The organism is Achromobacter sp. RW408 (assembly GCF_003184165.1).
Taxonomy (GTDB): domain Bacteria; phylum Pseudomonadota; class Gammaproteobacteria; order Burkholderiales; family Burkholderiaceae_B; genus Achromobacter; species Achromobacter xylosoxidans.
Map to the genome: position 1 here is coordinate 880,938 of NZ_QHHO01000049.1, position 92,301 is coordinate 973,238.

Genomic DNA, 92,301 nt, shown 5'->3' on the forward strand with positions numbered 1-92,301 from the left:
GCTGCTGGCGGCCCTGCCGCTGACGGCCCTGGCCCAGGGCACGGCGGCGACGGGCTTTCCCGCCAAGCCGATCACCTTCATCGTGCCGTTCGCGGCCGGCAGCGCCACCGACCAGATCGGCCGCGCCATCGGCCAGGGCGTCACCGAGCAGACCGGCCAGGCCGTGGTGATCGAGAACAAGCCCGGCGCCAGCGCCATGATCGGCGCCGCCACCGCGGCCCGCGCCGCGCCCGACGGCTACACGGTGCTGATCACCACCAACACCACCCACGCCGCCAACGAGCATCTGTACAAGACGCTGACCTACCACCCGGTCAAGGACTACGCGCCGATCTCGCTGCTCGGCAAGGGCGGCCAGATCATGGTGGTCAACCCCAACTCGGCCGCCAAGTCGGTGGGCGACTTCCTGGCGCAGGCGCGCCAGTCGCCCGGCAAGCTGAGCTTCGGCAGCGGCAGCTCCAGCAGCCGCATCGCCGGCGAACTGCTGCAGCAAATGGCCGGCGTGCAGTTGCTGCACGTGCCCTACAAGAGCAACCCGCTGGCCGTCACCGACCTGCTGGGCGGGCAGATCGACATGATGATCACCGACACCGCCACGGGCCTGCCACAGGTCAAGTCCGGCAAGCTGCGGGCCCTGGGCGTGACCGGCCAGGCGCGCTCGCCGCTGGCGCCGGACGTGCCCACCATCGCCGAGTCCGGCGTGCCGGGCTACGAGATGGGCTATTGGTTCGCGGCCTACGCGCCGGCCGGCACCCCGCCGGACGTGGTCAAGCGCCTGAACGAGCTGCTGGTCAAGGCCACGCAGAGCGCTCCGGCCAAGCAGTTCTATGCCCAGACCGGCACCGACCCGGCCAGTTCCACGCCCGAGGAACTGGCGCGGTTCCAGCAGGCCGAGTCGAAGAAGTGGGGCGACATCATCAAGAAGGCCGGCATCCAGCCCGAATGACGTCCCCGGGGCGGCGCGCCCGCGCTGCCGCCTTTATCGCAACGCCGGAAACAAAAAGCCCCGTCGCATGTGCAACGGGGCTTTTTTGCCACGAAGGAAGGACCGCGCCTTATTTGTCCACGAAGGCGCGCTCGACCACGTAGTCGCCCGGCTGGCCGACGCCCGGGGACACCACGAAACCGCGCTTGTCCAGCATGGCGCTGATGTCGGCCAGCATATGCGGGCTGCCGCAGATCATGGCGCGATCGGTTTCGGGGTTGATCTGGGGAATGCCGATGTCTTCACACAGCTTGCCGTTTTCCATCAGCTCGGTGATGCGGCCCTGGTTGCGGAACGGCTCGCGCGTGACGGTCGGGTAATAGACCAGCTTTTCGCGCACCACGTCGCCGAAGAACTCGTTGTTGGGCAGTTCGTTCTCGATGAAGTCGGCGTAGGCCAGCTCGCTGACCCAGCGCACGCCATGCACCAGAATGACCTTGTCGAAGCGTTCGTAGACGTCCGGATCCTTGATGATGCTCATGAAGGGCGCCAGGCCCGTGCCCGTGCCGAACAGGAACAGGTGCTTGCCGGGCTTGAGGTCGTCGACCACCAGCGTGCCGACCGGCTTGCGGCTGACCAGGATGGTGTCGCCTTCCTTCAGATGCTGCAGGCGCGAGGTCAGCGGACCGTTCTGCACCTTGATGCTGAGGAATTCGAGGTTCTCTTCGTAATTGGCGCTGGCGATGCTGTACGCCCGCAGCAGCGGCTTGCCTTCGACTTCCAGGCCGATCATGACGAAGTGGCCGTTGTGGAACCGCAGGGCCGCGTCACGCGTGGTGGTGAAGGAGAACAGGGTGTCGTTCCAGTGGTGCACGCTCAGCACGCGCTCGGTATTGAAAGCAGCCATGTCGTATCTAGTAAGGGCGGAACCAGGGGTCGGCGGGAAACCGCAACGGCCTCGGCTCGTTCCGCGAGGGGTTCGCCATGGCGCACAAAAGACGCGCCCGGCATTAGGGTTGTCCCTATTCTACAGGGACTTGATGATAATTGCTCTCATTATTCCGTAATACCCTTATGCCGTATTGATGGGGATCAAGGGTCTTATGCACAGTCTTACATTGAGTTGAATACGATAAAACTTCCTGTTATCGTCCCGCTCTGACTTGATAATCATTTTCGTTAGCAGACCGCTTTGCCGGAGTCCCTATGTCCAAGCGTCCCCAAATGACCACCCTGCTGCGCGCCCTGGCCCTGGCCGGCGCCGCCGCCTTCGCCGTCCCGGCCCACGCGGCCGAGGAAGTCAGCCTCTACACCACCCGGGAACCGAAGCTGATCCAGCCGCTGCTGGACGCCTTCACCAAGGAAAGCGGCATCAAGGTCAACACCGTCTTCGTCAAGGACGGCCTGCTCGAACGCGTCAAGGCCGAGGGCGCCAAGTCGCCCGCCGACGTCCTCATGACCGTCGACATCGGCAACCTGCTCGACCTGGTGGACGGCGGCGTGACGCAGTCGATCAAGTCGCAGACGCTGGAATCGGTCATCCCCGCCAACCTGCGCGGCGCCGATGGCAAATGGTACGCCCTGTCGCTGCGCGACCGCGTGCTGTACGTCGAAAAGGACCTGAAGCTGGAATCCTTCCGCTACGAGGACCTGGCCGACCCGAAATGGAAGGGCAAGGTCTGCATCCGCTCGGGCCAGCATCCCTACAACACCGCCATGGTCGCCTCCATGATCGCCCATGACGGCGCCGAGGCCACCGAGAAGTGGCTGCGCGGCGTCAAGGCCAACCTGGCCCGCAAGGCCGCCGGCGGCGACCGCGACGTGGCCCGCGACATCCTGGGCGGCATCTGCGACATCGGCCTGGCCAACGCCTATTATGTCGGCCACATGAAGAACGCCGAACCCGGCACCGACGCGCGCAAGTGGGGCGACGCCATCAAGGTGGTCCGCCCGACCTTCGCCAACGAGAAGAGCGGCGGCACCCACGTGAACGTCAGCGGCGCCGCCGTGGCGGCCCATGCGCCCAACAAGGCCAACGCCATCAAGCTGCTCGACTTCCTGGTGTCCGAGCCGGCGCAGGCGCTGTACGCGCAGGCCAACTACGAGTACCCGGTGCGCAAGGGCGTCAAGCTCGACCCGGTCATCGCCAGCTTCGGCGAACTGAAGGTCGATCCCCTGCCCCTGACCGAGATCGCCAAGTACCGCAAGCAAGCCAGCGAGCTGGTGGACAAGGTCGGTTTCGACAACTAAACCGCAGCCAGGCGGCGCCCACGGGCGCCGTCTCGCGGCACTCAGGCCTGCCCTCGCTCGCCCGGAAAACACCCGGACGGGCGACGGCAGGCCTTGACGCTACTATAGGCGCCGCCCGCGCGGCGTCTTCCCCGCAGTAAACCTTCTGAAGCATGCATACAGATTCTCTGCCCCGGCCACTGCGTTTGCGCTGGGCTGAACGCGGCACCGGCTGGCTGGCCGGCGCCGCCCTGATCGGCCTGGCGGTGCTGGCGCCGGTGCTCACCCTGGTCTGGTGGGCGCTGGGCGGCGATCTGTCGCACTGGCGACACCTGGCCACCTATGTGCTACCGCAGGCGCTGGCCAACACCGCCGTGCTGCTGGCCGGCGTCGGCGTGCTGGTGACATTGCTGGGCACCGGCTCGGCCTGGCTGGTGACGGCCTACGAATTCCCCTCGCGGCGCGCCTTGACCTGGGCGCTGCTGTTGCCGCTGGCGGTGCCGACCTACATCATCGCCTTCGCCTATCTCGACCTGCTGCATCCGATCGGCCCGATCCAGAGCGGCATCCGCGCGCTGCTGGGCTACGACAGCCCGCGCCAGTTCCGGCTGCCGGACCTGCGCTCGATCTACGGCGCCATCTTCGTGCTGGGCTTCGTGCTGTATCCCTATGTCTACCTGAGCACCCGCGTCATGTTCATGACGCAGGCGGCCAGCCTGCTGGAAGCGGCCCGCACGCTGGGCGCCGGCCGCTACGCCGTGTTCTTCCGGGTGGCGCTGCCGCTGGCCCGGCCGGCCATCGTGGTGGGCGTCAGCCTGGCGCTGCTGGAAACCCTGAACGACATCGGCGCCTCGGAATTCCTGGGCGTGCAGACGCTGACCGTATCGGTCTATACCACCTGGGTCACGCGTTCCGATCTGGCCGGCGCGGCGCAGATCGCGCTGACCATGCTGGCCATCGTCATCGGCCTGATCCTGCTTGAGCGCCATGGCCGCAAGCGCCAGCGCTACGCCAACACGCAACGCATGCGGCCGATGCAGCCGCGGCGGCTGCGCGGCGCGGCCGCCGTGCTGGCGGCGGTGCTGGGCTGGATTCCCGTGGTGGTCGGCTTCGTCGCGCCGGCGCTGTATCTGGTCGTCGAGACCTACAAGCGGCTGCACCTGGTGGGCGGCGTTTCCAGCCAGTTGCTCAACGGACTGGGCAACACGCTGATCGTGGCGTTCAGCGCCACCCTCGTCACGCTGGTCTGCGGTCTGGTCGTGGCCTGGGCCGGCCGCACGCTGCGCGAAAGCGCCGGCTTCAATCCGGGCCGCGCCTGCGCCCGCGTCGCCAGCCTGGGCTACGCCGTGCCGGGCACCGTGCTGGCCATCGGCCTGCTCACGCCCTTCGTCTGGATCGACACCGCGGTGGCCAAGGTCTTCGGCGGCAGCGGCCTGTTCCTGATGGGTTCGATGGCGGCGCTGGTGTGCGCCTATGCCATCCGCTTCCTGGCCATCTCCACCGGCGCGCTCGAAGCCGGCCTGGCGCGCATTCCGCCGTCGCTGGAACAGGCCTCGCGGCTGCTGGGCGAAAGCTCGGCGGGCACCTTGCGCCGCGTCCACCTGCCGCTGCTGCGCCCGGCGCTGGCGGCCAGCGCGCTGCTGGTGTTCGTGGACGCCATGAAGGAATTGCCGGCCACGCTGCTGCTGCGGCCCATGAATTTCGACACGCTCGCCACCTGGCTCTATGCCGAAGCGGCCCGCGGCACCTACGAGGAAGGCGCGGTCGCCGCGCTGGCGATCGTGCTGGCCGGCCTGCTGCCCGTCATCCTGCTGGCCCGCACCAATCTGAAAATGGGACATTGAACATCGTGCCCGAACTGCTTGAACTCGATCACATCTCGCTGGCCTACGACACCCCCAAGGGCCTGCGGCCCGTGGTGCAGGACCTGACGCTGGGCCTGCCCGCCGGCCACATCGGCTGCCTGCTGGGCGAATCCGGCTGCGGCAAGACCACCGTGCTGCGCGCCATCGCCGGCTTCGAACCGGTGCGCGCCGGCCGCATCCTGCTCGATGGCGCGGTCATTTCCTCGCCTGCCGAACAGGTCGCCCCCGAAAAACGTCGCGTCGGCATGATGTTCCAGGACTACGCGCTGTTCCCGCACTTGTCGGTGGCGCAAAACGTTGCCTTCGGCCTGCGCCGCCTGGAACGCGCCGAGCGAGCTCGCCGCGTCGAAGAGATGCTGGCCCTGGTGGGCCTGGCGCACGCCGCCAACAGTTATCCGCACGAGATCTCCGGCGGCCAGCAGCAGCGCGTGGCGCTGGCGCGGGCCCTGGCGCCCTCGCCCGACCTGCTGCTGCTGGACGAGCCGTTCTCGAATCTGGACGTCGACACCCGCGAACGCCTCGCCTTCGAGGTGCGGGAGATCCTGAAGACCACGGGCCACACCGCCATCCTGGTGACGCACAACCAGGCCGAGGCCTTCGCCATCGCCGACCGCATCGGCGTCATGGCGGCCGGGCGCATCGCGCAATGGGACACGCCCTACAACCTGCACCACCACCCGGCCGACGACTTCGTGCGCGACTTCATCCGCCGTGAAGCGCTGGTGGAACAGCGCGAGCAGGTGTTCGCCCGCGGCCGCTGATCTTCCAGCCGGTTCGCCGCGCCCGCGGCAAGGGCGCGACACGCGGTGATCGCGCCCGCAGTCAGCGCTTGCGACCGGTTCGGCCAACCGCGCGGCACGCGCCGACGACGTGCCGATCAGTCAGCCGACAGTTTCACCTTCTGCGACAGCGCCTTGAACGACTCGTATTGGCTGCGCGTCAGGCGCTCCACTTCCGCCGGCGTCGAGCCATAGGGCATGAAGCCGGCTTGCTCAAGCTTGTCCTTGACGTCCGGCATCGCCAGCGCGGCCTGGAAGGCTTCGCTCAACGCGTTGGTGATTTCCGCCGGCATCCTGGCCGGGCCATAGACCGCGAACCACGGGTCCACCACCGCCCCGCCGTAGCCCAGTTCGGCCAGCGTCGGCACGTCCGGCAGCGCCGGCGCGCGCTTGCTGCCGGTGACGGCCAGCGCGCGGACCTTGCCCGACTTGATGTGCGGCAGCGAAGCCGGCAGATTGTCGAACATGATCGGCAGATGGCCGCCCAGCAGGTCGTTCAGCGCCTGCGCGCTGCCCTTGTAGGGTATGTGCTGCATGCCGGCGCCGGTGAGCTGGTCGAACATGACGCCGGCCAGGTGCATCGAGGTGCCGGTGCCAGGCGTGCCGAAGGCGGTGCCAGGATGCTGCCTGGCGTAGGCCACCAGGTCCTTGACGCTGTCGGCCTTGAGCGACGGGCCGGTTTCCAGCACCACCGAGGACGCGCCCAGCATGCTGATGCCGGTGAAGTCCTTGGTCGGGTCGAACGGCATCGACGGATAGACGAAAGGATTGAGCGCATTGGTGGAGATGGCGCCGAAGCCGATGGTGTAGCCGTCCGGCGCGGCCTTGGCCACGGCGTCCATGCCGATGTTGCCGCCCGCGCCGGGACGGTTCTCGACGATGACGGGCTGGCCCAGTTTCTCGGCCACCTTGGCGCCGGCGGTGCGCGCCACCAGGTCGGTGGTGCCGCCGGCGGTGTACGGCACGATGAACACGATGGGCTTGGCCGGATAGCCGGCGGCCTGCGCCACGGCGGCGCCGTGGACCAGCGCCAGCGCGGCCAGGCCGCGCAGCGCGTTCAGGGTAAAACGTTGCATGATGTCTCCATCCCGATTGTTATCACGTTAGGGATGCGCATCATACTGTGTGGCGCAATTCAGACGCCATGAAGAACGAAATCACGGTTCTTCGCGCGCGCCCCGATCCATCCGCCGCGATCGGTGATACAGTGCCGACTTCCCGGCAAGCGGCGCCTTGATTGCGTCCCGGCTTCGCCAGCCCCGAGGCGCCGCGCCCGATGCGCGGCCCCGCCCATACCCACCGACTGCACAGGAGGAAAGCACCATGCAACAACAGACTTCCGCCGTTGCAGGCCGCGTCTAGCACGTTCGAATTTCCTTGCCGCTCATAGCGGCAGACCGTTCGCATTGCCCTGGCCCGGACCTGCCTGACAGGGTCTCTCATTCGTATCGCAATGAGAGCAGCCCTTCTCATGACCTAATCTGGAATTTCCATGGGCAATTGCATTCAAGCATTGTCCGAGCGCGTCACATTGATCGCCTCGGACGACACCTGGATCGAAGGCAACGCGATCCAACAACTACACACCACCGCCAGGCTCGCCGGCATGCGCCGCGTCGCGGGCATGCCGGACCTGCATCCCGGACGCGGCTATCCAGTGGGCGCCGCGTTCTTCTCGCTCGGCCGCCTGTATCCGGCCTTGATCGGCGGCGACATCGGCTGCGGCATGGCGCTCTGGTCGACCAACCTGGAAAGCCGCAAAGTCGCGCCGGACAAGCTCGACAAGCGGCTGCGCAACATCGACGAACCGCTGGACGACACGTGGCAGGCACTGGTGTCGGAACTGGCGCCCGCCGGCGTGGGCCATCGGCAGGCGCTGGGCACCATCGGCGGCGGCAACCACTTCGCCGAGTTGCAGTGCATCGATGAAATCCACGATGCGCAGGCATTGGCGGCCTTGCGCATCGACGAGAAAAAGCTGCTGCTGCTGGTGCACAGCGGTTCGCGCGGCCTGGGCCGCTCGATCCTGGAGGAACATGTCCGTCGCCATGGCCATGACGGCCTCGAGCAGGACAGCGCCGCATGCCGGGATTACCTGGCGCAACACGACGACGCGTTGCGGTTCGCGCAAGCCAATCGCCACCTGATTGCGCGCCGCATGCTGGCGCGCTGGGGCGTGGACGGCGAACAGGTACTGGATGTCGACCACAACCTGGTGACCCCGGCCACCATCGCCGGAGAAGCGGGCTGGCTGCACCGCAAGGGCGCGACCCCGTCCGACGGCGGACCGGTCATCATCCCCGGTTCGCGCGGCGATTTCAGCTATCTGGTGGCGCCGATCGCCAGCGAGGCCAGCCTGTTCTCGCTGGCGCACGGCGCGGGCCGAAAATGGATGCGCAGCGAGTGCAAGGACCGGCTGTTCAAACGCTACAGCCCCGCGCAACTGAGCAAGACCCGGCTGGGCAGCCACGTGATATGCCAGGACAGGCAGCTGATCTACGAGGAAGCGCCGGAAGCCTACAAGCCCGTGGACAGCATCATCGCCAGCCTGCAGCAAGCGGGCCTGCTGACGGTGCTGGCCAGGCTGCGCCCGGTGTTGACCTACAAGACCCGGGGGGAGTGCTGCTGATGATGCTGCTACAGTTATCCGCGGCCCAGGGGCCCGACGAATGCTGCCTGGCGGTCGCCAAGGCCCTCGCCTACCTGTTGCGCGAGGCCGAGGCCCGTGGCGTTGGCGTCGATATCCTCGAACGGGAGAGCGGCGCCAAGGCCGGCACGTACCGCTCGGTGCTGCTGGCCCTGGACGGCCCCGGCGCGGCCGGCCTGGCCGCGTGCTGGGAGGGATCGATCCAGTGGATCTGCCCCAGCCCCTATCGCCCTGGCCATCAACGCAAGAACTGGTTCATCGGCGCCTTGCGCTGCGACCCGCCCGCCAGCCGCCTCGACGCGGAAATACGCTTCGAAACGACGCGTTCATCCGGGCCGGGCGGCCAGCACGTCAACAAGACGGAATCCGCGGTGCGCGCGACGCACGTGGCAACGGGCATCAGCGTGAAGGTGCAGTCCGAACGCAGCCAGCATGCCAACAAGCGCATCGCCGCGCTGCTGATCGCGCATCGGCTGGCCCAACACGAGCAGGCCGCGCACGCCACGGAACGCGCCCGGCGGCGGCAATTCCACCACGAGGTGGCACGGGGCGGCCCCGCGCGCGTGTTCAAGGGAGAGGCGTTCGAGTTGCTGAAAGCCCGATAGGCGACGAATCGGCCGGAGCCGCCGGGCGCATGCCGCCCCGACGCTCCGGCCGCCGACGTCAGGCCCGCGGCGGCGGCAGCGGGATGAACTCGGTCTCGTCGCCCGGCACGGTCTGGCCGAAGCGGTTGCGCTGCCAGTCTTGCTTGGCCTGCTCGATGCGGTCCTTGCTGCTGGAGACGAAGTTCCACCAGATGAAGCGCGGGCCTTCCAGCGGCTCGCCGCCGAGCACCGCGAAGCGCGCGTCGGTACAGGCGCGGATCTGCACCGGGCGGCCTGGCGCGAACACGATCAGGCGGCCGCTTTCGAACACCTGCCCATCCACCTCGACCGAACCGACCGCCAGGTAGGCGGCGCGTTCTTCATGTTCGGCGGGCAGCACCGTGACGGCGCCGGCCCGCAACTGCATGTCGCCATAGAACAGCGGCGAATGGGTCTTGACGGCCGAGGTCTTGCCGAACAGCGAGCCGGCCACGACCTGGGCGCGCACGCCCTCGCCTTCGACCACGGGCTGGGCGTCCAGGCCGTAGTGGGTGAAGCCGGGATCGGTTTCCTCGTGCGCCTTGGGCAGGCCGACCCAGATCTGCAATCCGGTCAGGCGCTGCGCGGCCTGGCGGCTTTCGGGCGAGGAACGTTCGGAATGGACGATGCCGCGGCCGGCCGTCATCCAGTTCACTTCGCCCGGCAGGATGGTCTGCGTGTTGCCGGCGCCATCGCGGTGCACCATCGAGCCTTCGTACAGGTAGGTCACGGTGGACAGGCCGATGTGCGGATGCGGGCGCACGTCAATGCCCGAGCCCGCGGCGAATTCGACCGGGCCCATGTGGTCCAGGAACACGAACGGGCCGACGGTGCGGCGCTGCGCCGAGGGCAGCGCGCGGCGGACTTCGAAGCCGCCGAGATCGCTGCTGCGCGGCACCACCACGGTTTCGATCTGGCTATCGCCGGGTTGGGACAAGGTGGACATGGAAATGCTCCTGTAGGTTGGCCGTCTTGGGACCATGTTAAGGCCCCGGGGGCCTTTGCTGAACCGCCTGCCGCGCCATCGCCCGACGGCGGACCGGCCACGCATCGAAAACAGGCCGGGCGGACCATTGGTCCGCCCGGCCGCCGGCCGTCAGGCCAGGTCGAACACCAGCACCTCGGCGTTGTCGCCGCCGGACAGCGCCACCCGCGTTTCATCGCTGATGGCGACCGCGTCGCCGGCCGCCAGGGCGACGCCATTGACCGTCAGGCCGCCGCGCGCCACGTGCACCCAGGCACGGCGGCCGGGGGCCAGTTCCAGCGTGGCCGACTCGTCGCCGTTGAACAGGCCGGCGTAGAGCCGCGCGTCCTGGTGGATGATCATCGAACCATCGACGCCGTCGCCCGACACCAGGGCTTGCAGGCGGCCGCGCTTTTGCGCGTCGCTGAACGCCTTTTCCTCGTACTCCGGCGCGATGCCGGTGACGTTCGGCTCGATCCAGATCTGCAGCATGTGCGTTTCCTTGTCGGCGCGCGGGTTGAACTCGGAATGCATCACGCCGCGGCCAGCGCTCATCCGCTGCACGTTGCCGGGCTGGATGGTGGAACCGCTGCCCATGCTGTCCTTGTGCGCGATGGCGCCGTCCAGCACGTAGGTGATGATCTCCATGTCGCGGTGCCCGTGGGTGCCGAAGCCGCGGCCGGCGGCGATGCGGTCATCGTTGATCACACGCAGCGCGCCGAAACCCATATGGGCCGGATCGTAGTAGTTGGCGAACGAGAAGGTGTGGAACGAATCGAGCCACCCGTGGTTGGCGTGACCGCGTTCGGCGCTACGGCGAATGGTAAGCATAGTGGACTCCCTGTTTCAAATAAGTGAATGGTTTCGCGGTGGCTGGCTTCCCTGCTTTCTGGTCGGGAAGACAACGCTGCGCAACCGGCATGAATGACATTGTGCGCGTACTTGGCAGCCGGTTTGACGCTATGATTTGAAGAAACCATTCAAATTATTTGAATGATATTTTCCGGAGCCCGTCCCCATGCAACAGCCGATCACCCCCGAATTGCTGGTCCTGGTGGACGCGATCGCGCGCCACGGCAGCTTCGCCAAGGCGGCGCGCGAGCTGGACAAGGTGCCCTCCGCCGTGACCTACGCGATCCGCAAGCTGGAGGATGGGCTGGACGTGCTGCTGTTCGACCGATCCGGCCACCGCGCCGTGCTGACGCCAGCCGGCGAGACCCTGCTCAAGGATGGCCGCCACGTATTGCAGTCGCTGGACGATCTGGCCTGCCGGGTCAAGCGCATCGCGACCGGCTGGGAGGTGGAACTGCGCATCGCGGTCAGCGCGGTGCTGCCGTGGCGGCCGCTGTACGACCTGGTTGAAGAGTTCCAGGCGCTGGGCAGCGCGACCACGCTGCGCTTTTCGACCGAAGTGCTGAGCGGCAACTGGGACGCGCTGACCTCGAACCGCGCCGACCTCGTGATCGGCGCGGGCGCGGCGGGCGAGCCCACCGGCCCCTACCGCTCACAGACCATGGGCCAGGCCCAGTTCGGCTTCTGCGTGGCCGCGCATCACCCGCTGGCGTCGGCTCCGCAGCCCTTGAGCCGCGCCGACATCACGCGCTATTGCGCGGTGGTGGTGGCCGACACCTCGCGCAACCTGCCGCCTCAATCCCGCGGCATCCTGGCCGAGCAACCGACGCTGGTGATGCCGACGATGCAGGCCAAGATCGAGGCGCAGATCCGCGGCCTGGGCTGCGGCTACCTGCCGCTGACGCTGGCGGCGCCCTATCTGGCGCAGGGCGTGCTGGTGGTCTGCGATACCGACGAGGGCATGTCGCTGACCGAGCACGTGGCGTATGCGTGGCGGGCGGAGGCGCCGGGCGAGGCGTTGAAGTGGTGGCTGCAGAAGCTGAAGTCGCCACGCCTGTGCGAAGGGCTGCTCGGCATGGCGTGAGCGCGTCGTTTCCGCGAGAGGAGGCCACGCGGGCGACGCAGCGCCGCCCGCGTGTTCCAGGCAAACGCGCCCTACTCGTCTTCGATGCCGAGTTCGCGCAGCTTGCGGGTGATGGTGTTGCGGCCGATGCCCAGCCGCGAGGCGGCTTCGACGCGGCGGCCGCGGCTGGCGTCCAGGGCGCTTTGCAGCAGGATTTTCTCGAACTGGCGCGTCAGGGTCGCCATGACGGCGGGTTCGCCGCGTTCCAGGCGGTACTGGGCGTCGCGCAGCAGCGAGTCCTGCCAGTTGCGTGGCGCGTCGTCGTCGATGGCGGCGGCCGGCGCGTGCTGGACCACGGTGCCGATGGCGGCGACGCTGGCGCCGGCCGGCGGGCGCGGCGAGACCGTGCCGGCGGCCGGCGCGTGTTCCATGGCGCGGATCTCGGGCGGCAGGTCGGCGCGCTCGACCGTCTGGCCCGGGGCCATGACGGTGAGCCAGTGGCAGAAGTTCTCCAGCTGGCGCACGTTGCCGGGAAAATCGAACTTGGTCAGCACCGCCAGCGCCTCGGGCGTCAGCCGCTTGACCGGCACGCCCAGCGAGCGCGCGCTGGCCGTCAGGAAATGCTGGGCGAGCGCGGGAATGTCCTCGACCCGCTCGCGCAGCGGCGGCAGGCGCAGGCGGATCACGTTCAGGCGGTGGAACAGGTCTTCGCGGAACAGGCCCTGCTCGACCCGTTGTTCCAGCGGCTGGTGGGTGGCGGCGACGATGCGCACGTCGACCCGCACCGGCTGGGCGCCGCCGACGCGATAGAAGCTGCCCTCGGCCAGCACGCGCAGCAGGCGGGTCTGCAGCTCGATCGGCATGTCGCCGATTTCATCCAGGAACAGCGTGCCGCCGTGGGCTTCTTCGAAGCGGCCGCGGCGCAGCGTGTTGGCGCCGGTGAAGGCGCCACGCTCATGGCCGAACAGTTCGGCTTCCAGCAGGTCGCGCGGAATGGCGGCGGCGTTCAGCGCCACGAACGGGCCGCTGGCGCGCACGCCGTGGCCGTGCAGCGCGCGCGCCACCAGCTCCTTGCCGGTGCCGGACTCGCCGGTGATCAGCACGGTGACCTTGGACTGCGCCAGCCGGCCGATGGCGCGGAACACTTCCTGCATGGCGGTGGACGAGGACTGCGTCATCATCCAGCGCTCGTTGTTCTGGGCTTCGCCCTGCCCTTCGGGACTCTCGGGCTGGGCCGATTCCTGCATGGCGCGCTGGATCAGCGCGACCGCCTCGTTCACGTCGAAGGGCTTGGCCAGGTAGTCGAAGGCCCCGCCCTGGAAGGCCGACACGGTGCTGTCCAGGTCGGCGAAGGCGGTCATGACGATGACCGGCAGGCCCGGATGGCGTTCCTTGAGCTGGCGCAGCAGTTCGAGGCCGTTGCCGCCGGGCATGCGGATATCGGAAACCAGGGCGACGGGCGTCTCGTGCGACAGCGCTTCGAGCACGTCGGCGGCCTGGGAAAAACTACGGGTGGGGACACCGGCGCGGGCCAGGGCCTTTTCGAGGACCCAGCGGATGGCCTGGTCGTCGTCGACGATCCATACGGGTTTCATCAGAGTGCGGGCTCCATCGGTAGGACCAGGCGAAACTCGGTGCGCCCGGGTCGGGATTCAAATTCGATGATGCCTCCGTGCTGCTGCACGAAATCCTGGGCCAGGCTCAGGCCCAGCCCGGTCCCGCCGGCGCGAGCGGTGACCAGGGGGTGGAAGATGCGGTCGCGGATGTGGTCCGGCACGCCGGGGCCGTTGTCGATGATGGACAGTTCCAGCGCCAGGCGGTGCTGGCGGTGCGCCAGCATGACCTGCCGCGCGACGCGCGTGCGCAGCGTGACCACGCCCGGCTCCAGCCCGGGCGCCTGCGGCCGCGCCACCAGTTCCTGCGCGGCGTTGCGGGCCACGTTCAGCACCGCCTGCATCAGGCGGGCGGCGTCGCCCTTCAGGTCGGGCATGGAGGCGTCGTAGTCGCGCACCAGCGTGACGTCGTTGCGGAATTCGGCCTGGATCAGCGCGCAGACGCGCTCGCAGATCTCGTGGATGTTCACCGGCCGCGCGTTCAGCGGCACGCGCTGCGGCCCGCTCAGGCGGTCCACCAGCGCCTGCAGGCGGTCGGCTTCGGAAATGATGACCTGGGTGTATTCGGCCAGCGCCGCGCTCGGCAGCTCGGCTTCCAGCAGTTGCGCGGCGCCGCGCAAGCCGCCCAGGGGATTCTTGACTTCATGCGCGAGGTTGCGCAGCAGCTCGCGGTGCGCCTCGATCTCGTCGACCAGGCGGTGATTGCGGTCGGCCAGCACGCGCTGCTCGATCTCGCGGGTCTCGATCAATGCGGGCCAGGGCTGGCCGCTCAGTCCCACCGTGGTCACCGCCACTTCCACCGATTCAGCGGCGCGGCGCAGCGATGCCAGTTGCCGGACGTCGGCATACCTGCCAGCGGCGGCGCGGTCGATGGACGACTGAATGTTCTCAGGATTGTCGAACAGCGTGGCGGCGGAATGGCCGCGCAGCTGCTTGCGGGAACGGCCGAAAAGATCCTCGGCGGCCGCATTGGCGTATTCGATATGACCGCGTTCGTTGACCAGGAAAACGGACGTGGCAAGCAGATCGAGAGCTTCTACATTCATTTTTCAACGTACCCGAATGACTACATGGGGGAAATCGGCACGCCGGTCCGGCGGCGCCCGCGAGCGCGGCGCCCTGCCCGCCGGCGCGGGGCCGGACGGGCAAGCCTTTGGTCGGCGACCTGGCGGTGCGCGTGGTGTCGGCCCTGGTTTCTGCCTACATCATCGCGCTCCCCCAGCCACGGCCCCTGGGATCAGAGGCTGTAGTACATGTCGAATTCGACCGGATGCGTGGTCATGCGCAGACGGTTCACATCGGCCATCTTCAGGTCGATGTAGGCGTTGAGCATGTCGTTGCTGAACACGCCGCCGCGGGTCAGGAACTCGCGGTCGTTGTCCAGCGCTTCCAGGGCCTGTTCCAGCGAGGAGCAGACGGTCGGGATCTTCGCGTCTTCTTCCGGCGGCAGGTCGTACAGGTTCTTGTCGGCCGGATCGCCCGGGTGGATCTTGTTCTGCACGCCGTCCAGGCCGGCCATCATCAGGGCCGAGAAGGCCAGGTACGGGTTGGCCAGGGGGTCCGGGAAGCGCGCTTCGACGCGACGGCCCTTCGGGTTGCCCACGTACGGGATGCGGATCGAGGCCGAACGGTTGCGGGCCGAGTAGGCCAGCTTGACCGGGGCTTCGTAGTGCGGAACCAGGCGCTTGTACGAGTTGGTGCCGGGGTTGGTGATGGCGTTCAGCGCGCGGGCGTGCTTGATGATGCCGCCGATGTAGTACAGCGCGAATTCCGACAGGCCGGCGTAGCCGTTGCCCGCGAACAGGTTCTGGCCGTCCTTCCAGATCGACTGGTGCACGTGCATGCCGGAACCGTTGTCGCCGACGACGGGCTTGGGCATGAAGGTGGCGGTCTTGCCGTAGGCGTGGGCCACGTTGTGCACGATGTACTTGACGATCTGGGTCCAGTCGGCGCGTTGCACCAGGGTGCTGAACTTGGTGCCGATTTCCAGCTGGCCGGCGCCGGCCACTTCATGGTGGTGCACTTCGACCGGCACGCCCATCTGTTCCATCAGCAGGCACATTTCCGAACGCATGTCCTGGAACGAGTCAACCGGGGGAACCGGGAAGTAGCCGCCCTTGACCGCGGGACGATGGCCGGTGTTGCCGCCTTCGAATTCCAGGCCGGTGGACCAGGAGGCCTCTTCCGACTTGATCTTGACGAAGGTGCCCGACATGTCGGTGTTCCAGGTCACGCCGTCGAACACGAAGAATTCGGGTTCCGGACCGAAGTAGGCGGTGTCGCCCAGGCCCGAGGCCTTCAGGTAGGCTTCGGCGCGCTTGGCCAGCGAACGCGGGTCGCGGTCGTAGCCCTTCAGGTCGGACGGCTCGACCACGTCGCACGACAGGATCAGGGTCGGCTCTTCGCGGAACGGATCCAGGTTGGCGGTGGCCAGGTCGGGGATGAGCAGCATGTCGGAGGCTTCGATGCCCTTCCAGCCCGGGATCGACGAACCGTCGAAGGCCTGCCCGCTTTCCAGCTTGTCTTCATCGATCGCGGTCGTGGGCACCGACACGTGGTGCTCGCGGCCGACCGTATCGGTAAAGCGGAAATCCACGAATTTGACTTCGTTGTCGGCGATCTGTTTCAGGACGTCTTTCGGGCTTGCCATGTCATCTCCATTAGATAAAAGGGTCGAGGGCTGTGCCGCTCGACTGGCATAAAAGAGGGAAGCAATAAGCGTGCCAGGTTTCACCCCCGGGATTGCCCGGGGAAGGCGGCAAGGCGATGGGAAAATGTAGCACCAATTTGGTGCAAAAGATGGGGCATGATTGCCCCATCCTGGTGCCTGATTGCTACAGGAACATTTCCTGCAGGTCGTTCAGGAAGCGCCAGCCCAGGGGCGTGGCCCGCAGCCGGGTGGGATCGGCGTCCAGCAGGCCCTTGGCGGACGCTGCCTCCAATTGGTGCGCAATGGCGGCCAGCGACAGGCCGGTGCGCTCGTTGAACAGGGTGGCGGCCACCCCGTCCTTGAGCCGCAAGGCATTGAGCATGAACTCGAACGGCAGTTCGTCCGGGCCGACCTGGCGGCTCTCGGCCAGGTGGCTGCCGTCGCGCGCGGCGGCGGCCCGCAACCAGGACTCCGGACTGCGCAGGCGCGCCTCGCGCACGATGCGGTCGTGGAACGACAACTTGCCGTGCGCGCCTGGCCCCAGGCCGAGGTAGTCGCCGAATTCCCAGTAGTTCAGGTTGTGGCGGCAGCGCGCGCCGGGCCGCGCGTACGCCGAGACCTCGTAGCGCGCCAGGCCGGCCGCGGCAAGTTCGGCCTCGACCGCGTCCTGCATCGCGGCGCTGGTGTCGTCGTCCGGCAGGTCTTCGGGGGGAAACTTGGCGAATACCGTGTTCGGCTCCATCGTCAGGTGATAGAGCGACAGGTGCTCGGTGCCGAAGCCGATGGCCTGGCGCAGATCGTCCACGCAGGCCGCCAGGGTCTGCCCGGGCAGCGCGAACATCATGTCCAGATTGACGCGCGGCGCGGCGCGCTGAGCCATCTCGATGGCGGCGCGGGCCTGGGCCGAATCGTGGATGCGGCCCAGCTTCTTCAATTGGGCGTCGTCGAAGCTCTGGATGCCCAGCGAAAAGCGCGTCACGCCGCTGGCGGCGTAGTCGCGGAACCGGCCGGCCTCGGCGGTGCCGGGATTGGCCTCCATGGTGATTTCAGCGTCGGGCCATACGTTCAGACAGGCGCGCAGCATTGCCAGCAGCTCGTCCAGGCCGGCGGCCGAGAGCAGGCTGGGCGTGCCGCCGCCGATGAATACCGAAACCACCTGGCGGCCCCAGATCGACGGCAGCGCCTGCTCCAGGTCGCTGCGCAATGCGTCCAGGTAGGCGCGTTCGGGAATCTCGCCGCCGGGCGCCGCATGCGAGTTGAAATCACAGTACGGACACTTGCGCACGCACCATGGCACGTGCACATAGACCGACAGCGGCGGCAGGCTGGTCAGCGTGGCGCCGGCCGGGGTGACCAGGCGCGTACGGGCCGCGCCCGATTCGGCGCGGATGGGGATGGTGATGGACATTCGGTGTTCCTGGGCGCCACGACGCCCGTGTCAAGCCTGGTTCAGCTTGCTCAGCAATTCGCGCAGGGCCCGGGCGCGATGGCTGATGGCATTCTTTTCCTCGGGTTCGAGCGCGGCGGCCGTCAGGCCCTGATCGGGCAGATAGAAATGCGGATCGTAGCCGAAACCGTTCACCCCTTCGGGCTGGTCGATGATCTCGCCCTGCCACAGGCCTTCGCCGATCAGGGGACGCGGATCGTTCTCGCCGCGCACCAGGGCCAGCACCGCCACGTAACAGGCGCTGCGGTCGCTGACCGCCGCCAGCTTCTCGACCAGCAGCGCGTTGTTGGCCTGGTCGGATTTCTCGCCGCCATGCATCTTGGCGTAGCGGGCCGAGTACACGCCCGGCGCGCCGCCCAGCGCGGCCACGCAAAGGCCCGAATCGTCGGCCAGCGCCGGCAGGCCGGTCAGGCGGCTGGCGTGGCGCGCCTTGGCCAGCGCGTTTTCGACGAAGGTGACGTGCGGCTCCTCGGCTTCGGGCACGCCGAGTTCGCCCTGCGGCACCAGCTCGATGCCGAGCGGCGCGAACAAGGCGGAGAACTCGCGCAGCTTGCCGGGGTTGTTGGACGCCAGCACGACGCGGCGCAGGGAATCGGGAATCTTGGGGGATGTCATGGGCCAAATTGTATAGGGCGCGGGGCCGATGCCCAGGCGTAACCGCCGCGATGGCGAAACAACACCGACATATTTCGTTGTCAATATGATCAATCTTGTCACTGATCGTATCTGAACGCCCCGGCGATGAACCCACTTCACGCTTTGCCCCGGCCGGCCGCGGCCAGCGCGCCTCCCCTTTCCACCGGCGCCGCGACGCCCGCGCCGGTCAGCCTGGCGGGCATCCTGCGCGAACGGCTGTTGCGACCCCGTTTTCAACCGGTGATCGACCTGTCCCACAGCCGCATCTATGGCCACGAAAGCCTGATCCGCGGCCCGGTCGACACCACCCTGCACTTTCCCGACGCCCTGTTCGCCGAGGCCCGCCGCCAGGGCCTGCATCCACAACTGGAGCTGGCGAGCTTTCGCGCCGGCGCCCAGGGTTTCAACCAGAACCCGGCTGCCGGCAAGCTGTTCCTGAACCTGTCGGGTTCGGCGCTGATCCACTACTGGTCGCTGTGGGGCGACGAAATGCCCTTGCGCCTGCTCAAGGACTGCACCCTGGCGCCGTCCGACATCATTGTCGAACTGACCGAGCAGGACCCGCTGTCCGAGCACATGTCGACGCTGGGCAGCGCCTTCGCCTGCCTGCGCGAATATGGCATGCGCATCGCGCTGGACGACTATGGCGTGGGCAATTCGAACCTGCAGCTATGGGCCGAAATGCAGCCCGACCTGGTCAAGATCGACCGCTACTTCTTCAATGGCATCGGCCACGACGACCGCAAGCAGAACATGGTGCGCGCCATCCTCAAGGTGGCGCAGTACCTGGGCACGGCCATCGTCGCCGAGGGCATCGAGACCGCCGAGGACCTGGCGGTGGTGCGCGACCTGGAGATCCGCTACGCCCAGGGCTGGCTGCTGGGCCGTCCCGACGAAACCCTGCTGACCGAACTGACCCCGCCGCTGCGCGACTCGCTGCGGGTGCGCGCGCCGGCTCCGCTGTCGCAACGATCGGCCGGCGGCACCGCCGCCAGCCTGCGGGTCGAGGCCCCGGCCGCCTTGCTGAACAAGCACACCAACGACGACGTGCATCGTCTCTTCATCGAGCACAAGAGCCTGCACGCGGTGGCCGTGGTCGACGCCGACAACCGGCCGGTGGGCATCATCAACCGCCGCGATTTTTCCGAGCACTATGCGCAGCGCTACACCCGCGAGCTGTTCGGCCGCGACGCCTGCTCGACCTTCATGAACGCCGAGCCGGTGCTGGTCGACCTGGACGTGTCCATCGACCAGTTGAGCCACGTGCTGATCTCCGAAGACCAGCGCTACCTGATGGACGGGCTGATCATCACCCGCGACGGCCGCTACGACGGCCTGGCCACCGGCGAGACGCTGGTGCGGTCCGTGACCGAGATGCGCATCGAGGCCGCGCGCTATGCCAATCCGCTGACCTCGCTGCCGGGCAACATCCCCATCAGCCGGCACATCGCCACGCTGCTGGACGACGCCGCGGACTTCACCATCTGCTATGGCGACCTGAACAACTTCAAGCCGTTCAACGACGTCTACGGCTACTGGCGCGGCGACGACATGATCATGCTGACCGCCGACGTCATCAAGCGCCACTGCGACCCGCTGCGCGATTTCGTCGGCCACGTTGGCGGCGACGACTTCGTGGTGCTGCTGCGCAGCCCCGACTGGAGCGAACGCATCCAGCGCATCATCGCCGAATTCAATGAACGCGCCATCGACCTGTACGACGACGAAGGCCGCCGCAACGGCGGCATCGAGGCCGAGGACCGCTACGGCGTGCCGCGCTTCTTCCCGTTCGTGACACTGGGTGTCGGCGCCCTCACCGTCACCCCGTCCCTATGCGAGCGCATCCGCCCGGAGGACATCGCGTCGGCCGCCGCCCATGTCAAGCACAAGGTCAAGCATGGGAACCTGTCGCTGGTGGCCGAGCGCTACAGCGGCGCCAGCCTGCCGCAGGTCGCCGCCTGAAGCGTGGCCGGCTGCCTGCGCCTGGGCGATCTGGAATACCGACACCGCCCGGCGCAGATGCTGCGCCTGCAGCTCCAGCGCGGCCGCGGCGGCGGCCGTCTGTTCGACCATGGCGGCGTTCTCCTGGGTCGAACGCTCGATGTCCGCCACGGCGTCATTGACCGAAGCGATACCCGCGGCCTGCTCGGCCGTGGCGCTGGAGATCTCGGCCACGATCTGCGTCACGCGGTCGACCGACACCAGCATGTCGCGCATGGTGTCGCCGGCCAGATTGACCTGGCGCACGCCGGCCTCGACGCGCGAATTCGAATCCTCGATCAAGCCCTTGATTTCCTTGGCCGCCTGCGCGCTGCGCTGCGCCAGCGAGCGCACTTCACCCGCCACCACCGCGAAGCCCTTGCCCTGCTCGCCGGCGCGGGCCGCTTCCACCGCCGCGTTCAATGCCAGGATGTTGGTCTGAAAGGCGATACTGTCGACCACGCCGACGATCTCGCCGATGCGCCGCGCGCTGTCGGCGATGCCTTGCATGCTGGTCACGACTTCCTCCACCGCCTGCCCGCCGCGCTGCGCAAGCTGCGTGGCGCCGAGCGCCTGGCGGCTCGCCAGATCGGCGTTGCCCGCGGTCATCTGCACCGTGTGCGCCAGCTGCGTCATGTTGGCCGCCGCTTCCTGCAACGACCCGGCCTGGCGCGCGGTGCGGTCCGACATGTCGGCGCCGCCGGCGGCGATCTCGCCCGAGCCCGTATGGATTTCCTCGACGCCATGGCGCACCGACGCCACCGCCGCCGACAGGCCGGTCTGCATGCGGCGCATGGCCGAATACAGCACGCCGATCTCGTTGTCGCCATGGACGGCGATATTGCCGGTCAGGTCGCCGTCGGCGATGCGGTCGAAGTGCGCGCCGGCCTCGTTCAACGGGCGCAGGATGCGCCGGCGCACGGCCAGCCGGATCAGCACCGCCAGCACCAGCACGAAGCCGAGCACGGCCGCGGCCACCAGCGTCACCCGCTGCATGGTCTGGCTGGCGCCGGCCACCGCCGCCTGGCCCTGCTGGCGCGCGTAGGCCTGGTAGGCCTCGGCCTGCTTGACGTAGGCCGAGCCGGACACCGGCAGCACCTTGTCGACCAGCCGGTTGACCTCGATGCCATTCCAGCCCTTGATCGCCTTGAACATCGGCGCCAGGGTCTGGTCGGCAAAGGCGGCATACGCCGCCAGCGTCTGGTCGAACAGCGGCGCCCCCTGCGCGCTGGTGTCGGCATTGGCGCGCAGCCGCGCCTGGCTGGCCGCCGCCTGCTTGAGCAGCGCGTCGGCCTGGTTCAGCGACTGGTCGCGCGCCTCCTCCAGTCCGCCTTCCATGGCGGTTTTGGCGTCGGTCAGCGCGGCGCGCGCCTGGAACAGCCGGCTGGTCATGTCCGACAGGTCGCTGGCGCGCTCGATGCTGCCGCGGCCCAGCGCCTCGATGTCGGCGCGGTTTTCGCGCAGCACGAAGATGCCGGCCGCCGCGGCCAGCGCGAACAGCGCCACAAACACCGCCAGAATGGCGGAAACCGCCGTCGTCACCCTGAGATTTTTCCGCATATCCATCCGTCTGTTGCATCGCCACCTAGGCGTATCGGGGCGATTATGGGGATGCAGTTTGGCAATTTCTTGACACAACCCCGCTCCCCGCATGACGAACGGCGGTCACATAAATGCGCTTTTGCGAACAGGAACCCCGTATTAATGAATTGTGAATTGGCAGGCGCGGCGCCTTGCGGCACATTCGATCCTGTCCCGAATTCCCTTTCATTGTCGACATCGCAACCCACCCCATGCCTCAAGCCTCCCACGCCTACCAGGACATCCGCGAAGCCGTCCGCGACCTGTGCGCCCAGTTCCCCGCCGAATATTTCCGCAAGATCGATGAAGAACGCGGTTATCCCGACGCCTTCGTGCGCGCCCTGACCGAGGCCGGCTGGCTGGCCGCGCTGATCCCGCAGGAATACGGCGGCTCGGGCCTGGGCCTGACCGAAGCCTCGGTCATCATGGAGGAAATCAACCGCAGCGGCGGCAATTCCGGCGCCTGCCATGGCCAGATGTACAACATGGGCACCCTGCTGCGGCATGGTTCCGAGGCGCAGAAGCGCGAATACCTGCCGCGCATCGCCGCCGGCGAGCTGCGCCTGCAGTCCATGGGCGTGACCGAACCCACCACCGGCACCGACACCACCAAGATCAAGACCACCGCCGTGCGCCGCGGCGACCGCTACGTCATCAACGGCCAGAAGGTCTGGATCTCGCGGGTGCAGCATTCCGACCTGATGATCCTGCTGGCCCGGACCACGCCGCTGGACCAGGTCACGCGCAAGTCCGAGGGCATGTCGATCTTCCTGGTGGACCTGCACGAGGCGGTCAAGCACGGCATGTCGATCCGCCCGATCCCCAACATGGTCAACCACGAGACCAACGAGCTGTTCTTCGACAACCTCGAGATCCCGGCCGACAATCTGATCGGCGAGGAAGGCAAGGGTTTCAAGTACATCCTGGACGGGCTGAACGCCGAGCGCACCCTGATCGCCGCCGAGTGCATCGGCGACGGCTACTGGTTCGTCGACAAGGTCACCGCCTACGCCAAGGAACGCATGGTGTTCGGCCGCCCCATCGGCCAGAACCAGGGCGTGCAGTTCCCCATCGCCCGCGCCCACATCAACGTCGAGGCGGCCAGCCTGATGCGCTACGAGGCCTGCCGCCTGTTCGACGCCCACGAACCCTGCGGCGCGCAGGCCAACATGGCCAAGCTGCTGGCCGCCGACGCCTCCTGGGAAGCTGCCAACGCCTGCCTGCAGTTCCACGGCGGCTTCGGCTTCGCCACCGAATACGACGTCGAGCGCAAGTTCCGCGAAACCCGCCTGTACCAGGTCGCGCCGATCTCGACCAACCTGATCCTGTCCTACGTCGCCGAACACATCCTGGGCCTGCCGCGCTCCTTCTGACCATGACCACCGACACCTCCTCCCCCAGCGCCACCCTCGCCGCCTTCGCCGCCAACCTGCGTTTCGAGGACATCCCCGCCCCGGTGCTGCGGCGCGCCGAAGACCTGCTGCTGGATTGCCTGGCGTCGATCCTGGCGGGCGCCTCGGCGCGCCCGGTGCTGGCCATCGACCGCTACGCCGCCGCCATGGGGCCTGCGGACGGTCCCAGCGAGATCCTGATCAACCGGCGCCGCACCTCGCCGGTGTTCGCCGCCATGGTCAACGCCGCCGCCGCCCACGTGGTCGAGCAGGACGACGTACATAATGGTTCGGTGTTCCACCCCGCCGCCGTGGTGTTCCCGCCGGCGCTGGCGGTGGCCCAGGCGCTGGGCCGCAGCGGCCGCGACCTGCTGGTGGCGGCCGTGGCCGGCTACGAGGTCGGCATCCGCGTCGGCGAATTCCTCGGCCGCTCGCATTACAAGATCTTCCACACCACCGGCACCGCCGGCACGCTGGCCGCCGCCGCGGCCACCGGCCGCCTGCTGGGCCTGTCGCCCGCGGCCATGCTGGACGCCTTCGGCTCGGCCGGCACCCAGGCCGCCGGCCTGTGGGAATTCCTGCGCGATGCCGCCGATTCCAAGCAGCTGCACACCGCCCGCGCCGCCGCCAACGGCATCGCTGCGGCCTACCTGGCGCAGGAAGGCTTCACCGGCGCGCGCCACATCCTGGAAGGCCCGCAGGGCATGGCCGCCGGCATGTCGAGCGACGCCGACCCGGCCCGCCTGACCGACCGCCTTGGCACGCGCTGGGCGCTGGCCGAGACCTCGTTCAAGTTCCATGCATCGTGCCGCCACACCCATCCGGCGGCGGACGCCCTGCAACAGGTGCTGCGCGAACACAAGCTGGCCGAAAGCGACATCGCGCGCGTGGTGGCGCACGTGCACCAGGGCGCCATCGACGTGCTGGGGCCGGTGGTCGATCCGCGCACGGTGCACCAGTCCAAGTTCTCGATGGGCACGGTGCTGGGCCTGATCGCGCGCCAGGGGCGCGCCGGCCTGCCGGAATTCGATGCCGCGCTGGACGATCCGGCAGTGGCCGACTTCCGTGGCCGGGTCACGATGGAACTGGATCCGGAGGTCGACGGCGCCTATCCACAACGCTGGATCGGCAAGGTCACGGTGCATACCCGCGACGGCCGCGTGCTGCACGGCCGCGTCGACGAACCCAAGGGCGATCCCGGCAACACCCTGTCGCGCGACGAGATCGAGGCCAAGACGCTGAGCCTGGGCCGCTATGCCGACGCCGCCACCGAAACCGAGCTGCGCGGCCTGATCGACGCGATCTGGAGCCTGGAGCGGGCCGGCAAGGTGGGCGCCCTGCTGCCCTGAGGCCCGCGCCGGCCGCTTAGGCCAGCGCCGCCCGCTGCGCCCGCACCAGGCCGGCGATGCCGTTCTCGGCCAGGCCCAGCATCGCGTCCAGTTCGGCGCGCGTGAAGGTGGCGCCCTCGCCCGTGCCCTGCACTTCCACGAAGGCGCCGCCGCCCGTCATGATGACGTTGACGTCGGCGTCGCAGGCCGAGTCTTCCTCGTAGTCCAGGTCCAGCACCGGACGGCCCTGCACCAGCCCGACCGACACCGCCGCCACCGCGTCGCGGATTGGATTCACGGCCAGGTCGCCGCGCTGCATCAGCAGCGCCACCGCGTCGGACGCCGCCACCCAGGCGCCGGTGATGCTGGCGCAGCGCGTGCCGCCGTCGGCCTGCAGCACGTCGCAATCCAGGTGCAGCGTGCGCTCGCCCAGCGCCCGCATGTCGAACACGGCGCGCAGGCTGCGGCCGATCAGGCGCTGGATTTCCTGGGTGCGGCCGCTCTGCTTGCCGCGCGCGGCCTCGCGGTCGCCGCGGGTGTGGGTGGCGCGCGGCAGCATGCCGTATTCGGCCGTGACCCAGCCCTCGCCCTTGCCCTTGAGGAACGGCGGCACCTTTTCCAGCACGCTGGCGGTGCACAGCACGTGCGTATTGCCGGCCTTCACCAGCACCGACCCTTCGGCGTAGCGCGTGAAACCGCGCTCCAGGCTGAACGGGCGCAGTTCGTCGACGGCGCGGCCCGACGGGCGGGCAATGGCGTTGGCAGTGGTCATGGCAAGGCTCCAATCAGATTCGGTTGGCGGCATTGTACGGGTTGCCGGTCGCTGCCCCGCCCGGGTTTGGAGTATCCTGCCGCGATACACGGGTTGCATATACCCGCCCGCGTCCGCGCACGACGGACAGGCGGAACCGGCGCGGCCCGATCCAAAACAAGCAACAGGATATCGACACCATGATTCGCAGCATGACCGCCTTCGGCAACGCCCGGGCAGACCTGGAACAAGGCACGCTGGCGCTGGAACTGCGCAGCGTCAACAGCCGCTTCCTAGACCTCTATTTCCGCCTGCCCGACGAGCTGCGCCACGTCGAGACGCCGCTGCGCGAACTGCTGACGGCGCAACTGGCGCGCGGCAAGGTCGAGATCCGCGTGTCGTACACGCGCAATGCCAGCACCGACCTGTCCAAGCTGGAACCGGCCTGGCTCGAAAGCCTGGCCGAACAACTGCAGGCCGCGCGCCGCATCCTGCCCGACATCGCCGCGCCGCGCCTGGTGGAACTGTTCAACTGGCCCGGCCAGCGCGCCAATGACGCGCTCGACCCGCAAGTGTGGGGCGCGGCCTGCATGCAGGCCGCCCAGGAAGCGCTCAAGCAGCTGCAGGAAGGCCGCGCGCGCGAAGGCGAACGCCTGGCCGGCATGATGCGCGATTGCGCCGACGGCGTGGCCGGCATCGTCGAACTGGTGCAGAACCACCTGCCCCAGCTGCTGGCCGACCACCGCGACAAACTCGCCGCCAAGCTGCGCGAAAGCGTGGAATCGGCCTTCCCCGGCGGCTTCACCCATATCTCGGGCGCCGAACTGTCCGAGCGCCTGTCGCAGGAAGCCAACCTGTTCGCGCTGCGCATCGACGTTGCCGAGGAACTGTCGCGCCTGCGTTCGCACGTGGAGGAACTGCGCCACCTGCTGACCGACGGCGGCGGCAAGGCCGCGGGCAAGAAGAACGCCGGCAGCGCCGGCAAGCGCCTGGACTTCCTGTTCCAGGAAATGAACCGCGAAGCCAATACGCTGGGTTCCAAGGCAGGCAGCATGGAAGTCACGCGCGCCGCCATGGACCTGAAGCTGCTGATCGAGCAGATGCGCGAACAGGCGCAGAACATCGAGTGAGGTGCAAACGCCGAGGCCGCCGCATTACCTAGCGGCCTTGGCCGGATGCAATAGGGCCGCGGAGTTCCGCGGCCTTTCTTCATCGCCCGCCAGTGCCCGGCGCAGGCGCCGTCTCCGGCCCGACCGTGGCCGGCTCGCCGCGCAGCGCCGAGTCCAGGTAGGCGCTGCGCGCCCGGGCGTCCGGGAAGGTCATGTCCTTGTAGCTGACGAAGCGCGAACCCTTGACCAGGCGGTAGCCCAGCCAGATCAGCAGGAACAGCGGGATGCCGATATAGGTGGCCGCCACCCCGCCCCAGTCGATCCGGTGCTCCAGGAAGGCCTGGTAGTTCTGGCCCAGCGTGATGATCAGGCACAGCACGAAGGCGAAGATCGGGCCGAACGGGAAGAACGGCGAGACGTAAGGCAGGTCGGCCAGGTTGCGGCCCTGCTTGACGTAGCCGCGGCGGAAGCGGTAGTGGCTGATCGCAATGCCCAGCCAGGCGATGAAACCGGTCATGCCCGACGTGTTCAGCAGCCAGATGTAGACCGCCTTGGGGCTGAAGATGAACGAGAAGAAACAGAGCGCCGCCACCACCGTGGTGGCCAGCAGCGCCCACAGCGGCACGCCGTTGCGCGCCACGCGGCCGAAGATGCGCGGCGCCTTGCCATCGCGCGCCAGGCTGTAGAGCATGCGGGTGGCGGCGTACATGCCGGAGTTGCCGGCCGACAGCACCGAGGTCAGCACCACCGCGTTCATGATCGAGGCCGCCGCCAGCAGGCCGGCGCGCTCGAAGATCAGCGCGAACGGACTGACGCTGACGTCGGTGACGTCGTTACGCAGCAGGTGCGGATCGGTATAGGGAATCAACAGGCCGATCACCAGGATCGCCATCACGTAGAACAGCAGGATGCGCCAGAACACCTGGCGCACGGCACGCGGCAGGTTGCGCGCCGGATCCTTGGATTCGCCGGCGGCGATGCCGATGAGTTCGGTACCCTGGAACGAAAAGCCCACCACCATGGCCACGCCGATCAGCGCCGCGAAACCGCCGGCAAACGGCGCGTCGCCCACGGTCCAGTTGGCCACGCCGCCGTCCTCGCCGCCGCGGATGATGCCCAGCAGCATCATCACGCCCATGGCGACGAAAGCCAGCACCGCGATCACCTTGATCAGCGCGAACCAGAATTCGGCTTCGCCGAAGCCGCGCGCCGACAACGCGTTCAGGCCGAACGTGATGGCCAGGAACAAGGCGCTCCAGTACACGCCCGGCACGTCGGGAAACCAGTAGGCCATCACCAGCTGCGCGGCCACCAGGTCCACCGCCACCGTGACGGCCCAGTTGTACCAGTAGTTCCAGCCCAGCGCGAAGCCGAAGCCGTCCTCGACGTAACGGGCGCCGTAGGTCGAGAACGACCCGGACACCGGCATGGCGGCGGCCAGCTCGCCCAGGCTGGTCATCAGGAAATAGACCATCACGCCGATCAGCACATAGCCCAGCAGCGCCCCGCCCGGTCCGGCCTGGGCGATGGTGGCGCCGGAGGCCACGAACAGCCCCGTCCCGATGGAGCCGCCCACCGCGATCATCGTCAGGTGGCGCGCCGACAGGGCGCGGCGCAATTCGGACGGTTCTGCCGCCCCCTTCTTGCCGCCGGCGCGGTGCTGGTCGTGTTCCGTCAATGCCAAAGTCGTGTTCCTTCAGAGCAAAAAAGCCCCCGCGGATTGTGCCCCCGGGCGCCGTGGGATTTCCACGCAACGCGCGAGCATAGCGCAACTGCCCCCGGCCGTCGAAACCGCGGGGGAGCCGGCGGGGATCCGTCCCCACCCGCGAAGACCTCGCTACAGGTCTATTGAAACGCCGTTTCCATGAAGGTGCGCAACTTGCGCGAGTGCAGCCGCTCCGGCGGCATGCCGCGCAGGCGCTCGAGCGCCCGGATGCCGATTTCCAGGTGCTGATTGACCTGGCGACGGTAGAACGCGCTGGCCATGCCCGGCAATTTCAGCTCGCCATGCAGGGGCTTGTCGGACACGCACAACAGCGTGCCGTACGGCACGCGGAAACGAAAACCGTTGGCCGCGATGGTGGCCGACTCCATGTCCAGCGCGATGGCGCGCGACTGCGCGAAGCGCTCGACCAGCTCGACATGGTCGCGCAATTCCCAGTTGCGGTTGTCGATGGTGGCCACCGTGCCCGTGCGCATGATGCGCTTGAGGTCCCAGCCGGACAGGCCGGCCACCTCTTCCACCGCCTGCTCCAGGGCCACCTGCACTTCGGCCAGCGCCGGCACCGGCACCCAGGTGGGCAGGTCGTCGTCCAGGACGTGGTCCTCGCGCACGTAGCCGTGGGCCAGCACGTAATCACCCAGGCGCTGCGAATCGCGCAGGCCGGCGCAGTGGCCCAGCATCAGCCAGGCGTGCGGGCGCAGCACCGCGATGTGGTCGGTGATGGTCTTGGCGTTGGACGGCCCCACGCCGATGTTGACCAGCGTGATGCCGGAGTGATCGCCGCGCACCAGGTGATAGGCCGGCATCTGCGGCAGGCGCTGGCCCTGGCCTTCGTCGGCCGGGCCGGATTCGCCGCGCCGCGTGATGCGGTTGCCCGGTTCCACCAGCATCTCGTAGTCCTCGTTGCCGCTGGCCATCAGCGCGCGGGCGCGGGCGCAGAACTCGTCAACGTAGAACTGGTAATTGGTGAACAGCACGAAATTCTGAAAATGCGCCGGCGCCGTCGCGGTGTAGTGCTGCAGGCGATGCAACGAATAGTCCACCCGCTGCGCCGTGAACGGGGCCAGCGGCTTGGGTTCGCCCTCCTTGCCGCGCCAGGAGCCGTTGACGATGGCATCGTCCGTCACCGCCAGATCCGGCACGTCGAACAGGTCGCGCAGCGGGCGCTTGAGGGCCTCGAGGTGCTCGCCTTCGACGTAGGCGCCTTCCGGGAAGGCGAAATGCAGCGGGATCGGCGAATCGGATTCGCCCACTTCCACCGCCACGCGGTGGTTCTGCAGCAACTGGCCGACCTGCTCGATCAGGTAGTCGCGGAACAGGGTCGGCTGGGTGATGGTGGTCTGGTAGATGCCGGGCTCGGCCACGTGGCCATATGACAGGCGGGTATCGATCGGGTCGTAGGTCTCGACCAGGATGCGGATGGCAGGGTAATAGGCGCGGGCCCGCTCGCGGCCGCTGGTGGAGCCCTTCAGGACATCGCGAAACGCCGCGCGCAGGAAGGCCGTGTTGCGCGCATAGATTTCGGCCAGCCGGTCCACCGCCGCCACGGCGTCATGGTAGGGCTCGAAAGGAATCGCCTCGGGCCGGTTCATCGAGGACAAAGGGTGTACTGCGTTCATCATTGAGCTTGGCTCCGCTTTCTTATGGTCTTCTTTCAGCGGCCGCTCGCGGCGATCAAGCCGGGAGGGCCGATGCCAACGATTATGCCCGAGCCTAGGACTACATGAAGCGTCATATTCGGCCGCGTTGCGCGGCCGGATGCGCGGGCGCGCATCGCCACAATCAAAGAAACAATATATCATTCCGATTTTTCGCCTTTCCGCCCCGCCCATGCCGCCGGCTTCCCGCCTCCATCCCGCTGCGCGCCCTGCCCGATGGGCAGTGCTGGGTTGGCTGTGCGCCTGCCTGTTGCTGTCACCGCTGGGCGGCGTGCGGCACGCGCTGTCGCACCTGTCGGGGAGTCCCGCTTCCAGCCAGGACGACGCGCACACGCCCGACAAGCTGGGCCATTGCGACCTCTGTCATATCTGGGATCTGCTGGACGCCACGCTGCCGGCTTCCTTTCCCGCATTCGCCTGCGGCGCGCCGCGCATCGCGGCGTCCGCGCCGGTGCCAAGCGGCACCACCCTCATCGCCACGCCCTGGTTCCAATCGCGCGCCCCGCCCGCCGCGGCCTGACACCCGCCCGCCCGATTTCAACCGCCGCCGCCCGCCGGCCGGCAACCAGGATTGCCACCATGCTTTTTGCTGCTTCCCATGCGGGGACGCGTTCGTCCCTGCGCGCCTTTTCCCTGAGCCCGCTCGCCCTCGCCTGCCTGCTCGCCTTACCGCCGGCCGCCCGCGCCCAGGCCGACGCGCCTGACGCGGCCACGCTGTCGCCCGTCATCATCACCGCCAACCCTCTGGGCAGCGAAGCGCTGGCCTCGCCGTCGACCGTGCTGCAAGGCGCCGGCCTGGACCTGCGACGCGCCTCGAACCTGGGCGAGACGCTCAACGGCCTGCCGGGCGTATCGACCACCACGTATGGCCCGATGGTGGGCCGCCCCATCATCCGCGGCATGGACGGCGACCGCATCCGCCTGCTGAACAACGGCGTCGGTTCGCTCGACGCCTCGTCGCTGTCGTTCGACCACGCCGTGCCGCTGGATCCGCTGTCCACCAACCGCGTCGAGATCCTGCGCGGGCCGGCCGCCCTGCTGTATGGCGGCAGCGCCATCGGCGGCGTGGTCAACACCATCGACAACCGCATCCCCACCGAGCCCATCGACGGCATCCACGGCGACGTCGCCGGCAGCTACGGCGGCGCCAACAACGACCGCAACGGCGCGATCCAGCTCGAAGGCGGCGACGGCACCTTCGCCATCCACGCCGACGCCTTCAGCCGCAAGACCGGCGACCTGCGCATTCCCGGCTACGCCCGCACCTCGCGGCAACGCGCGATCGACGGCCCCGACCGGGACCAGCCGCGCGGCACCCTGCCCAACAGCGACGGCCAGGCCAGCGGCGGCGCGCTCGGCATGTCCTGGACCGGCGACCGCGGCTATGCCGGCCTGTCCTACAGCGGCTACGACTCCGACTACGGTTCGGTGGCCGAGCCGGACGTGCGCATCAGGATGCGCCAGGAACGCTTCGGCTTCGCCAGCGAGCTGCGCGACCTGGAAGGCCTGTTCACGAGCGTCAAACTGAATTTCGCCTACACCGATTACCAGCACAAGGAGATCGAGGACGGCGAAACCGGCACCCTCTTCAAGAACCGCGGCTACGAGGCCCGCATCGAGGCGCGCCACGCCGACATCGGCCCGCTGCACGGCGTGGTCGGCCTGCAACTGGGCCAGACGCGCTTCTCGGCCCTGGGCGAGGAAGCGCTGGTGCCCACCACCGACACCGACGCCATCGCGCTGTTCGCGCTGGAGGAATGGAAGATCAATGATCGCCTGACGCTGAGCGCCGGCGCGCGCGCCGACCATACCCGCCTGACCCCGGGCGGCGGCGGCAACGAACGCTTCGACGGCTCCAACCGCCGCACCTTCACCGCCGGCAGCTTCTCGCTGGGCGGCATCTACAAGCTGGACAGCGCCTGGTCGGTGGCCGCCAACACCGCCTACACCGAGCGCGCGCCCACCTTCTATGAGCTGTACGCCAACGGCCCGCACGCCGCCACCGGCCAATACCTGGTGGGCGACCAGAACCTGGCCAAGGAACGCGCCTGGTCCGGCGACCTGTCGCTGCGCTACAAGAAGGACGCCGACAGCGCCAGCGTGGGCGTGTTCTACAGCCGCTTCTCCAACTACCTTGCCGAGATGAACACCGGCCGCTTCCGCGACGATGACGGCGATCTGGTGGCCGCCGGGGACGACGAGGCCCTGCCCGAGGCCCGCTACCAGGGCGTGTCCGCGCGCCTGTACGGCGTGGAGGCGGAAAGCAGCACGCGCGTGCTGCAGCTGGGCGGCCACAAGCTGGACCTGGGCCTGTCGGGCGACTACACGGTGGCGCGCAACAGCGATACCGGCCGCTCGCTGCCGCGCATTCCGCCGCTGCGCCTGCGCGTGGCGCTGGACTACGGCTACGGCCCGTACAGCGCCGGCTTGAGCGTGTCCAAGGCCTTCGCCCAGCACAGCCGTCCGGACAACGACACCGCCACCGCCGGCTACTACAGCCTGGACGCCAACGCCGGCTACCGCTTCAAGGTCGCGGCGGTGCAGTGGCAGGCCTACGTGCGCGGCATCAACCTGACCAACCAGGACATCCGCTACGCCACCTCGGTGCTGCGCGACGTCGCGCCCGAGGGCGGCCGCGCCGTGATGGTCGGCCTGCGCGGCAGCTTCTGACCCTGGCGCCCGGCGCCCGTTACCTTTTCCCGACCGGATCAGGTAACGGGCGGCCCGCCAGGATGCTGCATTGCACTACAAATGTAATGAAACTTTATTCCATTACAATGCGATGGCAGTTCGTGAAGCTCAAGCCTCCCCTGCCCCCTTTCCGCCGGCTTGTCCCCCGTGGACAAAGCCATGCCGCCCACTCCGATTTTTGAAGTGACGTAATGACGCCGCCCACGCGAAAAGCCCGCCTTGCCTTTTTCCGCCTCCCCGCTTTGCTGTCAGCGCCCCTGCTGGCCCTGACGTTCTCCTGGTTACCCGGCGCCGCCCAGGCGTCGATCCCCTCCGAGCAGGCCCGCGCCTCCCTGTCAGGCCTGCGCCTGGCGCAGGACCCCACCGTGCCGACCCTGCGCGAACGCGTGGTGCAGGCCGGCCTGGCCGCCATCGGCACGCCCTACAGCTGGGGCGGCGACGATGCCGCCGAAGGTTTCGACTGCAGCGGCCTGGTGCTGTACGTCTACCGTGAGATCGCCGGCCTGGAACTGCCGCGCACCGCGCGCCAGCAACGCACCCAGGGCGACACGGTGAACAACAAGAAGCAGCTCAAGCCCGGCGACCTGGTGTTCTTCGCCACCCGCGGCCGCGGCATCACGTCGCACGTGGGCATCTACATCGGCCAGGACAAGTTCGTGCACGCCCCGCGCCGCGGCGCCAAGGTGCGCGTGGACGAAATGAAGAATCCGTACTGGTCCAAGCGCTACCTCGGCGCCCGCAGCTACATCGATACGGCCAAGGGCCAGATGCTGGCGCAGAAGTAAAATCCTGAATAAGGGCCGCCGCGCGGCGCGCGCTTGCAGCCTCCCCTCCGAGGGCGCTGCCTTGTCGCGAGGCCGCCGGCGCCATCGCTCGGCAGCACGCTTCGATTCAGCACGGCCGGCACCTGATAGGCGGTCTTTGCCGGCACGCGCCATTACTCCACGCGTTCCTTGCCGCGACGCGTAAAATGCCGCGGCGGCGGGCGATCCCCCAGCGATTGCGGCGGCCACACGTCCGACGCCCAAGTTGGCCACGATACGCCGTTTGGCGCTGGCGGCAGTGGACCGCACTTCTCTAATTGGTAGCACGGGGGAACGAACTGATAGCCCTTCTTCTGCATGCAGCGTTTAAGCTCATCGAACAATGCCTCTGACTCCTTCCGATACTGTTCGTCAGTAAGCTCGTTCTGGTTCTTAAGATAGAACCTTCCGTCTTCAGCTCCGCCGCATGCTTTCCAATCCATCCAACGGCCTTCCTCTGTTTGGCCATTTAGCGGCCAATACCACTCCATCGGTAGGACCACGTACCCAATCCAAGCTTTTGTCCGGGGCGACCTGCACATATACCGCGGAAGCGTGAGGCAGCAGCCCGCCGCTAATAGCAATAAAGCTGATGAGAAAAATAGCCTTATCGTTGTTTTCATCGTTTCATCCTCAACAAAATGTCCAGTGCTTTCCATGCTTGGGGCGGCAGCGCTTCTGATAACGCAAAAGGAGTGGCGGGCACGAGCGCAATGGCGGTCCAGGTTTCATATATGAAATCCTGCACGGGCGTCAGGCCGCGCCGTGCATTGCCCTGCTCGTCGTAATATCCGCTCAGGGTGCCGCCAATGAAGTCATGCGAGCCGCCATAAGCCTCATGCGCCAGATCCAGAATTCCCCCAGGCGAATACGCAAAACCGAGAAGCGTTCCAGGTCCGCCCTGGTTTCCGCCAGTGGGTCCGGACATTTCCTTGCCTAGATCGGATTCGAGAAATTCGGCCATCGTCATCCCGACCTGGGATGGATCAAACCGGACGCGCCCATTTCCATCCAACTCAAGTTTCGGAATGCCGTTTGCATCGAGTACGGATTTGCCGTTCGCGTCGAGCTGAGTCCTGCACCTTTCATTCACCTCGCCGCACAGTTTGTCCAACACCACCCGCGTCCCCGCCGTCTTAAATCCATCGCCCCGAATACCCGCGCTTTCCCCGCTCTTGTTATCCAGCGTCGTCTCGCCGTCGGTAATACCGGCGAACTTCTCCGAGTCCCCAATCGTGTACCGCCGCATGCGGTCGGCCGCCTCCGACAAGCCCGCCTGCAGCGCCGCCACGCCGCCCGAACCGCCCAGCGCGCCCACCGCCACGTTCAGCAGCCGCTCCTGGGTATTGATCTCGTTGATCTGTGCCTGCAGCGCCTCGATCTTTTCCGGGTCTTGCGTGGCCTTGATCTGCTGGCGCAATTCCGCGCGCTTCTGTTCCGCGTGGCGCTCGATGGCCGCGCCGGCTTGCTGGCCGAACGCCGCGATGATTTCCGCCTCGGCCTGGACTTGCCGGCGCAGCTTGTCGCCATCCCATTTTTTCGTCAGGCCGCCGGCGCCATCGCCCGCCAGCACGCTTCGATCCAGCATGGCCAGCACCTGGTCGGCGGTCTTGCCGGTGCGCTCCCATTGGACGTTTGGGTCGGTGATGGTCACGGCCGCGCCGCTGATACCGGTGCGCGTCATGCTGTTTTCGCTGCCCTTGCGCACGCTCATGCCCGGCGCGCCGGCGCTGGCGCTGTTGCCGAAGTTCCGTACCGACCAGGCATCACCTTTGCCCGCGACATTGCTGGCCGCGGCCTCATCAGCCTTCCTGGCGCTGCCGCCGCCTTCTTTCTGGCCGTCTGACTGCTTGCCATCGCCGGCAACGCTGAAGCCTCCCGACAGACTCACCCCCGTCGCCTTGTAGCGGCTGTGGTTCTCGATGTCACTGACGGTCAGGCTGCCTGTCATCACGGTATTCAACCCCCGCTTCACCGCATCTTCGGACGAGGCGATGGCCGCGCCCCTGAGGTCGATGTTGTCCCGGGCTCTGATCTGGAAGCCGTCATCGCCTGCTTCAAGGCGCGATCGCTCGACGACACTGGCGAAATCGCCATCCACCTGGCTGCTGGCGTAGCTGCCGCTGGCCGAGAAGCCCGCGCCCACGGTGACGCTGCCGCCGATCTGGGAGTCCCTGCTCTTGAAGGTACTGGTGTCTTGCAGGCTCTCGATGTTGAGGCTGCCGCCCGCGTCGGCCATCACCTGTCTGCCGCGGGCCACCGCCCCGCGCAGGCGAATGGCGCCGCCGGACTCCAGTGTCAGGCGTTCGCCGGCAGTGACGTGGTTGTTGGTCCAGGTCACGTCCTTGCTTTCGCCCGTGCCGCTGGCCCCGCTCGCATTGGCGGTCGCGCCGAACGCCGGACCACCTTGGCCCATGGATATCGCCGCGCCCACACCCGCGCTGGAATTGCTGGTCTTGCGGTCGGTTTCAACGGTGTTTCTTGCCGCCAGCAGGTTGATGTCGCCGTCGGCCTTCAGCACGGCATCTCCGGCCGCGCTGATCTCGCTGCCGCTCATGGTCAGGTCGGAGTTCCGGCCGCCGCCGGTGGCGCTGATGCGCACATCGCCGCCCGCCGCCACGATGGACCCGGCCGCTGTGTCATGGGTGGCGGTGGATTTGCTGTCGCTTTTGCTGGCGCCAACGGTGATGGAAATATTGACGCCGCCCGCGACTTTCGGATCCGCGCTAACGGCATCGTAGGCACTCTTGGCCGCCAGCCCCGTGGCCGCGCCTGCCAGCGCCTGCACGCGTCCATCGCTCGTCTGGCTGGCGGCGCGCGTCATCTGTCCGGCGGTTTCAATGGCAGACAGGACCGGCGCGGAGATCGCCACGGTCAGGCCGGATTGGCGGAATTTGTTTTCCTGGACGCTGCGGCGGGTTTCCCGCGCCTCGACGATGTCCACTTTCTTGGCGTCGATATCGATATCGCCCCGCAGCGCCAGAACATGGCTGCCAATCTGCTGGTAGTGGTTACCCGCCACCAGCATGACGTCACCTCCCGTGGAGCCCACGGTCGAGGCGGCGGCACGGGTATTGATGTCCTTGCGGTCACCGCTTTGCATCTGGTCGCCGATGGTGAAGGCAAGTCCCCCGTTGTAGAGGAAGCCACTTTTCCGGGTTTCGCTGAAATGGCTTTCCTTGCTGGTTTCGGTGGCGGCCCGGAGGATAAGGTCGTTGTGAGCCATGATGACGGTGCCAGCATCGGAAACGACATTGCTACCGGTGACGGTGACGTTCTGACCGCGAACCGCGACGGTGTCGCCGCTGAAGGTGCTGGCAACCGCCCGGGCTTCTTCCAGGCTGTCGCGGGTAGTCTTTTTGCTGGAGCCCAGCAGGCTCCTGGACTTGTGCTGGCGGCCTTCGGCCCAGTTACTGCTCGCTTCGCCAGCCAGGATGTTCACGTCGCCCTGCGCCACGGCAGCCAGGACGCCCTGCTCGCTGGTGACGCTGGCGGCGGTGGCGTTCAGGTCGCGCCCGGCTTGCAGGCGCAGGTCGCCTGCGGTGCTGATCTGGCTGCCCACATCTTCCACGTAGCCTTGTTTGAGATAGTTGTGAGCGTTGCCGACGTTGTTTTCCTGTTCGGCGATCCTGACCGTGCCCAGCGCCAGGTCGCGGCCGGCGACGACAGTCGTCTGACCCTCTTTGCCGCTGTTGACGACCCGGCCAGCAATCAGACCGACGTCGCGACCCGCCGAAGCGAGCAGGATGCCGCCGGGGTTGGTGACGTAGAGGCCCGCCACGCGGTCCAGGCTGGCTCGGCTGAAATCGCTGCGCCCGGCCTGCCTGGCGCCGCTGTGGGTGGTGCTGACGACATTGAGGTCGCGTCCGGCCATGAGCTCCAGGGCGCTACCCGCGTCCAGTGTTCCACCGATGTTGTCGATGTCGGTCCGGGCGTCAAGCGCCACGGCATCGCCGGTGATGTGCCCGCCAATATTGCGCAGATTCTCGCCAGTGAACCTGACCACAGCGCGTCCGGCGACGGTCCCGGTATTGACGAGATCGCCTTTCAGGTTGAGATCGACGGTACTGGCGGCCAGCAGCGTACCGTTGCCGTCAATGTCGCCGGGTTTCACGCGGACGTAGACCTGCGGCACCAGGGCGCGCGTGGCGCTGCCGTCGGCCAGCGTCACGTCGCGTTCCACCAGCCAGACGATATCGCTGGTGAGCCGGGCCATCTGCGCCGCGCTCAGGGCCACGCCAGGACGCAGGCTCCACGCCTTCGCGTAGGTGGCGCCGGCTTCAAGCAGGGCGCGATACTGCGCTTCGTCGTCGGCATGACCGTCGAGGAAACGGCGGCCAGTCAACTGGCCTACCTGGTCGCGAACCAGTTGCTGCTCGTAGAAACCATCGCCCAGGCGCTTGTGCACGGTGGCCGGATCATAGCCAAGCTGGGACAGCATGTAGTCGGAGCTGAGCCAGTTGCGATAGTCGGCAAAACGCGGGTCGGTCTCGACCAGATAGCCACTGGCATCAGGGACGATGCGGAACAGACTGCTGGCGGGCACGTCGGTGTCCACCCGAACGGTACGAACGATCTCCGGCGCACCGCCATTGGAGCCCGCCACCTCCTGCCCCGGGATCTGGACGGGACCATTGCCGTCAGTGGCATGTGTCTCGGTGACAGCCCCCGGACCGTGGACGCGGCCGACATCCACCCGGACTTCCGTTATCTGCCCCGGGCCGATGCCGCCGGTGGCGCGGACACCGCCGCCCACCCTGGCATCGACCGGAGGGTTCTGGCGGTCAGTCACCGCGAAGCCGCTGCCCTTGCCAGCGGCGTTCTGCACGATGCTGGAAACATCGAGGTCGAACGTTTTCACCATGTCGGCTGGGGCGTAGGCTATCTTTCGGTCCCATTTGCGCTGGTGGTACTGTCTCCTGCCGCCGCGCCACCTTGAGCGGGTGTACTGGCTGGTGCCAGCCTGATGGATCACGTGCTCGCCGATGGCTGCCAGATTGTCGAGGTGGTCCAGATCGCCCCGCAGGACGCCGCCGGCGATGATCCGGCTCTTGTCGTTGACCAGTTCTTCCCCTCGCAGGATCACGTCGCCGCCGGCGCGAATGAGCGCGGGCGCGCTTTCAGTCACCCGCGTCTCGTACTCGCTTTGATTGACGTCGTACTGGGTCCAGTCCTGGATCTTTGCGCCGGTTTTCCCGTGCCGATAACGTCCGGCCCTGCTCCAACGTTCCCAGCGGTACTCGCTGGCATCGTGTTTTTCGGGATCGCCCCCAGGCTGTATGTACAGGCGCCTGGTCGGGCCGCTGATCTGTGCCAGTTCGGTACGGAAATGCAGATTGCGATTGAGCAGGCGGGCGCCGTCCAGGGTCAGTCCGCCCAGCGACTCGATAGTGGCGCTGTCGTTGAGGATGAGGTCGGCGCTTGCGGTCGCTTGGTCGTTGGCGTCCAGCATGCCGCCAATGTTCAGCGCATCGCTGCTTCCGCCCGCGCTGAAAATCAGCGCCTTCTCACGGTTGTTGATGATGCCGGCACCGATATCCAGCCGCTGGCGCGCCGCCAGGACCGCGCCGTGGCCGTCTTCCTCGCGGTTGTTGGCGGTACCCGCCCCGATGGCAAGATGGTCACCATAAAGTCGCCCGCTGCCCACGTTGTCCAGGGTACCGGCGTCGATACGGGTCTGGCTGCCGTCGATGAGCCCGCGGTTGGTCAGGGTGTTGTGCGCGGCAACGGTGGTGCGCATGCCGTTCATCTCGCCACTGGCATTGTTGTTGACGTCGGCTCCGTGTACCTCGAGGTCGTCAGCCCGCATTACGCCATCGTTGGTCAACATACCCGCAGTGCGGATGACGGCGTAGCCGTTGGCCGTGATTTCCCTGAGGTTGGCGAAGTCCTGCTGAAGACTTAGGCTCAGGTCGCCTCCGGACAACAGGCGGCCATCGCCACCCAGGCTGTCGGCGGCCAGGTCGAGCGTTCGGCCGGCAATCAGTGTGCCTTGCGGATTCTGGACGCGGCTGACGGTCACGTCGATGCCGCCGCCCGAAGAAATGTTGCCGTGCGTGTTGTCGAGCAGGCCTGCCGCATCCGGACCGCGGATATCAATGAGGCTGTCGGCTGCGATGGCGCCGGCAGTATTGTCGGTGCGACTGGCAGTCAGTACCACGCTGTCGCCCTGTAAACCGAGCGGCTGGCCGGCATCCGCGCTCTGCGTGTCGCGGTTGAGGATTTGCGCGGCGTTGAGCGCCAGGCGATTCCCGGCAACCATCAGGCCGCCATTATTGTTTGCCACGCCAGAGAGGGCGGCCTTCAGGTCATTGCCCGCCTGGACCCTGCCACCGGCGTTGTCGAGCGCCGTTGCTCCGATATCGGCATCAGCGCCGGCCCCCAGTTGTCCGGCGGTATTGTCGATGTCGCCAGCGCGGGCGACGAGCTCCCCCTGGCTGTACACGACACCGTCGCGATTATTCAGGTTGCCGCTGCTCAGTGCCAGCGTGTCGCCGCTGAGAATACCGCCGGTGCTGCCGGCATAGGTATTGGTCAGCGTCTGAGCGTGCGTGTCCACGTGCATTCCCTGCCGGGACTGCAGGAGACCGCGGGCATTGTTCAACGCACCGCTGTCGATACTGAGTGTCCCGTCGATACTGGCGATGGTGCCGCCGGTATTGTCGAGCGCAGCCAGATGCGTATCGACGGCGACGCTGGCGCCGAGCACCGTGCCGCCGGCATTGTCGAGTCCGCCACTGGCCAGACTGACGTCACCCGCGCCCTGCGGCGTGCCACCCGCGTTCCCGGTGTGGCCGGGGGTGGCCACGCCCAGCCGGCCTTCGGTGGAGACGATCTGTCCATCACGGTTGTCCAACGTACCGCGAACCCTGACATCCAGCCGTCCGCTGCTGCGGAGCGTGCCTCTGGCTGTAGTCAGTGCGCCGGTGTCTATCCTGACGGTCCTGGCCTGGGTGGTGGCGCTGGTCAGATCGGTGGTGTCGCCTTTGAGGTCCAGCATGCCATTGCTGGCGATGTTGCCGTTCCCACCGTGCAGGGCGGCAGCGTTGATAGCGAGACGGCCGTCGCCGGCGTGCAGAATGTTGCCATTGGCATTGTCCAGGGTGGCAGCGTTGATACGAAGATCGCCATTGCCGGCAATGGCGCCACTGTCGCTGTTGTCAAGCAGCCCCGTGATCCGGATATGAGTATCGGACCTGTCGCTGTGCCGGAAGGCGCCGGCGCGGTTGGAGAAGTCCCGCGCGTTCAGGACCACGGGACCGTCCAGTTGCATCAGGCCGGCATCGTTATTGAGCAGACCCGTCGTGATGCGCGCGCCGGCGGCAACCCTGATTTCACCCCTGCGATTGCTTAGGCCGCCGCCGCTCACCGCAAACTGGCGTACGCCAAGATGTCCGGTGTCGTTGTCCAGACCGTCCCTGGCGATAAGGTCGATAGGCCCGCCGGCCATGATGTGGCCACCCTCATTGTCGAGCGTGCCGGCGATGTTGAGTACGCCACCGGGCAATGATGCAATGCCGAAGGCCGGCTGAGTACCGTCGCCGCCAGCGTTCGCGCCATGCGGCGAGTCACCTGAAGTGCTGCTGTTTCCGCCGCCAGTTCCGCCACCCATACCCACTTTCGGCGCTTCCCCCTCGCCCGAAGGCGTATCGGTCTGCGGCGCAGCGATGCCGATATGCCCGCCATCGCGGTTGCTGATCTGACCAGCCTGAAGCGCCAGGTCCTGCAATCCGGTCTGCCCGATAACCCCGCCGCGGTTGGTCAGGGACTGCGCAGTCACATCGACGCGCCGCGCATTGAGCGTCCCCCCGCTGTTGTCGATATCTTCAGGGGTGTAGACCGTCAGTTCGCGGCCGGCGCTGAGCATACCGGCATTGGCAAGCCCCGCGACCGCGTTGATGCGGGCGTCGGCCCCGGCCTGCATTGTGCCCAGATTATCCAGGCGACCGTCGGTGGTGACCACCAGTTGCCCGGTCTGAGCGCCCACCATGCCAGCGTTGCGAACGCCGACTCCATGTTCGGTTCCCACCAGCACGATCTTCTGGCCGTACATGCCCCCGAGCGCGCCCACATCCAGCGCGAAGACGGGCGCATCACCGCTGGCGGCAATCGTTTGTACCCGGGCGTGGTCGGCACTGACCTCATTGGTGCCTGTAGTGACTTGAAGCTGCCGCGCCCAGATCCCGGCATTAGCCTCCACCGAGCGGGCTATCAGATCCGTGTAGTTCGTGGCACTGGCGTCCATGCCCTTGCCGTTAACCTGGATTGCACCGCGCTGAACGCGATAACTCTCCAGCGAACCGCCATTGATGACCGGCCCGCCTGTGGTGACGGTGGCCCGGTCAGCGTTGATGAAGCCGCAACCGTCGCAGGAAATACCCGCCGGGTTGGCGATGACGAGCTGCGCCCGGTCGCCAGCGACTTCAACATACCCGTTGAGCCGGCTCGGGTCGCTGGAGTTGACTTCATTGAGGATGACCCGGGCGGTACCTCGCGCCAGCCACGGATTACCCTGTACCCAGCCGCCAAGCTGCGTTTGCGTGTTCGTGCGGGCGTTGTTGAGAATGGCGCCCTGCTGCCCGACATCGAACTGCCTGTAGGTATTGCGCGAAACGCCGGCCCCGCTGGGGGTCTGGATATTGACCAGCGGAACACCATTGGGCGCTTCCAGCACCGTCGGTCGCTGATTGCCGGGCGCGCCGGGGTCGGCCACAATCTGCGCGTTCGCCAGAGGAACGATGACCGCCTGACCGAGAACGAACGCTACGGCAAAGCGCAGCGGACCGAGTGTTGCAAGGAAGCGGCTACGGGCGGCACTCACCCTTGGACCTGTCCGCCGTCCGTCACGCCGGGCTATTTCCGCCACAACCTGAAACAGCCCCAGCGTCCGGTTGAAAACGATGCGATAGATATTCCTGTTCATGCCATCACTTCCCTTGCTTACGCGCAATCGATACGGATTCAGCAGGACCAGTTGAGGGTGAAACCGGCTGTCAGCGACCCACTCCGGAAACCCCTGGGTCTGGAAAGTGGCGTACCGGCAAACAGATCCCACCCGAAGCCAGCCATGCCACCGCGCAGGCCCATGACCGAGCCGGCCAGGTTGCGCCCCTGGAGCCAGCCAGTGGAAGGACCGGACACGTGGCCATAGTCGGCTCCGAAATAAAGTTCCTGGCCGGTACCGAGCAACAGACCGATTTCGTTGCGCCAGACCCAGCCTCGCTCGCCCATGAGCGTCAGTTCGCCGTCAAAGCCACGCACGGTGTAACGACCGCCGATCGAGAAACGGTCTTGCGGTACCAGCGGCGTGCGCTCCCATTGCGCGCGCCAGCTACCGATGTAACGGGCGCGCTGCGAACCCATCAGGAACGGGATCATCAGTCGGACATCGGCGGTGATGACCTTCATCCTTGAGGTCCCTTCGCCGAAGTCTTCCTCGGGCGCGGCCATCGCCTTGAAAGCACCGGTGCCGTGCCGCCAGGCGAGACCGGCGTCAAGCGCGCTTTCGTTCAGGTATTCACGGTGAGTCAGGCCCAGTTCCCAGCCGCCGGTGCGGCGGCGCTGGACCTCGATTTCCGTGTCATCAATGAAATTGCTGGACCTGCGCATCCAGCTGCGTCCGTAGAGCGAGGTCTTGCGGCTGGCATCCCGATAAACCAGACGCGACAGGCGCATTTCGGCGTTGTTGCTGGTACCGCCGTAGACATAGTCTTGACTGTATCCGGCAACGGTCTGGTGATACCTGTAGCCGCTGACGGTGGTACTGAGGATCCAGTAGCCCCAAGGCACGCTGTAATGCGTGGTGTAGCCCCGGGTGCCCTTGCCACTGGCGTTGAAGATGTCGTGACCGAGGTTGATGTAAAACAGGTCGTTCCACGACAGTGGCGAGTCGAGCGAAAGTGTGGCTGCGCCCTGAAGCCTGCCGGTCGCCCGGCCGCCAGCGTCGTCCAATGACACGCTGAATCGGACGGGAGGGGAACGCTGCCGCCAGAGGATCACCAAATCGCTGTCGCCGGGGCCAGCATCGTCTCCTTCAGCGGGCGTGATTCGAATGTCGGCCTCTACGGTGGGCACGCGCCTGAAATTTTCCAGCGCCTGTTCGATATCACGCAGATTGAGCAGGTCGCCGCGACTGGCCGGCACGGCATTCCTGGCGGTGGCCTTGAGCGACGTACCGGGCGCGAAACGGATGGCGCGGATGCGGCCAGGCACAACGGTCAAGGTCAGAATGCCGCCTTTCAGGTCTTGGGGCGAGGCGAGAATGCGGGTGGTGACGAAACCCCGCGCAACGACGGCGTTTTGCACACGCGCCATGACCACGCTGATGCCCTCGGCGCCAAGGCAGCGCCCCGTGGCGGTGTCGTTCTCGGGATCGGCGGCGCTCAGGGACCAGAGAAAGCGCTGCGCGCCCTCGCCATCAAGACGGATGCGTTCGATCGGGAAGCATGGCGTCTCGTTCCGTGGCAGCAGTTCCGAAGACGGTGCGTGCGCGGGCCGTAGCCACACCCGCGGAGCGGGTTCCTGTTGCTCGCGCAGTAGCTTTTCGCGTTCCTGATGGCGCAGCAATTCCTGCGCGGCGCTGCCCTGCGTCTGTGCGGACGCCGATACCGTGAACACCAGCAAGCTGAACGAGATCCATGCCCCCCGCCGCAACCACCCGACCATCCTCTTCCCCTATGTACCCGTGTGCAATCATGCTTCGGCATTGGATGGCGACAAGGCGGACATTGGGATGCCGCGAGCTGATTTGTCCGACCAGGCGCTGGTCGGAAGTCACGTTCTCGGATCAGATAACCTATTGACGGTGAACGGCGGCAGTGCCTCGAGCTTCATGCCCTGCGAGAGCGAACCGGAAACCAGCGAGAAAAGCGCCCAAGGGCCAATGCCAGTCAGTTGAGCGAACGAAGGGCTGCGAATCACGCAAAAAGGAGCGCAAAACGCGCTCCTTTTTGTTCAATGTGGAATGAAAAAACGCCCTTCAAGGCTTAACGACTGGTATTGGCCCGCGGCGTTTTTTTGTTGCCGGCGAAAATCCCTTCAGCCGCGCCCGACGAACGGCATGTTGGTCGCCATGATCGTCATGAACTGGACATTGGCGTCCAGCGGCAGGCGGGCCATGGCCGCGACGGCCTGCGCGACGTGGGCCACGTCCATGCGCGGCTCGACCTTGGTGCTGCCATCGGCCTGCAGGATGCCGGCGGCCATGCGTTCGGTCATGTCGGTGGCGGCATTGCCGATATCGATCTGGCCGCAGGCAATGTGGTACGGACGGCAATCCAGCGAGATCGACTTGGTCAGGCCCGTCACCGCGTGCTTGGTGGCGGTGTAGGCGATCGAGAACGGCCGCGGCGCGTGCGCCGAGATCGAGCCATTGTTGATGATGCGGCCGCCCTGCGGGGTCTGCGCCTTCATCACGCGGATCGCGGCCTGCGCGCACAGGAACATGCCGGTCAGGTTGGTATCGACCACCTCGCGCCAGAGCGCCACCGGCAGTTCCTCGATCGGCATTGCCGGCGCGCCGCGGCCCGCGTTATTGAACAGCACGTCCAGGCGCCCGTATTCGCGCTGGGTGGTGTCGAACAGCTCGCGCACCGCCTGCTCGTCGGACACGTCCGTGGGAACCACCAGGGCCCGCACACCATCCTCCCCCGCCGCCGTGCGCGTGGCCTCGAGCGGCTCGCGCCGACGACCGGCCAGCACCACGCGATAGCCTTGCGCCAGGAATTCCAGCGCCACCGCGCGGCCAATGCCGGTGCCGGCGCCGGTGACCAGCGCAACGCGGGGAGGGTCGATCTCGTTCGTGTGCATTGGATGCTCCTTGTTATCTGTCGGCGAAATGCTACCCGAATCATTCTGGCGATGGTGCAAGCGAACGTTCCATTCGCTACGCGCCGAGTGCGGCTGGGCAAGCACGGATCAGGAAACGAGCCGGCGAACGGATGCAGCGCCGTCGCGATTGCCGCCATCGCTGTTGCAAATTGAACGCGCGCAAAACCCCTGGCGGGCTTTGATCTGTCACAAATTTCCATATAATTTCTGGAAATTAACTTATTACCAAAATTCCAATAAATTTCGGAGTTTGATCATGGCATTACTGCCCTTTTCCACCGTCCGTTGGGCGGGCGCGCTGGCGCTGGGCGCCGGCGTGCTCGGTGCGCTGCCCGGTCCCGCGCAGGCCGCTCCCGATGGGCGCCAGATCAGCACACAGGGCGCCAACGGCGCGCCGGCCTGTATGACCTGTCACGGCGCCAACGGCGAAGGCAACCCCGCCGCCGGCTTTCCCCATCTGGCGGGCATGGGCGCCGCCTATCTTGCCGAACAGCTCGAAGCCATGGCCAACGGCTCGCGCGTGAGCCCGGTGATGGCCGCCACCGCCAAGGCGCTGGACCCCGCGCAGCGGCAAGCGGTGGCCGCCTATTACGCCGGCCTGCCGTCGCCGCTGAACATCGACCGATTGGCCGCCACGGCCCGGCATCCGGTCAAGCCCGACGATACCGGCGCCTGGCTGGCCACGCGCGGCGCCTGGGACAAGAACGTGCCAGCCTGCAATCAATGCCACGGCCCGGGCGGCATCGGCGTGGGCGCCAACTTTCCCAGCCTGGCCGGCCAGCCCGCCGCCTACATCGCGGGCCAGCTGCGCGCCTGGCGCCAGGGCCAGCGTCCGCCCGGCCCGCTCGGCCTGATGCCGGCCGTGGCCACCCGCCTGACCGACGCCGAGATCGACGCCGTGTCCGCCTACTACGCCGGCCTGCCCAAGGCCGCCGACCTGCTTGCCGCGCAAGCCAACACCGCCGCGGGAGCCAAGCAATGACCCCGATCCGTCACCGACTCGCTCATCTTCTGTTCGCCGCCGCGGCAACCAGCGCGTTGCTGTCGACCGGAGCGGCCGTGGCCGCCGATGCGCGCCCCGACTTCACGCCGCCCAGCGCCGCGTCGCTACCCGACAGCGAATTCGGCAAGATCGTGCGCCAGGGCGAGCAGATCTTCCTGCACACGCCGCAGAACGCCAGCAAATTCGTCGGCAACGACCTGAACTGCGCCAGTTGCCACCTGGACGCGGGCCGCCGCCCCGATTCCGCGCCGATGTGGGCAGCCTACGTGCTGTATCCGGCGTACCGCGCCAAGAACGGCCACGTCAACACGCTGGCCGAGCGCCTGCAAGGCTGTTTCCGCTTCAGCATGAACGGCAAGCCGCCCGCGGCCGACGACCCGGTGCTGACCGCCTTGCAGACCTATATGTTCTGGCTGGCGAGCAAGGCGCCCACCGGCGTCGCGCTCAAGGGCCAGGGCTACCTCAAGCTGCCCAAGCCGACCCAGAAGGCCGACTACGTGCGCGGCAGCGAGGTCTACGCCCAGTACTGTGCCGTCTGCCACGGCGCCGAGGGCAAGGGACAGAAGAACGGCGAGCACTGGGTATTCCCCGCGCTGTGGGGCCCGGATTCCTTCAACTGGGGCGCGGGCATGCACCAGATCGGCAACGCCGCCGGCTTCATCAAGGCCAACATGCCGCTGGGCCAGGCAGGCATGCTGAGCGACCAGGAAGCGTGGGACGTGGCCTACTTCATGAACGCCCACGAACGCCCCCAGGATCCGCGCTACACCGAATCGGTGGCCAAGACCCGCGCCAAGTACCACGACTCCGACGACTCGCTCTACGGCATCGAGGTGAACGGCCACCTGCTCGGCAGCGACGCGCCCGCGCCGGGCGGCAAGCTGACGCAGGCGGCGGCGCGCTGATCCGCTCTCGCGCGGCGGTCCCGCCACGGGCCGCCGTTCGGGGCCGCTTTCTTGCGGGGCCGCATCGCGCGCCCCCAACCCGCAGGTGGTTGGCATTGACGACGCGCGCAGGGTTTTCCCCCTGCCGCGCTGCGCGATTTGCTATTCTTCGGGTCTCGGCATCACACGCTCGTCACATTCATGCACGCCACTTCCGGCAATGTCTTCATGGTCGTCGCCCCCAGCGGGGCCGGCAAGTCCAGCCTGGTCAAGGCCTTGCTGCAGCAAGACCCGTCCATCCTCCTGTCCGTCTCCTGCACCACCCGCGCGCCGCGTCCCGGCGAGGAAGACGGCCGCGAATACCGCTTCATCGGCATCGACGAATTCAAGCAATTGCGCGACGAGCAGCGCCTGCTGGAGTGGGCCGAGGTCCATGGCAATTTCTACGGGACGCCGCGCGATCGCATCGACGAAGCCACCCGCGAGGGCCGCGACGTGCTGCTGGAAATCGATTGGCAAGGCGCGCGCCAGGTGCGCCAGCGCTTTCCCGGCGCGATCGGCATCTTCGTGCTGCCGCCTTCGATCGAGGAACTCGAAAGCCGGCTCAAGGCGCGCGGCCAGGATGCGCCGCAAGTGATCGCGCGCCGGCTGATGGCCGCGGGCGGCGAAATCGCGCACGCGCCTGAATGCGAATATGTTATTATTAATCAAGAATTTAGCGTGGCCTTGTCGGAACTGACTCAAATCGTCAGCGCCGCACGGCTGCGTTTTTCGTCTCAGGCCGTGCGCCACGCCGAATTGTTTGCGCAGCTCGGCATCCCGGCGGCGCACTGAAACGAAACCGCATTCTCCCTATCCACCATCAGCACCAGGTGTCCTAATGGCTCGCATTACCGTCGAAGACTGTCTGAACCAGATCCCCAACCGTTTCAAGCTCACGCTGGCCGCCACCTACCGCGCCCGCGAGCTGGCGCAAGGCCATGCCCCGCGCCTGGACAGCAAAGACAAGCCCACGGTCACTGCCCTGCGCGAAATCGCGGGCGGCCTCACCGGCGTGGAAATGCTGCGCAAAGTTCCCACCTGATCTTTTCCGGGGGGCGGCAAGCATGGCTTTTCCCGGGCTGAAGTACGCTTCATCAGGTCTGCTTGCCGCGCTACGTGCCGGCTCCCGTCTCGGGCGCCGCACGGGCAAGAAAGACAAGAATTCCCCCACGCCACCCTCCGTCGCCGCGCAAGAAGCGGCGGATGCGACCGCCTCGCCGGTCGCCTCGCTGGCGCCGCTGACCGAAATCATCGGCAGCTATCTCGACAAGAAAGATGTAGAACGCGTGCGCGAAGCCTATCGCTTCGCCGACCAGGCGCACCTGGGCCAGTTCCGCGCCAGCGGTTCGCCCTACATCTCGCACCCCATCGCCGTCACGGAAATCTGCGCGGGCTGGAAGCTCGACGCGAATGCGTTGTCCGCCGCCCTGCTGCACGACGTGATGGAAGACCAGGGCATCGCCAAGCACGAGCTGGCCGAGAAGTTCGGTCCTGAAGTCGCCGAGCTGGTCGATGGCCTGTCCAAGCTGGACCGCCTGGACTTCGCCACCAAGGCCGAGCAGCAGGCTGAAAGTTTCCGCAAGATGCTGCTGGCGATGGCGCGCGACGTGCGCGTCATCCTCATCAAGCTGGCCGACCGCCTGCACAACATGCGCACGCTGGACGCGGTCAACCCCGAGAAGCGCCGCCGCATCGCCCGCGAAACGCTGGACATCTACGCGCCCATCGCCCACCGGCTGGGCCTGAACCTGCTGTTCCGCGAACTGCAGGACCTGTGCTTCGCGGCCATGTACCCGAACCGCTACCAGGTGTTGTACAAGGCCGTGCTGGCCGCGCGCGGCAACCGCCGCGAGGTGATCGGCAAGATCGCCGACTCGGTCCGTGCCGCGCTGCCCGCCGCCGGCATCGAGGCCGAAGTCACCGGCCGCGAGAAGACGCTGTTCGGCATCTACCGCAAGATGGTCGACCAGAAGAAGTCGTTCTCGGACGTGCTCGACATCTATGGTTTCCGCGTCATCGTCCACACGCTGCCCGAGTGCTACCTGGCGCTGGGCACGCTGCACCAGCTGTACCGGCCGGTGCCCGGCAAGTTCAAGGACTACATCGCGATCCCCAAGGTCAACGGCTACCAGTCGCTGCACACGACGCTGGTGGGCCCCTACGGCACCCCGGTGGAATTCCAGTTCCGCACCCGCGACATGCATCACGTGGCCGAAGAAGGCGTGGCCTCGCACTGGCTGTACAAGGGCGCCGACCTGACGCTCAACGACCTGCAGAAGCGTACCCACCAGTGGCTGCAATCGCTGCTGGACATCCAGAGCCAGACCGGCGATTCGGGCGAATTCCTCGAACACGTCAAGGTCGACCTGTTCCCGGACGCCGTCTACGTCTTCACCCCGCGCGGCAAGATCATCTCGCTGCCGCGCGGCGCGACGCCGGTGGATTTCGCCTACGCCATCCATACCGACATCGGCAACCAGGCGGTGGCGGCCAAGGTCAACGGCGAGTTCGTGCCGCTGCGCACGGAACTGAACAGCGGCGACACGGTGGAGATCGTCACCTCCCCCGCTTCGCGCCCGAACGCGCAATGGCTCAACTACGTGCGCACCGGCCGCGCCCGTTCGGAAATCCGCCACTACCTGCGCACCGTCAAGTACGAGGAATCGGTGGCCTTCGGCGAGCGCCTGCTGGGCCAGGCCCTGCAGGAATTGCACATGCCGCTGCCGGCCACCGACGACCCGGCCTGGCAGAAGCTGGCGCGCAGCACCGGCGCCAGCTCACGCGAGGAAATCCTGGCCGACATCGGCCTGGGCAAGCGCCTGGCCGCCGTCGTGGCGCGCCGCTTCGCGCCCGAACACCAGCTGGTGGCCACCACCGCCGCGGCGGTGGACGAGCTGACCTCGGCGCGCAGCGCCCCGATCCTGATCCAGGGCAACGAAGGCCAGGCGGTGCAGTTGGCGCCGTGCTGCGGCCCGCTGCCCGGCGACCCGATCATCGCCGGCATGCGCATGGGCCATGGCCTGGTGGTGCACACCGCCGACTGCCCGGTGGCCATGCGCCAGCGCCTGCGCGAACCGGAACGCTGGATCAACGTCGCCTGGGACGCCCACACCGCCAAGCACCTGGCCACGCGCCTGGACATCGTCACGCGCAACGAGCGCGGCGTGCTGGGCCGGCTGGCCGCCGAAGTCACGGCGGCCGACGCCAACATCATGCATGTGACCATGCACGATGACGCGGTCTCGACGGTGTCGCTGCACCTGACCATCCAGGTGGACAGCCGCAAGCACCTGGCGCAGGTGATCCGCGCCATCCGCCACGTGCCGCAAGTGCAGAAGATCGTGCGCGTGAAGGGCTGAGGGGAAGGCCCCACCCCCGAAGCGCTGCGCGCTTCCCCCTCAAGGGGGCATGTCTACGGACCGGCGGAGCCGGATCCGTGACATCCCGCTTGGGGCGCTCTCATTCCGGCCTTTGAAGCGTGGGGCGATCCGCGCTCAGGCCACGTGCTGCAGGAAGTCCTTCAGGCGCTGGCTGGGCGGATTGTCCAGCAGTTCGGCTGGCGGACCGTCATGCGCGATCTTGCCGGCGTCGATGAAGATCAGGCGGCTGCCGACCTTGCGCGCGAATTCCATTTCGTGCGTGACCACCACCATGGTCATGCCCTCCTCGGCCAGGTCGCGCATCACCTTCAGCACCTCGTGGCGCAGTTCCGGATCGAGCGCCGAAGTCGGCTCGTCGAACAGCATCAGCTTGGGCTTGATCGCCAACGCGCGGGCGATCGCCACGCGCTGCTGCTGGCCGCCGGACAGTTCGGATGGGTAGTGGTTCATGCGCTCGGCCAGCCCGACCTTGCCCAGCAGTTGCTCGGCCAGTTCGCGCGCCTCGTCGCGGCTCTGTCCGCGCGTGTGCACCGGCCCGAACATGACGTTCTGCAGCGCGGTCATCTGCGGGAACAGATTGAACTGCTGGAACACCATGCCGGCCTCGCGCCGGATCTCGCGCACCTGGGCGGCGCCGCCGTGCACGCTCAGGCCGTCGACCAGCAGATCGCCGCCGTTGATCGTTTCGAGCACATTGATGCACCGCAGGAAGGTGGACTTGCCGGAGCCGGACGGCCCCACCACCACGACCACCTCGCCCGCGTCGATGTTGAGCGAGATGCCGTCCAGCACCGTGGACGCGCCGAACGTCTTGGTGACGTCATGAAATTCAACCATGCTCATAGTATGCGCATCCTTTTTTCCACCAGGTGCAGGATCAGCGCCATCGTGCCCGTCAGGATCAGGTAGACGATGGCGATCGCCGACCAGATCTCGACCGCGCGGAAGTTGCTGGCCATGATCTCCTGGCCCTGGCGGGTCAGTTCCGCGACGCCGATCACGATGAATAGCGACGAATCCTTCAGGCTGATGATGCACTGGTTGCCCAGCGGCGGAATCATGCGGCGGAACGCCACCGGCCCGATGATGTGGAACAGGATCTTGTGAAACGGCAGGCCCATCGCCTGCCCGGCTTCCTTCAGGCCCTTGTGGACCGACAGCAGCGAGCCGCGCACGATCTCGGAAATATAGGCGCCTGAATTGATGATGAGCGTGACGATGGCCGCCCACTCGGCGTCCACCCGGATGTTCGCCAAGAGCGGCAAGGCGAAATAAATGAACATCACCTGCACCACGATCGGCGTGCCGCGGATCACCGCGACATACACCTGGGCGATGCCCGACAGTATCGGATGCCCGTAGGCCCGGGTCACGCCGGAGAGCGCGCCCAGCAGGAACCCGCCGAACAGGCCCCAGAAAGTGATCTTGATGGTCATCTGCGTGCCCACCCACAGGTTGGGCAGCGCATCCATCACTACATTCCAGTCAAAATCCACGATTACCCCTCAATGGCGCGCCCGCGCGCCGCATCATGGCGGAAACGCCCGGCGACGCAAGCGACTCGGGGCCGCCCCGTCCCGGGCCCGGCGTCGCCGGAGCGAAGCGCCGGGGCCCCAGACTGCCGGGCGGCCCCGAAATGCAACATCAATCCGGCGGAAAAGCTCAGGGCTTCTTGCCGAACCACTTCTCGTAGATGGCGTCGTACTGGCCGTTGGACTTGAGCGTGGCCAGGGCCTTGTTGACCTGCGGCACCAGTTCGCTGCCCTTGGGGAAGGCGATGCCGTAGAAGTCGCCGCTCTTGACCGAGCCGACCACCTTGACGCGGCCCTTGCCGGCCGTGTTGGCGTAGTACTGGACGTTGGGCGTGTCGTGCACGGCGGCGTCGACCCGGCCGGTGGCCAGTTCCAGGTAGGCGTTGTCGATGTTGGGGAACAGCTTGAGCTTGGCGTCCGGCACCTGGGCCTTCAGGAAGTCCACGGTGGCCGTGCCCGTCTTGACCGCGACGGTCTTGCCGGCCAGCGACTTGGCGTCCTTGATGTCGGTGTTCTTTTCGCCGACCAGGATGGCCAGGCCGCTTTCGTAGTAGGGATCGGAGAAGTCGATCACCTTCTTGCGGTCATCGCGGATGGTGATGCCGGCCAGCGCCACGTCGATGTTCTTGGTCTGCAGGCCGGGGATGATGCCGTTGAAGTCCATCGGCTGCAGCTTGTACTTGACGTTCAGTTCCTTGGCGATGGCCGCCCACAGGTCCACGTCGAAGCCGGTATAGGTGTTGCCCTGCTTGAACTCGAACGGCACGAACGCCGTGTCGGTGGCCACCACCAATTCCTTGCCTTGGGCGTAGGCGCCGGAGGCGGCGCCGAACATGGCCACGGACAGGCCGACCAAGGCGGCGGCGACTTTACGTTTAATCATGAAACTCTCCTCTTGGGGCCGATAGCACCCGGGGTTGTAGTTAGGACATGATGCGCGGGCCACACCGGGATCGCCGGAGCAACTTACGGGGAATCTTAACGCATCCGTCCCCACCGGACAGAGCTTAGAAAAATTACAATCCGCATGACACCCCGGAGAATCCCCATGCCCTACAAGTATGTACGCATCGCCGGCAACCGGCGCCAGGTCGGCGTGGCGCTAGGCAAGCTGGCCCGCCCGCTGATGGCGACCTACCTGGACCAGAGCGCCACCTGGAAGGCGCTGCGCCCCTGGCGCGGCCACCCCTACGTGGCGGAACTGGGCGAGCAGGCGCGCGCCGCGCTGCCGGCGGTCTGGGAGGAACTGGAGGGGCTGGCCGAAGGACTGGGCCTGCCGCTGGCCGACGTGCTGCTGTGGAATTGCCGCGGCGACCTGCTGCACAGCAGCGGCAGCGGCGACGGCTGCACGTCGGTGGCGCTGAAGGCGGCCGACGGCACCCGCTGGATCGGCCACAACGAGGACGGCGATCCGTTCCTGTACGGCCGCTGCCATCTGGTCGACGTGGCGCTGGACGACGCGCCCGGCTACCTGAGCTTCTATTACCCGGGTTCCCTGCCCGGCCACACCTTCGGGGCCAATCGCGCCGGCCTGGTGCAGACCATCAACAACCTGCGCACGCGCCTGCGCCAGCCCGGCGTGCCGCGCATGCTGCTAGCGCGCGCGGTGCTCGACTGCGCCACCCTGGACGAGGCCGTGGCGTTGCTGCGCGACGCGCCGCGCGCCGGCGGCTTCCACCATACGCTGGGCTCGGCCGCCGATGCCCGCGTCTTCAGCGTCGAGGCGTCGCCCGGCGCCGCGTCGGTCCTGGAGATCGGCACCCGCTACGGCCATGCCAACCACATGGTGCACCAGGCCAGCCGCGGCCAGACGCAGATCATCACCGACTCGTCGCGCGAGCGCCAGCGCCGCATCGAGGGCATCGTCGACACCTGGTCGCCCGCCACCGTCGGCGCCGACCTGCTGACGGCGTTGCATGACACCGAGGGCGAACTGCCGATCCTGCGCACCGATCCCAAGGACCCGGACGGCGAAAACACGCTCGCCACCGCGATCTTCGAGATCGGCGATGGCGAGGTGACGCTGCGGGTCTACGACCGCAAGCCGAAGGCGGACATCGTGCTGGATGTGATGAACGATCCGGAGTAGGAATACTTGCGCGCAGAACCGCGCGCAAGTATTAGCAATGCACTGAGATGCTAGCCAACGAATGTCAGGGGGCCCTCTCCCTCACGACGGTTCTTGGTATACACGGCATGCAGGTGACCTCGCGCAATTCCGGCAAATCCCGGACCAAGCCCAATCGAAAAATACCGCGACCAAAAATAGAATGAGACTCAATATTATTTGAGAGTCTCATGCGTATTTCGCGCCTTTGTGCCAGCCTAATTTTAGCTATCCCCCTCCCAGCGTGGGCTGAGTTGCCTCTTACGGTGGAGAACCTGATCACCGACGCGGGAAAGCTCAGGATGGAATTATCGTTGGCCTACGCCAACACAGACCGCGCTGGCATATCAATCGGCGAACCGATTATTGTCCAGACGGGGCCGACGTCATTCATCACCGTGCCCACCTCGCTCGGAGAGAGTCTCGGTAATAGCGACACCGTGGTAGGCACACTCGGCCTGCGATACGGCCTGACAACAGACACCGAGCTATACGCCCGAATAAGCGGCCTCTCATCAAACCAACGCAATAGCGGTGTCGACGGCACAACCACCAGCAGCGAGTCGAGATTCGTCGATGCTTGGGTAGGCATCAACTATCAATTCAAGCAAGACGACGACGGTCCTGCCGTACTCGGATTTGCGGAAATCGCTTTACGGGAAAAGCACAGGCAAGGCAGCGCCAGCCTCAAGTCGGCCATGCTAGGCGTCACCGCCTACCACGCGATCGACCCAATCTTATTCTCATTGACGGCCGCCTATCAGTTCAACCGAGCCCGTGCAGATGGTTCTTACCGATACCAGCCTGGCAACTTGCTATTGCTCAACCCGTCGGTAGGCTTTGCCGTCAACGACCGCGTGACACTGACCACCGGCGCGCAATGGACATATCGGCAGGCCGATCGGCTGGACGGTCATAGCCAAGGTATCAATCGCACCTCGACTGATCTATTACTTGGCGCCGGTTACGGCCTCACAAGCGATAGCACACTGACCACCACCCTAAAAGCCAATGTATCGGGCCGCAGCGGTTCGGAGCTGCGAGCCAACTGGCTGTATACATTTTGATTTTGGGTGTGATCGTAAGAAAAAGGGCGGCAAGCCGCCCAAAAAATTGCCGGTGACGCAAACACCGTCAATAGGTGCCTTGAGAGTCTATTTCAAGGCTGGTTGTAGTTCCTAGAGAGTCTATATGAAACAGTTAACACGCTTAGCGCTAATACTACTAACCGCCGGCCTTCTGTCATCGCAGGTATATGCCAGCTCACCGCAGACACGCGGACCGATTGCAGTTTTCAATCAGACCGATATAAATTTGATGTTCGAACCTTCGAATAGCCCAATGCAACTGGCGACGTTGTCACAGCAGGAAATGAAAGAGACAGAGGGTGCATGGTGGCGGTACTACATGTATTTTTATGCCCCTCGTCTTTCTGCTGCCGGATGGTCGGTCTATCAAGCCGCGCCATATATGCGGTTCTACCATTTCCGCAACCTTGTTGAGTATTACTGGCACAGACGATAACAACCGGAGCACCATCTTACAGTCGCCAAGGTAGCCATAGTCGCCTTGGCGACCTCAAAACGGAGCAAAGCTTGGAGCCACATGAGTAAAAAAATCCGTAACTATTTTCGTTCGATAAAGTGGAGCGACCCTGGCACTATTTTTTTCGTATGTGAATTCATCCCCTTCCTGTTATTTGTGATTGCCATACTATTAGTGGGTGTTCTAGCAATTCGAGATTGGCTATCTCTTTGAATCACCCTGATCAGAACGCTATGCCACCACAACGTTGAATTATTACGATCAAGCGCTCCAGACAGCAACGCATCTGTCAGTTGCTGCGGTTACCACTATGCACCCCAAACGTTCTGACAGACGCCATCAATCACGGTGCATTTAAGCGACAAGCCCCAATGATCGCCTCTTCCCTCTCCCTCTTTTGCCTGAGCGGACTGCCCTTCTCGCGGTTCGATTTCCCTCGCTGGCGATCCGCGCTAGCCATCACGATCCTCGGTTTGGCAGGCGGTTTGATTTCCGGGGTGCTGCCCCCAGAATCGAATTGGCCTGCGGTCCCCATGTGGGTAACCCTATGCGGAGCAATAATCTCCACCTGGGCCGCCTTTCTTATCATCGTCTGCGCATTGCGAGCCTGGATGAAACGCGATGGCCGATGGGATGGCCAAGGCAATCTATTCAACCTGGTGGCCACCTCTTGGCTCCTGGCCGACCTGCTCGGTATCGGCCTGGCCGCCATGGGTGTGTCCCTGCTCGCTACGCTGCTGTTGTGGCTATATTCAGTGTGGGTCGGGGCCAATGCCCTCTCGAGCGCGATCCCCAAAGCCAGTATCGGCTACAGCATCGGCGGCATTGCGATCGGTCTGATTCCAGCCATCTTGGTCACAATACTTGTGTATACGGCGCTTGGCGTCATCCTGGCCATGTTGGGAATGGCTTTGCCGCTCCCGCCCCTCGTCATCCCGGCGCAATGAACCAGACATATTTCATCATGCCGCGGCTTCTCGCCGTTGCCGCGCTGGCAGCGGCCAACGCTGTTGCGGCCGGCGCGTCGAGCAATGCCATTCTTCCCGGCCCGGTAGGCGTTCTGCTCCTGACGCACTCCAGCCATGGAATCGTTCCGGTAAGAAGCTGGAAACATTTGCGCGACGACCGGATAGTCAAGCAGGATCTGGACTACTCTTGCGGCGCCGCATCTCTCGCCACCCTACTCGACAGCCACTATGGTCAGGCAATCACCGAAGAACAACTTCTTAAGGCCATGGACAAGACCGATGGAAGAGCCAGCTTCGAGGACATGACAAATGCTCTCGCCCAGTTCGGCTTCAAGGCTCAAGGCTTTGCCGCGAGTTTTGACCAATTGGCCCGGCTTAGAATGCCAGTCATCGTTTACATGAAGCACCGCAAGGACGACCACTTCAGCGTCTTGCGAGGCATCAACGGAGACACCGTATGGCTGGCGGATCCATCGATGGGCAATCGTACATTCAGTCGTACACAGTTTGAATCTATGTGGAATGTGAGGGGAGAGGCGCTTTCAGGGAAATTCTTGGCGGTGTTACCGATTGACCCCGAGACAACAGCTGCAAACACTTTTTTTTCCAAGGCGCCTCGCCGTCAAACCGCCAATACAGTCAAGCAACTGACGATTCATCCGATACCCTAAGCAGTTCGTAACGATACAGAAGCCTGCCGATCCTGCGCACGGATGCCGAGGACCCGGACGGCAAAAACATGCTCGCCACCGCGATCTTCGAGATCGGCGATAGCGAGGTGACGTTGCGAGTCCATGACCACAAGGCCAAGGCGGAGATCGTGCTAGATGTGATGAACGATCCGGAGTGACGGAGCGACCCGTGATGACTATCCCGGATCGCCCCGCCCTCACGCCACCGACTCAACGAGCGCCGTAGCCCCCGCCTCCCGGCGTTTCCACCACGAACACGTCGCCCGGATGCAACTGGGCGCTGTCCTGCGGACCAAGCTCCTCGATCGAGCCGTCCAGCCTTTCGATGTAGTTGCGGCCCATCGCGCCCGGTCCGCCGCCGGCCAGACCGAATGGCGCGTGCAGGCGGTTGTTGGACAGGATCGCGGCGGTCATGTCTTCCAGGAAGCGGATGCGGCGCACGCCGCCGTTGCCGCCCGGATAGCGCCCCGCCCCGCCCGAGCCGTGACGGATCTCGTACGACTCCAGCCGCACCGGGAAGCGGAACTCCAGCACTTCGGGGTCGGTGAGGCGCGAGTTGGTCATGTGCGCCTGCACCACCGAAGTGCCGGGGAAGCCTTCGTCGTGGGGACCGGCGGCATCGATGCGCACGGGACCGGCGCCCGTACCGCCCGAGATGGTCTCGTAGTACTGGTGGCGCGCGTTGCCGAAGGTGAAGTTGTTCATGGTGCCCTGGCTGGCGGCCAGCACGCCGAGCGCGCCATACAGCGCGTTGACGATGCACATGGACGTTTCGACGTTGCCCGCCACCACCGAGGCCGGCGGGTTCGGGCGCAGCATCGAGCCTTCCGGCAGGATGATCGACAGCGGCACCAGGCAGCCGTCGTTCAGCGGGATGTCGTCGTTGACCAGGGTGCGGAACACGTACAGCACCGCGGCCACGGCGATGGCGCCCGGGGCGTTGAAGTTGTTGTCCAGCTGGTCCGACGTGCCGGTGAAGTCGACCACGGCGCTGCGCGCCTGGTTGTCCACCCGCACCGCGACGCGGATGACCGCGCCGTTGTCCAGCGGATACTCGTAGCTGCCGTCCTTGAGCACCGAGATCACGCGGCGCACCGCCTCTTCGGCGTTGTCCTGCACGTGGCCCATGTAGGCGCGCACCACGTCCAGGCCGAAGTGATCGCACATGCGCAGCAGTTCCTGCACGCCCTTTTCGTTGGCGGCGATCTGCGCGTGCATGTCGGCGATGTTCTGGTCCGGGTTGCGCGCCGGCCAGCGGCCGGAGCCGAGGATGTCGCGCGCGGCCTGTTCGCGGAACTCGCCGCCCTTGACCAGCTGGAAGTTGGTGAACAGCACGCCTTCGTCTTCGACCGTCTTCGAATCGGGCGGCATCGAGCCCGGGGTGGTGCCGCCGATATCCGCATGGTGGCCGCGCGAGCCGACGTAGAACAGGATCTCGTTGCCCTTGCGGTCGAACACCGGCGTGATCACCGTGACGTCCGGCAGGTGGGTGCCGCCGTGGTACGGGTCGTTGACCACGTAGGCGTCGCCCGGCTGCATGCGGCCGGCGTTGGCGTTCATCACGGTGCGCACCGATTCGCCCATGGAGCCCAGGTGCACCGGCATGTGCGGCGCGTTGGCGATCAGGCGCGCCTGGGCATCGAAGATGGCGCAGGAGAAGTCCAGGCGTTCCTTGATGTTGACCGAGTACGCCGTGTTCTGCAGGCGGTAGCCCATCTGCTCGGCGATCGACATGAACAGGTTGTTGAACACCTCCAGCATCACGGGGTCGGCCTGGGTGCCGACGGCGCGCCGCTGCGGGCGGGCCTCGACGCGGCGGATCACGAAGTGGTCCTGTTGCGTCAGCTCGGCCTGCCAGCCGGGCTCGACCACGGTGGTCTGGTTCGGCTCGGAGATGATGGCGGGGCCCGCCACCAGGTCGCCGCCAGCCATGTCTTCACGCACGTACAACGGCGTGTCGCGCCAGGCGCCGCCGCTGTACATGCGCACCGCGCGGCGTGGCGCCAGCGCGCCATCGCGGCTGCGCGAAGCGGGCGTCTCGGTGACGCGCTCGCCACCGCCGGTGGCTTCCACCGAGATGGTCTCCACCACCAGTTCTCGGTTGGGCATGAGGAAGGAATAGCGCTGGCGATAGGCCGCCTCGAAGTCCTTGCGGGCCTGGTCCAGGTCCGAATACGGCACTTCGAGCGCGGTGTCGGTGCCGCGGTACTTCAGGTGCAGGCGGCGTTGCACGCCGATGTCGCTATCGGCCACGTGCTGGCGGCGCAGTTCGCCCACGGCCTGCTCGGCCAGCGCGTCCAGTTCGCCTTGCAGTTCGGCCATCAGCGCGGCGTCGAGCGTTTTCTCGACGGTCTTCTGGCGCATGTCGGTCTGGTCGGCCAGGCCCATGCCGTAGGCCGACAGCACGCCGCCCAGCGGGTGCGCGAAGACCGTGGTCATGCCGAGCGCGTCGGCCACCAGGCAGGCGTGCTGGCCGCCGGCGCCGCCGAACACGGTCAGCGCGTATTCGGTGACGTCGTGGCCGCGTTGCACCGAGATGCGCTTGATGGCTTCGGCCATGTTGCCGACGGCGATTTCCAGGAAGCCTTCGGCCAGCTGTTCCGGCGTCATGTCGCGGCCGGTGGCGGCGCGGACCTCGTCGGCCATGGCCTCAAAGCGCTGCACGACGGCGTCGCGGTCCAGCGCTTCGTCGGCGTCGGGACCGAACACCTTGGGGAAGAAATCGGGCTGGATCTTGCCGAGCAGCACGTTGCAGTCGGTCACGGCCAGCGGCCCGCCGCGGCGGTAGCAGGCGGGGCCGGGGTTGGCGCCGGCCGAATCCGGGCCGACGCGCAGGCGCGCGCCGTCGAAATGCAGGATCGAACCGCCGCCGGCCGCGACCGTGTGGATGCTCATCATGGGCGCGCGCATGCGCACGCCGGCCACCAGGGTCTCGAACTCGCGCTCGAATTCGCCGGCGTAGTGCGACACGTCGGTGGAGGTGCCGCCCATGTCGAAGCCGATGATCTTGTCGAAACCGGCCTGCTCGCTGGTGCGCACCATGCCGACGATGCCGCCGGCCGGGCCGGACAGGATGGCGTCCTTGCCGCGGAAGCGGTGCGCGTCGGTCAGGCCGCCGCTCGATTGCATGAACATCAGGCGGATGCCGGGCAGTTCGCCGGCCACCTGGTCGACATAGCGCTTGAGGATGGGCGACAGGTAGGCGTCGACCACGGTGGTGTCGCCGCGCGAGACGTACTTGATCAGCGGGCTGACCTCGTGCGAGGCCGACACCTGGGTGAAGCCGATCTCGCGCGCGATGCGGGCGGCGCGCTGCTCGTGGCCGGTAGCGTGCCAGGCGTGCATGAAGACGATGGCGACGGTGCGGATGCCGCTGTCGTAGGCCGCCTGCATGTCACGGCGCAGCGCGGCCTCGTCCAGGTCGCGGATCACTTCGCCGTCGGCGGCGACGCGCTCGTCGGCCTCGACCACGGCTTCGTAGAGCATTTCCGGCAGCAGCACGTTGCGGTCGAACAGGCGCGGACGGTTCTGGTAGGCAATGCGCAGGCCGTCGCGGAAACCGCGCGTGGTCACCAGCAGCGTGCGTTCGCCCTTGCGTTCGAGCAGCGCGTTGGTGGCGACCGTGGTGCCCATCTTGACGCATTCGACCTGCTCGGCCGGCACCGGCTGGCCGGGCGCGATGCCCAGCAGCTTGCGGATGCCCGCCACCGCCGCGTCGCGGTACTGCTCGGGATTTTCCGACAGCATCTTCGCGGTGGTGGTGGTGCCGTCGGGGCGACGCGCCACGATGTCGGTGAAGGTGCCCCCACGATCAATCCAGAATTGCCACTTCATAACTATCCTCGGGTACAAGAAGCCGCCACGGCGCTGCCGGCCGCGGCGTGCGGGTTGCGGTACGGGGCGCTGCCCCGCGTATCGGTTTACAGGGAGGTCGCGGCGCGCGCGGCCTGGTCGTACAGGCCGGACAGGGCGCGCAGCGTGTGCGCCAGCTGGCGGCTGAATTCCAGGCCGCCCCCGCCCGGCGCGTCGAGGCCGGCGGTCAGGCATTGCTCGCGGATTTCGCCGTAGCGCTTGATGATGGCCGCGCCCTCGGGCGTGACGCTGTAGAACACTTCCTTGCTGGCGCGCTCGCCCTTGACCACGCCCAGGCGGTCGAGCTTTTTCAGCGCGTAGTTGACGATGTGCGTGTCCTCGACATTCAGCGTGAAGCAGATGTCGGCCAGCTTCTTGGGGCGCTGGCGGTGGAACACGTGGTGGAACACCATGACGTCGGTGGGCGTCAGGTCGGGCAGGCCCGCCGCCGCCATGCAGCGCACGGTCCAGCGATCGAAGGCGTGGCTGGCGATCATCAGGCCGAATTCGACTTCGGACAGGTCCGGCGCGCTGCCGCCGGCCAGGTGGGCCGACGAGGCGATCAACGTGGAGGTCATAAGGGCCGCGCAACAAGTTTATCTGCGCGAAATACTAATAATTTATCTATATTTCATCAATAAAAAACAAAACAGGGACGGAAAAAATCCCTCGATTCGAGGGAATACCCCTAGGATGAATGCCCGCCTAAGGCGCGCGCAGCACTCCCGCGCCTTGCTATGGCGCGTCCCAGCCAGCCGGCAAATGCGCGCGGATCAGCGAACCGGCAATGGAGATGCGCGCCGCGATCTCTGGCATCGGATCGCCCGGACCGAACCAGCGCGCGTCGGCGATCTCGTCTTCCTGCACGCGGATCTCGCCCGACACGTATTCGGCCGTGTAGGCCACCATCAGCGAATGCGGGAACGGCCAGGATTGGCTGCCGAAGTACTTCAGGTTGCCGACCTTCAGGCCGACCTCTTCCAGCACCTCGCGGTGCACCGTCTGCTCGATGCTTTCGCCCGGCTCGACAAAGCCGGCCAGGGCCGTGTAGCGCCCGGCGGCATTGGCGGTGTGGCGCGCCAGCAGGATGCTGTCGCCCTTGCGGATCAGCACCATCATGGCCGGCGAGATGCGAGGATAGGCCGAGAAGCCGCAGGCCGGGCAGCGCTGGCAGAACTCGCCGCTGACGCGCGTGGTGGCCGTGCCGCAGGCGCCGCAGAAGCGATGGGTGCGGGCCCATTCGGCGATCTGGTAGGCGCGCCCGGCAAGCGCCATGCGTTCCTCGTCCAGCACCCCGAACAAGGACCGCAGCTTCTTGAAGGCGTAGCCGTGCGGCGCTTCGATGCCCGGTTCGACATGCGCGGCGCGGGCCGGCGAATCCGGCGTGGCCCAGACCGGCTGCAGGGCGTCGGCCCCAAGCCCGGCGCGCCCACAGGCATCCAGGTCCGGCAACACGCTGGTGGCTTCCTCGACCAGCAACTCGTCACGACGAAAAACGAAATTCACACGACCCTCTGCGACACGACTGCGATGACGAGATCTTAGAAGAAAAAGACGCCGCCGCAAGACAACGTCCGGCCCGTGGGCACACTATTTCAATCGTCAAGCATTTCGGACCGGCGGCCTAGGAATTACCCGTAAACACGCGCTTGCAGGCACTTTGTGACCAAGAGGCAACATAGAATGGCACGGCTTTTCAGCTATGCGTCATGCCGCGCCGCGCGCTTTTTCGCAATGCCTCCGGGCCCTGCCCGCACTCATCATTCGCAAAGAAGGACCATCATGTTCAAGAAGCTCTCGCTGTTGACCGGCTCCATCGTCCTGGCGTTCAGCGCCGGCGCCCAGGCCCAGACCAAGTGGGACCTGCCCAGCGCCTATCCCGCCAGCAACTTCCACGTCGAAAACCTGACGACCTTCATCAAGGACGTCGACACGCTGTCGGAAGGCAAGCTCAAGATCACGCTGCACAACAACGCCTCGCTCTACAAGGCGCCCGAGATCAAGCGCGCGGTGCAAGGCAACCAGGCCCAGATCGGCGAGATCCTGCTGACCAACTTCGCCAACGAGGACCCGATCTACGAACTGGACGGCCTGCCCTTCCTGGCCACCGGCTACGACGCCTCGTTCAAGCTGTACCAGGCGCAGAAGCCGTTCCTGGAAAAGAAGCTGAATTCGCAGGGCATGACACTGCTGTACGCGGTGGCCTGGCCGCCCCAGGGCATCTTCGCCAACAAGGACATCAAGCAGATCAGCGACATGAAGGGCCTGAAGTGGCGCGCCTACAGCCCGGTGACGGCCAAGATCGCCGAACTGGTCGGCGCCCAGCCGGTGACGGTGCAGCAGGCCGAACTGTCGCAGGCGCTGGCCACCGGCGTGATCGACTCGTACATGTCGTCGGCCTCCACCGGCTACGACACCAAGACCTACGAGTACATCAAGAAGTTCTACGACACCCAGGCCTGGCTGCCCAAGAACGCCGTGATCGTCAACAAGAAGGCGTTCGACGCGCTTGATCCGGCCACACAGGAAGCCTTGAAGAAGGCCGGCGCGCAGGCCGAGGAACGCGGCTGGAAGCTGTCGCAGGAAAAGAACAAGTGGTACCAGGAAGAACTGGCCAAGAACGGCATGGAAACCGTCAAGCCCACGGTCGAACTGAAGGAAGGCCTGTCGGTGATCGGCAAGCGCATGCTGGATGACTGGCTCAAGAAGGCCGGCGCCGACGGCCAGGCCATGATCGACGCCTACCGGAAGCAGTGATACGACCATGCGCCGCTTTCTGGATGGACTTTACGGCGCGGCCGGCCTGCTGGCCGGCCTGTGCACGATCGGTGTATTGGTTGCGGTGCTGGCCGCGATCGTCGCGCGCCAGCTTGGCCTGAACATTCCCGGCACGGACGCCTATGCCGGGTATTTCATGGCCGCCGCCGGGTTCCTGGCGCTGGCCAGCACCTTCAAGCATGGCGAACACATCCGCGTGACGCTGCTGCTGAACGCGCTGTCGCCGGCCGGCAGCCGCCGCCTGGATATCTTCGCGCTGGCGGCGGGCACCCTGATGGCCGCCGCCTTCGCCTTCTTCAGCGTCAAGCTCACCTACGACTCCTGGCAGTTCAACGACATCTCCACGTCCAACGACGCCACGCCGCTGTGGATTCCGCAGCTCAGCATGGCCGTGGGCACGGTCCTGTTCCTGGTCGCCCTGCTCGATGAGCTGGTACGTCGTTCACGCGGCCTGGCCGCCGCCACCTCGCAGCAAACCCATGAATGAACTTCTCGTCATTACCCTGCTGGTCGTCTCGATCTTCGCATTCCTGGGATGCGGCGTCTGGGTCGGCCTGACGCTGGCGGGCACCGCCTGGATCGGCATGGAGATGTTCTCCAGCCGCCCCGCCGGCGATGCCATGGCCGTCACCATCTGGGGCGCCTCGTCCAGCTGGACGCTGACCGCCCTGCCCCTGTTCCTGTGGATGGGTGAAATCCTGTTCCGCACCCGCCTGTCGGAAGACCTGTTCAAGGGCCTGGCCCCCTGGCTCAACCGCCTGCCGGGCCGGCTGCTGCACACCAACGTGATCGGCTGCGCCATCTTCGCGGCGGTGTCGGGCTCGTCCGCGGCCACCTGCGCCACGGTCGGCAAGATGACCATCCCCGAGCTGACGCGCCGCGGCTACCCCGAATCGAAGATCCTGGGCACGCTGTCGGGCGCGGGCACCCTGGGCCTGCTGATCCCGCCGTCGATCATCATGATCGTCTACGGGGTGGCGGCGGACGTGTCGATCGCCAAGCTGTTCATCGCCGGTATCGTGCCGGGCATCCTGCTGGCGCTGTTGTTCATGGGCTACATCGCCTGGTGGGCCATCCGCAATCCGGACGAAGTGCCCGCCGCCGATCCGGGCCTGACGTTCAAGGAAAAACTGTCGCGTTCGCGCCACCTGATTCCGGTGATGCTGCTGATCGGCGCGGTGCTGGGCTCGATCTACACCGGCCTGGCCACGGCCACCGAGGCCGCGGCGGTGGGCGTGGTCGGGGCGCTGATCCTGTCGGGCCTGCAAGGGTCGCTGTCGCGCGCCACCTTCATGCAATCGCTGCTGGGGGCCACCCGGTTGTATTGCATGATCGCCCTGATCCTGGCGGGCGCGCAGTTCCTGACGCTGGCGATGGGCTACATCGGCCTGCCGCGGGCGCTGGCCGAGTGGATTGGCGGACTGGGCCTGTCGCAGTTCTGGCTGATCATGGCGCTGATGGTGTTCTTCATCGTGCTGGGCTGCTTCCTGGACGGCATTTCCATCGTCGTGCTGACCATGGGCGTGCTGCTGCCGACGGTGCAGGCGGCCGGCATCGACCTGATCTGGTTCGGCATCTTCATCGTTTTCGTTGTGGAAATGGCACAGATCACGCCGCCGGTGGGCTTCAACCTGTTCGTGCTGTCGGGCATGAGCGGGCGCGAGCTGCCCTATATTGCCCGCGCCTCGCTGCCGATGTTCTTCCTGATGATCCTGGCGGTGCTGCTGCTGTACCTGGTGCCGGGCATCGCGACGTGGTTGCCGCTGCACATGACGCTCTGATCCGCACACCACCCGCCCAAAACCCCGTTCCTGCAACGGGGTTTTTTTTGGAACAATGCCAGGATTGTTCCAGTCATCGCCTTTTTTGCATTTCTGTAAACCCAGGGAAAACGCGAAAAAGATAAACGCACTACACAAGCCGTAACTTTTCTAGAATCCTCGTGGCGTTCTGGATTGGCACCACTATGGCGCACGGAACGTACAGAGGGCCCATGCTCCGGACCCGCGCCAACCCCTGGCGTCGGTGCAACGGCCCAGCTCCAGGCGAACCGCCAGGCGCGTCCAGCCGAGCCAAAAGCCCGGCCCACGCTAAGAACAGAAACATTAGGAGAAGCCTCAGTGAAACGCATCACTCTTACGCTCGCCGCCGCCGGCCTCGGCCTGGCCGCAGGCGCCGCTTCCGCTGAAACCAGCGTCACCCTCTACGGTATCGCCGACGTCAGCATGCGCTACGTCAATACCGGCTCCGGCGCGTCCGGCGAGGACGGCAGCCGCCTTTCGATGGAAAACGGCGCCATCTCCAACAGCCGCTGGGGCCTGCGCGGCTCGGAAGACCTGGGCGACGGCAACCGCGCCTTCTTCCGCCTGGAGCAAGGCTTCAACGTGCAGAACGGCAACTCGTCCAGCTCGGGCAAGACCTTCAACCGCCTGGCCTACGTCGGCCTGGACGGCGGCAGCATCGGCGCGTTGACGCTGGGTCTGCAGAACACGGTGATCCAGGACCTGATGGCGGACTACTTCGATCCGCTGACCGTCGGTAACTACAACGAAAACTCGTGGCTGCCCGCCGCCATGGGCCGCGTGCGCAACAACAACACCTTCCGCTACTCGAACACGCTGGGCGACCTGAACGTGATCGCGTCGTGGGCCAACGGCGACAAGTGGTCGGACCGCAAGGCCGGCCAGCAGATGGGCGTGAGCCTGCGCTATACCGTTGGCCAGCTGGGCCTGGGCGGCGCCTTCATGCGCACCTACGAAGGCAACGACTCCGAACTGCGCCAGCAAGTGTGGAACTTCAGCGCTTCGTACCAGTTCGAAAGCGCCAAGGTCTTCGCCGGCTACTTCAACGGCCGCGACCAGACCGGCTGGGTCAACGCCGTCATGGGCGGCACCACCACCGCCCAGCTCGACCGCAAGGACAACGGCTACTTCGCCGGCGTGACCTGGCAGGCCACCCCGCGCTGGGCCATCACCGGCGCCGCCTACTACGACCAGAGCAAGAACGTGGTCGAAGACGGCGACAAGGGCAAGCGCTACGCCCTGGTGGCCGTGGCCGAATACGCGCTGTCCAAGCGCACCCAGGTATACGGCACCGTGGACTACAACAAGGTCCGCGACGCCGCCACCGGCGAAATCGCCGGCCGCACCAGCCAGCTGGGCGCCGGCGTGGGCATCCGCCACATTTTCTAAGTCCTTCGCGACTTACGGCCCGCCCCCGGCCGCATGTCAAAAAGCCCGTCGCCTCGCGCGACGGGCTTTTTTTTCGTCCAGCGCCTTGCCCGCGCTACATGCCGAGATACGCCTGCCGCACCTCGTCCGACGCCGCCAGTTCGGCCGCATTGCCGGACAGCGCGACGCGCCCGCTCTGCATCACATAGGCGCGCGCCGCGACTTCCAGCGCCTGCGCCATGTTCTGCTCGACCAGCAGCACGGACAGGCCGTCGTCGCGGTTGAGCGCGGCCAGCGCGTCGAACACCTGCTCGACCAGCAGCGGCGACAGGCCCAGGCTGGGTTCGTCGATCAGCAGCAGCCGTGGCCCGCTCATCAGGGCGCGGCCGATCGCCAGCATCTGCCGCTCTCCGCCGGACATGGTGCCCGCCAGCTGTTCGCGGCGCTCTTTGAGGCGCGGGAACAGCGCGTAGACCTTGTCAAGCCGTTCGCGATAGACGCGCTCGTCGCGCACCGTGTAGGCCCCCAGGCGCAGGTTTTGCTCGACCGGCTGGCGCGCGAACACCCGCGCGCCCTCCGGAATCATGGCAATGCCCTGCTTGACCAACTGGTCCGGCGGCGTTCCCGTGATGTCGCGCCCTTCGAAGACGACCCGGCCTTCCTTGGGTTTGACCGAACCGATGATGGCCAGCAGGGTGCTGGACTTGCCGGCGCCGTTGGCACCCAGCAGCGCCGCGATTTCGCCCGGGCGCACTTGCAGCGACACGTCGCGCACGGCCTGCACGCCGCCATAGGCCACGCTCAGGTTGTCGACCTTCAACATCACGTCAGGCACGGTGCTTCCTCCCCAGATAGGCTTCGATCACGGCGGGATTGCGCACGATGTCCTGCGGCGCGCCTTCGGCGATCATCTGGCCGAAGTTCAGCACCAGCACCCGCTGCGCCAGCCGCATGACCACCTCCAGCACGTGCTCGACGATGATCAGCGTGACCCCGGCGGCGTGGATGCCGCGCAGGATCTCGGCCAGCGCGATGGCTTCGGCCGGATTCAGGCCGCCGGCCACTTCGTCCAGCAGCAGCATGCGCGGCTCGGTCGCCAGCGCGCGCGCCAGCTCCACCCGCTTCTGCCCCGCCACGTTCAGTTCCGCCGCCAGCGTGTCGGCGCGGTCGGCCAACCCCACCAGTTCCAGCACCCGCGCCGAGGCGCGGCGCGCGTCGGGCAGGCGCGGATGGCGCAGCAGCGCGCCGACCATGGCGTTTTCCAGCACCGTCATCTGGCCGAAGCTGCGCGGGATCTGGTAGGTGCGCACCAGCCCCATCGCCGCGACCTGCTCCGGCCGCCGGCCGATCATGGACTCGCCGGCGAACGCCACCGTGCCGGAGGTCGGCTCGTGATGGCCGACCAGGCCGTTGAACAGCGTGCTCTTGCCGGCGCCATTGGGGCCGATGATGGCGACGATCTCGCCCGCCTCGACCGACAGCGAGATGTCCTTGTTGGCGACCAGGCCGCCGAAGCGCTTGGTCAGGTTCTTAACGTCGAGCAGAGCCACGGCGCCTCCTCAATGTCACCAGACCGCCTGGCAGGAACAGGGTGACGAGCAGGATCGCCAACCCGAAAATCAGCAGATCCAGGCCCAGGCCCGAACTGCCCCACAGCACCCGCGTGCCTTCCGACAGCGGCAACAGCACGGCCGCGCCCAGCCACGGGCCGACCAGCGTGCCGACGCCGCCCAGGATGGCCACCAGCACCACCTGCACCGACATCGTCAGGCTGAACATCGATTCGGGATCGATGAAGCCCACGTACATGGCGAAAAAGCCGCCCCACACCCCGGTCATGCCGGCGGACAGCACGAACGCCAGCATCTTGTAGCGGTCCGCCGGCACGCCCAGGCTGCGCGAGGCTGCTTCGTCGCCGTTGATGGCGCGCCAGTAGAAGCCGGTCTTGGAGTGCACCAGGAAGTACGTGGCGCAGAACGTCAGGAACGCCAGTCCCACCGCGATCCAGTAGTACGGCACCTTGCTGCGGAACAGCAGCATCCAGGCGGCGTCGCCGATCGGCGCTTCCAGCCCGACGGCGCCGCCGGCCCAGTCCCAGTTGATCATCAGCAGCAGCCCGATCTGCAGCAGCGCGATGGTGGCCATGGCGAAGTAATGGCCGGACAGGCGCAGCGTCGGCCCGCCCACCAGCCAGGCCAGCGCCGCGCTGATCAGGCCGCCCAGCGGGATGCCCAGCAGCGGCGTCAGCTTCAGGTGATGCAGCAGCAGCAAGGTGGTGTAGCCGCCCACGCCCACGAACACGGCGTGGCCGAAGGAAATGCGCCCGAGAAAGCCGCCCACCAGGTTCCAGCACGCGCCCAGCGCGCCGAACATGATGGCCAGCAGCAGCACCTGCAAGGTGAACGAGTCGGTCACCACCAGCGGCACCAGCGCCAGCAGCACCGCCGCCGCCAGCGCCACGGCCACCGGCCATTTCGGCACGCCCGAGCCGGCGCCGTCCTTTTTCTGTGTCGTCGTCATGTCACCACCGCCCGAACAGGCCGCGCGGCCGATACCAGAGAACCAGCATGAAGAGGATGAAGACGCTGACCGTCTTCAGCGCGGGCGCCACGAAGTAGCCCGTCATGGCCTCGATGATGCCGATCAGGATGCCGGCGATGAAGGCGCCCGGCAGCGAGCCGAAGCCGCCCATGCAGACCGCCACGAAGGCCAGCAGGCCAAACACCGTGCCCACCGAGGGAAACACATAGAAGAACGTGGTCAGCAGCGCGCCGGCCAGGCCGACCGCGGCGCTGCCCAGCATCCAGACCTGGGCGTTGACGCGGTCCGGCGAAATACCGACCAGCGCGGCCACCTGGCGGTCTTCGGCCACCGCTTGCAGGGCGTGCCCCCAGCGCGTGCGGTACACCAGCACGAACAGCGCGGCCACCACCACCAATGCCACCAGCCCGGTCACCACTTGCGGGCGACCCAGCGAAACGCCGGCCAGCGTGACGCTGCCGGACACCAGAGTATCGGGCAGGCTGCGGTAGTCCGGGCTGAAGGCGATGAACGCCAGCTGGCGCAGCACCAGGCCCAGGCCGAAGGTGGCCAGGATCACCGCCATCGCGGGTCCCTTCTGCAGGCGCTTGATGATCAGCGCATAGGTGAGGAAACCGACGAAGGCCAGCACGATGGCGACCAAGGGCGCCGACAGCGTGGGGTCGATATGACCCAGGGTGTAGAGCCAATAGGCGGCATACATGCCGAGCATCAGGAATTCGCCATGGGCGAAATTGATGACGTCGGTGATGCCCCAGATCAGCGCCAGCCCCACCGCCACCGCGGCATAGATCAGGCCGTTGAACAGGCCTGCCGAGAGAGCTTCGAACATGGAGTGCTCCTGTGGCGGGCCCCCGCGGCCCGCCACGGCTGATGATTACTTCCAGGAGAACGGCAGCGTGGGCAGCGTCTTGTCGGTGCGGTACTTTTCCGGCCATACCGTCTGGTAGGACGAACCCTTCAGTTCCAGGATCAGGCCGGAACCCTTGGTGTTCTGGCCCTTGTCGTCGAACTTCACGCCGGCCCAGGGCATGGCCACTTGCGCCTCGCCCAGGTCGGTGGCCGCCAGCGCCTTGCGGATCGCTTCCGGATCGGTGGAGCCGGCGCGGTTGATGGCGTCGGCCAGCACCAGCACGCCCTGCATCGAACGGGCGTTATTGCCGTTCAGGTCCTTGCCGGTCTTGGCCTTGTACATGTCGTTGATCTTCTTCAGGCCGGCCTTGGCGGCGGCCACGTCGTTGCCCCAGACGTCGCGCGTCAGCACGCCCTGCACCTGCGGGCCCACTTCCTGCACGAAGCGCGAGTCGATGAAGCCGGCGTCATTGGCCAGCAGCACCGGCGGGGCGTACTTGCTTTCGCGCATGGTGCGCACGAACAGCATGGCGTCCGAGGTGTAGCTGGCGAAGATCGCCACGTCCGGCTTGGCGGCGGCCAGCTTCTGCACTTCGGCCGTCACCGAGGCCGAGCCGGCGCTGTAGGCGATGTTGGCCACCACCTGGCGCTTGTACTGCTTGGCGAACTTCTCGACCGCCTTGTAGGTGTTGACGCCAAAGTCGGTGTTCTCGTAGACCACCGCGATCTTGGCGGTCGGCGTGCCCTTCACGCCGTCCAGGAACTGCATCATGTTCTCGACGAAGGTGTCGTCGTTGGGCGAGGTGCGGAAGAACCACTTGTAGCCGCGCTCGGTCAGGTCCGGGCTGCTGGACTCGCCATTCAGGTAGGGAATGCCGCGCTGCTCGGCGATGCGGCTGGCGGTCTTGGTGACGGCCGATTGGTAGGCGCCGGTCAGGGCCACCACTTTCTCCTGGTCGATCAGGCGCTGCGCGTCGGCCAGGCCCACTTCGGGCTTGCCCTGCGAATCGCCGAACACCACTTCGATCTTGGCCCCGCCCAGCGCCGGCAGGCCGGCGCCCGCGGCCAGCGGGATCCCTTCGAGTTCGGGATGCGGGTTATTGACGATGTCCACGGCCAATTCCACCGCGGCCTTGATCTCGGCGCCGGTGGACGCCAGCGCGCCGGACAGGGGATAGATCGCGCCGATCTTCACGGTCTTGACCTGCGCCTGCGTCGGCGCGGCGGCCAACAGCGCCAGACTCGCGGCGACACCCGCAATGAGCTTCATCTTCATTACCTGACTCCTGGAAAAAATCCCACTGTGAAAGCAATGCAATCCACGGGGCGCGCGGCCCCGGGCCCGGCGGATCCGGGCCTGCGGCGGCCCCGTCCCGCCGGCATGCCGGCAGGCGCTGGGCCTGAAACTTCTGTCGCCTTTTCCCCTTGTCCTTTCATGGATCTTTCTGGAGGCAAAACCAAAGCTGCGGATACGCCATGACAGGCGCCATGAGGGTGCCATGAGGGTGCCACGAGGACACCGCGAGCGCGTCATGGGGACGTCACAAGGACGCCAGGTACGGCTGATTCCTGATCGATGCGATTCCTGTTTCTAGCGGTTTTCCGCTGACGGTTGACTGAGAATGGCCGGTGGCGACTACCGATGGCGACTACAGGATCGCCATGCGGCTGTTGACGAGATCCGTGACCAGCATGTGGCCGGGCGCGTGCGTGATGCAGAAGTCGGGGCGCACCGCGGCCACCACCGACTGCGGCGTGACGCCGCAGGCCCAGAACACCGGCATTTCGCCCGGACGGATCTCCACGGGATCACCATAATCCGGCCGGTTGATGTCGGCAATCCCGATCAATGCCGGGTCGCCCAGGTGCACCGGCGCGCCATGGACCGAGGGAAAACGCGAAGTCACCTGGATGGCGCGGATGGCGTCGGCGGCCTTCAGCGGCCGCATCGACACCACCAGCGGACCGCCGAACACGCCGGCGGCATGGGTCGGGATGCTGGTGCGGTACATCGGCACGTTGCAGCCCTGTTCGATGTGGCGCACCGGCAGGCCGTTGTCGAGCATTGCTTCCTCGAACGAGAACGAGCAGCCGATCAGGAACGACACCAGGTCGTCGCGCCACCAGTCGCGCACGTCGGTGGGTTCGGCCACCAGCTCGCCGTTCTGCCAGACGCGATAACGCGGGATGTCGCTGCGGATGTCGATATCGTGGCCCAGCTCGGGCAACGCCGGATCGCCCGGCTCGGACATGGCCAGCAAGGGGCACGGCTTGGGATTGCGCTGGCAGAAATGCAGGAAATCGGCCGCCAGGGCGCGCGGCAGGATCGCCAGGTTGGCCTGCACATGGCCCGGGGCCAGGTTGGCGGTGGGGCCGGCCAGCTTGCCGCTGCGGGCATCGAGCCGCGCGCGGCGCGCCAGTTCCACGCTGCTGCGGACCGCCGAATCCAGTGCCATGTCAATTCCCCTTGCATCGATGTTGGTATGGGGACATTGCACAGGAACTCGGCCGCAGCGTCTAATCACATGTTGCGATAGACCCCGATCAGAATTCCTTATCAGGGTTTTGCCGGATGGCGCAGCGCTTCTTCGCGCGCAATCTGCTGCGCGGCCTCGGCCACGGTGCGCGGCACCTGGCTGTCCGGCCCCTGCATCCAGCAGGCGGTGTAGTGCAGCGGCGGCAGCGGCGGCGCCTTCACGTCGAGCAGCCGCAATTCGCCCTGCGCCAGCTCCTTATGCAGGATGACGGGCGCGATCACCGCCGTGCCGATGCCGTCCAGCGCCATCCGCACGATCACGCTCAGCGCCGAACTGCCGTACATGCGCGGCGCGTCGACGCCGGCCTGCTGCAGCACTTGCCGCACCGCGCGGTGCGGATCGGTGGTGGACGAATAGGTGATCACCGGCCATTGCCCCAGCCGCTTCAGGCTGATGGGCTGGCGCCCCACCTTGAGCTTGGGGCTGGCGACCCAGCTGAGCGGGTAATTGCACAGGTACAGGTTTTCGATGCGCGGCTCTTCCATCGGCCCCAGCAGGAACGCCAGGTCGATCTGGCGCGAGGCCAGCTGGGTCTTGAGCATGGTGGTGGTGTCGACCTGGATCTCGACCATCAGCGCCGGGTAGGCGTCGTGCAGGTACTCCATCAGCGTCGGCAGCCAGGTGTGGACGATGGTCTCGGACACGCCCAGCCGCAGGGTGCCGCTCATCACGCTCTTGGCGCGGGCCGCCTCCTGCATGTCGCGCCGCAGCTGCAGCATGCGCTCGGCATGCGACAGCAGCTCGCGGCCCTTGCCGGTCAGCTTGATGCCGCGCACGTCGCGGTCGAACAGGCGGATGCCCAGGTCGGACTCCAGCGACGCGATGCGCTGGGAAATCGCCGGCTGGGTGGCGTTGAGTTTTTCGGCCGCGGCGCGAAAGCCGCCCAGCGTGGCCACCCAGAAAAACGTCTCGATATTGCGCAGATCTATCATGGCGCCCGAATCCTGCCCCGTTGCGCGGCCTGTCCCGTCGCCATGTTAGCGTCGGGAGGACGATGCCGATATGGCGGAAAACACCGCCCTGCCCGCCCACGCCGTGGGACGGCGGGAAACCGCGGGCCGCGACGCAACGCGGCCCCGGCGCCGGTTCAAGCGGCGAGCAATTCCTCGACCGCCAGGCCGATCGCCAGCACGCGGCGGTCGGCGCCATTGCTGGCGGCGATCATCAGGCCGACCGGCGCGGTGCCCGCGGCATGGCACGGCAGCGACAGCGCGCAGCCATCCAGGAAATTGATCAGCGTGGGATTGCGCAGGATCAGGCCGTTGGCGGCGTAATAGGCTTCGTCCGAGGCTTGCAGATCCGCCACCGCCGGCGCCACGATGGGCGTCGTCGGCATGATCAGGGCGTCGTAGCCGGCGATGCGGCGGTCGACCGCGGCCACCCAGGCTTCGCGCGCATCCAGCAGGTCCAGGTAGTCGGCGGCGCTCATGTCCTTGCCGCGCAGGATGCGCGACACCACGCGCGGATCGTAGCGCTTGCCGGCGCGCGCGATCAGCTCGCGGTGCCAGGCCCAGGCCTCGGCGGCCGTGAAGCCGCCCTTGGCATTGATGTTGGCCAGTTCGGCGAATTCCGGAATGGCGATCTCGTCGACCAGGGCGCCGGCTTCCTTCAGGCGCGCCACGGCGCGGGCGAAGGTGTCGGACACGTGCTTGTCCATGCCGTCCAGCGCCAGCGTCCTGGGCACCGCCAGGCGCAGGCCGCGCAGCGGCAGCGCCTCGGGCACCGGGCCGCCCTCGCCCGACAGGATCGCGTCCAGTTCTGCGCAGCAGCGCACGCTGGCGGCGATCGGGCCGATGGAGTCCAGGTTGGCCGACAGCGGCAGCACGCCTTCCATCGAGACGCGCCAGGCGCTGGGCTTGAAGCCGGTCAGGCCGCACAGCGCGGCGGGAATGCGCACCGAGCCGCCGGTGTCCGAGCCGATGCCGGCCACGGCCATGCCGTCGGCCACCGACACCGCCGCGCCGGAGGACGAGCCGCCGGGAATGCGGCCGGTGGCGCGATCCCAGGGATTCAGCGGCGTGCCGTAATGGGGATTGATGCCCAGGCCCGAATAGGCGAATTCGGTCATGTTGGTGCGGCCGATGATGACCGCGCCGGCGGCGATCAGGCGCTGCACCACTTCGGCGTTGGCGTCGGCGGCGGGTTCGCCCTCGCGCGCCACCGAGCCGGCCATGGTGGTCTCGCCCTCGATGTCGAACAGGTCCTTGATGCTGATCGGCAGGCCCTCGATGGCCGAGCGCACGATGCCGGCGGCGCGCAGCGTGTCCGAGGCGCGGGCCTGGGCCAGCGCCGACTCGGCATACAGGCGGGTGAAGGCGCGGGCGCCCTCGCCGGCCGGATCGTTGGCGCGCGCCAGGGCGGCCTCGGTCAGTTCAACGGAAGTGGTGCGGCCGTCGTTGAGGGCGGCGGTCAGGGCATTCAGGGTCGAAAGCATACGGTTCCAGGGGGCCGCGGGGCGGCATGAAAAGTGTTGGACCGGCGCGCCCCGCAGGGGCGCGTCATGGCAATCAGGGCGCCTGCCAGGCGTCAGGCCACCACCGGCAGGATCTCGACATGATAACGGTGGCGCAGGCTGCGTTGGCGGCGCGGATCGAACAGTTCCATGGTGAATTCGGCCGACGGGCGGATGCCGCCGATGGCGCCGACGGTGCCGCAGGTCATGCCGGCGCCTTCGGGCAGCGTCGCGCCGCCGCCGGTGTAGCCGGCGATCAGGTCCTGCGGCGTGCGCAGCGAGGCCAGCGGGCCTTCCTGGTACAGCACCTCGACGCCGTTCTCGACGATGTACGAACGGATCACCAGCTCGTCCCAGTAGTCGGCCACGTCGGCCAGGCGCCAGGCCGTGGTCGCCACCGGCTTGACGCAGACCTGCTTGGACATGGCCACGCTGACCGTCTCCAGCTTGCGGTCGGTGTGGTCCGAGGCAATGCTTACGAACATTTCGCCGCCGGCCGCGAACACGAAGGTCTCGACCTCGCCGGAGGAATCGGCGCCCACCGCCTGCACCTGTTCGGCCTGGGTCAGCTGGTTGTCGGCGATGCGGTAGTACAGCGGCACGCTGGTGGGACGCGGCACGCCGATGGCGGCCAGTTCCTCGATATGGTGCTCGATGGCGGCCATGTCGCGGCCGGCCCAGCCCGCCACGATGAGGGTGTTGAAATCCACCTCGACCTGGCGGGGGGAATCGGCTTCGATCTGGAATACGGCTTTCATGAAAAGTCCTGCGGAGGAAACGGGGAAAATGGGCGTGGCATCCGGAGGCCACGCCCGCAACGGTTATGGGCCCGGCGCGCTAGCCGAACACCCGCGGCAGCCACAAGGCCAGGTCGGGCCACCACGCCAGCAGCGCCAGCATCACGAACATCGCCAGCACGAACGGCAGGCTGCCGGTGATCACGGCGCTCATCGAGCCGCTCTTGCGCAGGCTCTGCACCACGAACAGGTTCAGTCCGACCGGCGGCGTGATGAGCGCGGCCTCGACCAGGATGATGATGATGATGCCCAGCCAGATCGGGTCGTAGCCCAGCGCGATCATGATGGGCGCGACGATCGGGATGGTCGTGATCATCATCGACAGGGTCTCCATGAAGCAGCCCAGCACCAGGTAGAACACGATCACGATCAGCAGCATCCAGCCCGGCGACAGGCCCAACCCGGTGATGGACTGCGTCAGCGCGTCGGTCAGGCCGGTGGCCGACATGACGAAGTTCAGGAAGCTGGCGGCCACCACGATCAGCATGATCATGGCGGTCGAGCGCATGGTGCCTTCCATGGCTTCGCGCAGCATGGTCCAGGTCAGGCGGCGGAACCAGGCGGCCAGGATCAGCGCGCCCAGCACGCCCAGCGCGGCGGCCTCGGTCGGCGTGGCCAGGCCGGCGTAGATCGAACCCACCACCAGCAGGAAGATGCCCATCGGCGGCGCCAGGTGCACCAGGCTGGCGAAACGCTGGCCCCAGGTGGCCTGGATCTTCTTGCCGCCCCAGGACGGCTTGGCCACGCAGGCGATCATCACCGTCAGCATGAACAGCGCCGCCATGGCGAAGCCCGGGATGATGCCGGCCAGGTACAGCTTGGGCACGGACGAATTGGTCAGCACGCCATAGATCACCAGGTTGATCGACGGCGGGATCAGGATGCCGAGCGTGCCGCCGGCGGCCAGGCTGCCCAGGAACAGCGGCTCGTTGTAGCCATACTTGCGGATCTGCGGGATGGCCACCGTGCCAACCGTGGCGGCGGTGGCGACGCTGGAACCGGAGGTGGCCGAGAACAGCGTCGAGGCGCCGATGTTGGCGTGCATCAGGCCGCCCGGCAGCCACGACAGCCACAGGCTCATGGCGCCGTACATGCGCTCGGCGAAGCCGGCCCGCAGCAGCACCTCGCCCAGCATGATGAACAGCGGAATGGCGACCAGGAGGAACTCGTTATTGGTGCTCCAGGAGATCTCGCCGATCGCGCGCGACAGCGGCAGCATCGAGAACATCGGGTCCAGGATCAGGCCCAGCACCCCCAGGGCCGCGCCCACGGGGATCGACAGGCCGATCAGGACCAGCAGCAGGGTCAATGCGGTGGCGATCATGCGGCGGCTCCCTTGACCATGCGTTCGCCGGCGGCGGCTTCCTCGTCGGCCTCTTCCTGCGCGGAACGCACGCCGCAGATTTCCTTGACCAGTTCGATGTCGCCGGTCACCAGCGCGGCCGAGGCGCGCGCCAGCATCAAGGCCACCGTGACGCACATCCACGCCAGGCCGAGCAGCCACAGGCCCTGCGGAATCCACAACGGCGTGGCCAGCGGCGTGTTGGCGGCGGACTTCTGCGCCCACGACATCTGCACCACTTCATAGGCGTAATAGGTCAGGAACACCATGAAGACGGCCAGCGCCACCATGGAAACCCAGTCGAGCACGGCCGACAGGCGCACCGGCAGCTTCTGGTACAGCACGTCCACCCGCACGTTGGCGCGCTGCAGCGTGGCGAAGGCCAGCGCCCAGGAGGTGCTGATGGCGAAGGCGTAGCTGGACAGTTCGTCGGCGCCGCCGGTGGTAAAGCCGAGGAACTTGCGGGCCAGCACGTCGAAGGAAATGAGCAGCACGCTGGCGATGGTCAGCGCGCCGCCCGCCCATACCGCGACGCGCGAGAAGGTCTCGGCGCGCCGCAGCAACCCGCCCAGCAGGCGGAAATGTTCGGATCGGGTCATGGGGACAGCCTTACTTGCTGGCGGTCACGCCCAGCGTCTTGCCGACGGTGGCGTTGAAGTCCTTGACGCACTGCGCCGAGCAACGCGCGGCCCACTTGGGCAGCACGGCTTCCTGCGTCACCTTCTTGAGCAGTTCGCGGTCGGCGTCCGAAGGCTGCACCAGCACCATCTTGCCCTTGACCGGGAACGGGCACGCCGCCGCGCCGGTGTTGCAGTCATAGCCTTCCTGGGTCTGGCGCGCCGCGGCGTCCCAGATGTTGTCGACCAGCGTCTTGACGTTGGCCTGCAGGAAGGTGCGCACGTTGGGGTCGAGCTTGTCCCAGGCCTTCTGGTTGACGGCGTGGATCTGCTGGTTCCAGTTGATCGGCAGCGCCACCAGGTGGGTCGACACTTCGTACCACTTGGCCGAGTAGCCCGACAGCGAGCCGGTGATGGCGCAATCGACCACCTTGTTCTGCAGCGCCGGCACCACTTCGCCGAACGCCATGGTGACGCTGGAGCCGCCCAGCGCTTCCACGAATTCGGCGGTGGTGCGGCTGCTGGTGCGGACCTTCTTGCCCTTGATGTCGGCCAGGCCCTTGATCTCGGCGTTGCAGAACAGCACCTGCGCCGGATAGGTGGAGATGCCCAGCAGCTTGACGTTGCTGCCCTCGCCGTACAGGCGCGCGTAGACCGGCTCGAAGGCGTTGGTCACCTCGCGCGCCGTCTTCACGTCCGGCGCCAGGCCGGCCAGGTCGATGGCTTCGTTGATCGGGTTGTCGCTGGCGAAGTACGACAGCGTGGCGGTGCCGAACTCGACCACGCCAGTCGACATCAGGCGCAGCAGTTCCGGCCCCTTCAGGCCCATTTCGTTGAAGCCCTTGATGTCCGCGGTGACCTGGCCCTTGGACGCTTCCGGAATGGTCTTGGTCCAGAACGGCTTTTCGTAATCGTTGTAGGCGGTCAGGTTGGACAGGCCGCCGACCACCTTGAGGTGGGTCTTGGGCAGGTCTTGCGCCTGAGCGGCGCCGGCCAACAGGCTGGCGGCGACGGCGGCGAGAGCGAGCGACTTCTTCATGGAACAAACTCCTGGCTGGCGGGATGGTCTGGCGCGCGCGGGTCCCCGTTACCTTGAGCGCGCGGGTAGAAATCGGAACGTCAGAGGAGCAAAGGTTTTCCCCCGGGCCTGTCCTTCCAGGCGATCTTCTTGATGTGCCGCCATTGCAGCGTCAGGGGCGCCGAGCGTCCAATCGTATGTTGCGATGTGGGGGTATAAATATTTCTTGGGTCTCGCCGGCCGGCCGCCCGGCGCCGGGCGCAGAGCCAGCAACCATGCGGCCTGGCGCGGGATCGCGGGGTCGGACGCAGGCGCGCCGCGAGCGCCTCGCATGACCGCCCGCGCGTCTGGCGCTCGGGAAAACACCTAGGCGCGCGCCCCCCCGCGGATCATGATGCGTGCCGTTGCCGCCGCGGCCCAGGGTCCGTGCGCGGCTTCCTTGCGGGCGGGCAGGCCTTAGGACGCCACGCCGTCGCCGGCCTGCGCCGCGACCTTCTGCGCCATCTGCGCGATCAGGCGCGCCGCATGGCTGTCCGGCCCCTGCACCCAGGTGGCCGTGAAGCTCAATTCGGGCAGCGGATCGGCGTCGACTTGCAGGATGCGCAGTTCGCCGCGCGCCAGTTCCTTGCCCAGGAACACCGGCGCGATCACGCTGGTGCCGATGCAGTCCTGCGTCATCCGCACCACCATCGACATCGAGGCGCTGCCGTACATGCGCGGCGACGCCACGCCGGCGCGCGTCAGCATGTCGCGCACCACGCGGTATGGCGCGCTGTTGGACGGATAGGTGACGATCGGCAGGCGGCCGATGCGCTCCAGCGTCAAGGGCTCGGGGCCCAGTTCCAGCAGCGGGCTGGCGACCCAGGCCAGCGGATAGGTGCACAGCGGCAGGTTCTCGACCCGCGCTTCCAGCACCGGCCCCATCAGGAAGGCCAGGTCGATCTGGCGCGACATCAGGTGCGAGCGCAGCACATGGGTGGTGTCCACCTCGATCTCCAGCACCAGCGCCGGATACGCGGCGTGCACCAGCTCGATCAGCGTCGGCAGCCAGGTCTGCACGATGGTCTCGGCCACGCCGATGCGCACCGTGCCCGTCATCACGTTCTGCTCGCGCGCGGCCTCGAACATGTCGCGCCGCACCTGCAGCATGCGTTCGGCGTGCGACAGCAGTTCATGGCCCTTGGCGGTCAGTTTGACGCCGCGGGCGTCGCGCTCGAACAGTCGCACGCCCAGATCGGCCTCGAGCGAGGCGATGCGTTGCGAGACCGCCGGCTGCGTGGTGTTGAGCTTGTCGGACGCGGCGCGGAAGCTGCCCAGCGTGGCGACCCAAAAGAATGTTTCTATGTTGCGTAGTTCGATCATGAACCTTTCCCCCTGCCGCGATGAGCGTATCATGTCAGCCGCCCCGTGGCCCCCGCCCGGGATTGATCGCGCACAAGGAGTCCGTCCATGTCCCCGGCCGATACCGGTCGCCCGCGCCCCGGCGCGCCCGCCGCCAGCGGCCCGCTCGTCGGGATCCTGCTGCTGGTGCTGTCGATGTGGACGCTGTCGTGCCTGGACGCCAGTGGCAAGTGGGTCATGAACGCCGGGGTGCCGCTGCTGGTGCTGTCGTGGTTCCGCTACGCGGTGCACCTGGTGCTGGTGCTGGCGCTGGTGCTGCCCACGCGCGGAACCGGCATCCTGCGCAGCAAAAAGCCCCGCGAACAGATCCTGCGCGGCGGCTCGATGTTCCTGGCCACGCTGATGTTCTTCACCACGCTCAGCTACATTCCCCAGGCCGAGGCCACCGCCATCAATTTCCTGGCGCCCTTGCTGGTGCTGTCGCTGGCGCCGTGGATCCTGAAGGAGCCGGCGCGCATGTCGCGCTTCGTGGCCGCGGGCATCGCCTTCGTCGGCGTCATCATCGTCATCCGCCCGGGCGGCGGCCTGCATCCGGTCGGCACCATTTTCGGCCTGCTGACGGCCTGTTGCTTCGCGGCCCAGTTCATCGCCACGCGCCGCGTCGCGGGCGACGATCCGTTCACCTCGCTGATCTGGAGCGGCGCCGTGGGCACCGGCTGTCTGACGCTGGCCCTGCCCTTCATCCTGCCCCCGGCGCTGCCGGTGCTGCAGGCGCTGACGCCGCTGGACTGGACCCTGCTGATCTCCACCGGCGTCACGGGCGGCCTGGGCCACCTGTTCCAGATCGCGGCCTACCGCCGCGCGCCGGCCTCGACCCTGGCGCCCTTCATCTACCTGCAGATCATCAGCGCCACCACGGTCGGCTGGCTGGTGTGGGACCACTTCCCGGATCCCCTGACCTGGCTCGGCATCGCCATCATCTGCGCCAGCGGCATCGGCATCGGGCTGGTGGAATGGCGGCGCGGCCGCGCGTTGGCCGCGGCCGCCGCCAACGCGCGCTGAGCGCGGCGATCGAGGCCCGCGGGATGCCCGGGCGCCCTCGCCCGGCGCGCCGCCCCGCTCCCGTACAATCCGGAGCGGTCCCGCCTCTGGCGCGGGACACCGTCCCGGCATTCCCAGAACGAGGTCTTCATGATCATCAAACCCCGCGTGCGCGGCTTCATCTGCGTGACCACCCATCCCGTCGGCTGCGAGGCCAACGTCAAGAACCAGATCGACTACGTCCGCGCCCAGGGCCCGATCAGCGGGGGCCCCAAGCGCGTGCTGGTGATCGGCGCCTCCACCGGCTACGGGCTGGCCGCCCGCATCAGCGCCGCCTTCGGCTGTGGCGCCCAGACCCTGGGCGTATTCTTCGAACGCCCTGGCGAAGCGTCCAAGGCCGGCACGCCGGGCTGGTACAACAGCGCCGCCTTCGACAAGTTCGCCAGCGCCGCGGGCCTGTACGCCAAGAGCATCAACGGCGACGCCTTCTCCGACGCCATCAAGGCGCAGACCATCGCCGCCATCAGGCAGGACCTGGGCCAGGTCGACCAGATGATCTACAGCCTGGCCGCGCCGCGCCGCACCCATCCGGTGAGCGGCACGGTGTTCAACTCGACCCTCAAGCCGGTCGGCCAGGCGGTGACGCTGCGCGGCCTGGACACCGACAAGGAAATCATCAAGGAATCGGTGCTGGAACCGGCCACCCAGGAGGAGATCGACGCGACCGTGGCGGTCATGGGCGGCGAGGACTGGCAGATGTGGATCGATGCCCTGCTAGAGGCCGGCGTGCTGGCCGAAGGCGCCACCACCACCGCCTTCACCTACCTGGGCGAGAAGATCACCCACGACATCTACTGGAACGGCTCGATCGGCGCGGCCAAGAAGGATCTGGACCAGAAGGTGCTCGACATCCGCGCCAAGCTGGCCGCGCGCGGCGGCGACGCCCGCGTCTCGGTGCTGAAGGCGGTCGTGACGCAGGCCAGCTCGGCTATTCCGATGATGCCGCTGTACCTGTCGCTCCTGTTCAAGGTCATGAAGCAACAGGGCACGCACGAGGGCTGTATCGAGCAGGTGTACGGGTTGTACCGCGACAGCCTGTGCGGCGCGGCGCCGATCCTGGACGCCGAAGGCCGCCTGCGCGCGGACGGCAAGGAGCTGGACCCAGCGGTGCAGGCGCAAGTGCAGGCGCTGTGGCACCAGGTGACCGAGTCCAATCTGTATGAACTGACCGATTTCGCCGGCTACAAGCGCGATTTCCTGCGCCTGTTCGGGTTCGAGATCGATGGGGTCGATTACAACGCCCATGTCGACCCGGATGTGAAGATCCCCGGACTGATCACCGCCTGAGGCGGGTTCGGGTCCACCGAGGGCCTCGTTCGCGCCGCCGGTGGCGGCCCGTCGGCGCCGCGCCTACGCCTTGCCGGCGCTGAACAGGCGCAGCAACTGGTCCAGCCCGCCCTGGTCGATCGCCACCTTGGCCTCGCGCCGCACCGCCGGCTTGGCGTGATACGCCACCGAGAGCCCGGCGGTGCGCAGCATCGGCAGGTCGTTGGCGCCGTCGCCCACCGCGATGGCGCGCTCCGGTCCAACGCCGAGCGCCGCGCACACCTCCAGCAATTTGCGACGCTTTTCCTCGCCATCGCACAGGTCGCCCCACGCTTGCGGCAGCAGCCGTCCCGTCAACCGCCCATCGACGACCTCCAGCACGTTGGCGCGCACGTCGTCCAGCCCCAGGCGCAGCCGCAGCCGGTCGGTGAAGCAGGTGAAGCCGCCCGTCACCAGCAGACAAAACAGGCCGGCGGCCTTGCAGGCCGCGATCAGCGTTTCCACGCCCGGGCTGAGCGCCAGGCGGTGTTCATACACCTCGTCCAGCGCCGCCGCGGGCATGCCGGCCAGCAGCGCCACGCGCTGCCGCAAGCTCTGCTTGTAGTCGACGATCTCGCCGCGCATGGCCGCTTCCGTCAGCGCGGCCACCTCCGCCTTTTTCCCCATCAGGTCGGCCATCTCGTCCAGCGTCTCGATGGCGATCAGCGTCGAGTCCATATCGAAGGCGATGACCTTGTAGTCCGACAGCGCCAGCGGCGGCTGGATGCCGCGCCAGTGCAGGCCGGCATCGCTCTGGAAATCTTGCATGGGCATTCCTTCTCTATTGGTCAGGTAGCGGATGGCCGGCCTCGCGGCCCAGCCAGTCGATGAAATGGCGCGCCGCGGCCGCCGCTGGCGCATCCGGGCGGAACAGCGCATGGACGCCGGCGTTGGGCAGGCGCGGCTGCAGGAACAGCGGCCGCAGCCGGTCGGCGCGCAGGTCGTCCTGCAGCAGGCACCACGGCGCCAGGGCGATGCCCAGGTCATTCATGGCGGCCTGCATGCATAGGAATTGATGATCGAAGACCGGGCCGGGCAGCTGCGCCGGCACATCCACCCTGGCCAGCGCGAACCAGCGCGGCCAGTGGTCCATGCCGCCGGCCACCTTCAGCAAGGGGTGCCCCAGGCAATCCGCCGGCGCGGCCAGCCGGTTGCGCTCGATGAAGCGCGGCGACGCCACCGGCACGTGGAAGTCGTCCAGGCAGTGCACGCAGCTCATCTCCGCGTGCGTCACGAAACCGTGGCGGATGAACACGTCGCTGCCGCCCTCGTCGCCGCGGTCCAGGAACGAACGCCCCTGGGTGGTGAGCTGCACATCGATGCCGGGATGCAGCGCCTGGAACGCCGACAGGCGCGGAATCAGCCATTTCATCGTCAGCGACGGCGTGGCACTGACGCGCAGCACCCCGCCATGGCCCGGCGAGCGCAGCTTGACGGTGGCCGCGGCGATGCGCTCCAGGCTGGCCTGGACCTCGGGAAAATACGCCTGCGCGCACGGCAGCAGCGTGACGCCGCGCGCCTCGCGCGCGAACAGCGGCTGGCCGATGTAATCCTCCAGGATGCGGATCTGCTGGCTGACCGCGCTGTGCGTGATGCTCAGTTCGTCGGCCGCCGCGGTGAAACTGCGCAGGCGCGCCGCGGCCTCGAACACCCGCAAGGCTTTCAGCGGCGGCAGGCTCGGGCCCGCCATCTCAGGCGATGCCCGCCCGTGCGCCGGGCCGGCGCAAGGCTTTGCTGCGATTTCCCACGATTTCCCTTGTCATCTGTTTTATTCGGCGCCGCTCGCGGCCGCACCGTTGCTATGAGCGGCATTCTAGGGGATTGCGGCGTCGCCGACCTCTTAGAAAAACTAACGCCAGCCCTTAAAAAACACCGCTGGTCGCCATGGCCCGGCATTCCTATGATGCGCTCAATCCCAGGCAGGAACCCTTCATGGCATCGATCACCGTAGACGGCATCATCAAGACATTCGGCGGCCAGCAGGTGCTGCGCGACCTGTCGCTGCACATTCCCGACGGCGCGTTCTACACGCTGCTGGGCCCCAGCGGCTGCGGCAAGACCACCCTGCTGCGCTGCATCGCCGGCTTCTACGCGCCCGACGGCGGCCGCCTGCTGTTCGACCAGGACGACGTCACGCACGTATCGGCGCACCGCCGCGACATCGGCATGGTGTTCCAGGACTACGCGCTGTTTCCCGACAAGACCGCCTTCGACAACGTCGCCTACGGCCTGCGGGCCCGTGGCGTGGCGCGGGCCGAGATCAAGCGGCGCGTCGACGAGGCGCTCGACAAGGTCGGGCTGGCGGCCCTGGCCGACCGCTACCCGGCGCAGATGAGCGGCGGCCAGCGCCAGCGCGTGGCCCTGGCGCGCGCCCTGGTGATCCGGCCGCGCGTGTTGCTGATGGACGAACCGCTGTCGAACCTGGACGCCAAGATGCGCCTGCAGATGCGCGACGTCATTCTCGACCTGGTGCGCGAGGCCGGCATCACCACCGTGTTCGTCACCCATGACCAGGAAGAAGCCCTGGCCATGTCCGACCGCATCGCCATCATGGACCACGGCCGCATCGCCCAACTGGGCACGCCCGAAGAACTGTACGGCACGCCGGTCAACGCCTATGTGGCTGACTTCATCGGTTCGGCCAACGTGATCCCGGTGCCGGCGCGCGGCGGGCTGCCCGGCGCGCCTGCCGGCCACGTGCGCTACGAGCTGTGCGGCCTGGGTTTCGACGGCACGCTCGGCAGCGACACGCTGGCCGAACGCGCGGTGCTGATCGCCCGCCCCGAGGAACTGGCCCTGATGGCGCCCTCGCCCTACGTGCCCAACACGCTGCCCGGCAAGGTGCTGCGGCGCCAATACCTGGGCTTCAAGACCGCCTATCGCATCGCGCTGCAGGACGGCTCGGAGATCCGCGTGGAGCTGCACGCGGGCAACATGGTGGCGCAGTTCCAGCCCGGCGAGGCCGTGCAGGTGCTGATTCCCGCCGACAGCCGCGTCGTCAACGCCTGAGGACCGCCACGCCATGAAAATCAAATGGTGGCCCTGGGGCATCCTGACGGCAATCAGCCTGGCGCTGCTGCTGTTCTTCGTGCTGTATCCGCTGGCGGTGTTGTTCAGCAACAGCGTCACCGGCCAGGACGGCGGCTTCTCGCTGGAAGGTTTCCGCGCGCTGCTGGCCGACTCGCAATACCTGGAGGCCTTCGGCAACACGCTGGTGCTGGGGCTGGTGGTGACCGCCTGCACCATCCTGGTGGGCGTGCCGTTCGCCTACATGGTGGCGCGCTACGACTTCCCGCTCAAGAACCTGGTGGCGATCCTGCCGGTGCTGACCATCGTCATTCCCGAGATCATCGTCGGCCAGTCGTGGCTGCTGGTGCTGGGCAACAACGGCATCCTGACCAATCTGCTGGGCGACGCGGGCATCTCGCTGCCGTCTTTCTATGGCTGGACCGGCATGGTGTTCTCAATGACGCTGGTCTACTACACCTATATCTACCTGGGCGTGCTGGCCGCGCTGCGCGGCTTCGACGGCCAGCTGGAGGAAGCCGGCCTGAGCCTGGGCACGCCGCCGCTCATGACGCAGCTGCGAGTGCTGGTGCCGGTGCTGCTGCCGGCGGTGCTGGTGAACGCGCTGGTGGTGTTCACGCTGGTGGTCGGCAACTTCGCGCTGGCGATGCTGCTGGGCAGCCGCGTGCCGCTGCTGTCGGTGATGACCTACAACACCTTCGTCAGCGAAATGGGCGGCAGCCCGACGCTGCAGAGCGCCATGTCGGTGGTGTCGATCGCCATCGTCGCCATCGTGCTGTTCGTGCAGAAGCGCGTGGTCGAGCGCAAGGTGTACACCATGACCCAGGGCCGCGCGCCGGCGGCGCGGCGGGTGCGTTCGTGGCAGGCGATGCTGTACACGGGCGGCGTCGGGCTGGTGATCCTGCTGTCGCTGCTGCCGCTGATCGTGGTGTTCATCGCCGCCTTCACCAAGACCAGCGGGCCGGTGATGCACTGGGGCTCGTGGTCGCTGGCAAGCATGCAGCGCGCCCTGCACGGCGCGCCCGAGCCGATCCTGAATTCGCTCAAGTTCGCCTCGCTTGCCACGGTGACGGGCGTGGCCTTCGCGGTGCTGGTCAGCTACCTGACGATCAAGAAGCGCAGCGCCTTCACCCAGGTGCTGGACTACATCGTGGTGCTGCCGCTGACCATCTCCGGCACGGTGCTGGGCATCGCGCTGGTGCAGACCTTCAACACCGGCTGGCTGGTGCTGGCCGGCACCTCCGGCATCATGGTGCTGTGCTACGCGGTGCGGCGCCTGCCATTCGCGGTGCGCAACGCCTCGTCGGTGCTGTTCAACATACCCGACTCGATCGAGGAAGCCTCGATCAGCCTGGGCGTATCGCCGCTGATGACCTTCTTCAAGGTCATCCTGCCGGCCATGAAGGCCTCCATCATCTCGGCCGCCATCCTGATGTGGCTGACCACGATTTCCGAGCTGTCGGCCTCGATCGTGGCCTACAGCGGCGGACTGGAGACCATGCCGATCGCCATCTTCCGCCAGGTCGACGGCGGCCGCCTGGGCATGGCCTCGGCCTACGGCGCGGCGCTGGTCACGGTGATCGTGCTGCCCATCATCGTGTCGGTCAAGGCATTCCGCATCAAGCTGTTCTCCGGCAAATAACCCGCATCCACAAAGGCTAACCATGCACCTCAAACACTTCCTGCAAACCGGCCTGCTGGCCGCCACCCTGGCCGCGGGCGCCGCGCAGGCGCAGAACGTGGTCCTGTACTCGTCCAACAACACCGAGACCATCGAGACCGCGCTCGACGCCGTCAAGAAGCAGTCGCCCAAGCTGAACGTGCAGCCGGTCACCGGCGGCACCGGCACCATGATGAAGCGCATCGAGGCCGAGGCCCAGAACCCGCGCGGCGACCTGTTCTGGAGCGGCGGCTTCGGCACGCTGGGCGCCTACCGCCAGCACCTGCAGCCCTACCGTCCGGCCGACATCGACAAGATCCCGGCCGAGTTCCGCGGCCCGGACGATCTGTGGGTCGGCACCAACGTGCACATCATGGTGCTGATGGTCAACGAGCGGCAGTTGAAGGGCCTGGCGGCGCCGGCCACCTGGTCGGACCTGATGCAGCCGCAATGGAAGGGCAAGTTCGCCATCACCGATCCGTCCAAGAGCGGCACCGCCTACATGCTGGTCTACGGCCTGTACAAGCAGTTCGGCCAGGAAGGCCTGGACAAGATCGCCGCCAACGCCGTGGTCACGGCCTCGTCGGGCACCACCTACAAGGGCGTGGCGGCCGGCGAATACGCGGTCGGCATGACGCTGGAATACGCCGCCCAGGAATACGTGGCCGGCGGCCAGAAGGAAATCAAGCTGGTCTACCCGACCGAAGGCAGCTACCTGGCGCCCGAAGGCATGTTCATCATCAAGGGCGCCAAGAACCTGGACGCCGCCAAGGCGCTGTACGACGGCCTGCTCAGCAAGGAGGCCCAGGAAGCGCAATTGGTGAAGAACTTCCGCCGCCCGACCCGCAGCGACATCGCGGTGGCCAGCCTGACCACCCTGCCCGACTTCAACAGCATCAAGATCTTCCCGGTCAGCCAGGACGCCGCCGCCAAGGAATACGAGGCCGTCGTCAGCGCCTGGAACCAGGCCGTGGCCAAGGCCAAGTAAGGCTCGCGCCAAAGGCCAAGCAAAAACGCCACCTTCGGGTGGCGTTTTCGTTTCAGGCTGGTATCGCCGGCGCGGGCCGCAGGGGCTGGTCGCATCCCGCCTACGCCGCCATGCGCCCCGCCGCCAGCACCACCTGCCGGCCGCAACGCGCCGCCAGTTGGGGATCGTGCGTCACCAGCACCAGCGTGGTGCCGTGCTCGCGGTGCAGGTCGAACATCAGGTCGATGACGGTGACGCCGGTGGCGGCGTCCAGGCTGCCCGTGGGTTCATCGGCGAACAGCAGGTCGGGCCGCACCACGAACGCGCGCGCCAGCGATACACGCTGCTGCTCGCCGCCGGACAGGGTGCGCGGATAGTGATGCAGGCGCGCGCCCAGGCCGACGCGCTCGAGCATGGCCTGGGCCGCCTCGCGCGCCGGCTGGCCCGCCAGTTCCAGCGGCAGCATGACGTTTTCCAGCGCCGTCAGGTTCGGCAGGAGCTGGAACGACTGGAACACGAACCCCACGTGATTGGCCCGCAGGCGCGCGCGGCCGTCCTCGTCCAGGGCGAACAGGTCCTGCCCGGCCAGCCGCACGCTGCCGCTGCTGGGAACATCCAGCCCGGCCAGCAGTCCCAGCAAGGTGGACTTGCCCGACCCGGAGCTGCCGGTGATGGCCACGGCGCTGCCCGACGCCACCGTAAAATCGATGTCTTCCAGGATAGACAGCGTCCCGCCGGCATCGGCCACCCGCTTGCCCAGCCCTTTCACCTCGATCGAATTCTTGCTATCCATGCGCCTGATTCCCCTGATTCGCCGTTCACTACTGATATCCACGCTCGCCACGGCCACGCTGATGGCGCCCGCCCACGCTCAGACCGCCGCCGCGGCCCAGGGTTCCGCGCAGCGCACCGTGCTGGTGGTGGGCGACAGCCTGGCCGCCGAGTACGGCATCAAGCGCGGCACCGGCTGGGTGCCGCTGCTGTCCGCGCGGCTTTCCGAACAATACCCGAAGTACAAGGTGGTCAACGCCAGCATCAGCGGCGACACCACCAGCGGCGGGGTGGCGCGCCTGCCGGCCCTGCTGCGCCAGCACGAGCCGGCGGTGGTGGTGCTGGAACTGGGTTCGAACGACGCCCTGCGTGGACTGCCGCTGAACATGACCGAACAGAACCTGCGCACCATGGCGCAGGCGGCGCGCAAGGCCGAGGCCAAGGTGGTCATCGTCGGCATGCAGATCCCGCCCAACTATGGCCGTGACTACACCCAGCGCTTTTCGCAGGTATTCCCGACCGTCGCCAAAGACGAAAACGCCCGGCTCGTGCCCTTCCTGATGGAAGGTATCGCAACGGACCGGGCGATGTTCCAGGCAGATGGCATCCATCCCAACGAGGATGCCCAGGCCAGGTTGCTGGACAATGTGTGGCCGGTGCTGCGGCCCTTGCTGCAATGATGCAATGACGCGGGCCTGGGCGGCCCGCGCGCGACGCGGCAGGCCGGTCAGCCCGCCGCCTGCTGCGAGGCGTCGCCGCCGCGGATGGCCTCGGCGGCCGCCGGCAGCACCTGCACCTTGTATTCCTCGCGCAGCATGCGCACCAGCGCTTCGTTCTCGGCCTGGCCCCAGGCGCCCGCCAATTGCTGCGCCAGGCGTTCCTTGTCGGCGGCCTCGACCGTGCCGGCCTCGACCTTCTCCAGGCGCACCAGCGTGTAATCGGCGCCCGACTGCACGCCGGTGTAGGCCGGCAACTTGGCGGCCGGCAGGCGCATCACGGCGTCCAGCACCGAGCGCGGCAGGTTCTTCGGATCCTGGCGCGACACCACCAGCGGACCGCCGAAGCCTTCCGGCGCGGCGGCCGGGTTGGCCTGGTCGGCTGCCAGCGCGGCCTCGCCGGCCTTCTTGGCGGCTTCGGCCGAACGCTCGTCCAGCAGCTTGGCGCGAATCGAATCGCTGACCTTGTCCAGCGGCGGCACATGGGCCGGCTGCACCGCGGCCACGCGCACCGCCAGCATGGTGTCGGGCGACAGCTCGATCACGCCGGAATTCTGCTTTTCACGCAGCACGTCGGGCGAGAACAGCACCTGGCGCACGCGCGGGTTGTCCAGCAGCGCGGCGTCCGGGCTGTCCACGGCGGAACCGGGGCCGGCCTGGTCGGCGGGCAACAGGCCCTCGCGCGTCACGCCCGAAGCGGTGCGCAGCTTCAGGCCGACCGCGTCGGCGGCCGGTTGCAGGCTGTCGCGCTGGTCATAGACCTGCTTGTTCAGCTGGCTGGCCATCTCCGAAAAACGCACGGCGGCCAGTTGCTTGCGCACTTCGGCGGTGATCTGGTCCTTCACCTCGGCCAGCGGCTTGATCGCGGCCGGCTGGATCTCGGTGACCTTGACCACGTGGAAGCCCGACGGGCTTTCGACCACGCCGGACACCTGGTCCTTGGACTGGCTGAAGATCGCCTTTTCCAGCGGGCCGGACAGCATGCCCGGCGCCAGCCAGCCCAGGTCGCCGCCATTGGCGGCCGAACCGGCGTCCTGCGAATTCTTGCGGGCCAGCTCGGCGAACTGCGCCGGGTTGGCGGCGGCCTGCGTAGCCAGGGCCTCGGCCTTGGCGCGGGCGGCCTTGCGCGCATCTTCCGAAGCGCCGGCGGGCACTTCGATCATGATGTGGCTGGCGCGGCGGCGCTCGGGCTGGCCGAAGCGGTTCTTGTTCTGTTCGTAATACGACGCCAGGTCCTCGTCCTTGACCTGCACGCCCTCGGTGGCGGCGGCCTCGTTCAGCACCAGGTACTGCACCTGGACCTGCTCGGGAACCTGCAATTGCTGCTTGTTGGCGTCGTACCAGGCCTGGATGTCGGCCGGGGTGACGGTGACTTGCGAGCGGAAGTCGGCGGCGGCGAAGCGGCGCAGTTGCACCGTGCGCTGCTGCGTCAGGGCGGTTTCGAGCGACGCCACCACCTCCGCCGGCGCGCGGGCCGACTGCCCGACCGGTTCCAGCACGCGGGCCACGGCCAGGTCACGACGCAGGCCGGCCTCGAACGAGGTCGGCGACATGCCCTGGGCCGCCAGCACCTGGCGATAGCGCTCGGGCGAGAAGCGGCCGTTGTCCTGCACTTCCGGAATCGCGGCAATGGTGTTGCGCAGCGTTTCATCGGACACCGAGAAGCGGTTGTCCACGGCCACGTTCGCCAGCAGGCGCTGGTTGATCAGCTGGTTCAGCAGCGCTTCGCGCAGCTGCGGCGTGTCGATCACGGCCGGGTCGAACTGCGCGCCCAGGCGCTGGCGATACTGTTCCAGCTGGTTGCGGTGCGCCTGGTCGAACTCCGCGCGGGAAATCGGCTGGCCGGCGACCGTTGCCAATTCCGGCTCCTTGCGCATGAAGCTCTCATAGCCCTGGATCCCGACGAGGAAGAAGGACGGCACAATCAGAAGCAGCAGGATGAACTGCATCCAGCGCCGGTGGCTGCGAATAAATTCGAACATGGAATCCCTGTTGCCGCACTCGGGAGGAGACTTCCGCCCGGGCCGCACGAAAACGCATAAAAAAAGGCGAATCTCATTCGCCCTATTCCCATACCGGTCAAACCGGGTCAGCGGGCGGATTTTAGCATTTCTCATTCGTCCCGCAGCGTCTGCTTACACCGGTGCGCCCAGCGCCCCTCCCGCCC

Annotated in this window: 72 protein-coding genes and 1 pseudogene; 34 read left to right on the forward strand and 39 right to left on the reverse strand. The window is 66.9% G+C overall.

Annotated elements, in window-relative coordinates:
• Window position 1: 1 nt before the first annotated feature.
• Entirely contained in the window at window positions 2-946 is a 945-nt protein-coding gene (locus DK459_RS23585) for a tripartite tricarboxylate transporter substrate binding protein (protein WP_110135263.1), read from the forward strand.
• A gap of 109 nt (window positions 947-1,055) precedes the next feature.
• Here the strand turns inward: DK459_RS23585 and DK459_RS23590 are convergent, their stop codons facing one another.
• Entirely contained in the window at window positions 1,056-1,832 is a 777-nt protein-coding gene (locus DK459_RS23590; protein WP_006388241.1) for a ferredoxin--NADP reductase, read from the reverse strand.
• A 299-nt stretch (window positions 1,833-2,131) separates the two neighbouring features.
• Here DK459_RS23590 and DK459_RS23595 point away from each other — a divergent pair, with 299 nt between their 5' ends.
• The 3 genes from DK459_RS23595 (at window position 2,132) to DK459_RS23605 (ending at window position 5,780) form a co-directional block, all read left to right on the forward strand.
• The gene (locus tag DK459_RS23595) at window positions 2,132-3,175 is read left to right on the forward strand and encodes a Fe(3+) ABC transporter substrate-binding protein (RefSeq protein WP_006388240.1); all 1,044 of its coding nucleotides are present in this window, start codon (window positions 2,132-2,134) and stop codon (window positions 3,173-3,175) included.
• Between the two features lie 152 nt (window positions 3,176-3,327).
• Window positions 3,328-4,998 (forward strand): iron ABC transporter permease, encoded by a 1,671-nt coding sequence (locus DK459_RS23600; RefSeq protein WP_049057377.1) that lies wholly within the window; start codon window positions 3,328-3,330, stop codon window positions 4,996-4,998.
• Between the two features lie 5 nt (window positions 4,999-5,003).
• The gene (locus DK459_RS23605) at window positions 5,004-5,780 is read left to right on the forward strand and encodes an ABC transporter ATP-binding protein (protein WP_026383520.1); all 777 of its coding nucleotides are present in this window, start codon (window positions 5,004-5,006) and stop codon (window positions 5,778-5,780) included.
• Window positions 5,781-5,896: 116 nt separating this feature from the next.
• Here DK459_RS23605 and DK459_RS23610 read toward each other — a convergent pair whose 3' ends face one another.
• Window positions 5,897-6,874, reverse strand: coding sequence for a tripartite tricarboxylate transporter substrate binding protein (locus DK459_RS23610; protein WP_020927529.1), 978 nt, complete (start codon window positions 6,872-6,874; stop codon window positions 5,897-5,899).
• Window positions 6,875-7,290: 416 nt separating this feature from the next.
• On the opposite strand from DK459_RS23610, the gene DK459_RS23615 reads away from it, so the two are divergent.
• Window positions 7,291-8,427: an RNA ligase RtcB family protein gene (locus tag DK459_RS23615; RefSeq protein WP_024068763.1), complete on the forward strand. Its 1,137-nt coding sequence runs from the start codon at window positions 7,291-7,293 to the stop codon at window positions 8,425-8,427.
• Window positions 8,427-9,050, forward strand: a complete 624-nt coding sequence (prfH, locus tag DK459_RS23620) for a peptide chain release factor H (protein ID WP_020927527.1) — start codon at window positions 8,427-8,429, stop codon at window positions 9,048-9,050. The genes DK459_RS23615 and prfH overlap by 1 nt, the downstream gene beginning before the upstream one ends.
• Window positions 9,051-9,108: 58 nt before the next feature.
• Here the strand turns inward: prfH and DK459_RS23625 are convergent, their stop codons facing one another.
• Both DK459_RS23625 and DK459_RS23630 read right to left on the reverse strand, forming a co-directional pair.
• Window positions 9,109-10,014 carry a pirin family protein gene (locus DK459_RS23625; RefSeq protein WP_006388236.1) on the reverse strand — a complete coding sequence of 302 codons (906 nt, stop codon included), beginning with the start codon at window positions 10,012-10,014 and terminating at the stop codon, window positions 9,109-9,111.
• A 150-nt stretch (window positions 10,015-10,164) separates the two neighbouring features.
• Complete coding sequence (locus DK459_RS23630; RefSeq protein WP_024068762.1) at window positions 10,165-10,863, reverse strand: pirin family protein; 699 nt, start codon at window positions 10,861-10,863, stop codon at window positions 10,165-10,167.
• 187 nt (window positions 10,864-11,050) lie between these two features.
• Here DK459_RS23630 and DK459_RS23635 point away from each other — a divergent pair, with 187 nt between their 5' ends.
• Complete coding sequence (locus DK459_RS23635) at window positions 11,051-11,968, forward strand: LysR family transcriptional regulator (protein WP_006388234.1); 918 nt, start codon at window positions 11,051-11,053, stop codon at window positions 11,966-11,968.
• 71 nt (window positions 11,969-12,039) lie between these two features.
• On the opposite strand, the gene ntrC is transcribed toward DK459_RS23635, so the two are convergent.
• The 5 genes from ntrC to rdgB form a co-directional block, all read right to left on the reverse strand.
• Window positions 12,040-13,542: a nitrogen regulation protein NR(I) gene (gene ntrC / locus DK459_RS23640; protein WP_006388233.1), complete on the reverse strand. Its 1,503-nt coding sequence runs from the start codon at window positions 13,540-13,542 to the stop codon at window positions 12,040-12,042.
• Complete coding sequence (gene glnL, locus DK459_RS23645; RefSeq protein WP_006388232.1) at window positions 13,542-14,606, reverse strand: nitrogen regulation protein NR(II); 1,065 nt, start codon at window positions 14,604-14,606, stop codon at window positions 13,542-13,544. The genes ntrC and glnL overlap by 1 nt, the downstream gene beginning before the upstream one ends.
• Before the next feature lie 191 nt (window positions 14,607-14,797).
• On the reverse strand, window positions 14,798-16,210 hold the full coding sequence (gene glnA / locus DK459_RS23650) for a type I glutamate--ammonia ligase (protein ID WP_024068759.1): 1,413 nt from the start codon (window positions 16,208-16,210) through the stop codon (window positions 14,798-14,800).
• Between the two features lie 184 nt (window positions 16,211-16,394).
• Window positions 16,395-17,618, reverse strand: a complete 1,224-nt coding sequence (gene hemW, locus DK459_RS23655; RefSeq protein ID WP_020927522.1) for a radical SAM family heme chaperone HemW — start codon at window positions 17,616-17,618, stop codon at window positions 16,395-16,397.
• 30 nt (window positions 17,619-17,648) lie between these two features.
• A complete protein-coding gene (rdgB, locus tag DK459_RS23660) occupies window positions 17,649-18,272 on the reverse strand; it encodes an RdgB/HAM1 family non-canonical purine NTP pyrophosphatase (protein WP_054472155.1) in 624 nt (207 codons plus the stop codon).
• A gap of 126 nt (window positions 18,273-18,398) precedes the next feature.
• On the opposite strand from rdgB, the gene DK459_RS23665 reads away from it, so the two are divergent.
• Entirely contained in the window at window positions 18,399-20,255 is a 1,857-nt protein-coding gene (locus DK459_RS23665) for an EAL domain-containing protein (RefSeq protein ID WP_006388228.1), read from the forward strand.
• A gap of 144 nt (window positions 20,256-20,399) precedes the next feature.
• Here DK459_RS23665 and DK459_RS23670 read toward each other — a convergent pair.
• A pseudogene (locus tag DK459_RS23670) lies at window positions 20,400-21,926 on the reverse strand (methyl-accepting chemotaxis protein); the annotation flags it as partial.
• A gap of 140 nt (window positions 21,927-22,066) precedes the next feature.
• On the opposite strand from DK459_RS23670, the gene DK459_RS23675 reads away from it, so the two are divergent.
• Both DK459_RS23675 and DK459_RS23680 read left to right on the forward strand, forming a co-directional pair.
• A complete protein-coding gene (locus tag DK459_RS23675; protein WP_006388226.1) occupies window positions 22,067-23,227 on the forward strand; it encodes an acyl-CoA dehydrogenase family protein in 1,161 nt (386 codons plus the stop codon).
• Window positions 23,224-24,594, forward strand: a complete 1,371-nt coding sequence (locus tag DK459_RS23680; protein WP_370445620.1) for an MmgE/PrpD family protein — start codon at window positions 23,224-23,226, stop codon at window positions 24,592-24,594. Before DK459_RS23675 ends, DK459_RS23680 begins: the two co-directional genes overlap by 4 nt.
• A gap of 16 nt (window positions 24,595-24,610) precedes the next feature.
• Here DK459_RS23680 and rph read toward each other — a convergent pair whose 3' ends face one another.
• The gene (rph, locus tag DK459_RS23685) at window positions 24,611-25,345 is read right to left on the reverse strand and encodes a ribonuclease PH (protein ID WP_006388224.1); all 735 of its coding nucleotides are present in this window, start codon (window positions 25,343-25,345) and stop codon (window positions 24,611-24,613) included.
• Between the two features lie 179 nt (window positions 25,346-25,524).
• Between rph and DK459_RS23690 the strand changes: the two genes are divergently transcribed.
• Entirely contained in the window at window positions 25,525-26,454 is a 930-nt protein-coding gene (locus DK459_RS23690) for a YicC/YloC family endoribonuclease (protein WP_006388223.1), read from the forward strand.
• Between the two features lie 79 nt (window positions 26,455-26,533).
• Here DK459_RS23690 and DK459_RS23695 read toward each other — a convergent pair whose 3' ends face one another.
• Complete coding sequence (locus tag DK459_RS23695) at window positions 26,534-28,117, reverse strand: amino acid permease (RefSeq protein WP_024068754.1); 1,584 nt, start codon at window positions 28,115-28,117, stop codon at window positions 26,534-26,536.
• 161 nt (window positions 28,118-28,278) lie between these two features.
• Window positions 28,279-29,778: an AMP nucleosidase gene (locus tag DK459_RS23700; RefSeq protein ID WP_006388221.1), complete on the reverse strand. Its 1,500-nt coding sequence runs from the start codon at window positions 29,776-29,778 to the stop codon at window positions 28,279-28,281.
• Between the two features lie 259 nt (window positions 29,779-30,037).
• On the opposite strand from DK459_RS23700, the gene DK459_RS23705 reads away from it, so the two are divergent.
• The 3 genes from DK459_RS23705 to DK459_RS23715 all read left to right on the forward strand — a co-directional run bounded on the left by DK459_RS23705 (window position 30,038) and on the right by DK459_RS23715 (window position 33,290).
• Window positions 30,038-30,334: a hypothetical protein gene (locus DK459_RS23705; RefSeq protein ID WP_024068752.1), complete on the forward strand. Its 297-nt coding sequence runs from the start codon at window positions 30,038-30,040 to the stop codon at window positions 30,332-30,334.
• A 59-nt stretch (window positions 30,335-30,393) separates the two neighbouring features.
• The gene (locus DK459_RS23710; RefSeq protein WP_006388219.1) at window positions 30,394-32,484 is read left to right on the forward strand and encodes a TonB-dependent receptor; all 2,091 of its coding nucleotides are present in this window, start codon (window positions 30,394-30,396) and stop codon (window positions 32,482-32,484) included.
• 212 nt (window positions 32,485-32,696) lie between these two features.
• The gene (locus DK459_RS23715; RefSeq protein ID WP_006388218.1) at window positions 32,697-33,290 is read left to right on the forward strand and encodes a C40 family peptidase; all 594 of its coding nucleotides are present in this window, start codon (window positions 32,697-32,699) and stop codon (window positions 33,288-33,290) included.
• Window positions 33,291-33,927: 637 nt separating this feature from the next.
• Here DK459_RS23715 and DK459_RS23720 read toward each other — a convergent pair.
• A complete protein-coding gene (locus DK459_RS23720) occupies window positions 33,928-42,231 on the reverse strand; it encodes a hemagglutinin repeat-containing protein (protein WP_110135103.1) in 8,304 nt (2,767 codons plus the stop codon).
• A gap of 38 nt (window positions 42,232-42,269) precedes the next feature.
• Window positions 42,270-43,973, reverse strand: a complete 1,704-nt coding sequence (locus DK459_RS23725; protein ID WP_110135104.1) for a ShlB/FhaC/HecB family hemolysin secretion/activation protein — start codon at window positions 43,971-43,973, stop codon at window positions 42,270-42,272.
• Between DK459_RS23725 and DK459_RS30835 the strand changes: the two genes are divergently transcribed.
• Window positions 43,918-44,205 carry a hypothetical protein gene (locus DK459_RS30835; RefSeq protein WP_162730764.1) on the forward strand — a complete coding sequence of 96 codons (288 nt, stop codon included), beginning with the start codon at window positions 43,918-43,920 and terminating at the stop codon, window positions 44,203-44,205. The genes DK459_RS23725 and DK459_RS30835 overlap by 56 nt on opposite strands.
• Window positions 44,206-44,345: 140 nt before the next feature.
• Here DK459_RS30835 and DK459_RS23730 read toward each other — a convergent pair whose 3' ends face one another.
• Window positions 44,346-45,116: an SDR family oxidoreductase gene (locus DK459_RS23730; RefSeq protein WP_006388214.1), complete on the reverse strand. Its 771-nt coding sequence runs from the start codon at window positions 45,114-45,116 to the stop codon at window positions 44,346-44,348.
• Between the two features lie 277 nt (window positions 45,117-45,393).
• Here DK459_RS23730 and DK459_RS23735 point away from each other — a divergent pair, with 277 nt between their 5' ends.
• The 5 genes from DK459_RS23735 to DK459_RS23755 all read left to right on the forward strand — a co-directional run bounded on the left by DK459_RS23735 (window position 45,394) and on the right by DK459_RS23755 (window position 50,425).
• A complete protein-coding gene (locus DK459_RS23735) occupies window positions 45,394-46,119 on the forward strand; it encodes a c-type cytochrome (protein WP_054444909.1) in 726 nt (241 codons plus the stop codon).
• 5 nt (window positions 46,120-46,124) lie between these two features.
• Window positions 46,125-47,045, forward strand: a complete 921-nt coding sequence (locus DK459_RS23740; RefSeq protein ID WP_054443556.1) for a c-type cytochrome — start codon at window positions 46,125-46,127, stop codon at window positions 47,043-47,045.
• Between the two features lie 180 nt (window positions 47,046-47,225).
• A complete protein-coding gene (gene gmk, locus DK459_RS23745; RefSeq protein WP_020927510.1) occupies window positions 47,226-47,858 on the forward strand; it encodes a guanylate kinase in 633 nt (210 codons plus the stop codon).
• A gap of 46 nt (window positions 47,859-47,904) precedes the next feature.
• Window positions 47,905-48,108 (forward strand): DNA-directed RNA polymerase subunit omega, encoded by a 204-nt coding sequence (gene rpoZ, locus DK459_RS23750; protein WP_006219679.1) that lies wholly within the window; start codon window positions 47,905-47,907, stop codon window positions 48,106-48,108.
• A 22-nt stretch (window positions 48,109-48,130) separates the two neighbouring features.
• Window positions 48,131-50,425: a bifunctional (p)ppGpp synthetase/guanosine-3',5'-bis(diphosphate) 3'-pyrophosphohydrolase gene (locus DK459_RS23755; RefSeq protein ID WP_006388210.1), complete on the forward strand. Its 2,295-nt coding sequence runs from the start codon at window positions 48,131-48,133 to the stop codon at window positions 50,423-50,425.
• 135 nt (window positions 50,426-50,560) lie between these two features.
• Here the strand turns inward: DK459_RS23755 and glnQ are convergent, their stop codons facing one another.
• From glnQ to glnH, 3 genes are all read right to left on the reverse strand, one after another.
• Entirely contained in the window at window positions 50,561-51,289 is a 729-nt protein-coding gene (gene glnQ, locus DK459_RS23760) for a glutamine ABC transporter ATP-binding protein GlnQ (RefSeq protein ID WP_020927509.1), read from the reverse strand.
• A complete protein-coding gene (gene glnP, locus DK459_RS23765; protein ID WP_035360348.1) occupies window positions 51,286-51,942 on the reverse strand; it encodes a glutamine ABC transporter permease GlnP in 657 nt (218 codons plus the stop codon). The genes glnQ and glnP overlap by 4 nt, the downstream gene beginning before the upstream one ends.
• A gap of 166 nt (window positions 51,943-52,108) precedes the next feature.
• Window positions 52,109-52,861, reverse strand: a complete 753-nt coding sequence (gene glnH / locus DK459_RS23770; RefSeq protein ID WP_020927507.1) for a glutamine ABC transporter substrate-binding protein GlnH — start codon at window positions 52,859-52,861, stop codon at window positions 52,109-52,111.
• 165 nt (window positions 52,862-53,026) lie between these two features.
• On the opposite strand from glnH, the gene DK459_RS23775 reads away from it, so the two are divergent.
• The 4 genes from DK459_RS23775 to DK459_RS23790 all read left to right on the forward strand — a co-directional run bounded on the left by DK459_RS23775 (window position 53,027) and on the right by DK459_RS23790 (window position 57,269).
• Complete coding sequence (locus DK459_RS23775; protein ID WP_054499489.1) at window positions 53,027-54,067, forward strand: C45 family peptidase; 1,041 nt, start codon at window positions 53,027-53,029, stop codon at window positions 54,065-54,067.
• A gap of 209 nt (window positions 54,068-54,276) precedes the next feature.
• Entirely contained in the window at window positions 54,277-55,152 is an 876-nt protein-coding gene (locus DK459_RS23780; RefSeq protein WP_054499488.1) for a hypothetical protein, read from the forward strand.
• A gap of 849 nt (window positions 55,153-56,001) precedes the next feature.
• Window positions 56,002-56,577 (forward strand): hypothetical protein, encoded by a 576-nt coding sequence (locus DK459_RS23785; RefSeq protein WP_054499487.1) that lies wholly within the window; start codon window positions 56,002-56,004, stop codon window positions 56,575-56,577.
• Window positions 56,574-57,269 carry a C39 family peptidase gene (locus DK459_RS23790; RefSeq protein WP_223203319.1) on the forward strand — a complete coding sequence of 232 codons (696 nt, stop codon included), beginning with the start codon at window positions 56,574-56,576 and terminating at the stop codon, window positions 57,267-57,269. The genes DK459_RS23785 and DK459_RS23790 overlap by 4 nt, the downstream gene beginning before the upstream one ends.
• A 231-nt stretch (window positions 57,270-57,500) precedes the next feature.
• Here DK459_RS23790 and DK459_RS23800 read toward each other — a convergent pair whose 3' ends face one another.
• The 3 genes from DK459_RS23800 to nudC all read right to left on the reverse strand — a co-directional run bounded on the left by DK459_RS23800 (window position 57,501) and on the right by nudC (window position 62,648).
• Complete coding sequence (locus DK459_RS23800; RefSeq protein ID WP_110135105.1) at window positions 57,501-61,124, reverse strand: hydantoinase B/oxoprolinase family protein; 3,624 nt, start codon at window positions 61,122-61,124, stop codon at window positions 57,501-57,503.
• 86 nt (window positions 61,125-61,210) lie between these two features.
• Window positions 61,211-61,720 carry a winged helix DNA-binding protein gene (locus tag DK459_RS23805; protein WP_006388202.1) on the reverse strand — a complete coding sequence of 170 codons (510 nt, stop codon included), beginning with the start codon at window positions 61,718-61,720 and terminating at the stop codon, window positions 61,211-61,213.
• 157 nt (window positions 61,721-61,877) lie between these two features.
• A complete protein-coding gene (gene nudC, locus DK459_RS23810; protein ID WP_020927504.1) occupies window positions 61,878-62,648 on the reverse strand; it encodes an NAD(+) diphosphatase in 771 nt (256 codons plus the stop codon).
• 276 nt (window positions 62,649-62,924) lie between these two features.
• On the opposite strand from nudC, the gene dctP reads away from it, so the two are divergent.
• The 4 genes from dctP to DK459_RS23830 all read left to right on the forward strand — a co-directional run bounded on the left by dctP (window position 62,925) and on the right by DK459_RS23830 (window position 67,111).
• Window positions 62,925-63,899, forward strand: a complete 975-nt coding sequence (dctP, locus tag DK459_RS23815) for a TRAP transporter substrate-binding protein DctP (protein WP_024068741.1) — start codon at window positions 62,925-62,927, stop codon at window positions 63,897-63,899.
• 7 nt (window positions 63,900-63,906) lie between these two features.
• Window positions 63,907-64,407 carry a TRAP transporter small permease gene (locus DK459_RS23820; protein WP_020927502.1) on the forward strand — a complete coding sequence of 167 codons (501 nt, stop codon included), beginning with the start codon at window positions 63,907-63,909 and terminating at the stop codon, window positions 64,405-64,407.
• A complete protein-coding gene (locus DK459_RS23825; RefSeq protein WP_006388198.1) occupies window positions 64,400-65,701 on the forward strand; it encodes a TRAP transporter large permease in 1,302 nt (433 codons plus the stop codon). The genes DK459_RS23820 and DK459_RS23825 overlap by 8 nt, the downstream gene beginning before the upstream one ends.
• Before the next feature lie 339 nt (window positions 65,702-66,040).
• Window positions 66,041-67,111, forward strand: coding sequence for a porin (locus DK459_RS23830; protein WP_024068739.1), 1,071 nt, complete (start codon window positions 66,041-66,043; stop codon window positions 67,109-67,111).
• A 94-nt stretch (window positions 67,112-67,205) separates the two neighbouring features.
• Here the strand turns inward: DK459_RS23830 and DK459_RS23835 are convergent, their stop codons facing one another.
• The 13 genes from DK459_RS23835 to DK459_RS23895 all read right to left on the reverse strand — a co-directional run bounded on the left by DK459_RS23835 (window position 67,206) and on the right by DK459_RS23895 (window position 80,608).
• A complete protein-coding gene (locus DK459_RS23835) occupies window positions 67,206-67,913 on the reverse strand; it encodes an ABC transporter ATP-binding protein (RefSeq protein ID WP_053501252.1) in 708 nt (235 codons plus the stop codon).
• Window positions 67,914-67,917: 4 nt separating this feature from the next.
• Complete coding sequence (locus tag DK459_RS23840) at window positions 67,918-68,640, reverse strand: ABC transporter ATP-binding protein (RefSeq protein WP_020927499.1); 723 nt, start codon at window positions 68,638-68,640, stop codon at window positions 67,918-67,920.
• Window positions 68,621-69,610: a branched-chain amino acid ABC transporter permease gene (locus DK459_RS23845; protein ID WP_020927498.1), complete on the reverse strand. Its 990-nt coding sequence runs from the start codon at window positions 69,608-69,610 to the stop codon at window positions 68,621-68,623. Before DK459_RS23845 ends, DK459_RS23840 begins: the two co-directional genes overlap by 20 nt.
• Window position 69,611: 1 nt before the next feature.
• Window positions 69,612-70,463, reverse strand: coding sequence for a branched-chain amino acid ABC transporter permease (locus DK459_RS23850; protein ID WP_110135106.1), 852 nt, complete (start codon window positions 70,461-70,463; stop codon window positions 69,612-69,614).
• 45 nt (window positions 70,464-70,508) lie between these two features.
• On the reverse strand, window positions 70,509-71,759 hold the full coding sequence (locus DK459_RS23855; protein WP_006388192.1) for an ABC transporter substrate-binding protein: 1,251 nt from the start codon (window positions 71,757-71,759) through the stop codon (window positions 70,509-70,511).
• A gap of 373 nt (window positions 71,760-72,132) precedes the next feature.
• Window positions 72,133-72,939 (reverse strand): putative hydro-lyase, encoded by an 807-nt coding sequence (locus DK459_RS23860; protein ID WP_020927495.1) that lies wholly within the window; start codon window positions 72,937-72,939, stop codon window positions 72,133-72,135.
• A 101-nt stretch (window positions 72,940-73,040) separates the two neighbouring features.
• Window positions 73,041-73,952, reverse strand: a complete 912-nt coding sequence (locus tag DK459_RS23865; RefSeq protein ID WP_006388190.1) for a LysR family transcriptional regulator — start codon at window positions 73,950-73,952, stop codon at window positions 73,041-73,043.
• Between the two features lie 155 nt (window positions 73,953-74,107).
• Complete coding sequence (locus DK459_RS23870) at window positions 74,108-75,454, reverse strand: amidase (RefSeq protein ID WP_070541325.1); 1,347 nt, start codon at window positions 75,452-75,454, stop codon at window positions 74,108-74,110.
• Window positions 75,455-75,546: 92 nt separating this feature from the next.
• Complete coding sequence (locus DK459_RS23875) at window positions 75,547-76,230, reverse strand: DUF2848 domain-containing protein (protein WP_070541323.1); 684 nt, start codon at window positions 76,228-76,230, stop codon at window positions 75,547-75,549.
• 79 nt (window positions 76,231-76,309) lie between these two features.
• Window positions 76,310-77,593: a TRAP transporter large permease gene (locus DK459_RS23880; protein WP_020927492.1), complete on the reverse strand. Its 1,284-nt coding sequence runs from the start codon at window positions 77,591-77,593 to the stop codon at window positions 76,310-76,312.
• Window positions 77,590-78,210, reverse strand: a complete 621-nt coding sequence (locus tag DK459_RS23885) for a TRAP transporter small permease subunit (protein WP_020927491.1) — start codon at window positions 78,208-78,210, stop codon at window positions 77,590-77,592. The genes DK459_RS23880 and DK459_RS23885 overlap by 4 nt, the downstream gene beginning before the upstream one ends.
• Before the next feature lie 10 nt (window positions 78,211-78,220).
• Window positions 78,221-79,267 (reverse strand): TRAP transporter substrate-binding protein, encoded by a 1,047-nt coding sequence (locus DK459_RS23890; RefSeq protein WP_006388185.1) that lies wholly within the window; start codon window positions 79,265-79,267, stop codon window positions 78,221-78,223.
• 435 nt (window positions 79,268-79,702) lie between these two features.
• On the reverse strand, window positions 79,703-80,608 hold the full coding sequence (locus tag DK459_RS23895; RefSeq protein WP_047992683.1) for a LysR family transcriptional regulator: 906 nt from the start codon (window positions 80,606-80,608) through the stop codon (window positions 79,703-79,705).
• 87 nt (window positions 80,609-80,695) lie between these two features.
• Between DK459_RS23895 and DK459_RS23900 the strand changes: the two genes are divergently transcribed.
• Window positions 80,696-81,649, forward strand: coding sequence for a DMT family transporter (locus tag DK459_RS23900; protein WP_006388183.1), 954 nt, complete (start codon window positions 80,696-80,698; stop codon window positions 81,647-81,649).
• A 129-nt stretch (window positions 81,650-81,778) separates the two neighbouring features.
• Window positions 81,779-82,975: an enoyl-ACP reductase FabV gene (gene fabV / locus DK459_RS23905; protein WP_054443443.1), complete on the forward strand. Its 1,197-nt coding sequence runs from the start codon at window positions 81,779-81,781 to the stop codon at window positions 82,973-82,975.
• 63 nt (window positions 82,976-83,038) lie between these two features.
• On the opposite strand, the gene serB is transcribed toward fabV, so the two are convergent.
• Window positions 83,039-83,761 carry a phosphoserine phosphatase SerB gene (gene serB / locus DK459_RS23910; RefSeq protein ID WP_054438407.1) on the reverse strand — a complete coding sequence of 241 codons (723 nt, stop codon included), beginning with the start codon at window positions 83,759-83,761 and terminating at the stop codon, window positions 83,039-83,041.
• Between the two features lie 13 nt (window positions 83,762-83,774).
• Window positions 83,775-84,683, reverse strand: a complete 909-nt coding sequence (locus tag DK459_RS23915; protein WP_070541321.1) for a LysR substrate-binding domain-containing protein — start codon at window positions 84,681-84,683, stop codon at window positions 83,775-83,777.
• 242 nt (window positions 84,684-84,925) lie between these two features.
• On the opposite strand from DK459_RS23915, the gene DK459_RS23920 reads away from it, so the two are divergent.
• The 3 genes from DK459_RS23920 to DK459_RS23930 are packed head-to-tail and all read left to right on the forward strand — an operon-like array spanning window position 84,926 to window position 88,668.
• Window positions 84,926-86,002, forward strand: a complete 1,077-nt coding sequence (locus tag DK459_RS23920) for an ABC transporter ATP-binding protein (protein ID WP_026383554.1) — start codon at window positions 84,926-84,928, stop codon at window positions 86,000-86,002.
• Between the two features lie 13 nt (window positions 86,003-86,015).
• A complete protein-coding gene (locus tag DK459_RS23925) occupies window positions 86,016-87,662 on the forward strand; it encodes an iron ABC transporter permease (protein WP_054499479.1) in 1,647 nt (548 codons plus the stop codon).
• Between the two features lie 22 nt (window positions 87,663-87,684).
• The gene (locus tag DK459_RS23930) at window positions 87,685-88,668 is read left to right on the forward strand and encodes an ABC transporter substrate-binding protein (RefSeq protein WP_054497115.1); all 984 of its coding nucleotides are present in this window, start codon (window positions 87,685-87,687) and stop codon (window positions 88,666-88,668) included.
• Between the two features lie 100 nt (window positions 88,669-88,768).
• Here the strand turns inward: DK459_RS23930 and DK459_RS23935 are convergent, their stop codons facing one another.
• The gene (locus DK459_RS23935; protein WP_006388175.1) at window positions 88,769-89,440 is read right to left on the reverse strand and encodes an ABC transporter ATP-binding protein; all 672 of its coding nucleotides are present in this window, start codon (window positions 89,438-89,440) and stop codon (window positions 88,769-88,771) included.
• On the opposite strand from DK459_RS23935, the gene DK459_RS23940 reads away from it, so the two are divergent.
• On the forward strand, window positions 89,439-90,098 hold the full coding sequence (locus DK459_RS23940) for an arylesterase (RefSeq protein WP_006388174.1): 660 nt from the start codon (window positions 89,439-89,441) through the stop codon (window positions 90,096-90,098). The two genes, DK459_RS23935 and DK459_RS23940, sit on opposite strands and share 2 nt — an antisense overlap.
• Window positions 90,099-90,145: 47 nt before the next feature.
• Here the strand turns inward: DK459_RS23940 and DK459_RS23945 are convergent, their stop codons facing one another.
• Window positions 90,146-92,116, reverse strand: coding sequence for a SurA N-terminal domain-containing protein (locus DK459_RS23945; RefSeq protein WP_020927483.1), 1,971 nt, complete (start codon window positions 92,114-92,116; stop codon window positions 90,146-90,148).
• Window positions 92,117-92,301 lie beyond the last annotated feature (185 nt).

Coding starts and splice junctions, on each gene's coding strand:
- DK459_RS23590 (WP_006388241.1), bottom strand. CDS start 1,832: ATGGCTGCTTTCAATACCGAGCGCGTGCTGAGCGTGCACCACTGGAAC.
- DK459_RS23595 (WP_006388240.1), top strand. CDS start 2,132: ATGTCCAAGCGTCCCCAAATGACCACCCTGCTGCGCGCCCTGGCCCTG.
- DK459_RS23600 (WP_049057377.1), top strand. CDS start 3,328: ATGCATACAGATTCTCTGCCCCGGCCACTGCGTTTGCGCTGGGCTGAA.
- DK459_RS23610 (WP_020927529.1), bottom strand. CDS start 6,874: ATGCAACGTTTTACCCTGAACGCGCTGCGCGGCCTGGCCGCGCTGGCG.
- DK459_RS23615 (WP_024068763.1), top strand. CDS start 7,291: ATGGGCAATTGCATTCAAGCATTGTCCGAGCGCGTCACATTGATCGCC.
- prfH (WP_020927527.1), top strand. CDS start 8,427: ATGATGCTGCTACAGTTATCCGCGGCCCAGGGGCCCGACGAATGCTGC.
- DK459_RS23625 (WP_006388236.1), bottom strand. CDS start 10,014: ATGTCCACCTTGTCCCAACCCGGCGATAGCCAGATCGAAACCGTGGTG.
- DK459_RS23630 (WP_024068762.1), bottom strand. CDS start 10,863: ATGCTTACCATTCGCCGTAGCGCCGAACGCGGTCACGCCAACCACGGG.
- DK459_RS23635 (WP_006388234.1), top strand. CDS start 11,051: ATGCAACAGCCGATCACCCCCGAATTGCTGGTCCTGGTGGACGCGATC.
- ntrC (WP_006388233.1), bottom strand. CDS start 13,542: ATGAAACCCGTATGGATCGTCGACGACGACCAGGCCATCCGCTGGGTC.
- glnL (WP_006388232.1), bottom strand. CDS start 14,606: ATGAATGTAGAAGCTCTCGATCTGCTTGCCACGTCCGTTTTCCTGGTC.
- glnA (WP_024068759.1), bottom strand. CDS start 16,210: ATGGCAAGCCCGAAAGACGTCCTGAAACAGATCGCCGACAACGAAGTC.
- hemW (WP_020927522.1), bottom strand. CDS start 17,618: ATGTCCATCACCATCCCCATCCGCGCCGAATCGGGCGCGGCCCGTACG.
- rdgB (WP_054472155.1), bottom strand. CDS start 18,272: ATGACATCCCCCAAGATTCCCGATTCCCTGCGCCGCGTCGTGCTGGCG.
- DK459_RS23665 (WP_006388228.1), top strand. CDS start 18,399: ATGAACCCACTTCACGCTTTGCCCCGGCCGGCCGCGGCCAGCGCGCCT.
- DK459_RS23675 (WP_006388226.1), top strand. CDS start 22,067: ATGCCTCAAGCCTCCCACGCCTACCAGGACATCCGCGAAGCCGTCCGC.
- rph (WP_006388224.1), bottom strand. CDS start 25,345: ATGACCACTGCCAACGCCATTGCCCGCCCGTCGGGCCGCGCCGTCGAC.
- DK459_RS23690 (WP_006388223.1), top strand. CDS start 25,525: ATGATTCGCAGCATGACCGCCTTCGGCAACGCCCGGGCAGACCTGGAA.
- DK459_RS23700 (WP_006388221.1), bottom strand. CDS start 29,778: ATGATGAACGCAGTACACCCTTTGTCCTCGATGAACCGGCCCGAGGCG.
- DK459_RS23710 (WP_006388219.1), top strand. CDS start 30,394: ATGCTTTTTGCTGCTTCCCATGCGGGGACGCGTTCGTCCCTGCGCGCC.
- DK459_RS23715 (WP_006388218.1), top strand. CDS start 32,697: ATGACGCCGCCCACGCGAAAAGCCCGCCTTGCCTTTTTCCGCCTCCCC.
- DK459_RS23720 (WP_110135103.1), bottom strand. CDS start 42,231: ATGAACAGGAATATCTATCGCATCGTTTTCAACCGGACGCTGGGGCTG.
- DK459_RS23725 (WP_110135104.1), bottom strand. CDS start 43,973: ATGGTCGGGTGGTTGCGGCGGGGGGCATGGATCTCGTTCAGCTTGCTG.
- DK459_RS23730 (WP_006388214.1), bottom strand. CDS start 45,116: ATGCACACGAACGAGATCGACCCTCCCCGCGTTGCGCTGGTCACCGGC.
- DK459_RS23735 (WP_054444909.1), top strand. CDS start 45,394: ATGGCATTACTGCCCTTTTCCACCGTCCGTTGGGCGGGCGCGCTGGCG.
- gmk (WP_020927510.1), top strand. CDS start 47,226: ATGCACGCCACTTCCGGCAATGTCTTCATGGTCGTCGCCCCCAGCGGG.
- rpoZ (WP_006219679.1), top strand. CDS start 47,905: ATGGCTCGCATTACCGTCGAAGACTGTCTGAACCAGATCCCCAACCGT.
- DK459_RS23755 (WP_006388210.1), top strand. CDS start 48,131: ATGGCTTTTCCCGGGCTGAAGTACGCTTCATCAGGTCTGCTTGCCGCG.
- glnQ (WP_020927509.1), bottom strand. CDS start 51,289: ATGAGCATGGTTGAATTTCATGACGTCACCAAGACGTTCGGCGCGTCC.
- glnH (WP_020927507.1), bottom strand. CDS start 52,861: ATGATTAAACGTAAAGTCGCCGCCGCCTTGGTCGGCCTGTCCGTGGCC.
- DK459_RS23775 (WP_054499489.1), top strand. CDS start 53,027: ATGCCCTACAAGTATGTACGCATCGCCGGCAACCGGCGCCAGGTCGGC.
- DK459_RS23780 (WP_054499488.1), top strand. CDS start 54,277: ATGCGTATTTCGCGCCTTTGTGCCAGCCTAATTTTAGCTATCCCCCTC.
- DK459_RS23785 (WP_054499487.1), top strand. CDS start 56,002: ATGATCGCCTCTTCCCTCTCCCTCTTTTGCCTGAGCGGACTGCCCTTC.
- DK459_RS23790 (WP_223203319.1), top strand. CDS start 56,574: ATGAACCAGACATATTTCATCATGCCGCGGCTTCTCGCCGTTGCCGCG.
- DK459_RS23800 (WP_110135105.1), bottom strand. CDS start 61,124: ATGAAGTGGCAATTCTGGATTGATCGTGGGGGCACCTTCACCGACATC.
- DK459_RS23805 (WP_006388202.1), bottom strand. CDS start 61,720: ATGACCTCCACGTTGATCGCCTCGTCGGCCCACCTGGCCGGCGGCAGC.
- dctP (WP_024068741.1), top strand. CDS start 62,925: ATGTTCAAGAAGCTCTCGCTGTTGACCGGCTCCATCGTCCTGGCGTTC.
- DK459_RS23820 (WP_020927502.1), top strand. CDS start 63,907: ATGCGCCGCTTTCTGGATGGACTTTACGGCGCGGCCGGCCTGCTGGCC.
- DK459_RS23825 (WP_006388198.1), top strand. CDS start 64,400: ATGAATGAACTTCTCGTCATTACCCTGCTGGTCGTCTCGATCTTCGCA.
- DK459_RS23835 (WP_053501252.1), bottom strand. CDS start 67,913: ATGTTGAAGGTCGACAACCTGAGCGTGGCCTATGGCGGCGTGCAGGCC.
- DK459_RS23845 (WP_020927498.1), bottom strand. CDS start 69,610: ATGACGACGACACAGAAAAAGGACGGCGCCGGCTCGGGCGTGCCGAAA.
- DK459_RS23850 (WP_110135106.1), bottom strand. CDS start 70,463: ATGTTCGAAGCTCTCTCGGCAGGCCTGTTCAACGGCCTGATCTATGCC.
- DK459_RS23855 (WP_006388192.1), bottom strand. CDS start 71,759: ATGAAGATGAAGCTCATTGCGGGTGTCGCCGCGAGTCTGGCGCTGTTG.
- DK459_RS23860 (WP_020927495.1), bottom strand. CDS start 72,939: ATGGCACTGGATTCGGCGGTCCGCAGCAGCGTGGAACTGGCGCGCCGC.
- DK459_RS23865 (WP_006388190.1), bottom strand. CDS start 73,952: ATGATAGATCTGCGCAATATCGAGACGTTTTTCTGGGTGGCCACGCTG.
- DK459_RS23870 (WP_070541325.1), bottom strand. CDS start 75,454: ATGCTTTCGACCCTGAATGCCCTGACCGCCGCCCTCAACGACGGCCGC.
- DK459_RS23875 (WP_070541323.1), bottom strand. CDS start 76,230: ATGAAAGCCGTATTCCAGATCGAAGCCGATTCCCCCCGCCAGGTCGAG.
- DK459_RS23880 (WP_020927492.1), bottom strand. CDS start 77,593: ATGATCGCCACCGCATTGACCCTGCTGCTGGTCCTGATCGGCCTGTCG.
- DK459_RS23885 (WP_020927491.1), bottom strand. CDS start 78,210: ATGACCCGATCCGAACATTTCCGCCTGCTGGGCGGGTTGCTGCGGCGC.
- DK459_RS23890 (WP_006388185.1), bottom strand. CDS start 79,267: ATGAAGAAGTCGCTCGCTCTCGCCGCCGTCGCCGCCAGCCTGTTGGCC.
- DK459_RS23895 (WP_047992683.1), bottom strand. CDS start 80,608: ATGATCGAACTACGCAACATAGAAACATTCTTTTGGGTCGCCACGCTG.
- DK459_RS23900 (WP_006388183.1), top strand. CDS start 80,696: ATGTCCCCGGCCGATACCGGTCGCCCGCGCCCCGGCGCGCCCGCCGCC.
- fabV (WP_054443443.1), top strand. CDS start 81,779: ATGATCATCAAACCCCGCGTGCGCGGCTTCATCTGCGTGACCACCCAT.
- serB (WP_054438407.1), bottom strand. CDS start 83,761: ATGCAAGATTTCCAGAGCGATGCCGGCCTGCACTGGCGCGGCATCCAG.
- DK459_RS23915 (WP_070541321.1), bottom strand. CDS start 84,683: ATGGCGGGCCCGAGCCTGCCGCCGCTGAAAGCCTTGCGGGTGTTCGAG.
- DK459_RS23920 (WP_026383554.1), top strand. CDS start 84,926: ATGGCATCGATCACCGTAGACGGCATCATCAAGACATTCGGCGGCCAG.
- DK459_RS23925 (WP_054499479.1), top strand. CDS start 86,016: ATGAAAATCAAATGGTGGCCCTGGGGCATCCTGACGGCAATCAGCCTG.
- DK459_RS23930 (WP_054497115.1), top strand. CDS start 87,685: ATGCACCTCAAACACTTCCTGCAAACCGGCCTGCTGGCCGCCACCCTG.
- DK459_RS23940 (WP_006388174.1), top strand. CDS start 89,439: ATGCGCCTGATTCCCCTGATTCGCCGTTCACTACTGATATCCACGCTC.
- DK459_RS23935 (WP_006388175.1), bottom strand. CDS start 89,440: ATGGATAGCAAGAATTCGATCGAGGTGAAAGGGCTGGGCAAGCGGGTG.
- DK459_RS23945 (WP_020927483.1), bottom strand. CDS start 92,116: ATGTTCGAATTTATTCGCAGCCACCGGCGCTGGATGCAGTTCATCCTG.